Genomic DNA, 115,343 nt, shown 5'->3' with positions numbered 1-115,343 from the left:
CTAAGGATAGTGGAATATGCGCCTTCGAGTCTAGGAACGCTGAGCATACCGCGCATGGGTGCAAGGCTCAGCGAAGATGCTGCGCACAAAATTCTGCTGCTGTCAAAATTTCCACGAACTGATAACGTCCAACCTCCAATAAGTCTTTGTCACCACTGACAACGTACAGCGCTTTTGCATCGACTGCACAGGAGATAAACTTATCATCATCCGGATCGCGGCTGACTTCCACCTTCGTGAACGAATCAATCATTTTCAAACCGCCAATAAAAGGCTTTAATATATCACGACGAAGATGCCCCTGTTTTCGTCGGATCATTTCATCGACGATTTCTTCATACTCGTCTACAATCTCCAGCGTCGCACAGGCATAGAGTCCATTCTTACCGACAGACTCTATCACCTTGCGCGGATAGCCGCCGAAGAACGTACCCGATATGACCACATTCGTATCAATGACAATTCTCATGGACGCTTTCTCTTTCTGACTTCCTTGATGATATCATCGACATCCGATTCCTGATAGCCAACCGATGCGGCCCATTCCCGCGCCTCATCGAGTCGTTCTGCAAAATCTTGATCAGACGAATTTGCGATGGGCTTCAAGACGATCCCATCCTCGGAAGCATAGGCTACCAACTTTGCTCCGCTTTCAATCGAGAGCTTCCTGCACATTTCACTCGGAAGGCTCACCTGTCCATTCGGCAATACCGTCAATACCACCGCACCCATATTCCCACCTCCGCAAACTACACGCACAAACGTCCACTTTGTGGCCAAAAGTGCGCCACCCTTAATGAAAGTTCGCCAATCAGCCTGCACCTTTGGCTTGACTTCTTGGGCTTTCCCTTTAATGTAGCACTCTTTGTTTCACTATAGCATTGACACAGGAGAAACGCAACATACAGCATAAAAAAAGCCCCTTTGCGGGGCTTTTTCCTATGCCTTGCGGCGAGCTTATTCTGCGCTTTCGTCGAGTTCCTTGAAGATGTAGACGGCGCGGATCTCCACGGGAGTGACGCCGAGGTCCTCGATGGCGGTCAGAAGACCGGAGGCGAGGACGGCGCGCTCTGCCTTTTTGTCCTTGCCGACGACGATGTTGAGCGCCGCATCGTCCTTCGGGTAGAGCGTGACGATGCCGTTGCCGAAGGTGACTTGGAAGGCGCCGTTCTGCGTCTGGTAAAGGAAGCTCAGCGCTTTTTCTGCAGAGCTTCGGATTTCCTTGGGATCGGGGATTTCGACCTTCTTCGAGGCGGGCTTGATGGCGAGCTTGCCTGCACCGTAGTTGACGGAGTAGATGCCGTCGAGGTCGCGCGAGCCGCCGTCCGTGAAGAGGACGGGAATGGCTTCTGCCGTGCCGCCCGGAATCTCGTCGTGGATACCGTAGTTGCCGCGCGTCTTGGCGAGGTCGAAGCCGAAGGAGCCGTCCGCGCCTTCGACGTAGTCGTGCGCTTCGGATGCGCCGCCCGACGCGACGACAACACGGCTCTGCCAGCTCGTCGCCGCCAGATCTTTCGGCATGTCGACGGCGATGCCGTCGGCAAACGATGTATCGTGCAGCTGCTCAGCAGACGGCACGCCTACAGCTGTGCCTATGCCGGCGCTGGTATTGCTGCTGCTGCCGGTGTTGGCACTGCTGCCTGCACTTGTGCTGCTTCCTGCACTTGTGCTCGTACCGCCGCCATTGCTCGCACCGACGGTCTTGCTGCCGACGCCGCCCGTACCGCCAAAGCTGCCGGCGCTGCCTCCGCTTGCGCTTGTACCGCCGAAGCTGCTCGCACCGCCGCCTGTCGTGCCGCCGATGCTTCCTGCACCGCCGCCCACACTCGTGCCGCCGACACTGCTGCCGCTTGCGCTCGTGCCACCAATGCCGCCCGACATGCCACTGACACCGCCCATGTGACCATGGCTGAGGTTCGCTACGATCTGGGACGCTGTGATGCTGCCCGTCGTTACCGCCCTGCCCTCGGGTGTGCTCATATCGAAGCCGCGCAGATGGATCTTCAATGTGCCGGGCGCATAGCTGAAGCGATAGTTGGAAAGCGCCGTCGCACCTTGATAGCCTGCATTGACGGAGGCGGGATCGACGTGGATGACGCCTGCATGAAGCCCCGCCGCCGTCTGCGGCGTGATGGCTGCATCGTAGTAGGTCGTGACACCCGCGAGGTTGTCGCCCGCCAAGAGGCCGCGCTCTGACATAGAGTCGCCGCGCTCGACCGTGTATTCGGTGACGACGGGATTCGGCTCACCGTAGTCGCGCGAAGCGCTGCCCGCCGTGACGAGGACTTCGCGCGGCACGATGGCAAAACTGCCGTCCGCATAGTGAATCACGTAGTTCGATGCAAGCCCCGAGCCGAACTGCGCGTCAGAGACGCGCGTCCAGAGGTGCGGCGTACCCGCGTCCGTCGTGACGGTCGCCAGCGGATCGATCGTCTCCGTGATGGAGGAAATCGCATCGCCGTTCGCAAGACCCGTCGTCGCATCGGTCTGGCGCACATTGATCCGGCTCGTGCCGTTCACATAGTGCGCCATACCATTCGCCGCGCCGTAGGCGCGGCTCTTGTCGCCCGCCTGGATATAGAGGTCGCGCTTCGTGATTGCAAAGCCACCGTCGACGTAGTGGATATTGTAGTTCGACGCCTTACGATTGCCCATGAGGCGTGCATTTGCGATCTGCGTCTTGAGTCCCGCCGTGCCGGCGTTCGTCGTAACGAGGGCGTCCGTCGATTCATCGACGTCGGCGACCGTGTCGCCGTTTACGAGCCCCGTCGTGGCGGTCGCGACGTCGGCGCGGAACTTCGTCGTGCCGCCCGTATAGACGGCGGTCGAGTTCTCCGTGCCGTAGATGCGCGTCTTGCTGCCCGCACGAAGTGTCAAGTCGCGCGGCGTGATGGCAAAGCTGCCGTCCTCGTAGGAGATGTCATAGTTCGCGGCATTGCCCGTGCCGAAGACGGCATTGGCAATCTTCGTCTTGAGTCCTGCCGTGCCTGCGTCCGTCGTGACGGTCGCACGCGAGTCAATCGTCTCCGTGACGGTCGAAACCGCATCGCCGTTGACGAGGTTCGTGCCCGCCTTGATACGGAAGAGTCCCGTGCCATTGACGTAGCCCGCCGTCGCGTTCGCCGTGCCGTAGATGCGGCTCTTGTCGCCCGCAACGAGCGTCAGCGGCCGCTTCGTTATGTTGAAGTGTCCGTCAACGTAGGTGATGTTGTAATTGTTTGCTGTACCCGACGAGAAGTGCGCTCCGCTTGCCTTTGTCCAGAGTCCCGCCGTGCCCGCATTCGTCGTGACGGTTGCTGTCGGATCAATCGTCTCCGTCACATCGTCGATGGTGTCGCCGTTGACGAGTCCCGTCGTTGCGGTAGCCGCAGCGACGTTGACCTTCGCCGTGTGATTGATATAGCCCGCCGTCGCATTGGCGTCGCCGTAAGCGCGGCTCTTGTCGCCCGCCGTGACGGTCAGCGCACGCTTCTTGATCGTCAGTGTGCCGGGATCGGACGTGATATGGTAGTCCGTCGCAAGGCTGCGGCTGCCCGTGGCGAGCGCCGCACCATTTAAGGTCATCGTGTAAGTGCCGACGCCCGTGCGCTCGGTGACGTCATTCGTGCCGTCGGTCGCCGTGACCGTATACTTGGCGAAGCTGTCGCCCGAAAGGAGCGTGCCCGTATGCGTCGTGCTCGACGTCATGGTCACGCTGTCATTCGACGTGCCGTAAATGCGCTCGCCGCTCGGCGCAGTGAAGTGGATGTCGATGGGCTTGATGGTGAGCTTGCCCGGAACGTACTTGAATTTGTAGTTCGTCGCGGAGAGCGTGCTGTTTTTCAAGTCAACACTGTACTCGCCCGCATGAATCGCGCCCTGCGCAAAGCCCGATGTCTTTGTCGCGTCCGCAATCGGGGTATAGGAAACAGCCCCCGAGAGCAGTCCCGGCGTCGCCGCCGTCTGTCCGTTCGCGAAGTTCGTGAAGGTAACGCCGTTATATCCCGTATAGTTGTGCGCCGCACCGTTGTAGTTGACGGTCTCCGTCTTGCCCGTGACCGTGACGACGCGCGGCACGATGCGGTAGTCGACCGTAATCTTGTAGTTGAGGTCGTTATGTCCCTGATAGGTGATCTTCTCATTGGCAATGGTCGAATTCGAGCCGTAGGTATGCGCACCCGAACGCATATTGACATCCGTCTTCGCGTTCGTCACTGTGCCATCCGCCGTATTGACGTCGGCATTGACGTTCGTATGCTTCGTCGTGCCGAAATTGTGCGTGCCCGAATCCTGCACATGGTCGCGGATATAGTCGACCTCTGTCTTGTCGAGCGCACGACGCTTTTCATTGCCGTCGTCTTGAATATAGAAGCCCGACGTCGAGTTGAAGAATGTACTGTTGTCATCGCCGTAAGCACGCGTCGAGTAGAGCTTGAGTTCGGGCTGGTACTTGTAGAACATCGCGTTCTGACCCGCAGGAATCGTGATGCTGTTTCTCTGCGTGTAGTCCGTGCCATAGCGGCGGAACTGGAATACCAGCCCGTCGATCTCGTTCTCGACGGAGTCCTCCGTATGGACGACATAGCGCTGACCGGGGTCAGTTTTGATGGCGTTCGCGCCGCCCTTGTTCTTGAAGGCGCCGCCCTTCGCCTCGATGAGGACATCGGACGTGCCCGTGCCGACGATCTGCCCGCCGGGCGCAATCGTGACGTTGCCGCCGTCCTTGTTCGTGATATTGATCGGCGCGTTATTGCCCGTGATCTTGCCCGTGACATTCGTGCCGCCCTTTGTCTCGACGGTCACACCTGTGGCGGACGTGATATTGCCGAGATTCTTGATCTCGTTCGGTCCCGTGAGATTGACTTTATGTGCATCTACTTCGAGCGTCGGAACGGATTTCAAGACACCCGTCGAGGTGATATCTTTGTTCGTCTTGATGGATACGGCATCGGCAAGCCCCTCGGGCAGGTCGACATTACCGACCTTGATATCGCCTGCATTCGTTCCGCCGATGCGGATTTTGCGGAAGCCCTTGCCGTCGGAATTCTTACGCAGGAGTCCCCTGCCGCTGAAGATGTCGGACGGAAGTGTGGGATCGGAGGCAGAGCCGCCTGCGCCAGGCGTGCCGAAGTTGAGCGTCTTGCCCGGCGTATAGGTGTCGAAGGACACATCGCCGTGCCCCGTGATCGTGCTGCCGTTCGCCGTGTTGAGCGTATCCGCATGGATGGCGACATTGCCGTCATGATCGCGGTCAGCGCCGTCGGCATTGATATGCGCATCGTCGAGATTGACCTCGCGGCTGGCAACGGTGTAGTCCCTGCCGTGCGTCTTGATCGAACCGGAGAGGTTGACGCCGCCCGAACCGCTCGTAATCGCCTGCTGAATCTTGACGGTAAACGGCATATCAATCGTGCCGCTCTGGTAGAGGCGTCCGCCGCCCCCGCGGTCACCGATGTTGATGATCTCATACTCCCAGAACTGACGGTTGTCGCCATTGAAATACTTGTCGAGCAGCGAGAGCTTCGCCGGATCGTTCACCGTGCCGCCGAGCTTGATGTCGCGGTTGTGCGAGATCGGCAGGATATTGAGCGCCTTCTTGCCCTTCATCTTGCCGTTGAGGTCGATCGCGTCGGTCTTGAGTGTGAGTGCGCCCGTGCCCGTATCGACATTGCTTCCCGCCGCCGTCGTCAGATTCTTCGATTCGAGTGCAAAATCGTTGCCGTTCGTCTGAATGTTTGCCGAACCGTCAACCGTCATCGAGCCTGCCGTCGCACCGGAGCGAATCGTCGTCGGATCGACGAAGTTCAGATTGCCGCCGACATTCGTCGCGCCCGTCGCGTCTTCGCGACCGAGGTAGACGTGCTTGAAGCCGTCCTTGATCTTATTGCCACCGAAGAGATTCGCGGGCAGGGTCAGCCCTGTACCCGTCGCGCCGACGTTGAGGTTCGTCGCCGCATTTGCCTGCTGCACGGTGAGATTGCCCTTGCCCTCGACGCCTTCGGTGAAGGTCATGGCGTCCGCCGAAAGCACGACGTCGCCCGCCGTGCCGCCGGACTCACCAGCCTTGACGCCCGTGATCGTGCGCGAGGGGACGGATGCGCCCGCAGGCGTCGTGATCGCGCCGATGGTCAGCGCATCGGACTTGACCTTGACGGAGAGCGCGTCGGCGGCGAGCGTGCCGATTTCGTTGTCCTTTTCAAGCGCGATGTTGCCGCCGACGGCGGCGAGCTTCGTCGCCTTGATCTTGCCCGCCGTCTGGTTCGCCGCCGTCTTGGCGTTGACAACGAGCGTCTTGCCCGCCGCGAGCGTCATATCCCCTGCGAAGTTGATGTTATCCGCCTGCAGTGTCACGTCCTTCCCGAGGGAAGAATTTTTCACATTGATCGTGCCCTGCGTGCTGTTGCCTATGGCGTAATGCGAGAAGTTCGGACCGAATACTTGTGTGAACTTATTGTTCGTCAGCTGCAGGTCGCCCGTCGCACCGTCTCCAAGCCCGATGGTCTTCGAGCCGTTGTACGTTCCGATGCCGAGCGTGCCCGTGCCCGTGACGGACGGACTGCTGCCGTTCGCGACGAGGTTCGTGATATTGTTCGTATAGAGGTTCAGAGCACTGCCCGCGCCGATGTTCATGACACCCGCGCCGCCCGAGTTCTCAATCGCGCCCGTCGTCAGCGTCACATTGTAGGGGTTGCCCGATCCGTCCGTGCCGACTTTGAGACCGCCCGCACCGATTGTGACCTTGCCCGCATCCGCTGTCTTGACGACGACGCGGTTGTTTGCCTCAAGGCCGTCGATCGTAACCGTCTGGCTGCGGTTGTCGCCGAGAACAAGCTCCGAGAACTCGTTGCCGAAGAGCTTGCCGTTGAGCTGGTCGCTCGTGATGTGAAGTCCTGCACCCGTCGCAGAGTTGTTGAGCGTTAAGTCGCCATTCGTTTTGCGCGTGATGACAAGGCCGCTCTTGCCGACGATGTTCGTCGTATTGTCGTCCGCCGTCGGCGTGACAATCTCATCCGTATGCACACGCAGAGCACCGACGGTATCCGTCCCCGAGTCAAGCTGTGCCTTCGCATCAAGCTGCACCTTGTTGCCCGTCACATCGACCCAGACAGGTGTGGAGCCGGGAGCGACCTGCACCTTTGCGCCCTCGTTCAGTACGACATCACCGCTGCGTGCATTGAGTGTCGCCTGCGCGTAGTTGCCCTCGACCATCAGTGTAGCGTTCTTCTCCAGATGGATATTGTCGCCCGTCTGGATATTGATCTCTGCGCCTGTTTCCTTACTTGTGCCGCCCGAGCCTTTCACATGGACGGTCTTGCCCTCTTTCACGGTGAAACCTCCCGTGATGACGGAGGCCGGGTCATGATCTGCCTTGGACGTATCTGCGCCGATCTTGAGCTTCGTACCCTTGCCCTCGATGGTGAGATTGTCGCGCACCTCGACGCCGAGCTTACCCGCCGCATTGATGGACTTCTTGACTGCGCCGCCGTAGAAGTAGACATGCTTCTCACCCGCGACGTCGAAGCCGCCGAAGCCGTTGAGCGTGTCATTGATCGTACGGTAGGCGATGCGGAAATCTGCGGCAGGAGCGTCTGCGGCATTGTCACTGATATAGATGTCCTGACTCGCCGATGCGCCCTTCGCCGTGACCTTGCCGTCCTTCTGTCCGTTGATCTTGCCGAGGCCGAGGTCGATGCCGCCCGAGAGGTCGAGGTCGAGATTCTTGACAGCGAGCGTATCGGACGCCGTCGGCAGTTCTGCCGTATGCGCCTTGATCTTCATGTCGGACTTGCCGTCCGCGCCCGCCTTCGTCGCGCCCGTCAGCGTGACCTTGCCCGTGGTCTCGATGTCCGAGGGCTTCTTGAACGTTGCGCCCTTGATATTGACATCGCCCGTCTGCGTCGCGCCACCGATCTTGATCTTGCCGTAATTCGCGTTGTTGATGTTCCAGTCGCCCGTGCCCGTGCCGACGTTGATGGTCTGCGCCTTCGTCGCCTTTTCGAGCGTGAGCTTCTTGTCGACGTTGACCTTGTTATTCCCGAGATCGAGATCGTCAGCTTCGAGCTTCGTGTCGTCCGTCGAGGTCAGCTTACCCTCGACCGTGAGTTTCTGCCCCGCCGCCATCTGGATGTCCGTCGACTTCGTCTTGAGGCCGTCGACGTTCTTCGCAGGATTTACCGTGCGGTCTTCAACGACGGCGACCTTCATGTGGGTATTGTTCTTGAGCTTCAAACTGCCGTCCGACATATCGGCGGCAATGTTTTCAATCTTGTTCGACTGCGTACCGAGATCCATCGAGCCTTTGCCGAGAAGCAGCAGATTGCCAACCTCAATCGGTGCGCTCTGGGTCAGCCCGTCACCGTGCAGGGCAAGCGTATCGCCGGCTGCGCCGTGTACCGTGCCCGTGATGGAGAGTGCGCCGTTCGTCAGGATGCTCGTATACTTGGGCATATTGCTCGCCGAAATGCCCGCAATGGTCCCCGTTCCTGCGTTCGCCTTGTCGCCGATGCTGACATTGTGGAAATTGCCCGCCTTGAGCCTAGCAAAGCCGTCATCCGTCACAAGACCTGCCGAGCCGCCGACGGTGAAGTTGCCTGCCGTCTTCGGTTTCAGCGCAAACGTACCCGCGCCCGCCGTATCGGCAAAGGTTGCGTTGTTCCAATTCGTGACGGCATCCGTCACCATCGTCATTGTGCCCGCGCCCGCAGCGAGGTTTGCGCCCGCAGCAAAGTCCACGGCGTTCGCCTTGAACGTCGTGTTCTTGTTGCCCGTATTCGAGAGCGTTCCCGAGAACTTTACCGTTGCCGCCGACTCGACCGTCAGCGGCGCTTTGACATCGGCTGTGCCGATCTCGACGTTGCCCGTATTCGCGCTGCCGATCTGGATTTCGCCCGTACCCGAACTGATGAAATCAAGGTTCGGCAGTTCGAGATCGGCGGCACTCGAGGAGCCGACAGCGATCGTCTTGCCCGCTTGTCTAGTCTCAACCGTGACCGCACCGTTTGCACTCGAAAGAGTGCCCTGCGCTCCTGCGGGGAGCGTCAGCGCATCCGTCTTGAGATGGATTGTGCCGCCGGCCGTCGACACCTTGCTCGCCGCGTCGAAATTAACCGCCGCCGCTTCGAGCGATGTCGCCGCCGCGCCCGTCGACTTGACCTCAGCATTCGCATCGAGCTTGAGCGTGCCGCTCGCCTTGAGCTTCATCGCGCTCGCGCCGTTCGTGATGCCGTGTGCGCCGACCGTGAGATCGCCCGCCGTCACTTCGACGTCCGCACCGTTCATCGTCACAAGCCCCGTATCTTCACCGACCTTGAGATTGCCGCCGTTCTTGAACGTCAGCTCCTTCGCCTTGCCGTCGAGCTTCTTGACAGCGTTCGCGCCCGTAAGATTCACATTTGCATCCGCCGCCTCAAGCACGGCCTTGTCCGTCGTGATGACGCCCGTGCCCGTGATGGCGTTTTTCGAGCCAAGCGTCAGCGCGTGCGTCGAAGCGATATTCACCGCGCCGCTGACCGTCAGCGTGCCCGCACCCGTATACATTTCCAGATCTTCGTCCGCCGTCACGCCGTTTGCGACGATATTTGCCGACTTCGCCGCATCACCGATAATGTTCTTCTTGAAATTCTTGATCTTGCCCGCACTTGAGAACGTATTACCCGCAAGGTCGAGTCCGCCCGTGCCTCCCCCAAAGTTGATGGTCTTGCCGTCCGAAAGCGTCCAGACCTTTGCCGTGCCTGCGGGGTCGCCGTCGCCCGTGATCGTGCCCGAGAGGTCGAGGGAATCCGTGCGCAGTTCGACCGAGCGCGTCGTGATGTTCCCGCCGAGGGCGATACCCTTGCCGCCGCCCGTGGATTTGCCGACGAGCGTGACCTTGCCCGCGCCCGCCGTGATCGTCGCGCCCGTGAGCGATACGCCCGCCGCGTTCGCTGTCGTGCTGCCTGCAAGTTCGACATTGCCGCTCGCCGTGGCGCCATCCGTCGTGTCAATCGTGACGCCGTTGAGTGTGATGCCCGCTTCGCCCGCACTCTGCGAGTTGGCAAAGCCGACGCCATCTTCGACAAGACCGCCGCCGATCTTGACATTGCCGCCGAGCGTCTTGATATTCTTTCCAGTCGCAACGCTGACACTGCCGCCCGCACGGTGGTTCGTATCGGAGGTGATGTCCACATTGAGCTTGCCCGCCGTCGACGTGATGTCAGCATTGATGTTGACACTGCCCGTCGCTTTCAAGGAAAGGGTCGCGTCGCCGCCCGCCGTCTTCGTGATGGCATCCGACACCGTGATGGAGTTGTCGTTCGGTCCCGTGAGGTTCGCCGTCTGAATGGTTACCGATGTGCCGCCGTTCAGCGAATTGGTGACGGTCTGCACATCCGCCTGAGAGCCGGCTTCAGGATCTCCCGCTGCGCGCGTCTTGACCTCAATATCACCGGGATCGATCAGCCACTCGCCCGCCTTGCCCGCTTCGGACGAGGCATCGACGCGTCCTGTGATCTGCACCTTCTTGCCCGAGGTCTCGACCGCGCCGCCCGCGCCCGTGCCCTTGCCGCGTGCCGTGATCTCGCCCGCGAAGCGCGTCGTGCCGTCCGACCAGACGGCGACCGTGCCGCCCGCGGCATCCGCCGCCGTCGCATCGGCACGCACAGATGCGCCGCGCTCGATCGTGACGTTCTCTGCGTGCGCGAGGTCACCCGCGCCCTGCCAGCCGCCGCCGATCTCGACCGTGCCCGCTTTCGCACCGCTCACGTCCGTCACGCTGCCTGCGGCAAGACGCACGTCGTTCGCCGTCATGCGGACGGCGCCCGCCGCCCCGTCAAGGCTCGCGGCACGCACGACGCCCTCCTGATTGACGGCAGACGAAACAAGCGCGTCGCCCGTCGCAGCCGTCATGAATACAAGTCCGCCGTCGGCTTCAACGATGCCCTTGTTCGTGGCGCTCTGTTCCATCGCCGCTTTCGTCGGCACGACCGTGACCTTGCCGTCGCCCGTGAAGTCGAGCGTGACGTCCTCGGCCGCTGCGAGAACTGCCGCGCCCTTCTTGGCAACGATGACGCCTTCATTGACGACATCCTTGCCGAGAAGCGCGACTGCGCCCGCATCCGCCGCACGAAGCGTGCCGCGATTGATGACCTTGCCGTCATTCGGCGTGCCGACGAAGGCATACTTGCCCGCCATGAAATCGGCGTTCGTGATGTTCATCGTCGAGGCGAGAATCGCGCCCGCATCGACCTGCGCTCCATGCGCAAAAAGGACGCCCGCAGGGTTGACGAGGAAGACGCGCCCGTTCGCCGAGAGCGTGCCGAAGATCTCGGAGGGATTCCCCCCGAGCACACGGTTCAGCAGAGCTGCCTGAGCATTCGGCTGATAGATATTGACGCGCTCGTTTGCCGCGATGTTGAAGCTCTGCCAGTTGATGACGGCGTTCTCAGTCGCCTGATGAATTGCCATCTCCGCCTGGCTCTGTGCGATCTCAGCAGCGCCCGCCGCGACTTCGCCGCCCTGCGGCAAGGCGCTGGCAGGGCTGCTCGTGCCGACGAGAGCCGCCCCTGCCGCCACGATGCCGACGCCGCCCAGAAGGGCGCGGCGCACGTTCTCCTGCAGGCGCAGCAGGAAGGGATTGCTTTCGCCGCGCTCTTTCCTCGCGCGGCGCTGTTTTTTCATGAAGCGCATGGGTATTTCTCCTTTTTCGTCTGAAACCGATATTGGGGAATCACTGATAAATTCAGCCACCCATCTTCACACATCTGGGCGACTTCATTTTATCAGCGGTTCTTAGAAGAATTTATACAGTTGGAACCAGAATCTGCCGCTGCGATCCGTGTCGGAAGTCGCCTCTTCACGGCCAATCTTCCAAGCGTAGTGCAGATGCGCGACCCAGTTCGCCTGATTGCTCCAATTCACGCCAACGCCCGCGCCGTAGAGGCTGCGGCTCTGCGGCCCTGTATAGCCCGACCAACCGTCGTGGTAGAGCCCTACATGACCGCCGTCGACGAAGGCAATGAGCTGCCAGATATTCTCGTCGCCCTCGCGCGTCGGCAAGTTCCAGCGAAGCTCCGAAGTCCAGCGCCAGCCGTCGTCGCCCGACGCTTCGCCGACGGGGTAGGCGCGTACGCCGTAAGGCCCGCCGAGCGAGAATTTCTCCGAGGAATCGAGGTTCTTGTTCGCCCACTGGCGGCTGTACGAGAGGTAGAGCGAGAGACGATCGTCTATGTGCTGCAGGCGCGTCAAGTTCAAATTCCACTTGCCGAAATGACCTGCCGTCCGCGCGGTAGCGGCATCGTACCGGCGCTGCACTTCATCGTCGATGGAGAGGTCGCCATACGTGTAATTGAGCGCGAAGGTGTTGCGGCCGCCCGTCCAGATATGGTCGAGGTTGTCGCCGTTGATGCCGATGACCCAGTTTTTCGCTCCCTTGGGATTCTTGTACGCCATGCCCTTCGCTTCGTCCTCAAGATCCTTCCAGTCGAAGCGCAGCGTGCCGTAGAGGTTGAAGTCGCGGCTGCGCCGGAAGTTGTGCTGCCACCAAAGGCTCACGGTCTCCGACGTGCCCGTGTAGTCAAGCGCAGAGAACGCGCCGCCCAGCGTGTAGTGCGAGCGTGCGTAGCTGACGCCGACGCGTTCGCCCTGCTTGGCGATCGGCGTCGAGTAGGAAGCCGATCCCGACCACATGCCGCCGTTCGACACGATGCCGCCGACGGAGAAGAGATCGCCCTCGCGGAACGGACTCGCGTAGTTGAAGAAGGCGCTGTACTGGTAGCGTCCCGTGTAGCGATAGCCGCCGTTGTCGACGCCGACGTAGCCCCACATGCGGTTGCCCTTGTTCTTGACGTCGATGATGATGTCTGACGTGCCCTGGCGGCTGCCCGCCTTGATCTGCGTGCGCGCCTCGACGCGCGAAAGGTCGTTCGTCAGCCAGACGCCGCGGTTGAGCGGCGCTTTCTTCACGAGTTCGCCCGAGGAAAGCCCCATCTCACGGCGAACAGCATTTTCTGTCAGATAAGAATGGTTGTTGATGATGATCTTGTCGTAGTGGCCGGGCACGATCGTGAAGTCGACCGTGCCGTCTGCGAAGTCCTGCGGCGCGAGGTAGGCGAAGGCGACGAAGTACCCTTTGGAACGCAGGTATTTCGTGACCTCCGCCGCCTGCTCTTCGAGGTCGGCGAGACGCGCGTACTTGAGCTTGTGCGGCTCTAAGAGCGCACGAAGCTCCTCGTCCGTCACGGGGTTCTCGCCCGAGAACGTGTAGCGGCGCACGAGGATCGCACTCTCCGCAGCCTGCTGCTCTGCCTGCCGCGGCGCAGGGGCTTCCACGCCCGCTCGCGTCACGTCCGGCGAGGCGGCTGCCTCCGCTCCCTCGGTCTTCGGCACGTTGACGGCGCTCGCACCCATCATCGGCGCTTCGCCCGCCGCCGCACGCATCATGGCACGCTGCTCATCGCCCGCCGTATCTGAAACCGTTCCCGCTTCAGCGCAAAAAGGGGCGAGCACAGCGCTGAACAAAACGAGCGTGACGGCAAAGGACAGACGCCCGCATCGCTTTACAGCAAAAGGCCTGTGCCGCATTTTCTCTGCATCCTGCATCTTCATTCGCATCGTTCCTTCCATGACTTGCCATCGTTCCTCACGACGGCTTCCAAAAGTATCAACCGCACTTGTATGCTATATATTAGCATAATGCGGGCTTTTTTCCTAGCGGATATTAGCTTTTTCTTTGCAGCCTTGCAGAAATAGGGATTTTTGACCTATACGTGGGCGAGGATTCTCTTTTCAAATGGCATCCCCAAATTGCCTGCCGTATGCTATAATACAGATGGTGCTACTCAGACGGTAGGCGGCCGATTCTTAGCCCCTCAATGGTTAACGTCCGGCGCGAACCACGCCCTTCGCGTGCGATTCGTGGGACATTGCCACATCCGACTGATTCAAGCTTGCTTCTTGAATCAATCAGAAAGGGGGCGTTGCTTATGGAACTGTACGATTTCTTGTCGTTCGTTTTCCTCGTAACGATCTCCATCGTTGCGCTAAAAGCAAAATAAGAACCCCCCGCCACTAGCTTCCGACTTAGGCGGGGGATTCTCTCAATTAAGTCTTACGGGGGCTGGCCGTTTATCGGTAGCACCCTTTTCATGTTCATTATACGACACGCTACGCCTTGCGTCAAGGAATCACTGATAAATTCAGCCACCCATCTTCACACATCTGCGCTGTCCTCTCGTCGTCGACAAATCCTCGACGTAGCACCGCTACGCCTGCGGTTTGTCTCCTCGATAGATACAGCGCATCTGTGCAAATCTGGGCGACCTCATTTTATCAGCGCTTCCTAGGCCCGCGCCTATTCTTTCAGGCACGCGGCGAAGACGATCTGATTCATCAGCACCGTCAGGTTCGTCGTGTTGATCTCAGCGGCTTGCGCGAAGGCTCGCCACGCTTCTCGGTATTTCTTCTCGCGCACGAGGGCGATGCCGATGTTGCTCTGGGCGTTCGCCGACTGCGGCACGAGGGCGAGCACGCGCTCGAAATCTCGCATCGCAGCATTGTTCCTGCCCGCCTTGAGGTTCATGACGCCGAGGTTGTACCATGCGTAGGCGAAGTCGGGCTGCGCCTTGACAAGCGCTTCGAGGTCGGCCTTCGCACGTTTTTCATCGCCCGCTGCCGTAAAGAAGAGTGCACGATCATAGAGCGCTGCCGCGCTCTTCGGTGAGAGCCGAAGAGCCGCCTCCAAGTCAGCTGCCGCCCTCTCGCTCTCGCCGCGCTTCGCAAAGACGATGGCGCGATAGACGTAAGCGGCGGCATTTTTCTTTTCGGCGAGCTTCTTCTCGGCGAAGGCGAGCGAGGCGTCGCTCGCGTCGGGCGTCGTCGCTTCGCGGCAGAGCAGCAGGATGTCCTGCCCGTAAGAGGTGCCCGGCACGGCCCAGACGCCGTTGAGTCCCGTCCAGTGCTTGATCTTGCCGTAGATGTCGGTGCGGTAGAGGCGCACGAGATCGTAGCGCGGATCGACGAGCGGCGCGTGCGGTCTCTCGGTCGTCGCGTATGCCATGAGGTGCTGAATGTGAGCGCGCACGCCTTCCTGCGGCGTGGCGAAGTACGCGCCCTTGGCCTTGTTGCCCGTCGCGCCGAGACCGCAGTAGTTGTTCTGAGCGGGCAGGACGTCGCCGCCGTAGGCGAAGAATCCCGTCTCCTTCAATGCCTGGCAAAGGGCGATGTCGGCACGCACGCCTTCCGCCCCTGCCTCCTCGTAGTAGAGCCGCACGATCTCCTCGACGGAGCAGGCGAGCTTCGGCTGCGGGTTGCGCCGCCGGATGAAAGCCGCCATCTGCGCGGGCGTCGCTTCCGCCGCGCCCATGATCTCGACGCTCTCGGGCGGCGCCTCCTCCTCCAAGATCGGCTCGCTCAGCGGCTCGGCGATAAAGAAGCGCACCTCTGACGCCGCCTTCTCGTTGACCTCGGCAGGAAGCTCCGCCGCAAAGTGCGGGCGAGCGACAAATACCGGCGCGGCAGCGTCTTTTTTCACGCCCGTGTCCATCGCCGCCTGTGCGCCTTGCACGGTGGATGCTGCCGCCCCTTGCGCCGCCTGCACCACGGACGGCAGGGGCACTCCCGCGCACGCGGCGAGAAGCGCCGCCAGGGCGGCTCCCGCCAGAAGACGCCGCATCTTCCCCGTCATTCTTCCTTCGGGCATAAGGTTCCTCCATCTTCTTTCGCGTCATAAATCTTCCAACCGTTGCGTCCCGCACGCTTCACGTCGTAGAGCGCCGCGTCCGCCGCCATGAAGAGATCGTCGTAGTTCGTGCCGTGCAGGGGTGCGAGCGCTATGCCTATGCTCACGGAAAGCAGCGAGCGGTCATCGCGCACCTCAAGCTCCTGCGCCGCCGTCATGAGCTGACGTGCGTGGCGCTCGACGGCGACAAGTGTCGTCACGTTCGGCATGAGCACGGTGAATTCGTCGCCGCCGAAGCGCCCGATGTGATCCGACTGGCGGAAGATTGAGCGCACCTCCTGTGCAAAGCGGCGCAGGACGTCGTCGCCCGCCTGATGTCCGTAGGTGTCGTTCATCTCCTTGAAGTGGTCGAGATCCATGACGAAGAACGCATGAACCGCCCCTTCCTTCAATGTTCCTGCCAGCATCTCCTCGCAAGCGGACTGGATCGCCTTCTTGTTCAAAAGCCCCGTCAGAGGGTCGATTTCCGCCTCCTGCTTGTAGATGTCGCGCGCGCGCATCAGCTTCTTCTGCTCCTCGACCGCCTTTTCCAGCTCCTCGTTCTTCGCGAGCAGCACCTCCGACTGGCGTCTCTGTACACGCGAGCGCTCGATGAGGAACACGGCGATGAACACGGAGAGAAGGAAGACGACGGCGAGCGCCACCGTCTGCATCGGATAGCGTGCGACGACGGCGGTCAGCGTCAGACGCCCCGTCATGTGCTCGTTGACGATCTCCTGCACACGGCGCGGGTCCATCTTCAAGATGCCCTTCGTCAGGACGGACTGCAGGACGCGCGACTGCTCGCCCGAGATCGCGAGGCTCACGGGGATCTCCGCCGAATGACTCGCGAACACGACGAGATCCGGGTGCATCGACAGGAGGCTGCTCTGCTGCAGGAAGAGCGAGGGCAGAAGCGCGAAATCGCAGCCGCCCTCCTCAATCATGCGCAGGCAGTCGACAGGCTCGTCAACCGGCACGATCTGCCAGTTCGGATGCTGCATATTCAGGTAGGTGCGCATTCCGTGAAACCAGCGCGGCAGCGCGACCCGCGCCGTTCCCGTCGGCACTTCGCCCGCGCCGCGCCGCACGACGTAGGAGAAATCTTCCGTCGCAAAGGTCGCCGTGAAGAAGAGATCCCGCATCGACGGCAGGTTGTTGTAGACGCAGAAGAAGATGTCTGCCTCGCCCTCGCGCAGCATCTTCAGCGCATGTTCGTTGTCCTCGGCGCGCACGAAGCGAAAGCGCAGGCCAAGCGTTTCGCCGAGCGCCTGCAGAAGGCTCGGATAAATGCCCTCGGGCACGCCCTTTTCCAAACGGTCGCCGAAGAACGGCTCATGTCCGCCGACGTAGACGACGCGCAGGTCGGGCGCGGACGCCAGGTAGGCGTTTTCCGACGCATTGAAGCGCACGAGCTGGTTCTGCGCCCGATCGAGAAAGGCCTTGCCCAGATACGTCTCGAAGCTCGGATTGACCCTTTCCGTATAAAGGATCGTATCGCTGAGGTTCTTCAGCAGACCTTCCCGCTTCTTCGCCGCGATGAACTTCGCGGGCATGAGCGCCACGCGCAGGAGCAGCTTCTCTCCGTCCTTCTTGCGGCTCGCGCTGTCCAAGATGGCGTCGACTTCGCCCCGCGCGAGCGCTTCGTGCAGTGCCTCGGCGGTCTGATGCTCGACGACGTCGACGCGCACGCCCTGCTCGCGCACGAGCGGCGTCAGCGCATAGGAATACAGGCCGTCTTGGAGCACACCGATCCGCATGTTGGCGAGCACGGCGGGATTGTTCGTCTCAAGGGAGGAATCCTCGCGCACATAGAGGGAGAGGATCGAATACGCCGCGCTGTCCACGCTGAAGGAGAAAGCTCCTTCGTCACCGGGCATCTCGCGCGCAGGGAAGTACAAGTCGATGCGCCCCTCTCGCAGCATCTCGCGCGCCGTCCACTCGTCCATCTCCACATATTCGTACTGCCAGCCCGTGCTGCGCGCCACCTCGTTGAGGTAGCGCTTCGCGTAGTTGAACAGCAGCCGCTCGGGCGATCCGTCTGGAAAGGACGAGACATCGAGGCAGCCGACGCGCAGCACGGGCGCAGAATCCATCGCATGGAGCAGACGCTGCGGCGCAAGCAGCATGAGCAGGACGAAAAAAAAGATGATGCCGCAGCGCATGACGGGATTCATTTCCAACACCTCTCCTGCAGTTCTCGGACGAACCGCCCAATGTACAGTTTGACACTGACTATAGTATAGCAGATTTTTCCTGAATTTTCACTACATAAAATTCCAGACTTTGCTATAATGATGGAAAAGAAGTATGGACGAAGGAGAGACTGCCATGAAGATTTTTCAAAACGATTGGGGCGGCTTGCTCGCCGACGAGATGAAAAAGCCCTACTATCAGGAACTGCGCCGCTTCCTCATCGAAGAGTACCGCACGCGCCGCATCTTTCCCGACATGTATGCGATCTTCAATGCGCTCCACTACACATCCTACGCCGAAACGAAGGTCGTGATCCTCGGCCAAGATCCCTATCACGGCGAGGGGCAGGCGCATGGACTTTCTTTCTCCGTGCAGGCGGGCGTCGAGCCGCCGCCGTCGCTCAAGAACATCTTCGAGGAGCTTTCCAGCGATCTCGGCTGCAGGACGCCGAACAACGGCTGCCTCGCGCCGTGGGCGAAGCAGGGCGTGCTGCTTTTGAACACCGTGCTGACCGTACGCGCCCACGCCGCCGCCTCGCACCACGGGCACGGCTGGGAGCAATTCACCGACCGCATCATAGAGCTGCTCTCGGCACGCGAAAAGCCCCTCGTCTTCATACTCTGGGGTGCGCCCGCACGCCGCAAGAAGGCGATGATCGCCGCCCCGCCGCACGCCGTCATCGAATCGGCGCACCCGAGTCCCCTGTCCGCCTTCCGCGGCTTCTTCGGCAGCCGCCCCTTCTCCCGCGCCAACGCGTTCCTCGAAAGCACGGGGCAGACGCCGATCGACTGGCAGCTGCCCGATGTTTGATCTGTAGAAGCTATAGAGAGCAACCGGAGATCAGCGCAAGCGATGCATATCGTTAATTCACGCTGCGATTCGGCACATTTGCAAAACTTTATTGCACATAAAGCGACATTTTGTTACACTTGGTAATAGGCATCAAAATAGTATCGTATTATCCACTAGGGAATGCCTGCGTGTCGGACATTCTCACAGAGCGGGTTCACCTGTCCCGTTTATTTCGTTTTGGAGGGCATTTCGATGGGCAAGAGCATATTTTCGCGGGCAGGGCTGATCACCGCGGAGGACAAGAAGGACTTGGAAAAGCGGCTCGAAGAGCTTGAGCAGGCGATCGACGACATGCACGACGCGCGCCGCCAGCAGGATCGCGACTCGATCCGGCGCGAGCGCTCCATCCTCAGCCGCATCGACGAGGTGGAGCGCTCGGTCGCCGAACGCCTCGACGCGATGCAGGCGGGACTCGTGCGCGAGATCAACGCTCTCGCCCGCAGCCTGCCGCGCGACCTATCCGCCTTCCGCAGCGGTCCCGGCATCGACACGAGCGCGCTCGGCACGATGATGCAGAAGGAGATCGCACGTCAGATGGCCGCGCTGCACACGGCGCAGGAAAAGGGCGCGCAGGATCTCAAGGATTCCCTCGCGCTCACCCTGCAGTATGTGGCGAGCACGCAGGAGCAGGGATTCTCCGACCTTTTGAAGCGTCACTCCGCCATCGAGATCGGCCTCGTGGAGACGGCCGGACAGATCGCCGAGGACATCGAGCGCGAGCACGAGTCGCTTTCGGGGCGCATCGCTTCCTTGGATACGGCGCAGCGCGACAACGGCGAAGCGGCGAAGGAGCGCGAGCGCAAGCAGGACGAGCAGACGCACCAGCTGCAAAAGTTCCTGCAGCACGCGGCGACCGCCTTGGAAACACTCGCAAAGAAGCAGGACATCGGCCTCATGGAAGGGCTGCTGCGCCTGCAGGAAGCAAGCCAGCGGCCGCAGGGCATGATCGCGGACGCCGAGGAAGATGCACAAAAGGAGCCGCCCTCGCTCCTCGCTGAAAAGAAAAGCGCCTCCTTCCTCATCCTGCCGAACGGGGTCAAGCGCCCTTGAGCGGCGCCATGACGAGCGGCGGCTTCCTGCGTGCCGCCGAGTCTCTCGCGGCGCGCGCCTGTGCGATGGCAGCGCAGCCCGTGCAGCAGCAGGCGACTGTGCCGAAGAGCGCCGAGCGCGGCCTGCGCGTCGCCATGCTCGCGAGCGGCAGCAAGGGAAACGCCGCGTACATCGAGCTGGACGGCACGCGCCTCCTCATCGACGCCGGCATCAGCGCACGCCGCATCACGCGCTCGCTCGCCGACCTCGGCGTCGACGCCGCCTCCCTCGACGGCGTCTTCATCACGCACGAGCACAGCGACCACATCAAGGGGCTGCCGACGCTCTTGAAGCAGTATCACCTGCCGCTCTTCGCGCCGCTCGCGACGCTCCGCGCCATAAGGGAGAGCCTTGCCGTACCCGAGGACACGTTCACGCCGCTCACCGGAAATGTCATGCTCGGCGCGGTCTCGGTCAAGAGCTTTTCCACGCTGCACGACGCCGTCTCGCCCGTCGGCTACGCCGTCTGCGGCAGCGAGAAGTGTGCGCTCGCGACCGATCTCGGCTTTTTGACAAACGACGTCATGACCGCCATCGAAGGCGCGGACGCACTGATCTTGGAAGCCAACCACGACCGCGAGCTGTTGCAGCGCGGCTCCTATCCGTGGCACTTGAAACAGCGCATCCTCTCGAACCGCGGCCACCTGTCGAACAGCGCGGCGGCCTGGGCGCTCGTGCGCCTCAAGAAACGTCCGCGCGCCGTCTTCCTCGCGCACATGAGCCAGGAGAACAACCGCCCCGAACTCGTCGAGGAAACCGTGCGCACGATCCTCGCACAGCAGAACATCCGGCAGGAAAACATCGTGCTCGCTGCACAGGATGTGCCGACCTGCTGGGGGTTCGACAAGCGCCGCCCCACACAAATGGCTCTTCAAGAATCGTAGGTAGACAGCCGCCAGCCACACCGCCGCAGGGCGCGGATGCGGCTCTTGACCGTCACGCCTGCGCACCGCGATGCGTCGACTAGCGATTTTCCTGCATAAGCTACACGCACAAACGTCCACTTCGTGGATATTGTGCGCCGCCCTTACAGAAGCCTAGCCAATCGCTCTACGCCTTCGTCTTGACCTCTTGGGGCTTCATAGTAAAAACAGCCTCTCGCGACATGGATTCTCCCAGTCGCAAGAGGCTGTTTTTATTTTTCAGAGCGTCAGACCTGCTCTAGAATGTCCATTGAATAGCAGCTCCGCCGCTGAGTCCTTTGCGCTTTCCCTGCCAGCCATTGATGTGGAAATCATAGCTAATGCGGCTATTTTGCGACAGGAAGCGATAACCAAGTTCGAGCATATAGCTCGATCCCTTGAGGCTCGGACTTGGCGCTGCGTCACCGCCGACGCTCGCGCTCGCCTCTCCGCCCAATTCATGCTCCCAGGCCAGCCCGGCGTAGCACTCACCCGCACTCCTGTCCTTCCTGCTGTAGCGCAGGCCGAGGCGCAGGCGATGCGAGTCGACGTCGGCGAAGTCGTAGGCATCGCCCGAGCCGCGCAGTTTCACCGACATACCGTCTTGGTGCGACCAGAAATAGCGCACATAAGCGTCGAGGGAGGCGCTCTCCTGCAGCGCGAAGGTTTTGCCGACGCCGAGGTGGATGCCATAGTAGGTATTCGAGCCGTCGTATCCGGCATTCTCACCGTGCAGGCTGTAGTCGCTCTTGGCGCGGCCTGCGCGTGCGGAGGCTTCGAGCCACAGGCCGTCCTGTTGCGTCAGTTTGCCCAGGACACCGAGGCCAAAATAGCTGAGCTTGCCACTGCCGTGTGCGCCATTGTCGAGATAGGAATCGTAGGTGCCGCGTCCGTATTCGACGAAGGGGCTGAAGAGCCGCTTCGTGCCGCCCTTCGCTGCATCTTCACGCGCCCAGCCAACGCCGAGATTCCAGCCCTTGGAGTCAACATGGGAGCCGCTCTCCACACGCATGGCATTGGCCCCTGCGCCTGCCCATAGATGATAGGACGCCGGATCTGACGCAGCCGTCCTGCGCTGCGTGTCCTTGGAAGATGATTCTGCCGCATCGTCGGCACTTGCGTTTTCCGCGCCACTTTTAGCAGACATTTCAGCGGCGGTAAAACCGCTCTCCACAAGATAGTCCGCACCTTGGTTGACGAAGTTCGCGAGACCCGCACGCGTCTCCACGGGGGATTTTGCCGTCTCGCCAACGCCCGTCTTGGTGACAGTCGCCCGGAGTTTCTCAGGATGCGTCTTGTCGGGCGCAATCGCAAAGAGGCAGTCGTGCGCGATGCCGTCCGTTCCCTTCATCGTGACACCTTCGCCAACGGAGATCTTGCCGCTCGCGTTCTCCAGCAGTGTGAATGAATCTCCTGCCTGAAGCTTCCTTGCGGCGCCGCTGCGACGGAAGTCGAGCGTCATGTTCGTGAGATTCTTGCTGCCGCCGCTGACATTCGTGAGCTTGAGCAAGGTATGCGCCGTGCCGTCGGTCGGGGCGCCCTCAACATCGAGTCGGAGGTTCTCGATCCCCTTGAAATCATGGATCGAGGATGTGCCTTCACTGTAGTAGACGGCGAGCGTGTTGCCCACGCCGCCCGACGCCGTGCCGCCCGTGACGATGCCGTTGACGACAGTGTTTCGCAGATGGATGATGTTGCCGTTCGTCGCCGTGCCATAGCCGCCTGTGACTGCGCCGTTGACCATCGCGTTCTGCAAGCTGATGGTGTTGGCGTCACTCTGCACCGTGCCATGACCGCCCGTAATCGCACCATGGACAGTCGCGTCCTTCAAGTTGACCGTGTTGCCGATCGTCGCCGTGCCATAGCCGCCCGTGACTGCGCCGTTGACCGCCGTATTCTGCAAGCTGACGGTGTTTCCGTCACTCTGCGCCGTGCCATAGCCGCCCATGACCGCACCGTTGACGTGCGTATTGCTGAGGCTCACAGCGTTGCCGTTTGCCGCCGCACCTCTGCCGCCTGTGACATCATTCGTGACGGTCGTGCCATCGAGGCTGACGGTGTTTCCCTCTGCAGTCGCCGCGGCATCGCCGCCTACAACACTGGTAGCAGTAATGTTTCCGAGCGTCACGCGGTTGTTCGAGGCCGCGCCCATGGATCTGCCGCCCGTGACGGCTGTCGCGTTCGCGCGGATGTTCACAATGTTGCCCGAGGCTTCGCCCGCGCCTTCGCCTCCGACGACATCGTGCACAGCACTCTCGATCGTGACGGTGTTGCCCCGCGCCTTGCCGCCCGCGGCATCGGTATAGCCGCCGTAGACCGTGCCCGTGACCGTCGCCGTGCCGCTGATCTTGACTTTGTTCTCATAGCTCGCGCCCTTGTCCAGAGCCGTCGTGCCTACGCCGCTTGTCCAGCCGCCATAGACGTTCGCGTATGTGCCGCTCGCGAGCGCGATCTCGTTTTCGCGCGTCGAATTGCCCGCCTTGGAGCGGCCGCCGTAGGCGTCTCTTCCTTCTCGTGTCGCTTGTGTCGCTCCCTTGAAGCGATAGCCCTCGTAAGTGATGGCGGTGATGCGTGCGCCCGACTTGCGAACGTCGAGGTTCGTCTCCGCCTCATCGCCCGTCTCGGACTTCGCCGCGCCCATGTAGTGCGCGAGGCGTATGCCCTGCTCATTCCTGAGGAGCGTGAGCGGCTTCGCCGCCGTGCCCGTCGCCGTGAGGCTTGCCCAATCGACCGCGGTCTCGCCCGTGCCTGTGACTTCGAGCATCGTATCATCCTTGGCAAGGCCTGCGGCATCGAATGTCAGCTTCTGGAAGCCAGTGATTGCCCCCGCCTCGTTGCCCCTTCCCTTGACGCTGAGCGTGTTGCCCGTGCCGCTTGTCTGCGAGCCGCCCTTGAGTGCGCCTGTGACTCGCGCATTGCCGTTGAGATGGACTTCGTTGTTGTTTGTCGTCGTACCTTCGCCGCCCGTGACGGAAGCGACCGTGACATTCCCGAGGTTCACGATGTTGCCGTTCGCCGCCGCACCTCTGCCGCCCGTGACGGCTGCCGCGCTCGCGCGGATGTTCACAATGTTGCCCGAGACTTCGCCCGCGCCTTCACCGCCGACGACATCGTGCACGGCGCTCTCAATCGTGACGGTGTTGCCCTGTGCCCTGCCGCCTGAGGCATCGGTATAGCCACCGTAGACCGTGCCCGTGACATTTGCCGTTCCCGTGACGGCAATCTTGTTGGCGATGCTGTCTCCGAGCTTGTCGGCAGCGGCATCCGAGCCTGCGCCCGTCGTCCAGCCGCCGAAGGCATTCACATAGCTGCCACTCGCGAGCGCGACGTCGTTGCCCGTCGTCGTGTTGCCGATGGCAGAGCGGCCGCCCCATATATGTGTGCCGTCACTCTCAGCCGTCGTCGCGCCCTTGAAGATCAAGCGCGAATAGAGAATCTTCCTGCCCGTCGCGTCCTTTTCCAGCGTGACCTCCGCCGTATCGCCTGTTCGTACGACCGCGTTCACGCCGTCGCGCACGACGATGCCGCCCGACGTGTTGTTCTCGATCAACGTGCCCGCAGGGGTGCTCGGCGAGCCGTAGATCGCGATGTCCTTGAGGCTCTTGAACTTCGTGCCCGTCGAATCGCGCAGCGTGAGACGCGGCTGCAGCGTATCAGTAAAGTAGAAGTTGACCTTGTCGAAATTGACGATGTTCTTCGCCCGTGCACTCGCCTTGACGTTGAGCGTATTGTCCGCATAGGCAGCACGATCGCCGCCCGATGCACCGAAGATGTACTTCGCGATCCGATAGCCCGCCTTCATCTCATTTTTCCCGTCGCCGAGGTTGACGACGTTGCCCTTGATCTCGCTGACATTGCCGGCGGAATACGCAGCATAGACGCTGTTCAGCTCGCCGCCCGTGATCGTGACGATATTCCCCGTCAGAGCGCCGCCGCGCCGCGTATAGCCGCCGTAGACGTCTCCGCGAAAGACGCCGCCCGCGACGGTGACCTCGTTGTGCGCCACATTGCCTGTGGAATCCGCTTTTTCAAGCGAGCCGCCGCATACCGCTTTCTTTAATGTGCCGCCCGTGATCGTGACCGTGTTGTGCGTCACATCGCCCGTGGCATGTGCACCGCCGAAAACGCCGCCATAGACCTTGCCCGCAATCGTCCCGCCCCGAATGACGACACGATTCTTATGGATTCGCCCCGTCGCATTCGTGCTGTTAGAAAAGCCGCCGTAAAGAGACTCCGTTTTGCCGCCGTTCACCTCGACGGTGTTCTCTTCCGCCCTGCCGCTGCGTCCGACGTAGCCGCCGACCAGCCATTCGGCAAACGACATCGTCCCTGCATCGAAATGAACCCGATTCTCTCTCGCATGACCTGTACCCCATGCCGCGCCGCCATAGACGGAGGCGATCTCCGTCGTCGCGCCCTTGATGCGCACCGTATTACCGTCGGCGTTTCCCGTACCTCGGGCGACGCCACCGAAGACGCTCAGCGTATCCTCTTGATACCGATCGACCGTCAAGCTGTTGCCCGACGCATCCTCGCTGCCCGTCCCGACGCTCGCCGCACTGTTCGGCGTACTGGGAGCATCGGGGTTCGGCACATTCCTCTGGGGCGGATGCGTGCTGTCGATCGTCACATCCGCAGCAAAGGCGAAGGACGGCACAAAGAATGCTCCGCCGCTCAGAGCAATCGCTGTAAAAAGCGCTAAGGATGGACGCGAGAACTTCTTGTTGGACATTCGTTTTCTCCTCTTGGGTCTTTAGACTTGAAACTTTTTCTATAACTAGATATTTCGATTCATTATAGCAGTTTCTTCCCATCTGAGCAACCAGAGTGTCACAACGAAATTATTTCATCAGCTCCTCCTGCGCGGCGCGCGGTTTTTCGCCCTTGGCGCGGCGCACGCGGCGGTAGCTGCCGTCGGGATGCATGAGCCAGGCGCGCGTGTTGTCGGCAAGGTATGTGGCAAGGAGCGCGAGCAGGCGCTTCTTGTGCGCCTTTTTGCGCACGGGCGTCATGAGTTCGATGCGGTTGTTGAGATTCCTCGGCATCCAGTCGGCGGACGAGAGGAAGACATCCTCCTTGCCGCCGTTATAGAAGCAGAAGATGCGGCTGTGTTCGAGGAAGCGACCGACGATGCTGCGCACGCGGATGTTTTCACTGACGTCCTTGAGTCCGGGGCGCAGCACGCAGATGCCGCGCACGATGAGGTCGATTTCGACGCCTGCGGTCGAGGCTTCGTAGAGTTTGGCGATGATGAAGCGGTCGAGCAGAGAATTCATCTTCGCTGCGATGTAGGCGCGTTCGCCCCGCTTGGCGTGCGCGATTTCCCGCTCGATGCTCTCGGTGATGCGCTCCCTCAGCGTCAGCGGGGCGACGGCGAGGCGATTCCAGACGGGCGGATCGGAGAAGCCCGAGAGAAAGTTGAAGAACGCCGAGGCGTCGACGCCCGTGAGGACGTCGGCGGTGAAGAGGCCGACATCGGTGTAGATCTTCGCCGTCGCGCCGTTGTAGTTGCCCGTCGCGAGATGGCAGTAGCGGCGGATGCCGTCTTCTTCACGCCGTATGACCATCGTGATCTTCGAGTGCGTCTTGAGCCCCAAGATGCCGTAGATGACGTGGCAGCCCGCTTCTTCGAGACGGCGCGCCATGAGGATGTTGTTCTCCTCGTCGAAACGCGCCTTGACCTCCATGAGCACGGTGACCTGCTTGCCGTTTTTCGCGGCCTCTTCGAGCGCGGCGATGATGGGCGAGTCGCCTGCGACACGGTAGAGCGTCTGCTTGATGGCGAGCGTGCGCTCGTCGGCGGCGGCACGGGCGAGGAAGCCTTCCACGATGGCGAAGGAGTCGAATGGATGGTGCACGAGGATGTCGTCTTTTTCAATCGCCTGCCAGATGTCGCCTTCGGCGGCAAGCTCTGCCGGGCGCGGGGAAAAGCGCGGGTAGCGCAGGCGGTCGAAACCCGCGAGATTGGCGAGCGCGGCGAAGAATGCGGCGCCGAGCGGGCCTTTTGCACGATAGACGTCCATTTCCTCCAGCGAAAGCTGCTCCTTGAGGAAATCGAGGAGATCGGCGGGAAAGTCCTCGGCGACTTCAAGGCGCACGGCTGCGCCCTTGCGCCTTTTTTCGAGCGATTTCTCGACTTCTGCCAAGAGGTCTTCGACGTCGTCGCGAATGTCGAGGTCGGCGTCGCGCGTGAGGCGGAAGGCCGCCGTCTGCACGATTTCCCAGCCCGTGAAGAAGCGTGCGGCGAAGAAGCGCAGAATGTCCTCCAAGAAGAGGAAGGTCGGCTCGCCCGGCAGTTTCCACAGGCGGTCGAGCACGGGCGCGGGCACGGGCACGATGGCGAGACGCTCGGCGCTTTCGCCCGCACGGCGAAGTTTCACGGCGAGGTTCAGGCTGCGGCTCGCGAGGAAGGGAAAGGGGTGCGCGGGGTCGAGCGCCATGGGCGTGACGACGGGATAGATCTCACGCTCGAAAAGCTCCGCGAGCCACAGCGCCCGCTCCCCCGTCAGCTCTTCGAGGCGCACGAAGCGTATGCCCTCGGCGGCGAGTTCTCGGGTGACGAGCGCGAGGCAGCGATAGATCGCGCGGTATTGGCGGTGCGCCTGACGCGAGACGGCGAGCATCTGCTCGCCGGGAGAAAGCCCTGCGATGTCCTTGTGCGCGACGCCGCTCGCGACGAGGTGCTTCAGGCCGGCGACGCGGATCATGAAGAATTCATCGAGGTTCGAGCAGGCGATGGCGATGAAGCGCAGGCGCTCCAACAGGGGATTCTCCTCGCGCGTCGATTCCTTGAGGACGCGCTGGTTGAAGCTCAGCCACGAACATTCGCGGTTCAGGAAATAGGCTCTTTTCAACATGTCCATGACGATTCCTCCTCACGCTTTGCACAGGACAGGCTCGATGCCGAAGATTTCACGAAAGAGCGCGGCGGTGCGTGCGAATGTCCAGCGAATCAAGGAGATGTCCTCTTCCGCTTCGAAGCGCACGCAAAGCTCCTCCTTTGAGAGCTTGACCGAGAGTTTTGCTATCTTGCCGCTGTGCCCTTGGTCGAGCGCGTCCGCAAGACGCAGGATGGCGCATAGCTTGAGCATCGTGACCTGCTGCTCGTGCGAAAGGCGCGCATAGTGCTCATCCTTGCTGCCGGGGTTCTCGCGGTTGTAGTAGTAGGCGACGCTCGCGACGATTTCCTTTTCCGCCTCGGAAACGCCGAAGAAGTCAGTGCCCATGATGATCTGATAGGAATAGCGGCTGTAGCGGCGCAGGTTGATGAACTTGCCCGTCTCGTGCAGGATCGCGCTGAGTCTGAGCAGCAAGAGTGCGCGCGAGGAAAGCCCATGTGCAACGCCCAAGGCGCAAAAGATCTCCGTGGCTGCCCGCTCGACGCGCGCGCAGTGCTCTCTCGTCGAGCCGTACTTCTCCGCTGTAGTGCGAGCGAGCTGTACGGTGCGCTCCTCCTGCTCGGCGAGGCACGAAAGTTCCGCCAGCTGCGCGCCGCGATAGACGCTGTAGCTCATGAGAAATGTCGTGCCCATGAGGAACATGCCCTTGACGCGCGTCGCACGCACGACTTCGCCGTAGAGGAGCAGTGTCGGCATGAGAAGATGGGCGCGGCTCTCGGTGACGGCGCAGCGCGTCATGAGCTTCTGCGGCGTCAGCCCCGCGAAGGAGTCGAGGAAGCGCAGGAAGTCCTCGCCCTCTACGAACGTATACGCGCCTTTCGCCCCCGGCGCGAGGAGCGCGGCGACGGTGCGCGCTTCGAGTCCCGAGAGCACGAGATGACGGATCGCATGATGCTCGATGCTCGGCCAGAGCGGCGAGAGCGTCGCGTGGATGTAGTCGCGCACGGCAGAGGGAAAGGTCAGGCTCTCGCGTTCCTTCTCGCTGAAATGCTCAAGGATGCTCAGGCTGCCGCTCGCGACGTTCTGCTGAAAGAGCAGCCTGCCCGCCTGCCAGCCCGTGAGGCCGAGTCCGCTCGACGTGATGTCCATGAGAAGCACGGGCTTTTCGCCGAAGTTCTCCGCATTCTCCAAAAGCTCGTGACTCAGAGCAAAGAACTTGTAGTAGATCTCCTGCGTCATGTCGGCGACTTCAACCGTAAAGCCTGTGCGAATGCGAATCTGATCGAGGATGCCGAGGCGATTTTCCGCCTCGCGCAGGACGGACGTGCCGATGGCAAAGACCTGCGTCAAGCCGTAGTCGGCGAGAAGCCGGCGAAAGCCTGCGAGGATGCGGCAAAGCTCGCGAATCGAGTCAAAGGAGAGCCGCCCGTGACGGAACACCTCCTCGCCGAACCGCGTCTCCTTGCGCACGCGCTCGATGATCTCGACATCGTCGAGCGCGGCGAATGATGCGATGAGGAGGCTCGTATGAACAGAGCCGATATGCACGACACCGTAGGTGAATCGCTGCTTCATGGGGCGTGTCGCCTCCTTTCTTTCGTTCTATTATAGCATAGGATCGGTTCTTTTTATCTCCATCATTTTATTGTTGAATGATGGAGATAATATCGTATTTGATGGAGATAAAAAGGCGGCTGTTCATATAAAAACAGGACGTCGCAGGAAAATTTCCCTCCTGCGGCGTCCTATTTTTATTTATGCGATTTCCCAGACCTTACCAGAACATCTGCACGCGTGTGTAGAAAGTTTTCGCGCTGCGGTCGCTTCCGAGCGACTTGCCGTGGAAGTAGGCCATGTCGATGTTCGTGTTCTTCATCGGCGCGTAGCTTGCGCCGATGGGACGGACGTTTATTCTGCCGTGATATCCTTCGTCAGCAGGTAGTAGTCGAGCGGGAAGATCTTGACGTTCTTGACGTTCGACTTGCCCACGACGGTCGTCGTCGGCACGATGAGGAAGATTGAGGGCTGATCTTCCATGATCTGCTGTGCCGCCTTCATGACGAGCGCATCTTTCTGTGCGGGGTCGAGCGCCGTGGCCATCTCGTCTATGATGGCGTCGAAGGCGGGGCTGGCGTAGCGGCTGTGGTTCGTGTTTTTGCCGCTCTTCGAGTAGAGCATGCCGCGCAGCCACGGGTACGGATCGTTCGTCGTCGCGACGGACCAATCTTCTTCGAGCAGGTCGAAGCCGCCGACTTCATCCACCTTGTCCGGCTCCTGCACATGAACCATCTTCACATCGATGCCGCCGGCACGAAGCTGCGATTCGATGGCTTCATAGAGCGTTGTCTTCGTGCCCCAGGTTGCGAAGCGGAGCGTCAGGGGCTTGCCGTCCTTTTCGTACATGCCCTGCGCGTTCTTCTTCCAGCCTGCCGCCGCAAAGAGCGCCTCGGATTTCGCCGGATCGTACGTGACCTTCTGTCCCGTGTGCCCGTAGGGGACGCTCGGCGGGAACGGCTCGCCCGCTGCTACGGAATTGCCGTAGGACTTGGCGAGGGCGTCGTTGTCGAGCATGTAGGCGAGCGCTTTTCTGAGGTTCTTGTCCGTGAAAATGCCATCGCCTTGGTATGGCGTGACCATGAAGACGCGCACGCCTGTCGTCTCGTAGATGGTATAATCGGGCTTGTCTGCGAAGAGGCTGCGGTTTGCCTCCGTCATGCGCTGCATGAGGTCGATCTCGCCCGACTGCAGCGCCATGGCGCGCGAGGTGTCGTCCTCGAAGAGCTTGACCGTGACCGTGTCAAGCCCGGGCTTGCCGTCCCAATAGTGCTCGTTGCGCTTCATCTGAATCTCGGAGCCTTTCTTCCATTCCGTGATGGTATAAGGTCCGGTGAGAACGGGCGTGGAGGCGACCTTCGACATGTCCGCCTGCGTGTTGACGATGATGAAGAGCGGGTCGGAAAGCGCCGAGATCAAGGAGGCGTTGGGCGCTTCCGTCTCGATGACGATGTTTTCCCCGTCTACGCGGATTTCTTTCGCATGCAGAGCCTTTTTCGCACGGTCGTTTTCCTGCATCGTGCGCTCGAGCGACGCCTTGACCAGCTCGGGCGTCATCGGCGTGCCGTCCTGGAACTTTACGTTCGGGCGGATGTGGAAGCGCCACGTCGTCGGATTGACGTGCTCCCACTTGTCGGCGAGCTGCGGCACGAACTCCATGTGCTCGTTGACGGCGACGAGCGTTTCGCCCGCGCCGATGCGCGTCAGCGTCCAGCCGTCCCAGGCGTGCGCGGGGTCGAGCGTCTCGCCGAACCACCAAAGGGCGAGATTGAGATGCCCTGCCTTGCTCTTCATGCCGCCCCCGCCGCAGCCTGTGAAGGCCAGGAGGGAGCAGATGAGGAAGATTGCGGTAAAGATACGTTTCATGAATAAACCTCCCCGTGGAAAATACAGCAGCATTTTCCTCAAATGAATCTCGGACGCTTCCGCGTCCATCTCCTTGCAGGAACGGCTAAAAGACAAGGAATTGCGTACAGCCCCTTACTCTTGGCCGCACAGTTTTGTCATTCTGCATCCCTGCAATCTATGATACAAGCGGGGTGACGCCGCTTGGCAGACTCCGGTAAGATCGCGTGTCCTCAGCCGAGAAGCTCGCTCGCGTGCAGCAGCGCGAGCGTTGCTTCGTGCTTGGCATGGGCGAGGTCTTTTGCCGCGAGCGTCTCGACGAAGCGGCCGTCCGCGAGCACATAGATGCGCTCCGCCACATGCTGCACGGCGCCGAGTTCATGGCCGACGAAGAGTCCTGCGAAGCGGAAACGTCGGCGGAGCGCGGCGATGAGGTCGAGGATTTCTTTCTGCGTGATGACGTCGAGTGCGCTCGTCGGCTCGTCGAAGAGCACGATGTCCGGCTCTTGGAGCAGCGTTCGCGCGATGATGACGCGCTGCAGCTCGCCGCCCGAAAGCTGGTGCGGCAGGGCGGCGAGGACGGCGGGCGCGAGATGCACCTCGGCGAGCATGGCGAGGATGCGGCTTTCGAGCGCAGCTTTCGTCTCGCCTGCCTTTTCGAGTGCCGTGCGGAAGAAGTCGCGCATCTGCATGCGCGGCGAAAAGGCCTCGCGCGGATCTTGGAAGACCATGCGCACGATGCCCCTTTTCTGCACCGTGCCTTCGTCGGGCAGCTCTGAGCCCGCGATGATGCGAAAGAGCGTCGACTTGCCCGAGCCGCTTGCGCCGACGATGCCGCAGACTTCGCCAGGCGCGAGGCGAAGCGATACGCCGCGCAAGACTTCTTGCCTGCCGCGCGGCGTATCGAAGGACTTCTTTACGTCCGTGACCTCAAGGAGCGCGCGCATGTCTTCGTGCACGTCAGGCATTTCGCCTGTCCTCTTTTCTGCCGTCATGACTTCACCTCCAAGATCGCCGCCAAGAGTTCCTTCGTGTAGGCTTCCTGTGGCGCTTCCATGACTTCCTGCGTCGGGCCGGTTTCTACGACGCGCCCGTCCTTCAAGATCAGCAGGCGGTCGCTGAGGTAGGCGCCCGCGCGGATGTTGTGCGTGACGAAGATGAGAGCCGCGCCGCGCGACTGGTGGAGCTTCATGCGGTCGAGGAATTCGAGCGAAGCGATGGGGTCGAGCGCACTCGTCGGCTCGTCGAGCAGGAGGAGCTTCGGCGAGAGCGAGAGCGTGATCGCCGTCGCCGTGCGCTGGCGCTCGCCGCCCGACAGCTGGAACGGGTAGGCGCTGAGCACGCGCTTCGGGTCGGTGAAGCCGACGGCTCTGAGGCGGTCTTCCATCAGGGCCGGCCACTCCTTCTTGAGAACGCCGTGTGTACGCAGAAAGTCCTCGTACTGGCGGCGCACGCGCAGGTTCTGGTTCAGGTAGTTGCCGGGATTCTGGAAGACCATGGCGAAGTCGCGCCCTGCCAGTTCCTTTTGCAGTGCGGCATTCTTCAAAAGCGGTGCGCCGTGGTAGAGGATGTCGCCCGCGATCGCTTTGCCCTCGTGCGGCAGAAGCCCGAGGATGGCGCGCAGGAGCGTCGATTTGCCCGAGCCGCTTGCGCCGATGATGGAAAGCGCCTCGCCTGCCTCCAATGCGAGCGACACGTCGTCGAGGACGCGCTTTTTCGCCACATCAATGGAAAGGTGATCGACGGCGAGGAAGGGCAGATGCGGCGAGGATTTCGCGCTGTGCGCGGCTGTGTTCTTTTCGCTCATGATTTCTCCCCCCTCCTTTCCCAGCGCGGCTCGAAGATGTCGCGCAGTTCGTCGCCCATGAGGCTGAAGAGGATGACCGTGATGAAGATGGCAAGTCCGGGGAACATCAAGAGCCACGGCGCCGTCTGCATGTAGTCCTTCGATCCCATGAGGAGCATGCCCCATTCGGGTGTCGGCGGCTGGATGCCGATGCCGATGAGCGACAGTCCCGCGACGATGAGCACGATGTCGCTCAAGTGCTGGAAGAAGAAGACGAACATCTGCGGCACGACGTTCGGCAGCACATAGCGAAAGAGCCGCCGCGAAAACGGGATGCCAGACGCGTCAGCGTAGCGCACGTAAGGCTTCTCGCGCTCCGTGCGAACGATCGTGCGCACGATGCGCGCATACTCCGCCCACGTCGTGATGAAGACGGCGAGGATGACGTTGCCGACGTTCGGCCCTAGGAAGCCGAGGAGCGCGACGAGGAAGACGCGGCTCGGAAAGGCGAGGAAGAAGTCGACGATTCCCGTCGAGATGAACTGCATGCGGCCGCGCGTCAGAGCCATCGCCGCGCCGACGCCGATGCCGAAGACGGCAGAGAGGATGCCGCTCACAAGGGACGCCGAAAGGCTCGCCTGGCCGCCGACGAGGACGCGCGAGAGAAGGTCGCGCCCGAGCTGATCCGTACCGAGGATGTGCTCTGCCGACGGCGGCAGGAGGCGTGCGCCCATGTCGTTCGTATAGGCGTCGTAGGGGAGGAAAGGCGGCACGGCGAACATCGCGGCGATCCACAGGAGAAGGAGCGCTGCGAGCACGCAGAAGAGTGGGTCGCGCCTCATGCGCGAGAAGAAGAGCCCCATGTCAGCCCACCTCCTGTTCACGCACCTTAGGATTCAGCCACAGGCAGAGGATGTCCGCCGCGAGGTTGACGAGGATGAAGATGCCCGCACCCCAGAGGACGTAGGCCTGCATGAGCGTGAAATCGTTGTTCTTTATGGCCTCGACCATCAAAAAGCCCATGCCGCGCCAGCCGAAGATCGCCTCGATGACGACCGTGCCGCCCAAGAGGCTGCCAAAGGACAGGCCGAACATCGTGATGATGTTCGGCAGCGCGTTCGGCATGATGTAGCGCCAGAGGATGCGCGAATCCGAAAGCCCGAGGGCGCGCGCGCCCGTCACATAGTCCTTTTGATGCTCTTCGAGGAGCGCACCGCGCAGACGGCGCACATACAGCCCCATGTAGTAGAAGGAGAGCACGAGAGACGGCAGAATCAGCCCCGTGAGTCCCGTCGTATGGATTGGTATCAAAGACAGCTTGACCGAGAAGATGTAGATGAAGATCAAAGACAGCCATATCGTTGGTATCGTGATACCAAAGAACGAGCCGAAGCGAATGACGAGATCGAGCGGCCGCGCATAGAAGCGAAATGCGAGAACTGCGAGCGGCACGGAGATGAGGATCGAAAGCCCCATCGCCGAAACCGCCAGAAGAATCGTGTTTGGTATCGCGTCCTTTAAGAGCGTCGCCACGGGCATGGAGAAGAGCAGCGAGTAGCCGAGATCGCCCGAGAGGAGGTCACGCAGCCATACGAAATACTGCACCCAGATCGGCTCGTCGAGTCCGTAGCGCGCGCACCTCCGCGATCAACTCGGGCGTCGGGATGATTCCCGAGCGAATCATGTAGAGCTTCACGGGATCGGAGTCCGACGTGTGCATGAGGATGAAGGTGATGACCGAGAGCAAAAAGAGGATGACGAGCATCATCAAGAGACGACGCAGGAGGATTTGTGCCATAGATCTTTCCTTTCTGTTCGATTGCGCTGCCTTACGGACGCTTGGCGAAAATCCATGCAGCAAGGCTTACGGCGAGGACAAGAAGCCAGGCAAGGGCGCCGCTCGTGTTGCCGAGGAAGGTGTCCGAGAGTGGTGCCGTCATGCCGATGAGGGAAAGCCCCGCGAGGAGCGCCGGCAGTTTCCAGACGGACGCCATGAGGGAGCGGCCTCCTCCGTCGGCAAAGACAGGGCGGCGCTCCTTCTGCTTGTGGCAGCGACGCCACCAGCCGAGGAAGCCCGTGACGACGACGGTGATCGTCAAGATGTCGAGCAGCGCCCAAAAGAGCTTCAAGAGAATCGTCGAATGGTTATGGATGTGGAGGTCGAGCAGCGAGGCGCAGACGGCCAAGTAGCGCGGCAGCGGCTCAGTGAAGTGCAGGAGCTCGCCGTCTGCCGTACGGGAAAAGAGCACCTTCTGCCCCATGAACATCGCGGGGTGCGCCGCATCCGTCAGGTAGAGCGTCGCAGGGAGCTTGCCCGTCGCGGCCTCCATGCTCAGGACATCCTGCTCGGGGAAGGCTTCTTTCGCATAGGCGAGCATATCCTCGTAGCGGACGCTCGCAGCATCCCCCTGCGGCGCGTGGGCGTCGACATCCGCGAGGTAAGCGCCGTAGCCCACGGAGAAGATGACGATGGCAACGCCGCTCAAGGTCAGAAGCCCCGCCCAGACCGCCGTGACGACGCCGAGGAAGTTGTGCCAGTCGAAGGAGCTGCCCGCCGAGACGCCGCCGCGCGTGCCGCCGAAAAGGCGGCGGCGCATGAAGGTCGGATAGAGCAGCAGGCCGCCGAGAATGGAGAGGAAGCTGAGGAAACACATAATGCCGAGGAAGATCATACCGCCCTGCCCCATGGCGAGCCGCAGGTGCAGGATGTGCAGCGTGTGCATGAGGCTCGCGACGGCAGGCGACTTCACTGCGCCGCTGCGCCACGGAACGGCCTGTTCCGTCATGGGCGAATAGGCGATCTGCGTGCCACCCATGCTCATGCGCCCCGTGCGCCCGTGACTGCCCTTGTCAGCGATGCGGTAGAGCAGAAGCCCATGCTCGGGCATGGCGGAAATGGCCTGCACCTTCTTGTCGGGGTTCTCTTCCAGGACCTTGTCGAGTCCGGCAGAAGTTCCCTGCCAGAGCACATGGTAGGAGGAGTCTCCCGCATGGGGCAGAGGCTCGACGCGGTTCCACTGCGTGATCTCCTCCTTGAAGAGAAGAGGCAGCCCCGTGAGGCAAAGCAGGAGGAAAAACACTGCACAGATCGCACTGATCCAGCGGTGCAGACGATAGAGAAGTAACATGAAAAAGACTCCTTTCTTTTCAGAAGTGGTTTTGCGTCGGGCGGTCTCATGCGGGATCGGGCTGAAATACCATAGAAGGGAAGCCCTGCCTTTCACGGGCTTCCCTCCCGGCTAAGAATCCGTTTGCCGCAGTTCACCAAAGCCCCAAGACTTTCCACCAGGCCGCGCCGATCGTCAGGTAAATCAGTGTCGTTATGGTCGTCATGATGAAGCCGTTCTTCCACCATTCGCCCTGCGAGACGTAGTCGCCGCCAAAGTAGATGGGGGCGCAGCCGTTGCCGTAGTGCGTGAGGGAAATCGGCACGTCGGCGAAAATGCCGAAGACGATAGCGACCAAAAGAGGCGGTGCACCGACGGTGACGCTGACGGCGATGAACGCCGCATAGAGTGCACTGATGCGCGCCGTGACGCTGGCAAACGCATAGTGAATGTAAGTGTAGAAAAGCAGGATGATGAGGCAGGAGATGACCCAGTCAAAACCGAGCGAGGAAATCGCCGCGCCGGCGCCGTTGGCAATCCAAGTGATAATGCCGGATTTTGCGAGAGCCGAGGCGAGCGTCATCAAGGAGCCCATCCAAAACATCGCGTCCCACGCGCCTTTTTCCTTGATGACATCCTGCCAGTTGATGATGTCGAGCATGATCATGAGGCAGACCGCACCCATGGCGACGGGCGTTGCGTCGATGCCCGTGAGTCCTGAGCTTGCCCAAAGCGCGAGGGAGGCGACGAAGATGACGGACAGCCCTTTCTCGGCAAGGCTCATCGGACCCATTTCGGACAATTCGCGCTGCGCCAGTCCCTTCGCGTCGGGAATGCGCACGAGTTCGGGCGGAGAGAGCTTCATCATGACATAGGGAACGAGCAGGAGCGCGATGAGTCCCGGCACGATGGCAGCGCTCGCCCAGCCCATCCATGTGACATGAACGCCCAGCGTCTTTTCGGCGAGCGCCACGCAGAGCGGGTTGCCCGCCATCGAGGTCACGAACATCGTGCAGGTCACGGCATCCGTATGGTAGCCGACCTGCATGAGATAAGTGCCGATGCGCCGCGCACTCTCGCCGGGCTTCGAGCCAAGAGCTTCTGCCAGGGAGCGCACGATCGGATAGAGGATGCCGCCGCCGCGTGCCGTGGCCGAAGGTGTCGCGGGCGAAATCACAAGTTCGCTCAGAGCGATGGCGTAACCGAGCGACAGCGCACTCTTGCCGATCGCCTCGATGATGCGAAAGGCGATGCGCTTGCCGAGTCCGCTCTTGATGAAGCCGCGCGAATAGAGGAAGGCGCAGACGATCAGCCAGATCGTGCTGTTGCCGTAGCCCGCCAGGGCGTCCGAGGTCTTCAAAAGCCCCGCCCAGACGGAAAAGGAAATCGCGATGAAGGCCACCGCGCCGATGGGCAGCGGATGCAGGATAAAGCCGAGCACCGTCGCGACAAAGACCGCGAGCAAATGCCAGGCGAGCGGTGTGACGCCGTCAGGAATCGGCAGGAACCACAGGACGATTCCGACGCCGATCGTGAGGAGAGCGTTTCTTCTGTTAGCGTTCATGTTTTCACCCCATCTGAAAATATGAGTTCTCAGCCGCAGTCCCCATTTGCTGAAAGCATTTTTCTGCGGCACCTTTGGAAGCGATGGACGTACAAGGCATACAGCTGGACGTTTGCGCGGAGAGGTGCGCGTTGCGTCCTTTCACATTCGCAAAATAAAAGCAGCCCCTTTCCTGCAAGTGGGAAATGGGCTGCAAAATATCCTTGCCTTGCCGCATGCCGTGCTGCATGTGCGCACGAAACCATCGCTGGAACAACATCCAAAAGACGTGAACCAATCGGAAGGCGCAGATCCCCTCCCCATCGCTCGCAGGTCAGACGGTGATCGTCGATCAGGCAGTTCTCCTGGCTCCAGTTCATCGCTCCTCTGCGCCTTCCCGGGTCTCCCCAGTGACTTTTCCTGCAGATTCGCTCGCTGTTACAGTGGCGGGACCGCGCCGGCTCTTCCGGCTTCTCTATTGAGTCTTGCGACACCTGATCCGTCAATATGCTGTTTGTTGTTTATCGTAATGATGGCTTCCAAAAGGAAGAATATCATTGCTTTCGGTTATTGTCAAGAGATGTCGGCAGGCGTATCACAACCAGCATCGGATTCCATCTTTTCACTCTGAAGCTGTCTTCTTGACAATAGTCAAATTCAGATATAATATGACTATATCAATGGGAGGGATTTTTATGTCGTCATTAGCGGAAACGATTCGCCCTTCGGCAGACCTGCGCGGCAGATACAGCGAGATTTCGCGGCAGTGCCGGGAGGATCGCAAGGCCGTGATCATCACGGTGAACGGGCGCGGAGACACGGTGTCTCTCGGATATGAACAGTATCAGCAGATGAAAGCGCAGATCGAGCTTCTTGAAATCCTCGGGGAAGCGGAAGAAGATGTCCGAAACGGACGCGTCGCCCCCATGCAGGAGAGCTTTGATTCGCTCCGCGCGGAACTCCTTTCGAGGGAATAGCGATGGCATATCGGATTGTGCGCACGGCAAAGGCAGACGAACAGCTGCGGGACATCGTCCTCTATCGTGCGGAGGTTGCGGGAAACGCTGAGGCTGCCTTGGAGTTTCTTGATCGCTTAAAGCAGAAGATCGACCGTCTGGCGGACTTCCCGGAAAGCGGCTCTTTCCCCCGCTATGGCGCTCTTCGAGCGAGAGGGTATCGCGTGCTGATTGCCGAGAAGCATCTCGTGTTTTACAAAGTCGACAAGGAGCGCAAGATGGTCATTGTTTATGCCATCGTAGATGGACGAAGGGATTACTTGAACTTGATCTGACGCGTCGCCGGTCAGCCGTTTTCGTAGCCCGAGGGAAGATAGCTCTTCAACGTTTCCTAGATCGTGTCCGAATACATTGCGCATACCTTGCTCGGCGTCAAGCATGGGATATCGCTGTCTGTAAAGTCGCTCGCATCTCTGGTGACAATGTATCTCACATCCACGGCGCGTCCGCATTCCATCTGCAGACAATCCTCGAAATCCTTGAATCGCTTATTTGCAAGCGCGAGCCTCAGTTTTCTGTCATCCACTGATATAACGGAAAAAATATCGAAAAGATCTAATAGAATATCATGGCATTCGTCTGAGGGATAATACTTCTGCAATATAAAAACTACACGCACAAACGTCCACTTTGTGGACATTGTGCGCCGCCCTTAATGAAAGTTACCCAATCAGCCTGCGCCTCTGGCTTGGCCTCTTGGACTTTCATAATAAAACAGATTCGTTATGGTATGTGCCGCCAGATATCCGTGAATCTGCTTGTTTTTGCACATCTTTAACACTTGGCGAGAGTCATGCAGAAAAGGCTCCCGCCCGACTAAGACGTCCATGATGACATTGGTATCAATCAACATCCGCATATTTTTTCTCCAGCATTTCCATCAAGTCTTTTTTATAGTCTCCGCTGCTGATACCCGGTTTGGCATGAGACAGAAGCCGGTCATAAGCCTGTTGCGCCTTATCATCGTCATTGATACGGAGCTGGTCGTTATTCGGCAATGAATAGGTTTTGGTCTCATCTACAAAGTCATCCGTGACGATGATTTTTAGAATCTGATATTTTTTCAGACTTGCTCCTTCCAAGAGCTGCACGTTTGCACCGTCATAATACCCAGCTAGTTCTAACATGCGATTTCCTCCTCGTATTTTGGCTGGATGGCACGCGCCGCCCCTTCAATACTGCTGCATCTCGTTCAAAAGTGCGAGCTTCATCTCGTAGTAGGCGGGGCTCATGTCGAGGTAGTGCGTGTGCGGGTTCTCGAAGCGCTGCTCCTCCTGCCAGATCTCGCGGTCGAGCTGCGCCTTGACGTAGGCGCGGATTTCTTCGAGCGACGGCTGCTTCGACACGAATTTGCCGTTCTTGATGACATCTTCCTGCAGCTCGCGCGCCGTGCAGTTCGTGAAGAAGCGGTGCTTCCACGGCTTCTTGGGGTCGATGTAGCGATAGGGCTTCGTCATGTCGGGCGTTTCGTCGGCGAGCGTCAGGAGGTCGGCGATGGCGTGGCCTTCTGCGTCGTAGATACGGTAGACCTTTTTCCTGCCGGGGTTCGTGATCTTCTCGACCGTTTCGGAGACTTTGATCTTCGCGAGAATCTCGCCGTCCTTTTCCACGGCGGCGAGCTTGTAGACCGCGCCGAAGACCGGCTCGCTCTTCGACGTGATCAGGCGTTCGCCCACGCCGAAGGCATCGATCTTGCCGCCCTGCGCGTTGAGAATCGAGGAGATCGTATACTCGTCGAGGCTGTTCGAGGCGATGATCTTGCAGTCGGAAAGCCCCGCCGCGTCGAGCATGGTGCGCACGCGCTTGGAGAGGTAGGCGAGGTCGCCCGAGTCGATGCGCACGCCCTTCAGTCTTTTGCCCAGCGGATCGAGCACGTCCTTGGCGGCGCGAATGGCGTTCGGAATGCCCGAATGTATGACGTCGTAGGTATCGACGAGGAAGACGGCGTTGTCGGGGTACGTCTCGGCATACTTCTTGAATGCCGTGTATTCGTCGTCATAGTACATGACCCAGCTGTGCGCCATCGTGCCGCTGACGGGGATGCCGAAGAGCTGGCCCGCGAGCACCGTCGCCGTCGAGGCCGCGCCGCCGATGTAGGCGGCGCGTGCGCCGTAGACAGCGGCGTCGACGTTGTGTGCGCGGCGTGCACCGAAGTCGGAGACGACGCGGCCGCCCGCCGCCCGCACGATGCGGCGCGTCTTCGTCGCGATGAGCGACTGGTGGTTGATCTCGGCGAGGAGCGCCGTCTCGACGAGCTGTGCGTCAATGATGGGCGCGGTCACGGTGAGGATCGGCTCTTCGGGGTACATGATCGTGCCCTCGCGAAATGCGCGGATGTCACCTGTGAAGCGGTAGCGCGCGAGGTAGTCGAGGAAGTCTTCGTCGAAGAGCGAGAGCGAGCGCAGGTAGTCGATGTCAGCAGGCGAGAAGTGCATCGCCTCGATGTACTCGACGATCTGCTCAAGCCCCGCGAAGATGGAAAAGCCGCCGCCGTCGGGGTGGCGGCGGAAGAAGACGTCGAAGGAGGCGCGTGTCTTCCTGGCCTCCTCGCCCTCGCGGAAATAGCCGTAGGCCATCGTCAGCTCATAAAGATCCATCATCATCGTGATGTTGCGCGATTCAAACTGTGCCATTGAGATCGTCCTTTCTGGCGGCCGCCGCAAAAGCGGCAATCGGTCGTCCCCGTCAATGGAAAATGCAGGAAGTGCTGAGAAAGAGCGATTCCTGCCTGGGCTCTTAAGAAAGCACTGATAAATTCAGCCTTTCCTTAGGAGCACGGATACATTCAACGCCGCCATTTTGGCGGCGTTTATTTTATTCGTGCCTCTTCAGCGTCTCGTATCTATGCCGCCAATCTTCCTTTCGCCGACGGAAAAGCCTGCGCCGCCCGTCTCTTCGTCCACATGCGCGAGGAGGTCGACGAACTGCGGCAACTCTTCCTTGCCCGAAGTCTTGTAGGAATCCGCCAGCGAAAGGAGCGCATCCGCGCTGCCCCGTCTGCCGTAGTCGCCCGCTGCGCCGTGCTTGCCGCGCAGCTTCGCCTCGCGCTCGTTCTCGGGAAGCTTCTCCCACGCCTTCGATGAAGTGAACTCGCGCCATTCGTCGGCAAGTGCGCGAAGGACGATGATGTAGGTGTCGTCGAGGTCGAATTTCGCGCTCTTCGCGTTTTCCAGCTCATCCATCGCGCGGTTGTAGCTTGCCTTGAGCTGGGCGACGCGCTCTTCGAGAAACGACGGCTTCTTCTCGCCGGCATCATACGCCCTGCCGTCGTGCGCCGCGCCCTTTTCCGCCGCGCCGCTCTGTGCGGCTTCTGTACTGCCATTTGTGCTCGCCGCACCGCCGTTCGCACTCGCCGCACTGCCATTTGTGCTCGCCGCGCCGCCTTGCACCTCCTGCCCTGCCTGTGCAGCAGGAGCGGCCTTTGCTGCCGCTGCCTCGCCTGCACCGGCCAGGGCGGGGGCAGCTCCGTCGCTAAAGCCCGACGCTCCTCCTTCGGGCGCGGCGGCAGAGTCGTTGGCGGCGGCTCTGCCGGCTTCAGCCGACGATGCACCGCCCGCACCGCTCGCAGAGGCGGCGGGCAGGCTTCCTGCGCCGCTCTTTGCAGCCTCCATCGCCTCGATCGCGACCTTGAGCTGCGCGTCCATGAGGATGCGGCGTGCAGCTTCTTTCGTCTTGGCACGCTTCAAGGCAGCCTTCAGTTCCTCGCGTGCGTCGTCCGCTTTCTTCGCCTTCTGGTAGAGCGCCTCGTCATTTTCCTTCAGGAGGCGAAGCTCCTCGGGCGTGAGTTTCTTGCCGCCGCGCGCTTTCTGCGAGATGATGGCGAGCCGCGTCGCATCCGTGACCTTGGCGAGCGTGCCGACGGTCTGCGGCTTCCTTTGACGCGCCTCCTCCGCGAAGTCCTTCTTGCTGTCCGTGAGCGAGATTGACTGTCCGGTCTTGATGCGCCAGTTCGCTTCCTTCTTCAGCTTCCACGTCGCCGTGTAGTCGCTGATCTTGCCAATCCATTCAAACATCGTGTCCCCTCCTTGGGTATGCGTCTGCTTCCTTGGGCAAAAATCCCTTGTCTTGTTATCGGCAAAGGGACGTGACTCCTTAAAAGCGCAGCGCTACTCCTCGTCTTCAAGGAACTTGCCGAGCACGTAGAACGTGCCGTGTCCCTTGGCGTAGATCTTGCCGTCCTCATCCTTGATCTCGCTCTCCAAGGTCATCGCGTGCTTGCCGTCGTGCAGACAGATGCCCGTCGCGATGATCGTCTTGGCGAGCGGCACGGCGTGCATGAAGTCCATCGAGAGCGACATCGTCACGACCTTCTTGTTTCGCGCGAGCGCGGCTGCGCCCATCGCCGTGTCGACGAGCGTCATCAAAACGCCGCCGTGCACGATGTTGTAGAGGTTCGTATGCTCGGGCTCGATCGTCAGACGAAGCTCTACAGTGCCGTCCGGCTTCGGCACGACGGCAGCATGCAGGTATTCGATGAACGGATTGAGATGGTAGAAGCGAATGATTTCCTGCTGTCTTTGGGTCAAAGGGAAGTCCATGGGATACCTCCTTATTCTTGCGGATGTTCCTGCGGCATTCTCCTGTGCAGACGCTCTTTCGGCGCAGGCCGCGTCACGAGGAACGCCGTCGCATACGCCGTGATGGGAATGGCGAAGAGCAGTCCGATGCTGCCGATGAGCGAGCGCACGATCTCGGTTGCGATCATGTCAAGGTTTGCGAAGTGCACGAAGGAGAGGTTTGGCTGCGAGAAGAGCAGCAGCATCAAAGGCAGTGCGCCGCCGATGTAGGCGAGCACGAGCGTGTTCGCCATCGTGCCCATGACGTCGCGACCGACGGCAAGTCCCGAAGCGACGAGCACGGTGAACGATGTCTTGGGCGCGAGGTTTTTCATCTCGCACTGCGCGGACGCGATGGAGACGGCGACATCCATGACCGCGCCGAGTGCGCCGAGGACGATGCCCGAAAAGAGCAGTTCGCGAAAATCGACATCCTTCAGATACAATACCTTGAGCATGCCCGCGTGCTCTTCGGCGATGCCCGTCAAGTAGGTGAAGTGGATGGCGAGGAGCGCGAGCAGACCTGCGACGAAGATGCCGCCGATCGTGCCGATGATCGCGCCCGCCGACTTCACGTTGCAGCCGTTGACGACGAGCTGGGTGCTGAGCGTGATGAGAGAGCCGATGAGGAACGTCCACAAGAGGATGTGCGTCGGCGAGAAGAGGATCAGCGATATGAGCCCCTTGGCGATCAGGAAGACGGCGAAGAGCAGCACGAGAAGAGCCTTGAGCCCCGTCACGCCGCCGAAGAGGATGAGGACGAGCGCGAAGCCGAAGAGCAGCCACAGCACGCCGGGCAGGCGGTCATAGTCGACGATGGCGTAGGAGCCGTGTTCCTCGCGCACGAGGATGTTCTCGCCCTCCTTCGGATGGATGTCAAAGGCCGGATTGTTGAGCGTGCGGTGGACGATGCGCGCCTCCTCGCCCTCGTTGGGGCCGGATTCGAGGCGGATCGTCACATAATATTTCTCGCTGCCCGGCGCGAACTTCTCCATATCGTTCGCGCTCTCCTCGACGGCGAGAATCTGCGCCTTGCATGTCGGCGGCTCATCACCCTCGCCGCCCGGCAGGTGAAAAAGCCCGTAGAGGGCGAGGGCAAGGAGAAAGCAAAAGGAAAGGAATGCGCCCAAACGGCGCGGCTGCGGCTGGATTTTCATAGTGGTCTCCTGGATGTCAGCGGCTGCTAGTGCAGACGAAAGTATTCTTTCACATTATATAACGAAGCTCTGGAAAACGTAAGATGAGGAGAGTATAATTAACCTATAATTTAAGATGAATAGAAGGGAGAATGACCATGGGGAAGAGCGTCAATATCTTTATCACATTCTTTACTGCGATTTATGGAGATGTAAAAGAAGCGCAGGCATACGATTGTTGTATGGACGGAAAAATTGAAAAGGGCTATGTCACGGGCAGTCTTACCAATGAGGCACCTGCCTACAGCATGGCAAAGATGCTGCAGGAGAAGGGGGAAAAGATTGACTACATTTACGGCTTTTCGACAAACGATGAGCGGACACCGCATTTTGAAGTCAAAGTTTTTGGAGAAGCGGAAAAGCGTCCGCCGTATAAGAATCAAGTTGATTTTTTCCAGAGCTTTATGACGGAGCGCTGCCCTGCCTTGCAAAAGGCAGCCTTTCGTTTTATCGATTTTGAATATCCGACGGAGAAGCTTGATCGGGAATGCGTCAGGCAGGCGATTCATGCGGCGGAACGAATCAAGAAGGAGATGAACGACGCGGGACATTGTTGGTCGGATTGCCGACTATACGTCGATGTGACGGGGGGCATACGCGCCGCGGATATGGTCTTGAGCCAAATCATACACCTTTTGCAGCATGACGGTATGAAGGTGGAAAAAATTCTCTATTCCGATTATCAAAAAGCTGCGAATATACCGAACCGCCTGTTCAATATCACAGCACTGACATCCTTGTCACAGCTCATCGCCGGAGCCGATGCCTTCGTCAAATATGGAAGCTCGCTCACACTGGAAGAGTATTTTGACTACGATTATGAAAACAATGCGAGCGGGGCATACGAGCTTTCCGAGCCTCTCAAGAAACTGCTGCATGCCATGCACCGCTACTCCGATGTCATGCAGATTTGCCAAGTTGATGCGATAAAATCCGTCCTTGCGGATTTGAAGCATGCTCTCGATGAATTCTCGCAGCACAACATTGCAGCGGACAGCCTGAAGGAAAAGGCGTTCTCGTTGATGCTCGACACGATCAAAAAAGCCTACGAGGACATCTTGAAGTATGCAGAGGGCGAAGAGGCGGCACTTTACTACGAGATGATCCGCTGGTGCCTGAAGAATGGTTTCATACAGCAAGCAATGACGCTCTATGTGGAATGGATGCCGATCTATCTCGAGGAAAAGCGTGTATTCTACCCCGTCTGGCGTGAGATGATGCAAGCGAGGATGGTCGATGATGTAAATCCTGCATGGCAGAAGACAGTGTTGGATTTCTGCTCGAAGGCTCTATATTTGAGGGAAAAACAAACGTATTGCCTGAAAAAACTCAGAGCTGCCGTGCAAAACATCAAAGAGAAGCGGGAAAATCCTCTGGCAGAACTGGAAGAACGAATTCCTGCCAAGGGAAGAGAAGTCTTACAAATGCTGTTGGATCAGCGGGAAAATATCGAGAAGATGGGCACTGCGGAGAATATAAAAGAATATATTGAAAAGCTGCCAGAACTCAAGAAGCTTTATGAAGAGATCATGAAATATCCACCACCGGATCAAGCCGGTTGGAAGGACTTTGAAAAAGTCCTTCACGATAAAGCAGGCATGGAAAATACCTGCAACACTTTGCGGGGTATGCGCGCAGATGGTGCGTGTGAAATCTATGGACTGGGGCAGGATTTGAGCAAAAAGGCTCTGCCTAAAAAGAGCGAAACGCCGGAGGAGCGTGCAGCAGAGTTCAAAGTATTGCTGGACGAGGATATATTGCGGACGGATTATGCGATGGAGGACGTCTTGGCGCTCGTTGCCGATTATCGCAGAATTCGCCGGGCGCGCAACGGTATCAACCACGCTGGAAATATCAAGAGCACGGGAAATAAAAAGAAGCAGGAGGAGCGCAAAATGAACCGAAGAGATATGGCCCGTCTGCTCGGCGATTGCATTGCGCGCATAGATAATCTAAGGTTGGGGGAAAAGAAATGAAGAACTACTATCTTTACCTTGATGAGAGCGGCAGCTTTGAGCCGCAGGGAACGCCGAATACAGGACGGGCTTCGATCGTCGCCGGCTATTGGACGGAAAAGCCGCTGTCCGAGGCGGAAGCGTTTGCGCTGTTTCAAGAGGTGCGAGCAAGCAAGGAGACGTACGCGCCGATCTCCATCGAGCCGTTTCACGGGATGGAAGAGTACCGTCGCGCCAATCTCGGGGATTTCATCGAAGACATGGTGCGGGCGATGTTTGACCGCGGCATGAAGCCTGTTGTTTTCGGCGAGGGACGGTACTATGACATCGTCAACAGCGACCGCACGTATTTGAACATCCTTGCCGACGGTGTCGTGAAGCTTGCCATGGAACTGTTGGCTCAGACGGAGGACGATGTTCAGCTGCATGTCCTCTATGCGTGGCGCAAGGCGATGTCCGAAAAGGAATTGAGCGATCAAAAGAAGATGATCGCTCAGGAGGAGTATAAGCGCCGCATAGAGGAACGCATGGCACTGGGTAAAAGCCGGATCTCACGGGTAGCGCAAAAGCGTCTGCAACCGATCGATATAAAGGAAGGAAGCGCGAGGAAGCTGCATCGTCTGATGCTCGCTGATCTCGTCTGCACGGCGGTGCGCGGCGGGCGGCAAAAGCTCGATGCGGTTGCGCGCGAATACATCAGAGAACAGAAAAACAACATCCTCGTCATTGAGGACGATGCGATGGAGCAAGTGCGGCGGCTCTTCATTGAGAATCGCATTGCTGACGCCATTTATTCGTGGTATCTCATTTATGAGGAAGGACGCAGTGAGGCGGATTGCAAGAAATTTCACGATTTGCTGGCGGCAAACCTGAAGGCAATGAGTGAAAAAGGTCGTAAATTGCAGTATGACATTCTGATGCAGACCATGGGCACGTTGATTGAGTTGCGCCAATCTGTGCAGGCGAAGCGCCTGTCGGAGCGCTTGGAGCATGACTTGTTTCCGTTCCTGCAGGAAATTGATTGCGCGTCCGATATGTTCTATTTCGACAAGCATTTCTACGATTTGACGCGTCATACGCATCAAGGCGATACAGCAGCCTCGCAGCGCGAGATCGAGCTTTGCAACAAGATCCTCAGTCAGATGCCCTTGCCGTTGGAATCTGCCGGAATATGCACGGACTATCGGCTTCGTGAGATCGAGCACTTGAAAAATACGTATTCCTCCGAAGAAGCTTTGAGCAAACTGGGGGAGTTGGAAGCGGATCTGACAAAAATATTGGCGATCCTTCCTTATATCCATCCACTGGCGAAAAAGCGAGAGAATCGGCAGTCCGATCGCCTTGGCAAAGTATTGTCGTCCAAGGTGCAAGTATATAGCCTTTTGCTGCAGCAAGGCGCGGTATATTCTAAGGAATGGGGCAAGGTGTCGGATCGCGCTTTTGAACAATTTTCTCAAGAGTGGGATAAGAGGCGCCATGCGCAGTACCGTACCGCACTGGAATATTGGCGGGGCGAATATGAAGAAGCGAGACATTTCCTTGCCCGGTCTGTCGGACTTGGCGAGGAAGTGTCATTTAGTGAGCTTTTGCAGAAGATGCTTGAAGGCAGCGTGAACATCTACGGCTTGATGCATTATGCGAAATGGATGCGTTTGGCTTTTCGTGATGGTGACGAATCTGCCGAGGAAATGTTTGCCGCTTGGAAGCAGGCGGGCGTGGAAGAACGCCTGAATGAGAGAGATGGCGACCATATCCGCTCTGAAGTTTACCCGGGGTGCATAATCTGCTGGGATATTGCCGCCATAGAGGCGCAGAAGGGGCAGTATAAGGATGCGCCCTTTCGGGCAACGATTCAATCTATGCTCAAGGAAAAAAAGAATCTCACCTTATATTTCATGGGACTTGCTGCCGCAGCGGATCGTCTGACCTTTGTCGATGGCAAGAACTGGGAGAAAGATGCCAAGGAGCTTCGCGGCATAGTGAATCTTTTAAAGGAGGAGGAAATGCCCGAAACGATGCGTGTTCTGGCCGAGAAGTGGAAGGATGGCATGGAGCGCCTGTCCGGGCTGTCGCGCGAGGAGAAGAAGAGCATCTTGAAATCCTTGGCAAGAGCCACGCCCATATTGTAACTTACGCAAACAGCCCGAGGACATACGCCCAAAGTCCCTCGATGCTCAGCCCTCTGCCGACGCTCTTTTCGGCGTGCAGCGGGATGCGCGTAAGCTCCTTGCCGCCGTGGGAGACGACGAGATCGCCGACGCGGTCGCCCTCCTTGACGCCGGCGGCGATGACGCGCGGCAGGTCGTAGGTCAGGCGATAGTTTTCCTCGGCCTCGCCGTCGACGAGCGGCAGGCGCAAATCCTCCGTCGGATAGACGGTGAGACGGCCTTCCTTGCCGCCCTTGACCCAGACCCTCCGCGCGAGATCTGTCTTCGTATAGGCGGGCGCTGCCTTCACGCGGCGAAAGCCCATGTCCAAGAGCTTTGCCGCGTCGGTAAAGCGCGCCTCTTCGTCCGCCGCGCCGAGGACGACGGCGATCAGTTCGACGCCGCCGCGCCGCGCCGAAGCCGCGAGGCAGCCTCCCGCCGCATTCGTATAGCCCGTCTTGATGCCCGTCGCGCCCTCGTACGTCGAGAGCAGGCGGTTCGTGTTCGCCATCAAGGCGCGTTTCTTCTCGGGCGTGACCCATGTGATCTCACGCTCCTTCGCGCCGACGAAGGAGCGAAACTTCGGATTCTTCATGCCGTAGGCGGCAATGCGGGCGATGTCGTGCGCCGTCGAGACATGCGCCGGATTGGGCAGGCCGTTCGGATTGACGAAGTGCGTGTCCTTCGCGCCGATGGCCTTCGCCTTCTCGTTCATGTGTGCGGCGAAGCTGCCGACAGAACCTGCAAGGTCTTCGGCAATGGCGACAGCGGCGCCGTTGTCCGAGCGCAGCATCATCTCGGCGACGAGCTCCGCGAGGACGAAGCGATCGCCTGCGCCGACCTCCGTATCTTCCGTTTCTGCCGCCGTGCGGCTCACGGTGAGGATGGACGAGAGATCCCCCTCCTCGATGGCGAGCACGCATGTCATCATCTTCGTCGTACTCGCAGGAAAACGCGGCACATCCGCCGCTTTCTCGTAGAGCACGCGCCCCGTCGAAGCCTCGATAAGAATTGCCGAGGCCGCTGTGATCTGTATATTTTCCGCCGCCCCCGCCTTCGCTGTGAGAAGCAGAAAGACGAGGATACAGAGGGAAAAGACTCGCTGGAAATGCAAGAAAAAGCCTCCTGTCGTGATTGTTTTCCCTATTATAGCACACGGCGAGAAAAAAAGGACCGCCTCACGCATCGGATTCGATGTATGAGACGGTTCTTTTGCTTTGAGGCCAAGCCGCCGTATAAATTTTCCTAGCAACTTGCAAAGGGTGCGTTTTGTGGTTATGATAAAGATGAGACAGTGCATAAAGATGCTCCATCAACCGAAGGAGGCAAAACCATCATGAAAAAAGCGATTGTCGTCGTCGATATGCAGAAGGATTTTATCGACGGCGCATTGGGGACGAAGGAAGCGCAGGCGATGCTGCCGCGCATGGAGGCGAAGCTGGCGGCAGCGCGTGCGGCGGGGACGGCGCTCGTCTTTACGATGGACACGCACGGCGAGGACTATCTGGCGACGCAGGAGGGAAAACGGCTTCCCGTGCCGCATTGCATTCGCGGCACGAAAGGCTGGGAGATCGCCGCATCCCTGCAGCCGTTCGTCAAGGAGGCGGCTGCCGTCATCGAGAAGCCCACTTTCGGCTCGACAGAACTGCCCGCCGTGCTCGCAGACTATGACGAGATCGAGCTTGTCGGCCTTTGCACCGATATATGCGTCATTTCCAACGCCCTGCTGCTCAAGGCCTTTTATCCCGAAAAGCGCATATCGGTCGACGCCTCCTGCTGTGCGGGCGTGACGGTTGAGAGCCACGAGGACGCACTGCGTGCGATGAAGATGTGCCAAGTCGACGTGAAGTGAGGGGGACTTGTCTGCAATCTTCCCATGAAATAATTTCCCTAAAAAAACGCTTGCATTTTCCTCCGGCTTTCTGTATAATACATTTTGTTCGCAGGCACACGCCTGCACAACATACGCTCGGTTAGCTCAGTTGGTTAGAGTATCACATTGACATTGTGGGGGTCACTGGTTCGAATCCAGTACCGAGCACCATTCGCTTATCAAGCAGTCATCTTCGGGTGGCTGCTCCTTTGTTATATAGGAAAGTTAAGGAATCCCTGATAAATGCAGCGCCGATCCGGCAGATCTCAGATGGTCTGTGACAGCGAAAAATCGTCGCTTCGTCAAGAAAATGTTGAATGAAGCAACTTTCTGAGGAGGAATCAACCATGAAGATCGGGAAAAAGCTCTGCGCCGCCATCCTCACCAGCCTCGTGGCCGCCGCGCCGCTTGCGCTGCCCCTTCCCCTTGCGGCAACCACCGAGGCGGCGGCGCTCAACCCCGTGATGATCGGCATGTCCGCCATCGGCGGCTTCCTCGCCTACCAGGGCACGCTCAAGGAAATGCTCGCCATCGGCAACAACGTCGACTATCAGATCAGCGGCCTCAAGCAGGACATGGAGGAAAACGGCGAGGACAAGGACGCGCTTGACCGCGAGGTCGTCGACCGCGTGCTCGGCCAGATCACAGAGCACGGCGAATACGCGCTCTCTATCAACTCCCTGCCCTTCCTGTGGCGCGTGACCGCAGGCGACGCCTTCAATGCCGCCTGCTATCCGACCGACTACATCACGGTGAACCGCGGCCTCGTGCGTGCGCTGCACCACGACGAAGACGAGCTCGCCGCTGTCCTCGGCCACGAGATGACGCACGGCCTTCGCCAGCACAGCGCGAAGAACTACGCCAAGGCCGTCGCCGAATCGTATGCGGGAATCGCCATCGGCTCGGCGGCGGACAACCTCGACTGGCAGAAGCTCAATGCCGTCGTCGGCTACGCCATCGCCAAGGACGTGACACTGCCGAGCGAGCTTGAGGCGGACGAGGGAGGCTTCCACCTCATGACGACGGCGGGCTTCAACCCCGGCGGCGGTGCGGCCGCCATGGCACGCATGGCCTACTACCTGACATACGAGACACAGGACATCAGCGAGTACCAAGATCCCTTCGAGAATCCCAATGCACCGAACTACAACGACCATCCCGCCATGCACGAGCGCGTCGAGCGCCTCGCCGCCATGATGACGAATTACGGCATGGGGCATGTGACCGTCGAAAACGGCACGGACGTCCTCATCGACGGTGAAAAGCTTCTCTCGGCCGACTGGGATGCCGACTACAACAACACGACGGAGAACGCCTACCTCATCGCAGGCGGCATTGCCAAGGCGTTCCACGACCACGCTTCCTTCGACGGCTGGCATTTTTCCGCCGCGCCCGGCGCACGCATCTCCTACCTCGACGACAGCCGCGTCTACGAAAAGCTCAAGAAATTCGTCATGCGCAATCATGCGGAAGAGCGCCTCGAAGAACTCGTGCGCAATGCCTATGCGAGCAGCAAGGACAAGGAAATGCGTGAAAAGGTCGCCGCCGAGGAAAAGAAGCGCACGGACGCGTGGCAGAAGATTCGCGAGAATGCACTCAACGCCAAGGGCGACTACGTCAAGCAGCTGCGCTACAACGCCGACCGCTACAGCGACAACGGCATGGCGAAGGAAGCGCTCTTCCTCATGGAGCGCGCCTTTGCCGCGAGAAATCCCGACAACGTCGCCGAAAACTACGCAATCCGCGGCAGGGCCAAGGCCGTCGCCGGCGACTACGAAGCCGCGCTCGCCGACTCCAATCATGCCGTAGAACTTGACGCGACGAACATCTACAACTTCCTCAACCGCGCCGACGTCTATCGCATGATGGGCGAGCGTGAAAAAGCCCTCGCTGACCTCGAAAAATCGCAGGAGATCGACGCAAAGAATCCCTACATCTACAAGATGCGCGGCGAAATTTACAACGAGATGGGTGAGAAGGAAGCGGCACTCGCCGCCTACAAGGAATACTGGAAGCAAGCGCCGAATGCAAGCGACATTCCCGACGAGTACATGCAAGAAGTCGATGCCGCAGCCTACGACAAGATCGTCAAGGAGCGCGAAAAGAAGGAACAGGAGAAAAAAGAGAAGGAAGCAGCAAAAAAAGACGCTTCTGAGAATAAAATGGGCGAAAAGCCTTAATTTTCTCCTTGAAAGTTTCGATAAAGAAGAAAAGAAGCGTGCAAGCGCTGTATTCATCCATTCTTCTCTATCGGAAAGGAGATGTAGAAAATGGGCATATTGGCCGCAGTTCTCGTTATCTTACTTGCCATCCTCTTCCTCGACGACATGGAATTGACGGCGGTATCGCTCATCATCGCCATTCCTCTCGCTGTGACGTACCAACTGACGGACTCTGCCGTTTTGTCCGCCTTCACGACCTTCGGCATCCTCATGCTCTTGGGACTGCTCTACCGCTACCGCACCGCAGCCCTGCAAATGCGCAAATAGATCGACCTTGTTCTCGAAGCCCTGTCGAATGCACCGCATCCGGCAGGGCTTTCCTTTGGCAGGAGCAGTTCTTGAAACAGCGCATTTTTGAAGATTAGAAGATTCTTTTTCCCGATTTTCGATTTATTTCGTGCAATTCTGTCGCCAATGTGGTATACTATGTTTGCGGCAAGTAGACAATCAAGATCTACACGCCTATTCTGCCGTGTTTCACCAAACACGGGGGAGGTAGGCCAGCCACTGATTCTCTCCCCGTGTTTATTTGATTTACGGGGACGGAAACATCGTCAACGAAATACAGAAAGCCGCGCAGGCGTCATCCGACACTTGCGCGGCTTTTTTGTATATATTGCATAGAAAAGCTGGCACAGCAAAAGGAGAGAGTCGCAAGACTCTCTCCTTTTGTTTCAACACCGCAAGCGGTATGGATTGCATGCAATTCCTCGCAGCTTGCGCGATGGTAGCCAATTGGGGTGTTTCAATACCGCAAGCGGTATGGATTGCATGCAATTTGAAGAAAGCAATGCCAGAACGTCTTGACCTTGTTTCAATACCGCAAGCGGTATGGATTGCATGCAATTGGGTACTTGGAAATGGAGGGGAATTGCTCCCTCGTTTCAATACCGCAAGCGGTATGGATTGCATGCAATGTTGAGGAGTTCTTCAAGAGATTTCAGAAAGCACCTAGTTTCAATACCGCAAGCGGTATGGATTGCATGCAATACCGTCCCTCACAGCCCTTGGGACAGCTGAACCCAGAAGCGGGTTTTCTAAACGGATCGCTCTTTTTGGCAAATCGCCGCAACCCCGCGGGATTTTTTTGTCGCCAAAATCGGCTGAAAACGTCCGCAAACCCTGTGATACCAAGGAAACTTTTGTCCACGGGAAAAATCTAAAACTCATGGCATTTTCCCCGAAATCCTTCCCTTCACTGTAACAAAGTATAGCATAGAAATATGTCCGCTGTCAACCGTGTACAACTGCATACATGACCATGCTCTTTGCGTACGAAAGGGCTGCCGCACACGATTCAATGTGCGGCAGCCCTTTCTTGTTCAGCGTGCGAAGTCGAGTGCGCTCTTCAAGATCACGCGATCCTTGAAGCGCGTGTCGCTCCTGTCGCCGATGCGCATCATGGCGGTCTTTTCCTGCCACTTGGGAAGGCTCGTCTTGTTCCAGTCGAGCAGACAGCGAAGCTCCTTCATGCTCTTTTCGAAGGCTTCTTTCCCTTCGCCCAGATGCTCTTCGCGCCACCGGCGGAAGGCGGAGAGGCATTCTTCGCCTGTACTCTCTTCTAGGCTTTCGCGCCATGCGCCGTCCGTGAAGAGTCCCGCGAACTGTTCTTTGGTGTCTTCGAGCAGGAGACGCGCCTTGAGGCGCACCGAGCCGAGGCCGAGGGATTTTCCCTGCCCAATCTTGAAGCAGATGTCCTCGCCGTCCGCGCCGAGAGAGAAGACTTCGAGCAGAGCGCCGAGTTCTTCGGGGCGCAGGTTCTTAAAGCGGATAGAGCCGGAAAAATGTGCGCCGGCGGCGATCGGACGGATTTCCTGCGTGCCCTTGACGACCTTGTCACGCTCGGGGTCGAGCCGCCATGAGTCGGCGCTCGCCTTCTGATGCCAGTAGAGCTTGTAGCCGCGGATCGGCGCATCACTGTCCCAGTGCTGCGGCTCTTTTCCTGTCTGCTTCAGATAGAGCTGGAAGGATGTGGGGTTCGGCGTCATCAGCGGATGGGAGCGCGACGGCGCGAGCTGATTGGCCGTGCCTTGGAGCACGGCGTCTTCGAAGATGACGCGCCCCGCCCAAAGCGCCTTGCAGCCGAAGATGGCGTCGGCGAAGTCGATCGTATCCTTTTGAAGCGCCGCAGGCACATGGTTGGCGATGGATTTCTCGTAGGGGATGCGGTAGTAGCGCCCGTGACCAAAGTGCTGCACGACGCCGTCTTCCGCCATGTAGAAGCATGGGGCGCAGAAGCTGATTTCGGCATCGTGCGTGAAGCCCGCCGCTTCCCTGCGCTTGAGTCCGTTGGCGAGGAGGTCGAAGCGTCCGCGGCTCTTGTCCTCGCGGTAGCCTTTGAGGACGCTTTCGGGCACGGGCAGGCGGCGCTCCTTGCTCCAATCTGCCTTGCTTATGCGGAAGTAGATGTACTTCTTCTGCGGCGAGCGTCCCGTGATGACGTCGGCGCTCTGCTCCTTGTGATGCCAGCGAATCTCGGCGCGGTTCTGCTCTTCGCCGCGCGGAATCTTCAGGCTCTCCTTGTCGGCGGGGCAAACGTAGTATTTACCCTGCACGGCGATGAGGAATCCCGCATTCGCCTTGGAAACGGATTTTGCGACCTCGATGGTCTTGCCGTCATCGGTCGTTTTCGAGACGGTGATGTTTTCCACCATGCGCTCCTTGTAGTAGTCGCGGAAGCTGGCGAGGCTGTCGGCGAGCGCGCGCGAGTACAGGTGGCGCTCGGTGAATTCCGCGCCCGGGCGCATCGCGCCGCCCGATACCATGCGCACCATGTGCTTGATGAAGCCGCGCAGCGTGCTGCCCGGCACGATCGGCTCGCCCGTCGGCGAGAAGAATTCGTTCGTATCGCCGCTGCTGCCGCTGCCGATGAAGAGCGGGGTCAGCGTCTCAAGGGAAAGCTCGATGCGTCCGCTCTTCGCGCCTTCCTCGCATACATATTTGCGGTAGAGGCGAAGGCGCTCCTTCTCCTCCATCTTGTGCCAGTCGAGTCCTTGGTCGAGCGGCGCGGGCACGATGGCTTCGGGCAGCGACACGAAATTGTAGGGTGCGCTCGCAGGCTCCGTCGTCTTGGGGCGCGGCGATGCGCCGCCGCCCTGTCCGCGATAACCGCCCTGTCCGCGATAACCGCCCTGCCCGCCGTAGCCGCCTTGCCCGCGATAGCCGCCGCCCTGCCCGCCGTAGCCGCGCCCGCCACGGCTGCTGCCTTGGTTTCCGCGTCCGCCGCCATAGCCGCCGCGTCTTTCGCCGCCACGTCTCGGGCGGCGGCTTTCCGCCTTCTCATAGGCGGCGCCCCAGTCCTTCTTTTCCTCTTTTTCCTCTGGGACATCCCTGCCGAATCCTTTGGCAAGTTTTTCTCTCCAATCGTCTGCCATCGTTATCCCTCCTCCAGCGGAACGACCGTCTTGTAGCGCATATCCTCGTAGCCCGCCTGCTGCGTCTCGGGGTCGTAGCCAATGTAGCAGCGCGTGACGAGAGCGAAGCGCTCCCCCTCTTCTTCGGCGGGAACGGTCAGAGAGAGGCCGCGCCCCGCATCGGCGAGCGTCACATAGCCGTCCGCGCACGCCGTGCGCTCGCCCCAGAGCGGCGCGGCGCTGTCGACGACTTCCGTGCCGTCGCCGTCCTTGTCAAAGATGTAGCGGCCGCGGAACTTGCCGCGCTTTTTCACAAGATGCAGTTCCTCCGTCTCGTTGAAGGCGCGCATTTCCCCGATGAGCGAGGCGTCGAGTGCGCCGTCGTCGACGAGATGGATCGCGCCCGCCTGCCAACGCCCCCAGACGATGCGGTGGAATTGCCAGACGATGAGAAGCGCGTCTTCCTTCATGTGCGTTCTGAGCGCTTCTTCGAGCGCCTGCTCGGAAAGGTCGACGCAAAGTCCCGCCGTCTTTTCGGAGGAGAGGCCGACGATCTTGAGCGGAGCGCTGAAATCCGTGTTCTTCATGCTTCTTTCGCCTCCTCTTCCATGTCGCGCAGAGCTTTGGCGAAGGCTTCGAGCTTTTCTGCAGCTGCTTTTTCCACCGCGCCCGCCGCGCCGATTTCAAGGACTTCATCATCGAACGAGACGGTCGCCGCTATGCCTTCCAAGAGTCCGCGCCCGACGGAGCTTTCGCCGCCGAGGGGGATCGCGCCCTGCCAGAGGTCGCGCAGCAGGTAGAGGGCGAGTCCCGCCTCCCACGGCGCATAGTTCTCGATTTCGTAGTGCAGACGGAGCGTCGCCTCGCCCGGCTTCTCCTGCCAGACAGGTTCATCGGTGAAGAGGACGCTGTCGACCGTGCCGCCCGTGAAGCAGTCGAGGCGGTTTCGCGCGTGCGCTTGAGGCTTGACGCCCTTTCGGAAGTAGGCCTCGTCGACGAGGAAGCGGCTCTTCTGCCGCCGCGCGTCCGTGCTGCAGCCCATGAGTCCGTCGAGCGCGGCGGCGGGCTTCTTGAGAATCGTCAGGATTTCCAGGGCGCGGTGGCGAAGAGCGCCCTTGATGCTCGTGCCCGGAATGAGGAAATCCGCGCCGCTCTTCTTCTGCTGCGACTTGACCTTGCGTTCTGCCGCTTTTTCATCGACGTCGTTCTCGCGCACGATGAGCGAGCGGCGGATGGCGAAGGCGGCGTCGACGGAGAAGACGCCCGCACGCTTTTTTCCCGCCGCTTTGCTGCCGTGGGCGATGCATTTGGCGTCCTCGCGGAAGAGCCAGCGGCGCACGTCGTCGAAGTCGCTGAAATCGTAGGTGGAAATGCGGACGTCCGCCGCCGAGACCTTACCGAATCCCTTGGCGGTCAATGCACCGAGGCGCACGCCTGCGGCGAGGCGGTCGGCGAGCGTCTGCACCGCTTCTTCCAGCCCCTTTTCCGCATGGGCGCGGCGCACGGTGACGGTCATGCGCAGCCGTCCCTTCGCGCCGCGCTCGACGGCTTCGTAGTTGTACTTGCGCCCTGCAAGACTCGTGCGTGCGAAGTCCGCGATTCCCACACCGTCGCGCACGACGATGGCGGCGTCTTCGAGGAGCACGTCCTCGACGTCGATGGCGCTCTGTGCGCCGCCTGCCTTCTCGCCGCGCTCTGCCGAGCCGAAGAGGAGCGCCGCCTCTTCATCTTCGAGCAGCGTGCGCAGCACGCCCGCGAGCGATGTGCCGGGAATGAAGGGACGCTCCTTTTTATCTTTCAAAACCTGCATGTCGGTTTCCTGCCGGGCCTCGCGAGCCGTCAGCCCCGTGCCGATGAGCAGCGGGGAGTCGAGCGAGAGCGTGCCTTCGAGGAGGATCTTCTTCGTGATGCACGCCATCTGGCCGTTTGCCAAAACGCTTGCTTCTGCCATCAGTCAGCCACCTCCTTTCGCTGCTGCACGGCTCTCTTTCGCGCGTGGCGGAAGAACCAGAGCCAGTAATCGTAGAAGATTTCCCCATCGTCCTTCAGCGTGGGACGCGAAAAGCCTGCATCTTCGGCAAGCTCTTGCGGCACTTCCGCCGAAAGGTCAAGCGAAGCGTAGGGAGAAAGTTCAGGACGCTCGCCTCGGAGGATGTCGCGCAGCTCCGCCGCGCCGAGCTTCACGCCTTCGAGATGGCGGGCGAGCGGCGTGCGCTTTGCGCCGACCTCGGCGGCGAACTTCGCGCGAAAACGCGCCGGTGCGCCTTCGAGGTTTTCGCGCGGCCCGAGCATCGCTTCAAGACGCGCGAAAGCGTGGGTCATGCCCGCGAGCTTTCCCGTGAGGGCAGCGGCGTCCTTGTACGCCGCGAGGCGCACGCTTTGAGCGATGCGCCGGCGCAGGACGGCGCGGACGATGGCGCGCGCGCGTTCGCTCTTGACGGGGCGGCGCTCGGGTCTTTCCTGCGTCGCTTCAAAGAGCGTCGGCGCGTCGACCGTCCACAGGGCGAGCCTGCCGAAGCCCTCCTCCGTGCGAGAGCCTGCGCCCTCGGCGAGGAGAGCGGCGAGAGCCGCCGCGTCGCGGCTCGTCCACAGCGAAGCCTTCTTCAACTCGAAGATGGAGCCTGCGTCCAGCCCGAACTGCGTGGGACGGCGCATGTTCCAGACGCCGACGAAGTTCGACGCCGAGGCGGAAGCCGCGAAGATGCGCCCGAGGGAGAAGTCGTCGGATTCGGCGCTTTCTTTGAGCGGTGCGAGGAATTCCTCATCAAGCACCTCGCGTGCGTTCCTCGAAAATGCGGCGTCCGAGAGGAGCGGCGTCGCGAGGCGCAGGCGCAGAGTGCTCGAAAGGAGCGATTGGTCAAGGGGTTCGAGCGGTGCGGGCGCATCGAGCGCGATGCGGCACAGTCCATACTGCGTGGAGCGCGACTTGCCGATCCGGCTGAGAAAAGCGCCGTCCTCGCAGTCGATGCTCGTCAAGAGCTCTTGGATGTCCGCCGCTTCGCCGACGATTTCGCCGCAGAACGCCTGCCCCGGAAGCAGCGACTCGTAGCTGTAGATGCCGCCCTCCGTGCTCTTTCCCGCGAGACGTTCGCCGTCCTCGTCGCGGCTCATGTGGAGCGAGATGTTCTTCGCCGTCTCCACGCGCTCGATCGCCGCGCCGCGCACGATGCCGCAGCCCTTGAGCGGCTTGTAGCCCTTGAGTGCCGTGCCGTCCGATGCTGAGAGGTCGGCGAGGGCGGAGGAAAGCTTGTCCTTTTGCAGCGAGAGCGGCAGGCGCATGGCGCTTTCGCCGCCTTTCGACGGATAGGCGGCGGAGAATTTCAGCGCCCCCGTGAAAAGGCGGCGGAAGGCCTCGGACTCGTGGGCGGCTCTGCCGAGGTTCTGCGCCTCGATGAAGCGCGCGGCGATCATGCCGCGCACGATCGCGCCGCTGATGGCGTCGCCCGATTCCGTCAGGATCGCGCCTTGGCTGCCCGCCGTGAGGACGAGCGGGGAAAGCGCCTCGATCGTCAAGGGGATTTTCCGCATCTCTTTCAATCAGCCCACATCCTTTCCGAGCGCTGCCAAGAGAAGTTCCTCGCCGCCCGAAAGCGTGCAGCGGATCTTGCCGAAGCCGCGGTTGCGCTTGAGCCCCGACGTGCGCAGGTTGGCGCAGGCGAGCGCGAGCGCTTCAGCGTGGCGTGCCTCGCCGCCCGTCAGCGTGATCTCGCCGCAGAAGACGAGGTCGTCGGCGAGCGCGGCCTGCATGTTGTGCAGCGAATTGTCGCGAGCCGTGCCGCTCTCCTTGTCGATCTCCGTCTGGAAGCGCACGGTGGTGTACTCTTCGAGGACGTCGAGCGGCGAGAGCGCCGCCTCGTAACGTGCCATCAGATAGGCGAGATCCGCGCTCAGTTCCCCGTAGCCCTCGGGATGAAGATCGTGCAGCGAGAGGCGCACGAGAGAGTCTTGACCTTCGCCGTGGCGGAAAAGCTCCGCGACCGTCCGGCGCGTGAGGAAGCTGCGCCCCGAAAGCTCCGCCATCTCCGCGACTTCGACGGCACTCTCATAGAGAAGCCCGCGAAGCCGCTTGGCCGGGAAGAGCGGGATGCCGTACCTGTCATGCACGATGGTGGAGTCGAGCGTCACGTCCGCCTTGCCCGAGGTCAGGGCGAGCGGCGAGAGCGCTTCGATGCGCAGGGTGTAGCGAGCCATCATGACGCCTCCTTTCCATCATGCGCGCTCTTTGGCGGCAAAAATTCCGACAGCTCGATCGCCTCGACAAACGGCGTTCGCATACGGCCGCTGTGCTCCTGCCAAAGATGCGCGGCGTAGGCCTCCCAACCCGCAGGCTGCGGCAGAGCGTAGCCGTCGTGGCGAATCTGCTCGAGGTATTTTCCCGCCTCATGCTCTCCGTGCTGCAGGACGGCGCGCAGATCCTTGAGCTTGCTGCTCGGCAGGCTCTTCGAGAGGCCTTCGGCGAGCTCGCGCAGTCGGGCGAAAGCATAGTGAGATTCGCCGTCGATGCGGTACGGGCCGAAGTGCAGGCTGCCGAGCGCCGCGCGGTACTCTTGGCGACGGATCTCAGCGAGCGTCGGCGCCTGCTCGCCGTGCAGTCGCAGGAAGTCGAGCCAGCAGCTCGCCTCCTCGCGCAGGCCTTCACGTTCGTTCGCAAGCTTTCTCATGCGCCCTTTCGCCGAGTCGCAAAGCTGCTCGGCGATCTCGTAGCCGCGGAAGAAGGGATAGGCGGTCGGCAGGATCGCGACGCCCGCGCATGTATCGACGCCCTTTTCCAGCAGCGACTTCATGATGAACGCCGTGCAGTCGAAGGCGACCTTCGCCGCGCAGATGAAGGTCATGTCGTCGCCGCCGAGGATCAGCGGGCGCACGGGCAGATAGCGGCGCTTTTCGTCATCCTTCCTCTGCGCGAGGAAGGGGAAGCTGTCCTCTTTCATGGAGAGGACAAGCTCGGCAAAGGCGCGGGTCGTCGCCGTGCAGATCTCCTGCGACTTATTCTTGTAGTCGGAAAGCGTCGCGAGATCGGCGAACTTCTTGCCCATGTTGTTGCCGTCGATGTGAACGACGGCGATGTAATTTTCTGTCTCCTTCTGCCCGAGCTTGTCCAATTCGCTTGGAAACACCGCGTTTTCCATGAAGCGCGATTTCTCCTCGTCCGTGAGGACGCCCGTGAGCTTCTCCAAAAGAGCCTGCTCCGCTCTGGCCGCCCGCAGTGCGCCGCCCTCAGGACGCGGCGTCGCGACGCGCAGCTTCGCGGCCTCGCTCTCTGCAATATAGCGCTTGCGGCTCGCATCGTAGGAGGTCGCCGTCTCGTCCGTGCCGTCGGCGGCGAGCGTCAGACCCGTGTAGGGAATCGTCGTCCGAGGAAATGCGGTGTTCTGCTGCTCTTTGAGCTTCAAGACGAGCGCGGTGCGATTCGCCGTCTTGGACAGCCAACTGCCGTCGGATGCGAGATCGACCGTACCGATGGCGGCTCCCGTCTGCAGTCCCGGGCAGCGCACGAGAAGCTCCTTCGAGAAGCGGCGCACGATCTCCGCCGCCGCCTCGCCTGCATCGGCTCGCAGCAGAATCATCGCGTTGCCGCCGCCGATGTAGGCGACACGCGCCTTCTGCGGCATCGCCGTCCAGTCGGGCGAGGCGACCTCGCGCCAAGTCGCATCGTCCAGCTCCGCCGTGCCGCATACCTCGCGGATGACGGGAAGCAGCACATCGTCAAAGATGCGGTCGACGAGATAGGAAGCGCCAATCTGCGTCTTGAGACGGCTGCTGGAAAAGATGTACTTCTGAATCGAGCGTGTGTCGAAAAGCAGTGCTTTCAGCTCCATCAAAAAGCCTCCTTTGCGTAATTTATTCACTTTTAATATTCGTGCAATTGAGGAAGATTCCTGCCGGAATGAGAAGAAATATTTCTCTAGTGATAGAAAGCACGATGGAGATGAAGAGGCTAGAGCGGATGGACGACAGGAAGGAAGACAGGAAGGCTTGACCGCCTCCATCCGCAACGTGATGCACAGCATGAATTTTTCCGTTTGTCTTCTACCCGCATAGCGGGTGGTTTATTGTGTCGCATACTGTACATGCAACACTGGGTCACGACCCATAACAAAAGAAGCCCTGCGGCTCTGCCGCAGGGCTTCTTTTCATGCTCTTAGGGATTTTCTGCACAAACCTGTCCTTTTTCAACACCGCAAGCGGTATGGATTGCGTGCAATTTTGCAACGCAGGACACATCTCGTATGTGGAATTCGAGTTTCAATACCGCAAGCGGTATGGATTGCATGCAATAAGATTGATTCCGTTTCTGAGGACAAACTCAGAAAGTTTCAATACCGCAAGCGGTATGGATTGCATGCAATACCAGAGTTTGGGATGTTGAGGCTCTTGCAAAAGAGTTTCAATACTGCAAGCGGTATGGATTGCATGCAATTGGTACGAGGATGAGTGTGACTTGCTCGAACGAGAGTTTCAATACCGCAAGCGGTATGGATTGCATGCAATGGCAAAGAATAATACGAGGAAAACTGTTTACATTGTTTCAATACCGCAAGCGGTATGGATTGCATGCAATGAAAAAGCATACAAATTCTCTCCTTGTTTTCCATCGTTTCAATACCGCAAGCGGTATGGATTGCATGCAATAACATTGACGAGGTTGCTGTTGAGAAGGTAGAGTCTGCGGTTTCAATACCGCAAGCGGTATGGATTGCATGCAATAAGCCTATCGTGGATGCTTCGAACAAATTCGCTTGAGTTTCAATACCGCAAGCGGTATGGATTGCATGCAATTCCCAGCCCTAAAGGGCGGGGCGTTGTGGCGCATTGGGGTTTCAATACCGCAAGCGGTATGGATTGCATGCAATACCGTCCCTCACAGCCCTTGGGACAGCTGAACCCAGAAGCGGGTTTTCTAAACGGATCGCTCTTTTGGCAAATCGCCGCAACCTCGCGGGATTTTTTTGTCGCCAAAATCGGCTGAAAACGTCCGCAAACCCTGTAATATCAAGGAAACTTTTGTCCACGGGAAAAATCTAAAACTCATGGCATTTTCCCCGAAATCTCTTCCTTCACTGTAACAGAGTATAGCATAGAAACGCATTGCTGTCAACCGTGTGCGTGACACCGTGCGCGAAAGGCACGTCCCCCAGCAAAACGGGGCTGTGCATGATTGGCGCAGCAGGCGAACCGGGTCATTCTTTGGAATCTGCATTTCAAAATTTAGAGGCAGGCAAGGTTGATAAGTTTTCGCTCCATGCGGTATAATCTGGTTGTAAGATTCGGTTTTTTAGCATAAGTCTATTTTGCACTCGCCTCCCCCCTTTTGCTAGGGCGGAAGCTTTTTTGTGCATGAAAAAGCTGTCGCACATGATTTATGTGCGACAGCCCCTTGTTATTTAGAGACGTGCTATTTCACATCCCCTTTTCCTGTATCATTTTGCATCCGCACTCTTTTCGCGCGGCTTGTCGATCCAGTCCGTGACGGGAAAGAGCGTCGAGGAAAAGTTCGCCTCGTCCATCAAGCGGTCAAGCTCGAAGAGCGCGAGGATGCGCGCCGTGCCGCTTCTCGTGTACTCGCCGTTGTAGCTGCGCGAAGCAGGCAGGTCGATGACGAGATCGCGCGCGCGGTCGTAGCCGATGAGCTGCAGGCTGACGTAGCTGTGCAGGATGAGATCGCCCTTCCAGTTGCGATAGGAGGACTCCCCGTAATTTGTGACGACGAAACCCGCGATGTAGTCGGCATCCGTCGCCTTCGCGGCTTCGCGCACACGCTCCTCAAGCTTTCCCTTGCCGTCGTAGATGATCTTCATCGCCTGCTGCACGCCGGCGTCGTCTGCATAGACCACGGCGCGCAGCGTCTCATTGAGCGGCACATGAAAGTCGCGCACGAAGCGCGACTTCATCTCCTCGATGATCTCGGGCGGCATCGAGCGCGGCACGACGGGACGCAGCAGCACGATATGACGCTGGCCGACCGGCGCGGAAAGCATCTCCTTTCCGAACGCCGCCTTTGGGTCGGCCGCGCTTTCCGCTGAAGATTTTGCGTCAGACCCCTTTTCGGCGGCTGCAGCCTTGGCAGCCGCATTCTCACTGGCTGCGACCTTGACGGCAGAAGCTGCCGCACTCTCTGCTGCATTTGCAGGCAAAGGAAGAACCGCCGTGAGAAGGGCGAAAAGAAGAACGCGCGTCAGAATCCTTGCAAGACCGTGCCGCATGGCATTCTCCTTAGTTCTTCGATGAGGAATGCTCGCCTTCGGATGCCGCGACGACGACGGCGACAGCGCCATCGCCCGTGACGTTGAGGCATGTGCGGATCATGTCGAGGATGCGGTCGATGCCGGCGACGAGGGCAAGGCCTTCAAACGGCAGCTGCGCCGCCTGCAGAACCATCGCGAGCATGATGAGGCCCGCGCCCGGCACGCCTGCCGTACCGATGGAAGCGAGCGTACCCGTGAGGACGATCATCGCCATCTGCTGGAACGTGAGATCGATGCCGAAGACGTTCGCGATGAAGAGCGAGCACACGCCCATGTAGAGCGCCGTGCCGTCCATGTTGATCGTCGCGCCCAGAGGCAGGACGAAGGACGAGATCTTGCGCGAGACGCCGAGCTTCTCCTCGCAGTTCTTCATGTTGACCGGCAGCGTGCCCGAACTCGAACACGTCGTGAAGGCGAGCATCATCGCTTCCGACATGCCGCGGAAGAACTTCACGGGACTCATCTTGCCGAAGACGGAAGCCATCGTCGAGTAGACGAGAACCGCGTGGATGACGCTGCCGATGAAGGAGCAGACGATGACGGAAAGGAGCGGCAGCAACACCTTCGGCCCGTTCTTTGCGACGACGGGCAAAAGGAGCGCGAAGACGCCGTACGGCGCGAACGACATAATCATGCCGATCGCCTTGTAGCAAACCTCGGCGCAGGCGTCAAAGAAGTGGATGAGCTTCTCGCCGCGTTCGCCGCCGACCTGCGTGATGGAAACGCCAACGAAGAGCGCGAAGATGATGACGGGCAGGATGTCGCCCTTCGCCATCGACGCGACGGGATTCGTCGGGATCATGTTGACGAAGACCTGCATGATGGACGGCGCTTCCTTCACCTCGGGCGCCGTGCCGCTCATCTCAAGCCCTACGCCCGGATGAATGACGCCCGCGACGGCGAAACCGATGACGATGGCGACCGCCGTCGTAAAGAGGTAAATGCCGACGGTCTTGGCGCTGATGCGCCCGAGCGTCTTCGTGTCGCCGAGGCTCGTGACGCCGACAATCAGCGACGAGAAGACGACGGGCACGATCATCATCTTGATGAGGTTGATGAAGATCGTGCCGATCGGCGCGATCCACCAGTTGATGAAGCCGATGTACTCTTCTCCCACGGCAAGTCCGACGACGACCGCGAGGATGAGCGAGATGAAAATGCGTACAGAAAGATTCAAGGTTTCCACACCCTTTCATAAAATATAGATATTAGGAGCAATTCCTCCAAGAGGGTTTCTCTTGGAAAAGCGCGGAACTGTCTTATGTCCACTTCATTATAGCAAATTCTCCCGCTTGCGTCTAATCGACCGAGAATACCATCGTGCCGCGCCTTGCAGGGCAAACCGCCTAGCTTGGAGGCGTCTCAGGACGGTGACTCTTTCTCTCAGGCGATATTTACGCCCGTGACGCCCTCGATGCGGCTGACGGCTTCGGCGAGCGCGACGCCCTTGATCTTCGCGTGGTTGAAAAGCTCGAATTCCAGCACAAGAGCATGGTCACTGTCATGCGAGCGCATCGTCTTGACCGTATGCACGGTGAGGCTCATATCCTCCAGGCACTCGTTGATGTGTACGATCTGGCCGGGCAGGTCGCGTGTGAAGACCGTCAAGAGGATGTGGTTATCGTGCAGCACCCACTCGTCGATGCGCGAAAGCGCGCCGAGCGTCACGAAGACGAGTCCCGTCGCCAAAAGAGCCGCCGTGTAGTAGCCGCCGCCGACGGCGAGGCCGACGCCCGCGACGACCCAGAGGCAGGCGGCCGTCGTCAGGCCCGTGACCGTCAGCCCCTCCTTCATGATCGCACCCGCACCCAAGAAGCCGATGCCGGAGACGACCTGCGCCGCAAGGCGTGCGGGATCGGCGTTCGTCCTGCCCTCGACGCTCTGGTAGATCGCCGTCGAGATGAGCATGACGAGGCACGAGCCGAGGCACACGAGCATGTTCGTGCGAAGCCCCGCCGACTTGCGGCGCGACTGCCTCTCATAGCCGATGACGCCGCCGAGAACACACGAGAGCGTCAGCCGCAAGAGTATTTCCCATTCGGATACCATAGGGCCTCCTTCCAAGATGGATGTGCTTAGGGAAGCGCTGATAAAATGAAGTCGCCAGATGTGCGAAGATGGGGGGGCTGAATTTATCAGTGGTTCCCTAGAACTTATCCCCAGATTTGTCCACTTTGTGCATAAACCCTGTGGAAAAGTCGCTGATTTCGCAAGAAAAATCAACCATCAGCCGCTCTGTACAGAACTTATCCACAGGATTGTGGACAGTGTGGATAATGAATCAGGCGCAAGATATGTCCGTGCCGTTTGGAAAAACGGCCGCCTTCCCGTGTACAATCCCGCCGTCTTTTTCTATAAACGTGTATCAGATGATACCGATGAAATGTTGCACGATGAGCGAGACGACGGCGACGGCGATCCAGCAGAAAAGCCCGAGCGTGATGGGGCGCACACCGTTCTTTAAGAGCGCGGCGAAGTCCGTGTTGAGACCGATGGCGCTCATGGCGAGCACGATGGCGAACTTGCCCGCTTCCCCGAGGAAGTGCGAGAGCGCTTCGGGCAGGATGCCCGTCGTATTGACGATGGAAGCGACGACAAACCACAGGATGAACATGGGGAAGATGCGCTTGAGGCTGAATCCCTTTCCCTCCGCCTTGGAATCGCGTGCCGCGAAGAGCGCGAAGGCAAGGCACACGGGCACGATGCACAGCGCACGCGTGAGCTTGACGATCGTCGCATAACTGCCTGCCTCGTGGCTGTAGGAATAGCCGGCCGCAACGACGGACGAGGTATCATTGATCGCCGTGCCCGCCCACATGCCGAAGCCGAGGTCACTCATGCCCATGAAGTGCCCGAGGAAAGGGAAGATGAAGACGGCGATGACGTTAAAGAGAAAGATCGTCGAGATCGAAAAGACGATATCCTTGTCCTTCGCGCCGATGACGGGCGCGACTGCCGCGATGGCCGAGCCGCCGCAGATTGCCGTACCCGCGCCGATGAGCGTCCGCGCATCACCCTCGACGCCCAAGAGCCTGCCCGCGCCCCAGGCGACGAGGAATGCCGTCGCGAGCGTCGACGCCATGACGGCGAGTGACTGCGAGCCGACCGACAGAACATGGTAGAGGTTCATCTCGAAGCCCAAGAGGATGATCGCATACTGCAGGATCTTCTTGCCCGTGAAGCTGATGCCCGCCTCGAAGTTCTTCGGACGCGCAAGGCGCGCGAAGCACATGCCGAGGAGGATGCCGAAGACAGGCCCGCCGATGATGGGGAAGAACTTCCCGAGAACGTATGCGGGGACGGCGAAGAGCAGAGCGTAGGCAATGCCTCGCAAATACTCGCTTTTCATGATGGAAAAACATCTCCTTTGACTGGGAAAACCAAGCGGTCAAGCCGAAGGCAAGACCGTGCAGCTTGCAAAAGTCGCCGCATGATTCGAAAAATGCGGCATCTCCTTTAGTGTACTATGAAAGTCCAAGAAGTCAAGCCCAAGGACGACTTATGTCGCAAGATATTCTCAATAAAACTTCTCATCGCAGTTTTGTAGAAAAATGTGCAAAAATATATTATGAAATGCAGAAAAACGTACGAAAAGGGCTTGTGGAATACAGAAAAACGTGCAAGAATACAGTTATATTATGAAGAAAATCGTGATGCTTGTCCTGCATGAAGTCCTGCTCCCTTTGGGGGCTTGCCTTTCCCGTGGCAGGACAACGAAATCGAACGAGGAAGGAGGCGTTCCGCATGAAGCGCAATGCCATGGCCGCCTTGCAGCAGTGGAAAGACAGCAAGCATCGCAAGCCGCTCGTCTTGCGGGGAGCGCGGCAGGTCGGCAAGACCTGGCTCATGAAAGAATTCGGCAGGACCGCATATGAAGACTTCGTCTATTTCAACTTCGACGAGGACGAGGCGCTCAAGTCCATCTTTGAAACAAACAAAGACCCGCATCGCATCGTCGAACTGCTCTCTCTGATTGTGAACAGGAAAATCGAGCCGGAAAAGACCCTGCTGATTCTCGATGAAATTCAAGAATGCCCATCAGCGCTGAACGCACTCAAATACTTCAAGGAAAAAGCGAGCGACTATGCGACCATCGCGGCGGGCAGCCTGCTCGGGACGCTCCTTGCCCAGCCGAAGTCGTATCCCGTCGGCATGGTCAATCTGCTCGATCTCGGGCCTTTGACCTTCGATGAATTTCTTGCCGCGACGAATCCGGCGCTTTACGCTTATTACGCGGGCATACAAAAAGGGCAGCCGATTGAGGAAATCTTCCACAACCGTCTGCTCGAGGCCTGCGACCATTATCTGATCATCGGCGGCATGCCCGAATGCGTCGCGTCCTGGCAGGAAGCGAAGGATCCCTTGCAGATCGCACGCATCCAGCATGAACTCGTCGAGATTTACGAAAACGATTTTTCCAAGCATAACGGCAAGGTCAACAGTGCGCGCATCCTCTTGGTCTTCCGAAGCATCGTTTCCCAGCTCGCCAAGACGAACGAGAAGTTCATGTACGGCGCCGTGCGCACGGGCGGCAGGGCGCGTGATTTTGAGGAGGCCATCGAATGGCTCGTTTCGGCAGGAATTCTCAGCCGCGTCTGCAATGTTTCCAAGATGGAGCATCCCCTCGCGACTTTCGACCGGCTCGACCAATTCAAGCTCTTCCTCTTCGATACGGGGCTGCTGAAGCACATGGCGGGCGTCGACAACGGTGCGATTCTCCTCAAAAGCGACTTCCAATTCAAAGGGCCGCTGACAGAGAACTACGTCCTGCAGCAGCTTCGCAGTCAATTCCCGCTCGCGCCGCGCTATTACGCCAACAAGAACAGCGAGATCGACTTCGTGCTGCAAAACGGCATGGAGATCGTGCCCGTGGAAGTCAAGGGCGGAAAGCGCAAGGCGGCGCCGTCGTTCAAACGCTATATCGCCACCCGAGCGCCGCAGTGTGCACTGCGCTTTTCCCGGCTCGGCTATCAAAAGGACGGCGCCATCACGAACCTACCCCTCTATCTTGCAGCAAGGGCAAAAGACTTTTTATAATTACGGAATCTCATAGCGGCGAAAGCGCGCGGCTTCTTCTTCGCTCAGACGGACGCGGACGCGCGTGCCGCGCTCGTCGTAGTCCGTCTGAAGCACCCGCCCCGCCTCGTGCAGGCGCGTGACGGCTGCGTTCTCCGTAAACGGGATGTGAAGCGTAAGCTCGACCTCGCCCGTGCGGAAGCATGAGGCGATCTTTTCCTGCAGGTCGGCAAGCCCCGCGCCCGTCCTCGCAGAGATGGCGCAGCCCTCGCGGCCGCGCAGGAGGCGCAGGACGGCGGGCGGTAAAGGCGCTTCTTCCAAGGACGGAATCTCTCCTCTGGAAAATCCGTCCGCCGCATCACCCCCCGCTGCCTCGTGCCTCGCATCGTCTGCCTGATCGACATGCGCCGCTGCGTCGCCTCCGCCCGTGCCGCCTGCGCCGTTCGTCAGGCGATCGAGCTTGTTCAGCACATAGAGCATGGGCTTTTCGGCGACGCCAAGTTCCTTAAGAACCTCAGTGACAGCCTCGATCTGGAACTCGGCAGCCTCGTTCGACACATCGACGACATGCAGCAGAAGGTCGGCCTCGACGACCTCCTCGAGCGTTGCGTGAAAGGCCTGCACGAGCGTATGCGGCAGCTTCTGAATGAAGCCCACGGTATCGGTCACGAGGATTTCGCGGCCATCCGCGAGCCGAAGAGATCGCGTCGTCGGGTCGAGCGTCGCAAAGAGCTTGTCCTCGGCAAAGACATCTGCGCCCGTCAAGGCGTTCAAGAGCGTCGACTTGCCGGCATTCGTATAGCCGACGAGGGCGGCGACGGGGATGCGCGCGGCGCGGCGGCGCTCGCGATGCAGCAATCGCTCCTTCTTGAGCCGCACGATCTCGCCCTCGATGTCATGGATGCGCCGACGGATGCGACGACGGTCTACTTCGAGCTTCGTCTCGCCGGGGCCGCGTGTGCCGATGCCGCCGCCGAGCCTTGAGAGCACGAGTCCCTGTCCCAAGATGCGCGGCAAGCTGTACTTCATCTGCGCCAGCTCGACCTGCAGCTTGCCCGCCGCCGTGCGCGCTCTCTGCGCGAAGATGTCGAGGATCAGCGCCGTGCGGTCGAGGATCTTCACGCCGAGCGCCATTTCGAGATTCCTCTGCTGCGACGGCGTAAGCTCATCGTCGAAAATGACGAGCGTCGCACGCTCGTTCTGGATGAACATCGCCATCTCCTCGACCTTGCCGCGTCCCAAAAAGAGCGCCGTATCGGGCTTCGCCTTCTTCTGGATGAACGTGCCGACGACGGTCGCGCCCGCCGTGCGTGCAAGCTCCGCCAGCTCGGCGAGCGAATCCTCCGTCGTCCACTGAGCGCAGGTCATGGGCGCATCGATCCCAGCGAGCACGGCGCGTTCCTCCTCATCGTCCGTCGCCTGCGTACGCTCCCTAGAAAGACGCTTGTTGATGCTCTGGATGAGCGGCGTCAGGCGGATGCGGTTCAGATGATCGGCACGCACGGGGCCGAAAAGCTGCACTTCGAGCGTTCCGTCCTCTTCCTTCTCGCCCGTGAAGAAGCCGAGGCAGCCGACGCTCTCGCCCGCGAGCCGCCCGATGGCCGCCATCGCGTCGAAGCGCAGGCGGCGAAGCGACGAGATGTCGGGCTCGCTGAGCTCCGTATCGCCGCTCGGATGCGTATGGATGCAGCGCACGCCCGAAAGACGCACCTCCGAGCGGGCATCGACGGCGGGCAGATCGACCGTCCACGTGCTGCCGACGGAAATTTCGATGATGCGCCCCTTGCGGTCGACGTAGACGGCGACTTCGCGCCCGATTTCCTCCGTGACGGCGATGAGCCTCTCGTTCAGCTCCTTCGTCGAAAGCTGCCCGACCGGCACGCTCAGATCGTAGAGGCTCTGCAGTTCTCGCATGATATGCGGCTTGAGATTCTGAATCTCGCCCTGGATTCTTTTGCCCTTCATGACGCCTCCTTCTGTCCGATGACCATTCTCGTCCGTATTGTGCATCCATTGTCTGTATGCTACACTGTAAGCGCTGCCTCCCCCATACCGGCAGAGGAAGGGGGTGCGCCTTATGGAGCTTGTGACATCTTTCTTGCTATCTGTCACGGCAAGCGTAGTCGCTTACTACCTCTGCAAACGGTTGGACAGATAGCTGACTGGCAGCCAACCTAGGGTCTAAGCCACCCGAACCAAACGGCATAGAAAAGCCCCCGACTTTGTCGAGTTGTTGGGGGCTTTTCCTTTGCGCCTCATAGAGGCAGACATCTTTCTTGCTCGGCTTCAGTTTATCATATCCACCACGCCCTGTCTATCCCCCTTCAGAAAAAAGTACGCCTCACCCTCGATTGACGATATTCTGGATCTGCTTGAGCGTGATGGAGATCGTGCCGTCTTCGCCGCGGCGGAATTCGACGAATTCCGTGTTGTCAAAGTAGTCCGTCGGGATCACAAGCTCGATGCCCGTATCCGTTTTGAGCTTATGATTCTTCATCTTCTTGAGGATGGATTCCTTGTCCATCTCCACGGGCGCAGCGAATCCCGCTTCCTCGATCACCCGCTCGTAGTCCGCCTGCATGGCGGGATTGCCCTTGAATACCTCTCGGCCAACTTCCAAGGGATTCACTGCATCCTTTTCGGCAAGCTCGCCCGCGACGAAGGATTTGACGGCAGCCGCCGTCTCCACGGCATCACCGCCGTAGGCCTCAGCGACCTTCTTCGCCGTATCGCTCGCCTTCTTCAAAGCCTCGCGCGCCGAAGGCGCCTGCCCGCATTCCAAGACAAGCTCGGGCAGGACGAAGATGGCGTTGCCGTCGACGCTGTAGCGCTTGGCACGCACATGGACGGCAAGCGTCGCGAGATCGACGAAGGCGAACTCGTCCATCGTCGCCGAAGCGCTCGGCAAAAGGGAGCCGCATGCCGAAAGCTCCGCCGAAAGCCCGCCCTCCGTATCGACGACGGCGGGTGAAAAGCCCGCATGGCTGCGGCAGAGGAAGACGATGAGCTCGCGCCGCTCATCTTCGTGCACTTCGAGCACGAAGAGCAGCATGCTCGCCGCCTCCGCCGCATGGGAAAACGCACGCAGAAAGGATTCCGCCAGCGTGCGCGAAAAGGCAAGGAAATCTTTCTCGCCCGCAAGATAAGCGGCGATTTCCTTCCTGCACTCGCTGTCCTCGTAAAATGTCCCCGCCTTCTTGTCGGGACTTTTGCGGCTCTTCTCAATATGCGTGAGAAGATATTCGCTCGTCTCACCCGTAAGCGGCAGCTCCGCCGCCGAAAGAAGCGAAGAGCCCGCCGCGTCGAGAATATGAAGCGCCGCCTTGTCGATTGTGGTCATATTGCACCGCCTGTTCTGTCAAAGAAGCCCGATGATTTTCGTACAATCATGCCATGTTGCGCCCTTATCTTCGCATTGTGAAATAGAGCGTCTGGTCGAACCGCCGCTCTGGACGCAGCCGCTCTATGAAACCATCCAAGATAATTTCGTGCAGAATCTCACGTCCGAGCATGAATTTGGGAAGTTGCTTTACATCGACATACCGCCGCCATAGGGAAGCTTCAACGGCAAATTCTTTGTCCGTTTGATTGCCGAATGCCATTTGCCGATAGATGTCATTGACATGAATTTTCCCTGATCTGCCAAGTTCCCACAAGCAACGGGCAAGTTTTGCGGCGGCTCGCATACTGCGTGACATACCCCTGTTCCCATCGACCTTTGCCTTGTCGATGAAGAGACGCGAGAACGCATAATCGCTCCATACGACAAGGCAGAACGCTTTTTCATCCAACAGGGGCGATTGCCCTTGCGTCCTCCAGATCGGTTCCATAACGAGCGGACGCTGCTGTTTGAAAAATCTCTCCTCAAACTTGTCGAGCGCCTCACAAAGAGCACCCGTCTTATGCGACATCTCAAAAGTATTGTCCCATGATTGGATAGACGAACATGCGTCTTCAAATATTTCGCGGATTTCCGCATGATTTTTCTTGAGTGCATCGAACATGCCGAAAGCGCAATAACTCGTTGTTGCAGAACGAACGACCAATTCGCATCCCCATTGCGACTGCGGCTTCTTGCTGCTATTGGAGGTCGGAAGAACCGTCAGCTTCACCTCCAAGGGGGCGAGAGGCGTATCATTCAGATCTTTTACCACAAGATCGATCCCATCGATTTTGTCAAAAGAATAGGCCTGGTACGGCTCAAAGATCGATTCAAAGCAAAAATTCAAAGATTCTGGCGTAAGAGCGCCGCAACGAAACAAATCACGAACGGAAATTTGCGTAGATTGAACAGCCAGCCCGCCGTTTGCTTTGGCAAGCGTTACATAGAGTGCAGGAAGGTTCTTTGCCATCATATAGTTTGCCATTGCCGTTGGGAAACTGGAATTGAAGCAGTTTTTGCTCCAATGCTGCTCCATGTTCCGATTGGAATGCACGATGCCATACAACCCTGATTCATGTTTCATGAACATCACCTATCTTGGAAAAATTGACGTCAAATATTGACGTCAATGATTGCTTACGTTAAAATAAACACAGCGACTTGTGGAAAGCGTTAAATTCATCAACGTTTCCTACAGCAGTATACCATGTTTCAACTGCGTTTAGAAAGGTTCAGTATGCGTATTGTAGATTTATTTGCAGGGTGCGGCGGCTTGTCCAAGGGTTTCCAAAATGCAGGATTCCAGATTGTTGCCGCCTTTGAATTCTGGAACAAGGCTGCCGAGTGCTATGCGTTGAATTTTTCCCATCCTGTTTTTACGACGGATCTCTCGAACATAGAGGAAGCTGTGGGAAAAATCCAAGATTTACAACCGAACATCATCATCGGAGGACCTCCGTGCCAGGATTTTTCTCATGCGGGAAAGCGCGTCGAAGGGAGTCGCGCGGGATTGACAGAGGCGTATGCGGAAATCGTTCGAGCGGTGCGGCCAAAATATTTTGTCATGGAAAATGTCGATCGCGCCAGGAACAGCTGCGCGTTCCGAGAGGCGCACGCCGTTTTCAAGCAGCTTGGATACGGACTCACCATGATGGTGCTGGACGCTTCGCGCTGCGGCGTGCCGCAAAAGCGGAAGCGCTTCTTCTGCATCGGCGAAATGGGAGGAGCGGACGATTTTCTGCGCGAGCGGCTTCTTGCGGGGCAGTCCTCGAAGGATATGACTCTTCGCGATTACTTTGGTGCGGCTTTGGATTTTGAATTCTACTATCGTCATCCGCGCAACTATTGCCGAAGAGCCGTATACTCCATTGACGAGCCGGCGCCGACCATGCGCGGCGTCAACCGTCCCGTGCCAAAAGGGTATCCGGGGCATCCCAATGACGCCTGTCCTGTCGATGAGAACGTGCGAGCGCTGACGACGCTGGAGCGCTCCTTGATCCAAACCTTTCCCGCCGACTATCATTGGTGCGGCTCGAAAACCGACATGGAGCAAATGATCGGCAACGCCGTTCCTGTCAAATTGGGCGAGTACGTCGCCCGTACTTTGAAAAACTACATCGAACGTAAAAACGTCGTTTACAAGCAGCCTGTGGAATTGACCTTTCAGTTTGCCGAGACGGGATTCAGGCAAGACTTCTCGGAATGGCTGGTGGAGAAGATGCGTCTCGCCCGACGCACGGCCGGCGACATGGCCTCGCGTGTCAAACGCGCACATTCCATTCGCCTGATGGACGCGGGCGAAGAAACCGTTCTTTATCTGCATCGCTTGTCGCAATGTCCGGAATTCCGGAATCTATCTCCTTCCGTTCGCTCGCAGATCAAACGCGCCGTGGCGCTTTACGACGAGTATCTGCGCGCGACCTCCTACGACAGAGCCGAAGTCCCGCCGCGATACGGCTCGCATTGTTCGTAAGATGGACGTCCTCACGCCGGAAAGCCGGCGCAAGGCGATGCAGAGCGTCAAGAGCTGCGACACGAAACCTGAGATCATGCTCAGAAAGGCGCTTTGGCACAGGGGGATTCGCTATCGGAAAAACTGGCGGGCGCTTCCCGGCACGCCGGACATCGCGCTGACACGTCAAAAAATCGCCGTTTTCGTGGACGGCGATTTTTGGCATGCGCGGGGACATGAGGAAAATCCTGGCGAGCAGATTGCATCGCGGCAGTCGTACTGGAAAAAGAAGCTCTCCCGCAACGTCGAGCGTGACAAGGAAGTCACGGACGCCTTGACGCAGCTTGGCTGGCTCGTGCTCCGCTTCTGGGAGTCTGAGATAAAGGCCGATGTCGAGGCCTGTGCGAATGCTATTTTGCAATATTGCTGACTGCTTCTGGCATATTGCAGAGTGAAGCCATGTGCACAAAGAGCCGATTTCCGAGACTTTTGCACTGTTCATAGTGGAAACTTAAAAATTTTGAGGATTTTTTGCCATGCATAAAGGATTTCCAATCATCGACGGGGAATTAAAGCAAAAGGGTTTTCTCTGCAGAGCGTACAGCAGAGAGCGGGCGGTCGTGGATTCGCCCCGCACACGATACAGCGATTCCAGGGAACGGGAGAGATTATGCCATGGAAAAGGAGCATGTGACAACAGGCAGGAAGGTATACCTGGGCAATCATTCCATTGAATATGAAGCGTTCATCGCCGAGCCGCGCCTGATCGAGGTCGATCCGATGGAGTGGCAGAAGTATATGTCGGAGCAGGCGAAGCGGCGCTTGAAGAAGGCGGAGGCGAAGGCGCGCAAGAAGGCCGAGGCGGAAGAGGCTGCACGTCGAGCGGAAGAGGAAGAGCGAAAGCGCGAGGAAGAAGCGGCGGCCAGGGCAGCGGCCGGAGAAGATGCCTCTGCCGAGGAATCGCCCGAGGATGTTGCCGCACGCATCGCGGGAGACAGGACGCAGGCGCAGGCGGACATCCTGGATATCGCCAAGCATACGGTTGAGGATGCTCCACAGGCGGAAGACGTCGCCTCGCGCATCGAGCGCGAGCGGCGCGAGCGTCAGGCGGCGCTCCTCGACTTGGCGAAACAGCAGCAGCAGTTGGCGGCAAAGCGAAGCTGATGATCGAAAAGCGGCTTTTGCAAACGGAGCGCTTGGACTTTTCTCAACTCAATATACGCGCAAATGCTCACTTTGCAGGGATTGTGCGCGCCTCTTACATGAAAAGTCCATCGGTCTCCCCCTCAGGCTTGACCCCTTGGATTTTTACGGTAAATCGTCAGAAAATCTTGACAAGTCAAACCATTTGCTGTATAATGAAGGCAAGCAAAGGGGGAAAAAGAGGCCGGCGGATGAAGTGACCGGTACCTGCGCTTGACGGGGGCAGTCAAAGGAAGCCTCCGAATACTCGGAAAGGAGGAGAATCCGATGGGACGGTGAGTCTCGAAAAAAAGTCGGATGAGAAGTGAATGACGAAAGAATCGTGCCTGAACGAATAACCGCCGCGCGAAAGCGCGGCGGTTATTCGTTCTTTGCGTTTGCGTCAATACATCGCAGCAATCCGGGCAGGCACAGAGCGATGGCCGCCATCTTTTCGCATGTTCGGCCATGCGCGTCCAAAGCGGTTCAATCCCACTTCGCTATGCCAGCAGTTCGCCGAGATTTTTCATGATCTTCACATGCGGCAGCGCCTCGAAGGCGGCTCTTTCCGTCGTGCCCGTGAGCACGGCGGCGAAGTCGACGCCGGCCGCCTGCGCCGCTTCGGCGTCGACCAAGTTGTCCCCCGTGTAGATGACCTCGGACTTTGCCGCGCCGAAGCGGCGGCAGGCGGCGAGAATGCCTTCGGGCGAGGGCTTGAACGTCTCGACGTCCTCGCAGCCGATGACGAAGTCGAGAAGATGCGTGACATTTTCAGCGATGAACTTCTCCATGATGCGATGGCGCGTCTTCGTCGAGATGATGGCGGTCTTCACGCCTGCCGCACGCAATTTTTCGAGGAGCGGCAGCGTCTCGGGATAGAAATGCGTATTCGGCGTCATTTCCTTGTCGGCCTCCTTGCGATAGCTGACGAGGAAACGCTCACATTCCGCCGCCTCCTCGATGCCCGCAATGCGGCGGATCGCTTCGTCCATCGGCAGGCCGATCGTGCGGCGGATCGCCTCATCGGGCACGTCGTCGTAACCGAGCCGCTTGAGTGTCGTATGAAAGCAGCCTGTGATGCCCTTCTCCGAATTTGCGAGCGTATAGTCGAAATCAAACAGATAATAGCGGTATTTCATTCATTCACCTCAAGATCTTTCTGCAGCCGCTTCTTCCTCGGGGTACTTGACGCCCCAGGCCGCCCGCAGCTTCGTCATGACCTCCATGACGCCCCGCGTATAGTCGAAGCGCATCTCGTTTCCTTCCCCGCGGACGGCGCGCTCCATCGCGAGAACCTCGTAATCGAGCGCTTTTTCCGTCTCGCCCGCCGCAACATCTTCTCGGCGTCCATCCGCCGCCCAGATGATGGAAGCACGGTCGGCACGCGGATAGTCGCAGATCTCGATATAAGCGTCGTCGAAGGAGAAAACGGCTCGCTTGGGCTGCTTGGCATGAAGGGACAGCGTGATGGCGGCCATTTCCTCGACGCCGTTCTTAAGCACGATGATCGCCTGCTCGTCGACGCCGCTCGGTGCAAGACGCGCCCGAGAGACGATTTCCTCAGGGTTTTCCGCAAAGAAAAAACGTGCGCAGGACAAAGCGTAGACGCCGATGTCGAGGAGTGCGCCGCCCGCGAGACGGAGATTGAAGAAGCGGTTTTCCATATCGTAAGGCTTATAACTGCCGAAGCTCAGCTGCGCGAGACGAAGCGAGCCGAACTCGCCCGCCTCGATGCGCGAGGCGAGCGCACGATAGAGCGGCATGTGGTAGATCGTCATCGCCTCAGCGAGGACGAGTCCCTTCTCCTCGGCGAGAGAGGCCGCCGTCGCAAGCTCGTGCGCATTGAGCGTGATGGCCTTTTCCGCGAGTACATGCTTGCCGGCGGAGAGCGCCTGCATGATGTAGGGCGCATGCGTATTGTGCGGCGTCGAGATGTAGACGATGTCAATGTCCGGGTCGGCAAGAAGAGCCGCCGGCGTATCGTACGCTTTTTCTATGCCGAACTCTGCCGCGAAGTCCCTCACCTTCTGCGGCGTGCGCCCCGCTGCAGCGCAGAAGCCGCGTCCGAGTCGCTGCAGTGCCTGCGCCATTTCACGCGCGATCGTGCCGCAGCCGATCGTCGCCCAGCGGCAGGTTCTCTTCTTTTCCATAACGTACACTCCTTCAAGCGAGCATTTCCAACAAGCGTGCAATCCATAGTCCGAGCGGCGTGCCGATGATGTGTCCAAGGATCGCCAGGAATATGCCGACGGGGATCAAAGCGCCGGAATACAGGCTCGCGAGAATCGGCGCTGATGCTGCGCCGCCGATATTCGCCATCGAGGATATGCACAGCGTGAACATGTCGAGCCGGAAGATGCGTGCGATCAATGCCATGAGAAGGAAGTGCACGCCGAGGATGATGAAGCCCGCGAGCACCCAGGCGGGTGCATCGCCGAACTGCAGCAGGGATGTGCGCGAGGCGATGAGCGCGATGAGCGAGTAGAGCATCACGTTTGCAACCTCCATGGAGCCGGCAATGCGCCCGAGCGGAGAAAAGGCGGCGATGAGTCCGGAGGCTGCAATGAAGAGAATCGTCCAGATGGACTGCGTGAGAAAGGGCATGGCAACGTAAAGCAAGGGGCCGAGATCTGCGCCAACGGAGGAGACGAGGAGCGACGTGCCAAAGATCAAGAAGATTCCTTGAAAAGAAATCTCTCCCGTCCGCCTCGCATCATCGTCCTCGATCGCCTGCGATACGGCGTCCAGCTTCGCCGTATCCACTCCCATCCAGCGATTGAAGCGCGGGGCAAGCGTGACGAGCCAGAAGAGGAACAGGACCCAGATCGTATAGTCGATAGAGTCGACGATGAACGCACCTTCCATGTCGATCGTTGGAATGTGCAGCGCGGTCTGAATCTCCATGATATTGTCGTAGCCGCCGATCCATGAGCCGGAGAGTGCACCGAGCGTCATCCACGCGTTAGCGCCGAGATGATCCTTCATGGCGAGGAAGGCGACGACGAACCCGGCGGCGATCGTGACGGTCGCAGAGAAGAAGCCGAGGAGCATGCGCGGCCCGATGCGAAAGATCTTGCGGACATCCGAGCGCAGGAGCATCGTGAAGATCATCGCATAGGTCAGGAGCGCCGAAAGCTCGCGATAGACGGGCTTCGTTGCCGCCATGCTCCAGACGCCGAGCGTAGCGAGCAACATCGAACCGATGTATATGAAGACGACGCCGGGGACGAAGCGAAAGACCGCCCACCCCGTCACCCTTTCGGCAGCAAGAATCACAGACGCGAAGAACACAAGGACGGAGACATAGGAAAGCCCGTCGGTGATCATCAAATCCCTCCTTTTTTGCAAAAGCGTCGGTATACAGAACTCCCTGCCAGTATACCATAAGGAAAGCGCCCGGACTACTCGCCTTTCGTACAAATCCAAAAAAAGCGCCGCACAGGCGCCTCTTTTGGTCAAGTATTGAGAATCCATGCGCCCCCCGCACATGCGGGAGGCATACCAAGCAGCATCAAGAAAGTACGGGAAACTTCAACATCGCCGAGCAGCGCTTCCTTGAAAGTCTCACTGCAGGTTGATTCCGTGAATCTCTTCGGCGAGACGCTTCAATGCTTCGACCGTGCGCACGCCCGGCGTGATCTCCGAGAGTTTCACCTTGAGAAAATGGTTTTCCTTGACAGCCTTGACATTCGCAAGCTGCGGATTTTCCTTGATAGCGGCGACCTTCTTCTGGAAATCGTCGTCGTTCCGTATGCCGTTGCTGTAGTCGGCAATGATGATGTACTCGGGATCTGCAGCGACCACGCTTTCCCATGTCGTCGCCGCCCATGTCTTGTCAACGCCGGCATCCGCCATGACATTTTCCGCGCCGATGAGCTTCAGGATGTTCGTCGTGTAGCCCTTGTAAGCGGTGAACGGCTTGCCGTCGGAGGCATCGTAGATGAACACGCGCTTTTTCGGCAGATCCTTGATCTTTTCCTGCACGTCTGCGAGGATCTTCTTCTGCCCGTCGACCCATTCCTGCGCCTTCGGCTCGACACCAAAGATCGCGCCAAGCTTCATCATATCGTCAAACACGGTATCGAGGTCAGCATCGAGCTTCTGCATCGAGGACGGGACATAGATGGGCACGCCCTGTGCCGTAATCGAATCTGCAGGAATGCCGCGCTTCGTGAAAGGCACCTCCCAGCCCGTTGCGAAATCGGGCTTTTCCGCCATGAAGGTTTCGTAGGACGGCCACTTTTCCGCGAGCACCTTGACCTTGTCATAGGATGCCTGCAAGGGCGGGTAAATGTCTTCCTCCTTCATCGCCGTGCCGACCATCTTGTCCTCAAGGCCGAGCGCGAGCATCATTTCCGTCGTCGCCTGCGACATCGAGATGGCGCGGCTCGGCGCCTTTTCCACCGAAGCCGTCACTTCCTTCCCGTCAAGCGTTTCCGTCCATTTGACGGGATAGCCCGCCGCCTTTCCTTCCCCCGCCTTCTTGGCGTCATTGCCACAGCCGGCGAGCGATGCGAGGAGCAGAGCGGCGAGTCCCGCCGCAGCCGTCTTCTTCAGCCATTTCTTCATAAAGATCCTCCTTTGATATATATCCTTGCCGCAGCGCTTGCCGCGACCATACGACTCATACAAGGAACCGCTGAATGTATCAGTGATTCTTCAATAATTCAAATAGACGCGCCCGTTCTTCTCAAATCGCACGAAGGGAACGCCGAAGATCTCTTCCAAAAGCTCCGTGCGCATAACGGCGCCCGTCTCCCCTTCTTCTCGTATGCGACCGTCTTTCATGACGACGACGCGGTCGGCATACTGGGCGGCGAGCGACAGGTCGTGCAACACGAGGACGATAGTGCCGCCGTAGGCGCGCAGCGTGTTCATGAGCGCGACCTTGTAGCGGACGTCGAGGTGGTTCGTCGGCTCGTCCATAAGGATGAGTTCCGGCTTCTGCGCGAGAACCTTGGCGATCATGACGCGTTGGATCTCGCCGCCCGACATGCTGCCGATGCGGCGCTTCGCCATCGCCTCAATGCCGACCTCGCGCATGGCAGTGCGCGCGATCTCGTAGTCGGCTCGCGTGTAGTCGCGAAACTGCCGCTTGTAGGGGAAGCGCCCCATGACGACGACGTCCTCGACAGCGAAGTCCGCGATGGTTTCGCGCTGCTGCGGCAGCATTGCCGCCTTCAAGGCGTAAGCGTGCGGCGAAATCTCGCTGATGTCTTCGCCGCAGAAAAAAACGTGACCGGGCGCAGCACGATTCTTCCCGAGGAAGGACATCAAGGTGCTTTTTCCCGATCCATTTGCACCGAGGATCGCCGTGATCTTTTCCGCAGCGAAATCGACGGACACATCATCGAGAATCGTTTTTGCGCCGACCGCGAAAGACAAGTTCCTGACCGAGAGCATGTCAATAGCCTCCGTACTTGCGGCTGATGATCCACAGGAACACGGGCGCACCGAGTCCCGCCGTCAAGATGCCGATAGGAAGCTCTTCGGGGCGGAAGGCGCTTCTCGCGAGCACATCGGCCCAGACGAGGACAATGCCGCCGAAAAGAGCCGTGAACCACAGGAGCACGCCGTGCTTCGGCTCGCCGAAGAAGCGCGCCGCATGAGGGATGATGAGCCCGATGAAGCCGATGATGCCCGAGAGCGCCACGACGACCGCCACGACGGCGGACGAAAAGAGCACGATGAGCCGCTGCAGGCGCATGACGGACATGCCGAGATGACGCGCTTCCTCCTTGCCGAGCAGGAGGATGTCAAGCTCATGGCGCAAGAGGTAGATGAAGAGCATGAGCGCCGCGAGCGACGCCGCCATGACAGGCACCGCCTTCCACTGGATGCCCGTGAGGCTGCCCATGAGCCAGAACATGGCGCTTCGCACCTGCGCCTCGTCCTTCGCCCCGTAAATCGCGAGCATCGTCAGGGCGGAAAAGAGCGCCGAGACGCCCATTCCCATGAGAACGAGGCGCACGGGGCTGCCGCCCCTCCCCGTCAGAAAGATCACGAGCGCCGTCGAAAGCGCCGCGCCGAAAAAGGCGCCGACGTAAATGCCATAGCCAAAAAGCTGCTGCGCCAGTCCCGAGACGATGCAGACGACGGCGCCTGTGCTCGCTCCCGCCGAAACGCCGAGAATATAGGGGTCAGCAAGATAATTCTGCGAGACCGTCTGCATCAAAAGCCCCGTGAGTCCCAAAGCGGCTCCGGCAAGCGCCGCGAAAAGGATGCGCGGCAGGCGGATGTCGAAAAGAATCATCGCATTCTTCGACGACTCTCCCGAAAGAGCCGCAGAGATCTCGGCGAAGAGCGTATCCGTCGGCAGCGTCACCGAGCCGAACCCCAACGCGAGCACAATGCTGCAAATGAGCACGAGAAGCAAGAAAGCCGCACGCAGTTTCAATGATTTCATCGGTATCCTTTCGTGTTGCCAAGCATCGAAGTCCTATCGCTTGGCAGAACGCTCCGCTGTCTTTAACGGCGGAGCGTATACGTTTCATTTCGCTAAGCTTAATCATACCTAAGAAGAATAGTCTTGTCAATGCGAACGTGTCGACAGCACATACTTGCGCCCGCGCTTCTGCCCGACAGCTCGCAGCCTGCCGTCCTCTGTCAGTCGCTTGAGCAACACATAGGCATAATTGTCACTGACGCGCAGGAGATCGGCAGCTTCTCCTCGTGTAATGCTGCCCTGTGCCTGAACGTACCGCAGGATGAGTTCGGGCTGACGTACTTCTTCGATGCCGGCCTGGCGAACATAGGCAGCGGTTTCATTCGCTGCCGCATACATTTGAGCACTGAGCATGTAACTGCGGTTTTTTCCGCTTCCCTTCGCTTCTATCACTCCATTCTCAACCATACGTTCAAGGTTCGCACGGATGCGATGTTCGCTCAGATGTGTCATTTTCCCGAGATCGGCAAACGTCAGGCGGCGTTCCATCTGCAAGGCCGAAAGAATCAGCAGGGCATGGATTGATGGCAGATTCCCCGTACGCTGCTGCTCATCTTGGATGAGCTTCATGAAAGCCAGATTCGGCTTGGCACGCGCAATAAAAACCCGTACGTTGTTCTCCGTTGTCTCGGAGTAATCGGGCCACGGACGACCGTAGATGATGGAACCCGCAAATATGCGATCAATGCCGCGCCCCGTACGCTCGGCAAGCCCTATGCGTTTCATAGCATCGGCAAGCGCCGGATTCCTGCCGCGCGGCGCAGCGGAAATGAGATTGCGCAAAGATATTCCTTCAATAAAGCCGCCGGGGTTTTCGATGGTCAGACCTTCTTCTGTAATTTGCACGAGCGTCATGCCGAGCTGTGCATAATCACGATGACAAAAAGCATTGACAAGCGCTTCGCGAAAAGAGGCGGGAGAAAATTCGGGAATAGCTGTGCGAAACAGCCCCTGCTCGATATCTCGTTCCGGATTCCACGCCTTGAAATATTCTGCATATTTCTCAAAGACGGCAAGCAACGGCAAGCGTGTCTGCTCATTCAATCGAATGGCAGAACCCTCAAGAACTTGAAATGCAGTCTGTGCCGTAGGGATGAAACGTGCAAGGCTTTCTTCCTTGCCGAGGAGAAGCAGTCCGGCAATGGTCGGCAGCATTCTCCCCTCATGCTCAACGGTCAAACGCAGGGCTTCCAAGAGTTCTTGATCCGACAGCTCTAAAAGCTCCGCCTCTCCATGTCGCTGGGCGATAATATGGCGTAAGTGCAGGATCTGGGCGCTGCTTAAGTCAGCGAAGTCAGCATTCGGTACCATTTGCGCAGAAAAATCGAAAGCGCCTAATTCAGATAACCGTATAGGAATCTCAAATGGATAGAGTGGCACATTTTCCGGAGATCCATCCGCCTTCAAGCGACGGCGCAAAATTTTTCCGCTGCCGGTAGCCACGATGCTGCGGCTTTTTGGCACATCGATGCGCAGGACGGGAATGCCGTCCACCCTGACGATTTCCGTGCGCACGGAAACAGAAGGAACCGTATTGTTTGCCACAAAAGCCATGACGGGAAGCACATCCATATGCGCCCCGTGAAGTCCCGTGATTTCTCCGTCATCTTCTACGCCTAGATATAATATGCCGCCATCCGTATTGGCCAATCCAACGACGGCATCGAGCAGAATGCTGTTCGATAAGCATTTCTTGTCGCTTTTAAACTCGACGGACAGACTCTCTTTCGCAGGAATCTTACACATGGGATCACCTCTTTATGGTTATTATATCAAAAATAACGATACTGTGGTTATTTTTTATCGCAGATAACCACAATATCGTTATTTGCAATGATCGCTTCCTTGACGAGCAAGCTATATCCGCGCTCCCGCAAAACCAAAGCCTCATCTATAACACAAAAAAAGAATCGGCAAACAGCCGATTCCTCACTTGTCGAGATGGTGGAGACGAAGGGGATTGAACCCTCGACCTCTCGGATGCGAACCGAACGCTCTCCCAGCTGAGCTACGTCCCCATGTCGTACTACGCAAGTATACTGCATATCGAAAGAAAATGCAAGAAAAAAATCATATTTTCCCAATATACCCAAGAAGGAAGAATATATTTCCCGATGAAGCAGGAGAATTTCATTAGAAGTCGAAGAAGATGTAGAGCTGAAGAACTATATTTGAGCGCAGAGATGCGGCAGGAATCGCAGCTCTGCAGGAAAGGACGTGAAACCATGAGTCTGACAAGAAAATGTCTGCTCTTTCTCCTGACCGTCTTGGGGTGTCTCCTCTTGGCGGGCTGCGGCTCTTCCGGTATCGGGGGATCGGGCAAGGTGATCTACGCGAACCACAACGATGCCGACGCCTTCGCCATGCAGCTCAAGAACACTTTTGCCGAGAAGGCGAAATCGGCAGGGCTTGATGTGGAATTCCTCGACGCCAAGGGCGACAGCAATCTGCAGATCGACCAGCTGAACGAGGCGATCAGCAACAAGGCGGCCGCCATCGTGCTCCTCGCGATGGACGGAACGAGCATCGTGCCTACGGTCGAGAAGGCGCGCGAGGCAGGAATCCCCGTCGTCATCATGAACCGCGACGTGAACGATCCGAAGGTGATCGGCTCGCTCTCCGACGACCGCGAGGCCGGCCGGATGCAGGGCGAGTTCATGGCAAGCCATCTGCCGCCGAACGCCAAGGTCGTCTACCTGATGGGCGAAAGTTCCCTGGGCGTCGCCGTCAAGCGTTGGGAAGGCTTCAAGGAAGCGTGCCTCGACAAGCGTCCCGACATCAAGCTCCTCGCTTCCGTCGACGGAAGCTGGAGCAAGTCGGAAGGAATGAAGGCCATGACGCTCTGGCTGAACTTCTTCCCCGAGATCAACGGCGTCGTCGCGGCAAACGATGAGATGGCCTTGGGCGCTATCCAGGCCTTGAAAGCGGCGAACCGTCTCAACGGCTGCCTCGTGACGGGCGTCGACGCTACGCCTGCAGGCCTCGCAGCGGTCGAAGCGGGCGAGCTTTCGCAGACGGTCAAGCAGGACGCCGATGGACAGGCGGCGGGCGCGGTCACGCTCGTCCAAGGCTTCCTAAGCGGCAAGGCTCCGACCGAGAGCCTTGACATTCCGTTCACGTCCATCACGCGCGAAAATGTCGCGCAGTTCGTGAAGTAAGGGGGCTGGAAAATATGAGCAATTTTACTTTGGGCAGCGAGATCCTGAAGGATTACAGCGTAAAGACGAAGGTTGCGATCCTTTCCGTCTTCCTCCTCCTTACCGTGGCGCTCGTCGCCGCTGTCGGCATCTATTCGAGCCATTCGGCAAAGCAGGCACTCGACGAGATGTATCACCACAACCTGATGACAACGCAGTATCTGAACGACGCGAACAATCGACTGCGCAGCATCACCGTCAATGTATCTTACATCGTGCAGCAGAACTTCACGCAGGAGAATCGTCAGATCCTCCTCGATGACATCGCGGGCAACCTCGCTGGCATCCGGCACGATGTGGAAGAAATCCAGAAGATGGAGCAGAGTGATCGCACGAAAGAAGCGCTCTCCGCGCTCGACAAGGATCTCGATGCAGCGGACGCCGCGGTCAAGGCCGTCAGCACACTCGGCACAGCACCCGAGGACAAGGCAGAAGCGTACAATCAGCTCTCCTCCCTGACGGCGATCGGCGCCAACATGCAAGTTCTGACGCCGGACAACGTGTTCCAGGGCAAGCAGCTCTTCGAGGCGAACAACATCCAGTATGCACGCACGCTGAAGATCTTCGCCGCGATCATTCTCATCAGCCTGATTCTCGGCATCGTCATGTCGCGCATCATCGCGGACAACATCTCGGCGCCCTTGAATACCTCAATCGACCACCTCAATGCCGTCGCGACGGGCGACTTGAACCGCGAGATTCCGGCCGCACTGTCGAACCGCGCCGATGAGATCGGCGTCGTCGTCAAGGCTCTGATGAAGATGCAGGGCTTCATGAAGCAGGTGCACGAGGAAGCCGAGAAGACAGACGCCGCCGTCGGCGAACTCGAAGCGATGATCAACGCAATGAACAACGAAACGCAGGACATGTCCGCCGTAACAGAGGAGATGTCAGCGGGCATGGAAGAGACGGCAGCCTCGACGGCGAGCATGCAGCAGGTCAGCGGCCACCTGAGCGAAGAGATCCAGCACACCGTGCAGGAAATGAAGAAGAGCGAGGCGTACACGTGCGAGATCGCCGGGCGCGCGACCGAGCTAAAGGCGAAGATGGAGCAGTCGCAGGAAGCTTCAAACCGCGTCTACGGCTCGACGAAAACCTCCGTGGAAGATGCCATCGAAGCCGCGAAGGTCGTGCAGGAGATCGAGACGCTCACGCAGGCCATCACGGACGTCGCCGAGCAGACGAACCTCCTCGCGCTGAATGCGAGCATCGAGGCCGCGCGCGCCGGCGAACAGGGACGCGGCTTCGCCGTCGTCGCCGGCGAAGTCGGCAAGCTCGCCGAGCAGTCACAGGAAACGGCAGAGAAAATCAAGAGCCTCACCGGCCAAGTCATGAGCGCGATGGAGGCCCTATCGAAGGGCGCCTTCGACCTCCTGCACTTCATCGATGAAGACATCCGCAAGGACTACGAACAGATGGACGAGACCGCCGTGCAGTACAAAGAAGACGCAGAATTCTTCCACAGGACGGCCAAGGGCAGCACGAAAAGCTCCGAAGAACTCCTCTCTTCCGTGCGCAACATGAACCAGTCGATGGACGAGATCGGACGCGCGACGCACGAGAGCGCCGACGGCAACACGCGCATCGCCGAGAACATCGTCGGCATGGCGGAACGGTACGCCGACATCCTCGAAAAGGTACAGGGATTCAAGGAAGGCACGGAACGCCTCAAGAATCTTGTGACGGCCTTCTCCAAATGACGACAAGTTGGTAAATCTGCGAGGCGGAAGCTTGCTCTTTCAAAGCTGCCGCCTCGTTTTTTTCGTTGAAAAAGCGCAAGTAAAAAGACTGCCGTGCACCGAAGCGCGGCAGTCTTTTTGTGCGTGTAGTTTGCGCGAGTTGGAGTTGGTAAGGGACGCTTCTCAGAGCGCCTTGGCGACGGCCTCGCCGAGTTCCTCGCAGGCCTTCACGCCGTCGTCATCGGGCGCATTCTCGACGATCACGCCGTCGGAGACGAGCTTGGCGCCGGCAGCTTTCGTGCGCTCCGCCCAAGCCTCCATCCAAGCGCCAGCGCCCCAACCGTACGAGCCAAAGAGGCCGACAGGAACGCCCGAGAGCTTCTTTTCCGCTTCCGTGAAGAACGGCTCAAACTCGTCCTCTTCCAAGACCTCGTCGCCCATGGCGGGGCAGCCGAAGAGGAAGCCGTTGTAGTCGGCCATCTTGTCCGCGCTGAAATCGCTGACCGTGAAGAGCTCCGCCTCTGCGCCGCCCTTTTTCGCGCCCTCAAGGACGGCTTTCGCCATCTCTTCCGTGTTGCCCGTGCCGCTCCAATATACAACCGCTACTTTTCCCATGTCAAAGACCTCCTGATGATTTTTTCTTGCTGCAAAGAACCGCTGACCGTCCCTGCGCGCTAGACCGCTTCCAAAAGCTCCGCCATCGGCGTGCCGCGCCCCAGACGCGCACAAAGACGCTCCGTGCAGTCCGTATATCGCTGGAAGAGAGCGCGCGTCTCCTCCTCGTTCGCGTAGACCTTCCAATAGCCCGCGCAAGCGAAATCGCGCCCCTTGTTCTCAATGAAGCCCTCCACGTCCTCCGCCGGATAGCCGAGGAAGAGGCCGACCTCATGTGGGAAACTCTTCTGGAGTTGGATGCGCATGGAAAGATACTCCAAATGCGCTTCGATCGCATCACCTGCACGGTAGCCGAATCGCGCCAGAAGCGCAAGCACCGCCGGCTGCTCCAAGATACGTTCGAGGAGCTTCCTGCGGTAGAATAGCATGAGGACATACTCCTCGCCCTCCGTCAAGCGGACGGGCGTGATGCCTTTGCACTCGAAGCATGTCGCATACGATTCAAGAAGCGCATCGAAATCCTCGAAGCGGCTCTTCTGGAAAGAAACAAGGCTCGCAGGCTTGATCCCCGCGAACGTCGGCGCACAGTGGAAGCAGAGCATACGCTCGAAACCATCCTTACCCAAAATCATCACCTCCAGCAATGTATGTATAGGATAGCATATACGGTAATGATTTTCAATATAAAAATAAAAGTTTTTTGCCCAAGGCGATCGACAAGCATCCCACCCTTTCCGGCGCATACGAAAAGAGCGGCTCTGCACCATCCTTCCACGGTGCAGAACCGCTCTCCGGGCATCCCTATGACCCTATGACGCCGCCTCGCGCCAGAAAGGCACGGAAAGACTCAAAGCGACTTCGCCAGCGCTTCGCCAAGCTCCTCGCATGCCTTGATCCCGTCGTCATCGGGCGCATTCTCAACGACAAGGCCGTCGCTTACAAGCTTCGCGCCCGCCGTGCGCACACGCTCCGCCCACGATTCCATGAAGGCGCCGCCGCCCCAGCCGTATGAGCCGAAGAGTCCGAGCGGCACCCCCGAGAGCTTCGACTCCGCTTCAGCGAAGAACGGCTCGACATAGTCCTCCTGCAGCTCCTCCGAACCCGTCGCCGGGCAGCCGAAGAGGAAGCCGTCATAGCCTGCCAGATCGGCGACCTTGAAATCCTCGAAGCGCTTGAGCTCCGCGTCCGCGCCGCCTTTCTTCGCGCCCTCAAGGACGGCCTTCGCCATCTCTTCCGTATTGCCACTGCCGCTCCAATATACCACCGCAACTTTTTTCATGAAAAAACCTCCCATGTTCTCTTTGTCAAAGATTTTACAAATAATCATTCTCATATCAATATAGCATTTTTATCTGTTATCGTCAACTTCGCCCAGCCCTTTTAGATTTATATATAGGAGTTTCGATGTCGTTCATATACATACTATAGTCAGAAAAAAATAGCGTATCCAACAAGACAAAAGACCCCGAAGCCATCGCGTGATAGCTTCGGGGCTTTTCCCTGCGAGCGTCTCAATCCTGCGTCTCGTCCTTTTCCACATGCTCTTTCCAGCTGCCGCGCTCGGCGCTCGGATCGGCTACAGCTTCCGCCACATAGGCGCTGACGGCGTCGAAGTTCCTGCGCACGCCCGACTTCGTGTTGCGGTAGGTCACAGCGTTCTTCTGGTTGACGCCGATGCTCGCCGCTTCCTTCTCCGCGTCGATGTTCGCGCCGAGGTAGATGAAATCCCAGCCTGCCTTCTCCTGCTTGTCGGAAATCATCTGTTTGACCTTCTCGCGCGTGAACTCCTCGCTGGCGTTCTCCAGGCCATCCGTGATGATGACGAAGACGACCTTCGTATCCTCGTTCTCGACGCCCTCCGTGCGTGCGACCTTGAGGATTGTCGAGCCTACGGCGTCCAAAAGCGCTGTCGTGCCGCCGACCTCGTACTCCTTATCCGTCAGCGGCTTGATGCGCCGGATATCTTCGCGGTTATAGATCGTATCGATCTTGTCGTTGAAGAGCACCGTCGTGACATTGACCTTCGCATCGAGCTTCTTCTCCTTCTCGATCATGGAATTGAAGCCGCCGATCGTATCCGACTCCAGCCCCGACATCGAGCCGCTCTTGTCAAGCACCATCACGAGTTCCACGCGCGCGGGCTTCTCCTTGGCCGCCGCTTCGGCGGGTACGGCAGATCCCAAGAATACACAGAGTGCAAGCGCGAGAAAGGAAAGCGTCCATTTTTTCCACATGTTCAAGACCTCCTCTTTTCTTGTAGTCTCCACTGTTTTCATTATAGCGCATTTTTCTTTGCGGCGGTACTGGTAAGTATGACAGGATGATGAAAATTCGAGAAGGCAACCAGCCGTACGTCGGGGGCTTCTTCCGCGATGTGTTCGAATGTATGACGGCCGGTGTAAGGTTATGCGGCGGATTTATCAACGCAGAGAGGGCGAAAAAGATGCACCAAGATGGCGGTACTGCATGTATCAACGCCTCCTTGATTCTTGCGCACACCCAGGACACAAAAAAGGCGTGCCGTACAGAACCATACGCCTTTGTACAACACGCCCTTTGATACCGTTTTGCAGAGCCGCCTTGCTTTCGATGCAGGGGGATACTCAGAATTTCCAATCCATACGGGCACTGCCCATCCAGCCGCTCCTATGGCCCTGCCAGCCGGACAGATTGACCTCGCAGGTGACACGCCCGTGCTTTGGCGTACTGCGCCAGCCGAGTTCCATGAAAACGCTCGCGCCGGTTGCACTGGAGGCAGGCATATCGTAGCTCTGGAAGTGTGCCGTCGCACCACCCGCCATCTCATATTCAAGCGCGAGCCCCGCATACAGTGCAGAGGCGGAGCCAAAGCGCGTGTAGCGTGCCCCTGCACGCAGGCGATGCGAGTCCGTCGCGTGGAAGTCGTACGTCTCTCCCGTATTCAACTGCGCGGATACGCCATTCGTATGCGACCAGAAGTAGCGTGCATAGCAGTCGAGCTGCGCCGCACTGCCCACTGGCCGCGTCTTGCCGACACCAAGCTGCACCGCCCAGTACGGCGCGGTATAACGATAGGTGGTGAGCTGTGAGGCGTGGACTTGCCCGTGATAGTTTGCCTTGGTGCTGCCGCCGTGCAGGACTGCCTCCATCCACACGCCGTTCGTGCGATCCATCCGTGCCAGAACTCCCGCGCCGAGATAGCTGAGATCCCCGCTGCCATGCGTACCGTCGCCCATGTAGCTGTCATATTTCCCCGTTGCATACTCAACGAAAGGGCTGAACAGGAGTTCTCCGCCCTTTCGTGCAAAGATGCGGGAGACACCGACCGCCATGTTGGACGCATGCAGGTCGATATCCGAGTCGGTCTTCGTGCGCATACTGCTCTTTTGCACGTCGGCCCAGATTCCATACTGCCGCCTGCGCTCACGATCGTCATCCGCAGCCCCCATGCCGGCGGAGGCGAGGAGATCTGCACCGCGTTTAATCAGCTCGTTCGTCGCTGTGCGCGTCTCGATGAGGGAGCGAGTCCGCGGGTTGACGGTACTCGCCCGCAGCGTTGCAACCAGTTCCTCGTTGCCGCGCCGCCAGACATCGAAGGCATAGCTGACGGAGACGCCTTGCATGGTCTCAGCTTCCCGCGCCATTCCAGTGATGTTAAGCGTCCCGCCCGGCGCGACGCGCAGCAGGCTGACGGTGTCGCCGGGACGCAGGACGAGCGCGTGCCCCTTCACGCCGACACCGACGGAGACCCCCGAGAGGCTCTGCGTCATCGTACGGAGCTGCAAGCGCGTCGGGCTGGCGGGGCTCGCCATCGGGTCGAGGTAGAAGTCCAAATGCTGCACATAGATGAGCTTCTCCGCCTTTGCCGTTCCAACGCCATGGATCGCAAGAAGGTTGTTGCTCTCACGGTTGCCGCCGGAGAAGCCGCCAAAGATCACACCGTCCACCTCCGCGCCGTTCTTGAGGTTGACGATGTTCTTCGACCCGCGTGCTCCGTAGCCGCCGTAGACGTTACCCTGCATGATGCGAACGCCGTCGAGCGTGACGACGTTCCCCTCGGCGTTGCCGAGCAGACTGCGTCCGCCATAGACGTTGCCGCGCACCGAGCCACCCGTGATCGCGACACTGTTGTTGTTCGCGGAGCCGATGCCGGAAAAACCACCGATTACGGTCCCACGAATGTCGCCCCCGGAGATGGCAACGCGGTTGCCATCGGTCTGCCGACCGCTGCCGCCATAGACGACGCGCAGCGTTCCGCCGGTGATCTCGACAGTATTGCGCAGTGCCTTGCCCCGCAGTGAGACACCACCGACTGCGGTACGGACGGTACCGCCCGAGACGACGAGTTGGTTGTCCTCCGCATTTCCTCCGCGTCCGCCGTGCTCCTGCGGAGCAATGCCGCCGCCCGCAGTGTTCGCCCAACCGCCGGAGATGTGCACGGTATTGTGCCGCACATTTCCACTCTTGCGCACGCGCCCGCCATAGATCCCCTTCTCGGCACGACCGCCGCTCATCTCCACAGTGTTCCACTCCGCGTCGCCAACGCGCAGGCCGTCCGTCCCCGTGACATTCCCACCGTAGATCTCATCCGTCACAGTGCCGCCCCGCATGATGACCGTGTTGTGATGTGTTCGGCCGGACAGTGCCGCCCCGTTCAGATGTCCGCCGGAGACACGCCCCGTCAGATGTGCGCCGGGCAGGATGACGAGGCGGTTGCCGTAGGTGTCGCCCCCGCCCTCCGTGTATCCTGCCGCGATATAGCCTTGATTCAGTACGTGCGGCGGGTGGTGCGTACTGTCAACAGTCAGCGTGTTGTCGTAGACGTTGCCGCTGTCGCTCTCAGAGCCGATGTATCCCGCTGCACGCGGATTCGTATCCGGCCCTGACCAGTCGCGTGAGGATACGATGTCATGTCCCGTAACATCCGCCGCAGCGACGTACTGCGGAAACAACGCTGCACCCGCTGAGATGGCGAGCCCAATCATCAGCGCCAAACCTCGTCCTTCCCTTTTTCCCATGTAAAATTCTCCTTTCTCTGTGAAGAGGTCGCTGATAAAACCTATCCCCATCCCAAGCGCTTTATCATATTGCTATAGTTCTTACATCCTATCAAAGAAACAAGCCAGACGCACAGATGTTGTGCTATATGGAGGATTTGCCGACAATGAAAGGGCGAAAACGATGCGCTAGGATGGAGGCACTGAATTTATAGCTGATCCTTTGGTCCTATTTCTCGTAGTATAGTAGACTTCTTATCTTTTGTCAACAGAAAAATCCCCCTGTGCTAGGTCAAAAGGGGGATTTTTAAAATAAATTGACGAAAAAAGTTTCATTTTGGAAACCGTTCAGTTAAACTTTAGTTGAGAACCAAAAGCAACTGAAAGGGAAACCAATAAACTTGCAATCTTCCGTTTGCGCGTGTAGTTTATTCTATAGCAATCCCTGGGTAAAAGGCTTTTGCCATCATCTTTATGCCGTCGATGGTATGGCAGAGCGGGCCGTAGGTATAGCTGAGCGGGATGCTGTAGATACGACGGTTTTGCACGCATTTCGTATGCTGCAGGCCTGGATGCTCATAGATCTGCTGCAGGCAGACACCGTACTCGGCATGGCTGCAGATGACCATCAGTACGTCGGGATCTTCCTTCGCGATGTGCTCAAATGTGATGACGGCCGGTGTCTCGATCGCTTCGGCACCGATCTGTTCCGCCATGTTGCCCGCGAGTTTGCTTTTGTCGTACGAAACGAACGTGCTCATAAGCTCGATCAGCATGACGCGCGGCTTGGGATATCCTTGTGCTTTTTCGTTGATTTCATCAATACAGTCGTAGGTTTCTTGCACGATGTGCTCGGCGGCGGATTCTGCGTGGAAAATACGTCCGTAGTCTCGGATGCTTTCCATCTCCTGTGCCACAGTTTCCTTGATGTAGTGTCGCCTCGGCTGTGAACTGCTCAGATTGACAAGCGTTTTTACACCGTGTGCGTTCCAGTAGTCTGTGCTGCCCAAACTGTTCCGCGTAAAGCAGTATTGATTCCCGATGATGAGATCGGGGCGTGCCTGCATGACATATTCCATATGAAGCTGTTGATTCATGGCGCGTGGCAGGGTTTCTAAAATGCGGGCATTCTCCTCCTTCATGGGAAAAGGACCGTCGTTGTTTGCTGCAGCCAGAAGGATCGAGGAAGCCGCGCCAAGCTCGATCAACGTCTCCGTCTCATTGTCGCCAACGACGAGGACGCGCTTGGGCACTTCGGTGAATATCTGCACATTCTTCCCTTGTACGAAGTAATTGTCGATGCGCAAGTTCTCCACGCGCACAGGAACGCCCTCCGTTGGAGCGCTTTCTTCCCCTGCAAAGGAGCAGCCGAGGAAGAAAGCGCAGACTGCGTTCAGGATGACAGCATACCATGATGTTTTCTTCATGAGTCAGACGCGCTTTCTCTTCAATAGAAGATGCAGAAAAATCGGGCTGCCGAGCAGGCTGACGATGATGCCGATCGGCATATCGCCATTCTCCAACGCCAAACGGCTGAAAACATCTGCCCACGCGAGGAAGCCTGCGCCCAAGGCGACGCATACCGGCAAAAGCCGCTCGTAACTGCTGCCCACGAGCAATCGCGCGATGTGAGGCACTGCCAGGCCGACGAAGCCGATGATTCCGGCGTTGTAGACGACCATGGCCACCGCCATGGCGCATAGGAAGATATACCGGCTGCGGCTCTTCTCCAAGCGATAGCCAAGCGTGCTCGCTTCGATATCGCCGAGGAGCATCAGATTCAGTATGCGTGTGCGTAACAGGAAAAAGACGATGATCGGCAAGGCAATGCTGGCGAGATAGAGGTTCTTATCCCAGCCGCTGCGCTCCAGACTGCCGAGCAGCCAGTAGGAGATGTTCGCCACCGTGCGCGAATTGGGAGCAAGAGAGATGATGAGGCTGATGGCGGCACTGCAAACGGCATGGATGCCCAGTCCTGCAATCAAGGTCATGAAGGACTTGCCCTCTCCATAGCGGTGTGTGAGCCACAGCACGAGGAAAGTCGAGAGCCCCGCGCCGATAAAGGCGCCCAGCGGTACGGCGGAGAATCCTGCAAGCACTGTGATGTTCGCGCTCATCATCAGGACAGCGCCCAGTGCTGCGCCAGAAGAGATGCCCAAGAAATACGGATCTGCCAGCGGATTGCGAAAGAGCGCTTGCATGACGGCGCCTGTGACGGCGAGCGTACCGCCTGCCAAAAGCGCCAGGACGAAGCGCGGTGCGCGCATGTACGCCAAGACATCTGCATGAATGGGGGCGATCTGTGGATTCGTCGGATCGACGAGAAACAGCACAACCTCATGGAAGTCCACATTGACGATGCCGCGCGTCATGGCCGCCAATGGCAGGAGCAGAAGCAGGACGGCGATCGTCGCATACAATATGATGTTTTTGTTTTGTTCTTTCATAGAGGAGGCCATCCTATACGGCAGTCGGTCATAGTCCCCACGCAGTTCAGATTCACTCGTCTTACATGAAGACGTTATATCTCTGCCGGAATACGAGATAGATGAAGAGCGGTGCGCCGACGAGCGCAAACATCACGCCCAAGGGGATTTCCACGCCGGGAATCGGAATGAGCGAGCGTGAAAGGAGATCCAGAAGGACGGCGGTCATGCCGCCGAGCATGACCGCTGCGGGCAGCAGTACGCGATGGTCGGCGCCCAAAAGGCTGCGTACGATATGCGGAAGTACGAGGCCGATGAAGCCGATCATGCCTGCGTTGTAGACGATGAGGCCGACCAAAAGGCCGTTGCAGAGCAAGTACTTCGTCAAGTGATCCTTGGCATTGACGCCCAAGGTGATCGCCGTGTCGCGTCCCAAGAGGAGGATATTCAGTACGCGGCTCTGCGTCATGAAATAAAGGAATATCGCGACGACGACGACGCATAGGATGAGCGATTGAGTCAAGGAGGCGTTTGCCACACTGCCCATGAGCCAGAAGGTTATGGACTCCATGCCCTCCGTGTCGCTGGCCTTGTAGACGAGAAAGCCTGCGAGCGATGAGAAGACGAGTCCCATCGCCAAGCCTCCCAGGAGAAGATTGGACAAATCGCCATTCTCTCGACGGGCAAAACCGATGACGAGGACGGAGACAAAAAGCGCACCGGCAAATGAGCACGCACCGATGCCGATCGCACCGAACAGAGAGCCCAGTCCGAGGAAGAGGCCCGCCGCCGTGCCGAAATATGCGCCTGACGATACGCCCAAGACATAAGGATCGGCCAATGGATTCTGCACGATCGCCTGCATGATGAGCCCGGACAAGGTCAGTCCCATGCCCACGCAAAGTGCGAGGAGCACGCGCGGCAGACGAAGCTCATAGAGGATGCTCGCAGTGAGCGCATCGTCGCCATTTCCTGTGGGCATCCCGAAAATGGCGGACATGGGAATATCCGTCAGTCCAGACGAGACCCCCCACCATGCGACGAGCAATTGCAGCGGCAGGAACAGCAGAAGAAGCTGCATCGTCCCCATCGTCTTGAGCTTTTCCAGCATCATGGTCTCATCCCTCCATCAGCCTTCAAAACTGCACGACGAAGACAGGCAAACGCAGAAGTCCGTTTGCCTGTCCTTACTATCAGATTTCGAAATTCGCTGCGAACGACACCGAGCGCGGCGCACTCAATTGCAAGCTATCCGCTCCCGCGACGGGAATCCAGTAGTCCTTGCCGGTCACGTTGTAGCACATCAAAGTCAGCGTGACGGGGGTCGTTCCCATCTTCGTTTCATAAGAAGCGCCGAGATCGACCTTCCAGGAAGCGGGCACGCTGAGAGTCTCGTTCTTGATGTCGGCTCTTCCGAGATACGAAACTCGGCCGATCAAAGACCATGCCGGATCGACATGATAGACGGCGCCGATCGTACCGGAGAATTTCGACGTACCGCCGACGGCTTTGCCGTCGTTCGCGCCGTCCTTCGTTTTTGACTGCTTGGCGTCGAGATACATCATGCCGCCGACCAGATCGAGGCGCTTGCTGATTTTCCCTGTGAACGCCCATTCAAATCCTGTGTTTTCCTGCTCACCATCGTTGAGACGATACTTTCCGTCGGGACGCATGACGTCGATCGTATTCGCTTTGCGAATCTTGAAGAGGCTCAGCGTGTTGACGAAATCTCCCTTCTTGATCTTCACGCCGAGTTCATCCTGTTTCGTCTTTGCAGGCGGCAAGACTTCGCCCTTGTTTTTGTAAGAAGCGCCAGAGACGAGCGTCCCGGCATTGAATGACTCACTGTGGCTGACGTAACCCATGATTTCCGGTGTGAATTTGTAGCTCAAGGCGAAGGTCGGGCACGTCGCGTCGGAATCCTGGCGCTTCTGACCGACTCTCGTATAGCTCGATTTATGCCCGTGCAGACCCAGCGTAAGCTGCAGGCGATCATCCATGAACTTCATCGTATCTACGAGATGATAGCCTGTCATCTGCTGCTTGAACTGCAGCGGCGGCTGATAATCGGGCAGTGGCACGCTTGCCCACGAGTTGTTGCGGTAGAGATTGCCTGTGCCGCTCCAAAGATCGCCGCCGCCCGAGAAACGGTTGACCCAATTCTTGTCGAAGCCGATGATGTATTCGTGCTTGACATCTCCTGTCTGAAAATCGCCGCGCAGGCCTGTGCCGAAATAGATACGCGTATGACCGAGCGGCCAATATTCAGCATTGATCGTGAAATCACCATCGTTCGAGGTCAGTTTAGGCGTGCCTTCATAGTACTTGTCATAATCGAACTTATGGTGTCCGAAATTGATATATGCCGTTACATGATCGTTGAGCTTTTGCTCGTGGTTGAGGATGATCCATGTGTCCTTGTATGTATGATAGAGCCAAGACGGCGTGTAGCTCTTCCTTGCATCGGGCGCCTTGGGCAGTACTGTCAGATTGCCCACACTGAAGCCGTCACCGCCGCCCTCGTACTTGATGCGGCTGTATCCGAGCATCAAGTTCGTCGTTGAGCGTTTTCCCTGATGATCGAAGTTCACGAAGATGTTGTTCTGTTTGAGATTCTTGTCCTCCTGCACCGTTTCGCCGCCGATGTGGTTGGCCGCGACGCGCAGGCCAAATGCCTTGTCTGCACCGAAGCGCCGGCCGATATCAACACCTTGCTCGAACGATCTGCCGCCGTTGTAGGAGAGGCGTACATCCGTATTGTCCTTGGTCTGCGCCCTCTTCGACTGGAAGTTGATCGAGCCGCCAATCGTATCGGAGATGTTCGTCCCGTTGACGCCGAGATTGGGCCCTGCGACTACAGTGGCGTTTTCAATCCAGTAGTAAGGCAGGTTGCCTGAACTCATCGCACCGGGAATGCCGTTGATGTACATGGAATAGCCGTTTTGCTGGAAGCCGCGAATCGTCACGGAGTGAACGCTCTTGCTCGAAGAAGCACGTACGGAAGGAACGAGAGAGAGTGTGTCCATCACGCCGCTCTGCGGCGTAGAAAATGTCTCGATCGCTTTCTGGTTGACAGTCGTGACACTGAAGGGCAGTTCCAAGGAATCCTTCTCTCCTAGAATGCCCGTCGTACTCTTCCTCTCGATCATGCCGCCGCGGAAGGTCTTGCGATCTCCTAGAACTGTGAGATCGGGTAGATGATATTCGCTGTCGGCGCTTTCCTGCGCTGTGCTATGAGATTCTTCCGCTTCAGCTGCCGTTCTTGCAGCTTCCTCCGCGAAGGCGTCATGCGCTGCGCCGAAGGAACATCCCATCATCAAGGCTGTCAATAAGAGTCGTTTACTTGCTTTTTTCACGGTGATCCATGCTCCTCTCCCCATCGCTCGTGGGTCCATCGATGAGCGTCAAACAGGCAGTTCTCCTGGCTCGGCGTCATAACTCCTCTGCCTGCCTTCCCAAAGCTTGCGCCCCAGTGGCAATCGCGGCAAAATTGCTCGTCCTTACAGTGGCGGGACCGCGTCGGCTTCTACCGACTTCCCTATTAAGCCTCGAGGGCACCTGTTCCACTTATCGTACTACTAGAACTTTTAGTTATACCGCAAATATCGTAATATGTTTCTTATCTTTTGTCAACAGAAAAATCCCCCGCCGCAGACATTCTGTCTGCGGCGGGGGATTTTCTCTGCCGATGAATCGCGTCAGTCGAAGTCGGTATCTCTCTTTAAGATCGTGCCGTCGGTGGCGCGCAGGTCGTATTCGTACTCTTCTGTGCCGCGTTTCAGCTCGATGGAGTAGACAAGCTCGCCCCGCTTCGTGTGCAGTTCCAGCTCGTAACGGTCGAGGTCGTCCATGGAAAGATCGGCGTCTTCCAGCGCAATCCCCATCGCCTCTACGTCTTCGATCACATCGTAGTCGCTGATGACGAGCTTCGTACGCGTGTGCTTCCACGATTTTTCCCGCACGTCGATGATCTCGCCCGTCTTGGCGTCGAAGTCGATGTCCACGCCGCCCGCGTTCGTCTCAAGCTCCACGCGGTAGGTCGGCATGTAGCCGCGCCCGTCGAATTTGATCTCGTAGTTCGTGAGATCGCCCTCATTGAGTCCCGATTCGGCAATCGCCTGAACCTTGATCGTGTCGTAGCCCACGAAGTCGGCTGTCGCCGCCTCAGCGACGGAAAGGAACGGCGTATCGCTTCCCTTCGCGGCGGGAGCTGCGACTGCGGCAGTCCGCAGTGCAGGTGCGTGAAGCGTCGTCTGTCCTTGGAAGATTCCCACGCCGAGCGCGACGAGTGCACCCAAGCTCAGAGCGCCCGCCACGGGAGCTGCCATCTGCCATTTTTTCATCTTTATCGTCTCCTCTCATCGTATCCATTCACTTTCGCTATTTCAACATGCTCAGTATACCATGCTGCGTTAAAAGGACGATAACAAACAGATAAACAAAAGATAAACTATTTGTACCGATTCACTTCGTAAGCGTCGTGCGGCTTTTGCATGAAAATATCTGGCCGCAGACTCAATGGTTCGCCGCCGTGTAGATCTTCAAAGCGAACGCACGGTCGACGGGGTGGAATGTGCCGACTGTCTTCGTGCCGTGCGCCGTCACGTTGTCGGCGAGCGCTTCCAAGGCGCCGTGCGTCAAGATGCCCGTCGGAAGTTCTCCGAGCGAGGTCGGCAGCTTCAGCGAGCGGAAGAAATTCTCCGTCTTGCGGATGCCCGCACGCGCCCGCTCTTCGGCAGATCCCGCATCGACGCCCCAGACCTTCTCGGCAAAGCGCGCGAAGCGCTCGGGGCGATCTTCGTAGACGGCACGCGCCCACGCGCCCCAGAGCGCCGTCAGGGACTCGCCGTGATTCGTGTCGTAGCGTGCCGACAGCGCATGACCGAGCTTGTGCACGGAGAAATCCTTGTCGCGGCCGAGTCCCGTAAGTCCGCAGTGCGAGATCGTGCCGCACCACATGATCTCGCTCATCGCCTCGTAGTTTTTGTGATGTGCGAGGGCGATGGGCGCATACTTCGCGACGTTCTGCAGGAGCGCTTCGGCGAGGAGATCGGTGAATTCGTTGCCTTCCGTATGCGTCATGTAGCGCTCAAGCGTGTGCATGACGATGTCGGCGATGCCCGCCGCAAGCTGCGGCGAGGACAGGGAAAAGGCCAGCTCGGGGTTCAAAATGGCAAAGGCGGGTCGGTTGAACGACGACGGCAGTCCCGCCTTCTCGCCCGTCTCCTCGTTCGTCAGCACGGAAGAATCGCTCGTTTCGCTGCCCGCCGCAGGAAGCGTCAAGATGACGCCGACAGGCAGGCTCTTTTTGAGCTCGTTCTTACCCGACCAGAAATCCCAGATGTCGGTATCGGGATTTGCCGTGCCATGCGCGATGGCCTTCGCCGTGTCGATGACGCTGCCGCCGCCGACGGCGAGAAGGAAATCCGCCTCGAAGTCGATCGCTTCGCGCACGGCCTCACGCGCAAACGAAAGGCGCGGATTCGGCCGCACGCCGCCCCGGACGGAGAAGGCAAGGCCCGCCGCTGTGATGACGCGTTCGACGCGCGCGAGCAGCCCGCTCTTGATGACACTGCCGCCGCCATAAACGATAAAGACGCGATGTGCGCCGTACTTTCGAAGAAGCTCCGCCGTGCGCTCCTCGACGCCACGGCCAAATACGATCTCTGTCGGACAATGAAAAGAAAACTCCTGCATGTTCGTACCTCCCCATCTTCAATGCTGCAAAATTCCTGCACGGTGCAAGCGGTCGGAGGCGAAAACTGCACGCCTCTGACCTCGAATCAGATCCAGCTCGGCTCTCGGCGCGAGGGAGAGATGGGCGGCGTGAGGAACTCCGGGCGGTCGCTGTCTTCATCGCTCCAATCATCCCAGCCATCCCAGTCGCTCCAATCATCCCAATCGCCCCAGTCGTCCCAAGGCGTTCGGTCATCGGGCGAGCCGAGAGCACCTAAATCGCCCGGACTGCTCCCGCCCATGCCGATGCCGTCCGCGGCCTTCTTTTTCGCCCGCCAGGTCTTGTCCTGCCAGCCACCCTTCAAGCGGAGCAGGAAAGGCTCTGCCTCGCTCTTGCTGTTTGAGATGATGTACTCCGAGATGCCGTTCGCGTCATAGATGTCCCGCTTGCTGCGCAGATACATCATGCAGACGAGCTGCGTCTTCTTGAGATCCGTCTCACCCGGCGGCAGATAGCAAAAAGCGATGTCGCGTCCGACGCTATGTTCGCCAAAACGTGCTACGTCATAAATCTGCGCGATTTCGAGAAATAGCTCCGCCGCATCCGCGAGCTGCTTTTCATCCGTCAGAAAAACGGTATCGACGCCGCCTTGGTAGCCGAGATGCGCCGCCTTCTCCTCGGGCGTAATGAAGCGCAGGCCGCGCTTTTTCGCGCACTCCTGCACCTTGTCGTTGAGCCGGTCGAGGCAGCGCGCGGGATAGTCGGTATAGTAGGAGCGTCCGCCCGGCAGGATGATGAAGGGAATCGACGCATTGATGGGCGCGACCTTCGCATGCGCGGTGAACGTGAAGTCGCGCTCCTTGTCACGGAAGGCATAGTCGACCCTTTTCCACGGCTTCTCCTGCGTGACCGTCTCGCCCAGATATTCAAGCTCGACGGGAAAATCGTACTCCGCCTCGATTTTTTCGCGCACCTCATAGGCGGAATACGGCTCGCTGTTTTCATCGCAGCCGCCCGTGAAGAAATAATATATGCCGTAGACTCCCAAGCCCACAAAGAGGAAAAACGCCGCAAAGCCGATCGCAATCGCCAGCTGCGCGTCCTTTGGCACATTCATAGGCTTCCTCCTCTCCATCGTTTGCTGAATTGTTTTCTCCATTATACGTTTTCTTATGGCGCAGCGTCAATATACGGCTTGTCCGCCGCAGGCACTCGTGCTGTACGCAGGGCGGCAAACGGCGACTTTTATATATAAGCAGCCGATATATCATACGCTGGCGGCAAAGACGATGAACGGCAACCCGATATGCAAAAAGCCCCCGACTTTGCATGTGGGGGCTTTTTCGCTTTGCTGTCTCAGAATGTCATATTTACGCCGCCGCGCCAGATTCTGCCGTCATGGGCGAATTCAACACTTTCTCTGTCAAGGATGTTATCAATGCCAAGGTATGCACTGCAGTGATCGTTGATCTTCTTATTAACGACAAGGTTTAAAACGCTGTCGGCATAGTTCTTTTTATCCAAATAGTAGCCTGAAATCCAATCGTTCCAAAGCGTCGCACCCCAGCCGTTCTTCTCATCGTCGTAACTCAATTGCAGACTGAACTTGTGATAGGCGCTTCCATCGATTCGATTGTCCTTTCCATCACGCGCATCAAGATACGTGTAGAGACCGCGCACAGTGAAATTGTCTCCCATCTTCTGCTTTGCTTCAAACTCAAGACCTTGCATTGTCGCTTCTTTTTTGTTCACCTGCACCATTTTGTAGATTTTTTTCATCGGATCTATTTTGGGAACCGAGGTGATCATATCATCGACCTTATTGTGGAAATATGTAATCTTGCCGAAGGTTTTTCCTTTCTCCCACTCAAAACCAAGATCGAAATTCAGCGCTGTTTCCGGCTTTAAATCTGGATTTCCTTGCAGCCAAAATACCCATCCCGGGGGCAACATACCGCTTGCCGGCATACCGGGCCAATCGAGGTAAAGCTCACTCGCCGTAGGTGCGCGATACGCCGTACCGATGTTTGCCTTGAAGCGCAGATCTTTATTGATCTTATATGTCGTACCGAGTTTGCCGGTCACCTTATTGCCGAAGGAGCTGCTGTGATCCCAGCGCAGCGAGGGAATGAGCAGCCAGTCAGGATGCACGAGCCACTCGTCCTGCACATAAAGGGCTGCGTAGTTAACCGAGCTTTTTCCGAGCCGCTGCGTGATGCCCTCACGAGAGAGATATGATACGGATTTATTGCCCTTTATGCGCGTGCTTGCATAATCTTCCTTGCGATACTCTCCGCCGAAGGTCAGCAGATGATCTTTCGTCAGCTGCATGGAGCGCCTGCCATCAAAGACGAGGGAGTCGAAGGTCATATCATCAAAGCCGAGAAGCTTCCTATTCCCTCGGTTCCTCCGATCTTGTTCCTTATGAAAGTGCGTGTAGTAGACTTGCGCCTCATAGTCACCGCGCTTGTCGCGCCCCGCATACTTGATGCCTGTCGATACGCGCACATTATCATAATCTGCGCTTTGCGCGCTCGATTCCTTCGCCTGGAGATCCTCGCCCAAATAATCCGCGAAAACATCGAGCCACTTGTCCTGTGCCACATCCATACGACCTTCGATATTAAAGAAATACTTCTTGCCGTAAGGATAGCTCTTAGCGTCCGTGCCGCGCTCGCGATAATCCGAGCGTTTGAAGCTCGTTGAAATATTCCATTTTCCCTGCTTTCCCGTGTCGAAACGAACGCCGACATCGTTGCGCCGGCTCGTCCAATCCGCCGTAACGCTTGTTTTTTGTTCGTCCGCTTTCTTGCGGATGATGTTGATGACGCCGCCAAGAGCTTCCGAGCCGTAGAGCGAGCTTGCCGCGCCGCGCACGATTTCGATACGCTCAACATCGTCCATATTGACGCGATCCAACTCATAGAAATTCATCGTGGATCCTGTATCTTCCGTACGTACACGCCGCCCGTCGATGAGAATCAGCGTCTGGTTCGTTTTCATACCGCGAATGGATACGTGATTGCCCACCATGCCATTTTCCAAAGTGTCCAGACCGAGCGCAAGCTGCAGCGCCTGCAACACAGACTCTGCGCCCATCTTGTCGATGTCCTCGCGCGTAATGACTTCGACCGAGCTTGGCGATTCCTTGACCTCCTGCTTCGTCCTCGATGCCGTGACGACGACTTCATTCGTCTTGATGTGCGCCGCCTCCTCCTGCTTCTTCTCCGCCGCCTGCACGGGGACGCTCATGGCGGCGAGGACGGCTGCCGTCAGCAGCAGGCTCTTCTTCTTTGTGATCTTTTTCAGCATTACTCCATCTCCTTATCCTTGTATTCCTATGAGATATATGGATACAAAGGCCGCAAGGGAGCGAAACGGCATCGCTTCCCTGGCAAGCCTGGAAAAACCTTCCTTATTTCGCCTGTGGATACATGATGTCGGCGAGCACCTCAAGTGCATCCGCCGCACGCACGCCGGGATTGATGGCGAAAAGTTCATAAGGCAGGACATAGACGCGCCCGTTCTTCACAGCGTCTACATCGGCCCACGCCTCGCTCTCCTGCAGGTCGCGGCGCATCTTCGGCTCAAGCGTTTCCGTCGGGCCATGCACGATGGCGAAGATGATCGAGGGATTTTCGCGTGCGACGAACTCCATGGAAAGCGGCAGATAGCCGCCGTCGCCCTCGGCGTGGTCGGCGATATTGCCGCCGCCGAGCAGTTCGATGAGTCCGCCCGTGAAGCATTTCTTCGTGCCCATGTTGAAGCTCTCGGGCGAGCCGAAGACGAGCAGACTCTTGGGCGGTGTGCGCCCTGCGGCACGTTTTTCAACCGCCGCGAGCTTGTCCTTGATCGTCTGCACCTCTTTGGCAGCCGCTTTCTCATCTCCCGTGAGCTTGCCGTAGAAGGTCAGTGCATCGAAGAGCGAGGGCACATCGTCGAGTGCCTGAATGTAAATGGGAATGCCCGCATTGCCGAGCGTCTCTTCGAGATCGGTGTGAAAGGGCACGTTCGTGCCGATGACGAGATCGGGCTGCAGGGAGAGGATCTTCTCGATGTCGGGCTGGTGGATGATGCCGACTTCCTCGGCCTGCGCCGTCTTTTCCTTGACCGTCTCCGACAATGCCTGTGAGGTCGGCTTGCCAACGACGAAGTCTGCGCCTCCCGCTGCGACGAAGAGATCGAGGTTCGAAGCGTTTAATATGACGACGCGCTTCGGGTGCGCGGGCATGGTGACTTCGCGCCCCATGCTGTCCTTCGCCGTCAGCTCCTTCGCCTGCGGCGCTTCCTGCGCACGCGGCAGGAAGATGAAGACGACAGCCGCCGCGAGGCACAGGAGTGCGATGATGATACCAAACTTTCGCATAGAAACCTCCTTGATGTAGAATCGTAGAAATCAACTCGAGAAAGCACGAATAAAGCCAGCGTTTCCCAAGGAACCACTGATAAATTCAGCCACCCATCTTCACGCATCTGCGCTGTCCTCTCGTCGTCGACAAATCCTCGACGTAGCACCGCTACGCCTCCGGTTTACACTGAAACCCCAAGAGGTCAAGCCGAAGGCACAGATCGATTGGCTGGTTTCAGGTAAGGGCGGCGCACAATGTCCACAAAGTGGACGTTTGTGCGTGTAGCTTATCTCCTCGATAGATACAGCGCATCTGCGCAAATCTGGGCGACTTCATTTTATCAGCGTTTCCTAAAACTCCTGATATCGTTTCATGCGCCAGACGCCCCAGCCGAAGGCGAGCGCTGTCAAAAGCGCGAGCACGACGAACGAGAATAGCGCACCGCCGTCCCAGCCATCTGCCTGCAGCAGTGCGTTTGTATGGGCAAGCGGCAGCAGGGAGACGAGCCTCTGTACGATCTCGGGCAGGTTGGCGATGGGGAAGAAGGAGCCGCAGAAGAACGTCATCGGCGTGATGAAGAAGTTGATGATGACGGAAAACTGCTCCTGTCCGCGAATGGAAAGGCCTACAGCGACACCGAACGCCGCGAAGCAGAACGCCGTGAGCACGAGTCCCACGAAGCCCGGCACGGCAAGCAGCCGAATGTCGAAGAAGAGCCAGGCGGCAAGGAAGACCGCCGCCCCCGCGAGGATCGCTCGCACGGCGCCCGCAAGTGCGATGCCGAAGACGATCGAGGCGTCGCTCACGGGACTCATGCGCAGCACCGAGAACGTGCGAAAGTAGAAGCGTGCGGCGCTGACTGAGATCGCCGTCTGCTGGAAGCCGTTCATCATGACGGTGATGGCGAGCATCCCTTTGGCGAGGTAGGCGATGTAGCCGCCCGTGACTTCGACGGCGCTGCCGAGTCCCCAGCCGAAGGCGAGCAGGTAGATCATCGGAAAGAGCAGTCCCGAGAACAGGTAGCCCAAGCCGCCGATGCGATGGACGAGCATCGCCATCTCGCGCCGAAAGACCGGCCAGAAGCCAAGCGCAGTCACGAACACTCCTCCTCATGTGAGAGGCGCAGGAACGCCTGCTCAAGGTCTTTTGCATCGCCTGCCGCCGCGCGTATGCCCTCTGCCGTATCGAGGGCGCGCAGCCTGCCCGCACGCAAGAAGGCGATGCGCCCGCAAAGCCGCTCTGCCTCTTCCATGTAGTGTGTCGTGAGGAGCAGCGTCTTTCCGGCATCGCGCAGTTTGCGGATCAGCGCCCAGACCTCGTGCCTGAGATCGGGATCGAGTCCCGCGCTCGGCTCATCGAGGAGCAGCACGGCAGGATCGGTCATCGCCGCACGCGCGATGACGGCGCGTCGCTTCATGCCGCCCGAGATTTCTTCGGGACGCTTATCAAGAAAGTCCGAGAGGTGATACCGTTCTGCTGTCTGATGAACCATCTTTTCGGCATTCTTGATACCATAGAGCCGTGCGTAGGCGAGCAAGCTCTCTCCGACAGTCAGCTCGCTCTCCAGCGTATTCTCCTGCGGCACGAGGCCGATGAGACGGCGAAAGCGCACGCTGCGCTTCGCCGCATCCTCGCCGCATACATGGATCGTACCCGCATCGGGCCTTGCCAGTCCCGCGACGAGACGGATGAGCGTCGTCTTGCCCGCACCGTTCGGCCCCAGAAGCCCCATGACCGTGCCGCTTTCCACGTCGAGCGTCACGTCTTCGAGGATTTTCTTGCCCTTGCGGCTGCATGAGACGCCGGCGATGGCGATTGCCGTGTCCTTTGTGCTCATACGGCTTTCGCTCCATCGGCGACGCGCTCGGGCAGACAGAGCTTCGTGCGCCTTCCCGCAATCGTCACGTCGCGGACGACGCTCTCGACGCCGTAGAGTTCGCGCACGAGGGCTTCGGTGAAGACCGCCTCGGGCGCACCGTCGGCGAGCACCTGCCCGTCGTGGATGGCGATGATGTGATGGCTGTAGCGCACGGCTTGATTGAGATCGTGCAGCACCATGACGACGGTCAGCCCCAAGGACGCATGGAGTTTTTCCACAAGCTCCATGAGCGCCAGTTGGTGACGAATGTCGAGATACGTCGTCGGCTCGTCGAGGAGCAGCACTTCGGGCTGCTGCGCGAGCGCCATGGCGAGCCGCGCACGCTGGCGCTCGCCGCCCGAGAGGGCTAGGATCGGCCGCTGAGCGAACTTCTCCATTCCCGTTCGCGCCAGGGCTTCGCGACACGCCTCGCCGTCCTCCTTGGAAAAGGAATCCCAGAACTTCCGATGCGGCAGGCGTCCCATGCGCACAAGCTCCATGACGGTGATGTCGCCGGGCGGCTCGGCGCTCTGCGGCAGAAATGCGACCTTCTGTGCGACCTCGCGCTCCGTCTTCTGCCACAGATCCTCGCCCATGAACTCGACGCGCCCCGCACGCGGCTCCAAGAGGCGCGCGAGCGCCTTCAGAAGCGTCGACTTGCCCGAGCCGTTCGGCCCGATGATCGCGGCGATTTCCGCGCGATTTATGGAAGCCGTGACTTCATGGACGATCTCCGCCTTGCCGTAGCCGAGCGAAAGGCCGCATGCCTTCAAGATTTCTGCCATCGTCTCACTCCCTTCGAAGGCCCTTCTTGAGCAGATAGAGGAAGAACGGCGCACCCAAGAACGACATGAACACGCCGACGGGAATCTCGACAGGGGCGAATGCCATGCGTGCCGCCGCATCGGCGCCCGCCACAAGAACAGCGCCCCAGATGGCGGCGGCGGGCAGCAGATAGTCGAAATCTGATCCTGTAAGAAGGCGCACCATGTGCGGCACGACGAGTCCGACGAAGCCGAGCATGCCCGCCGCGCTCACGGCAGAGGCGGCGAGCAGGGCGGCGAGCACGAGCAGCACGAGCCGCGCACGCGCCACATGGACGCCAAGGCTTCGCGCCGTCTCCTCGCCGAGCTGCAGGGCGTTGAGCCAGCGGCTGCCGAGGAGCGTGCCCGCGATGCCGACGAGCGTGTAGGGCAGAACCATTTCCACATGGCTCCAGCTGCGCCCCGCGAAGCCGCCTGCCATCCAGTTCACCGTGCCCTGCACGCGGTCGGAGTAGAAGACCATCAGAGCCGTCATCGCCCCGCCGAAGAACGCCGCGATGGCGACGCCCGCGAGCACCATGCGCATCGGATGCACGCCGTTGTCCCACGACAGCGCAAAGACGAGCGCGACGGCGATCATCGCGCCGACGAAAGCGCCGAGCGGCACGAACTTGACCTCTGCGGGGAAGAGGATCATGATGCACATGGCGGTCAGTCCCGCGCCCGCCGACACGCCGATGATGCCGGGATCGGCGAGCGGATTCTTCAATATGCCCTGCAGGATGCAGCCGGCGAGCGCGAGGTTCACGCCCGTCAAAGCGCCCGTGATGATGCGCGGCAGACGGATGTGGTAAAGGATGCGATAGTCCTCGGGCGTGCCGTTTCCCATGAGTGTCGGCACGATGGCCTCGGGCGCGATGTGCACTGCACCCGCCGAAGCGCTGACGATGAGCGCGGCGGCGAGCGCGACAAGACCGAGGACGATGGCGATGCGCCTCTTTTTTGCCCGCGGATGCACTTCTGCCGGAAGGATTTTTTCCGATGCTTCCATTAATTCACCTCATTTATATATATTATTATTCTCATTAGTAGAAGAAAAGAAAAGGAAGTCGTAACACGAACTTCCTATAGTTATTTTCATATTTAATAACATTTTGCATTTACGTTGGTATCTTATCATGAAAATATCAGGAGGTCAAGCGAAATTGCAATCCGCTCAGAAACTAGCTGCGCCCCCTTCTCTGCATCGAATCTCCTGTCTGCGAGACTGTGGTGTGACGCAGGGAAGTATGCTATAAAGTCCACGTGTTCATGAGAGATGGCGCACGGCGTATGTAAAGCCGATGAAAAAAAGCACCTGCGTCAGACTTGACGCAGGTGCAGCCTTTTGCATCAGAAAATATCGTTCGCGCAGATGATTGTCTGATCGCGGTTCGGGCCGACGGAGACGATGCCGATGGCGACACCTGTGACGGCGGAGAGGCGTTCGAGGTATTTCCTTGCCTTTTCGGGCAGCTTCTCGTAGTCACGGCAACCCGAGATGTCTTCCTTCCAGCCTTCGAATGTCTCGTAGACAGGCTCGACCCGCGCGAGGACGTTAAGGCTCGCGGGGATCTCGTTCAGCGGCTTGCCGTCGAGCTTGTAGCCCGTGCACATCTTGATCTCGTCAAAGCCGTCGAGGATGTCAAGGCGCGTGATCGCCATGTAGTCGAGACCCGAGAGTTGCCCCGCATAGCGCACGACGCAGGCATCGAGCCAGCCCGTGCGGCGCGGCCTGCCCGTGACGGTGCCGAACTCATGGCCGGCTTCACGGATCTTGTTGCCGATGTCGTTGATCTGCTCGGTCGGGAAGGGGCCTTCGCCGACGCGCGTGCAGTATGCCTTGACGACGCCGACGACCTTGTCGATGCGCCTGGGCGCGACGCCCGCGCCGACACCTACGCCGCCCGATACAGGGTGCGAGGCCGTGACGTAAGGGTATGTGCCGTAGTCGATGTCGAGCATCGTCGCCTGCGCACCCTCGAAGAGCACCTTCTTGCCAGCGTCAAGTTCCTCGTTCAAGAGAGCGATGGTATCGCAGATGTAGGGTTTCAGGAGATCTGCATAAGCTTCGTATTCTTCGAGGATATGCTCGTAGGAGAGCGGCGCATGACCGTAGATCTTTTCCAGTTCCTCGTTCTTGACCGCGAGGTTTTCCTTCAGGCGCTTTCGGAACTCCTCAGGCTCGACGAGATCGCAGACGCGGATGCCGATGCGGTTCATCTTGTCCATCGTGCACGGGCCGATGCCGCGCTTTGTCGTGCCGATCTTCCCCTCGCCGCGCGCTTCCTCGGCGAGACCATCCATGATGCGGTGATACGGCAGGACGAGGTGCGCGCGGTTCGAGATGCGGATGCCCGAAGTGTCGATGCCGCGTTTCTGCATCTCGTTCATCTCTTCGAGCGCGACTTCGGGATCGAAGATGACGCCGTTGCCGACGACGTTCGTTTTGCCGTGGTAAAGGATGCCCGAGGGCAGGAGACGAAGCTTGAACTCCTCGCCCTTGACGCTGACGGTGTGTCCGGCATTGCTGCCGCCCTGATAGCGTACGACCGTATCGGCCTTCTCGGCGAGGTAGTCGACGATCTTTCCCTTGCCCTCATCGCCCCATTGCGTGCCTGTAACTACTACTGCTGACATAGCGATTCTCCTTCTCTATACGAGGTTTCAGCTTCCGATGTGTGCGCTGAAGCCGTAAAAACGCCTTCGGCTCAGAGTCCGAAGCGTTCGAAGATCTTGTCGATGTGGCGCAGGAAGTATTGATAATCGAAGCAGTTGTCGATTTCTTCCTTCGTCAGATACTTCAAGATGTCCTCGTCCTTTTCGACATTCGTGCGGAAGTCTTCGCCTTCCATCCAGCGCTTCATGGCGTTCCGCTGCACCCACTTGTAGGCGTCTTCACGGAGAACGCCCTTGTCGACGATGGCGAGCATGAGGCGCTGGCTGTAGATGAGACCGCCCGTCTTTTCCATATCGGCGAGCATGGCCTCGGGATAGACGAGCAGCTTGTCGATGATGTTCGTGAACTTCTTCGTGCAGTAGTCGACGTTGATCGTGCTGTCGGGCAGGATGACGCGCTCGACGGACGAATGCGAGATGTCGCGCTCATGCCAGAGCGTGATGTCTTCGAGTGCTGCAATCGCATTGCCGCGCACGAGACGCGCCATGCCCGAGATGCGCTCGCAGGTGATGGGATTGCGCTTGTGCGGCATGGCGGACGAACCCTTCTGGCCGGGAGCGAAGTATTCCTCCGCCTCGCGGATGTCCGTGCGCTGCAGGTTGCGGACTTCCGTCGCGAACTTTTCGAGCGAGCTTGCAACGATGGCGAGTGTCGTCATGTACTCGGCATGACGGTCGCGCTGAATGACCTGCGTCGCGAGGCGCACGGGCGTGATGCCGAGCTTCTTGCACGTGATCTCCTCGATGCGCGGGTCGATGTTTGAATAGGTGCCGACGGCGCCCGAGAGCTTGCCAACGGCGACGATCTTCTTCGCGTGCTCGACGCGTTCGATGTCGCGCTCGACCTCGGCGCTCCACAGGAGCAGCTTCAAGCCGAAGGTCATCGGCTCTGCGTGGATGCCGTGCGTTCTGCCGATGCACGGCGTGTGCTTGAACTCGACGGCGCGGCGGCGCAATACTTCGAGGAGCTTCTTAAGATCATCGATGATGATGTCGGCAGATTTCTTCATCATGATGCCAAGTGCTGTGTCCTTGACGTCGCTCGACGTCAGTCCCTTGTGGATGTATTTCGAGTCCTCGCCGACATACTCAGCGACGTTCGTGAGGAAAGCGATGATGTCGTGGTTCGTGACCTTTTCGATCTCCTTGACGCGCGGCAGGTCGAACTTCGCCTTGGCGCGGATGTTCGCCGCAGCTTCCTGCGGGATCTCCCCGAGTTCCGCCATGGCTTCGCAGGCCGCGATCTCGACTTCGAGCATGGTCTCAAACTCATGCTGCAGCGTCCAGATATTGCCCATTTCAGGATTCGTATAGCGTTCTATCATGGATGCGATTCCTCCTGTCATAGAAAGCGTGCTGAACCTTTGCAGCACGCCGATTCTCCTTGCCTATCATAGCATTTTAATCGCTTCACTGTCAATTCCGCCAGCGCGAAAACGGCAGGCGCATGAGGCTCGCATTCAGGTAGCGGCTGTCGTCGGAGACCTCTTCGCCGAGCCAGGTCGGATGCTCGAATATCTCGTCCGCCGTAGAAAGCTCAATCTCGGCTACGACGAGACCTTCGTTCTCGCCTGAGAAGCAGTCGATTTCCCATGTATGCGCACCGCATTGCTCGCAGTAGCGGCGCTTTTCAATCCATGGACGCTCGCAGAGGGCGAGCATGGCGCGTGCGTCTTCCGTTGGGACCTCGTACTCGAATTCGAGCCGTTCGACACCCTTCGTCGGCCCCTTGATGGTCAGATAGGCGCGGTCTCCCGCCAGGCGCACGCGCACGGCGCGCTTCTTATCCGCTGCGAGGTAGCCCTGCGCGATCTCGATTCCTTCGCCCTTCGGCTGCCAAAGCTCCCTATGGACGAGGAACTTGCGCTCGATTTCTTTTGCCATATTGCCTCCCAACTCAAAGGAAAGAGCCGCTGCAGGAAGTCTCTCGGACTCGTGCAGCGGCTCTTTTTTGCATTACATCAGGCTGAACTTATGTCCAACCACAGGCTTGCTGCAAGCGGCAAAGTCCCGCCTTCAGCGCGCACCAACGATGAACTCGACGAGGTAGAGCACGATCGGGATCGTCACGCAGAAGATGCCGATGAAGTCGATGTAGACGCCCGTCTTGATCATCTTCGTGATGGGCACATAGCCCGACGCGTAGACGATGGCGTTCGGCGGCGTCGATACCGGCAGCATGAAGCCGAGCGACGAGGAGAGCGCGATGCCGACCGCGACGGGAATCGGGCTGAAGCCCGCTGCCATGGCGGCCGTAACGCCCAAGGGGCCGATCATGTTTGTCGCCGCCGTGTGCGACGAAAGCTCCGACAGGAGAAGCGCCATGACGGAGAAGATCGCGACCATCATGAAGAGCGACGGCTCGCCGCCCATCCAGCCGACGATGCAATCGCCGACCCACGTCGAAAGACCCGTCTTGTACATCATGCCGCCCATCGCGAGACCGCCGCCGAAGAGGATCAGCGTACCCCACTCGATGCCGGCAGCCGCGTCCTTCCAGTTCAGCGTGAACTCGCGCTCCTTCCAGTTGACGGGCAGGAAGAAGAGCAGGAGAGCGCCCGCCATCGCGGCGATCGCTTCGGGGAAGAGCTTGCTGTACATCTTGAGAATCGGCGAATCGGGGCCGAGAATGATGTTCAGGATGCCCGGCGTGACCCAGAGGATGACGGCGACGCAGAAGCCGACGAGCGTGTTCTTCTGCGCGCGCGTCCAGCCGCCGAGAGCGCGGCGCTTCTCAGCGATGAATGCCTCTGCGCCATCGATGCGCTTGACGTCAGCGGGGAACATGTTGACGAGGATGAAGTAGGCAATGATGAAGTAGACGACCATGGCGACGAAACCCCAGATCATCCATTCAAAGAAGGAGATGTGAATGCCTGCCATCTGATCGAGGAAACCGAGCATGATGATGTTCGGGGGCGTACCGATCGGGGTCAGGACGCCGCCGATGGAGCACGCATAAGCCGTCATGAGCATGAGACCCGTGGCGTACTTGTATTCGTGCAGCTCGATCGTCTTGCCGTTCGCAGCGAACATCTCCTTGATCGCTTCCAGAAGGCCGAGCGCGATCGGGAACATCATGGCCGCCGTCGCCGTGTTGCTGACCCAGCCCGAGCACAGTGCGCAGGCGAGACCGACGGCGAGGAAGATGCGCCTAGGATTCGAACCGACCCAGGACATCGATAGAAGCGCGAAGGCGAATTTTCGGTCGAGCCCGTGCATCATCATGCCCTTGGCGATGATGAAGCCACCCATGAAGAGGAAGATCATGGGGTTCGCGAACGCCGCATAGGCGTCCTTCGCCCCCACGACACCGCAGATGACGGCGAGCGTCGGCCCGAGGAGCGACGTCACCGGGATGGGGATCGGCTCCGTGATCCACCAAAGAGCGATCAGCGTCATGATCGCCAGGAGCTTGTGCGCCGGAAGCGGCAAGTCGGGAATCGGCGTAATCATGACGAGAATGGCGCAGATCGGCCCGCAGATCATGCCGAAGGTACGCCTTTTCCGGTCAAACGCCAGCTCGGCCTCATGGATCTTGTCGCTTTGGCTTTTTGTTTCCGTACTCATTTACTAACACCTCCATTGCTGTTTGGGAAGCGCTGATAAGATGTACTGGATTTATCGGTGCTTCCTTTCGAAGAACGGCATGGAGCACCCGTTCCATAACCAGAGACTATCGACGCATAGCACTCCGGAATCGTCACGCTTTTATGATAATATAAATTAGATGATTTTACAATAGGAAAGAGCAGCTTCGAGAGGAAATAATAACCAAAAAAATCCCTTGCTTAACGTCCACATGCTCATGCGCAGGATTTGCCCCTTCTTTTTCGTGAAATCCTCCTAATTCCGCCCAAAATGGAAAAATATCATTTGCGTAAAGAAACAAGACCTTTTATAATAGGAGAAACACCTTGCGGGCGAGGAATCGCCCCATGCGTGCCGTGTTCCTCTCGCTTGGGCCTGTACGGACGTCCGCTTTGTAAAAAGCGGACGCCGCCTTGCTGGAACTTGATATGAAAAATGCTGAAAAGAAGGTATGATCTTGCAGAAAAATTCTCCGCCTCCTGCCGTGCCGAAAAAGAAGCGGCGCATCTGGCCTTATGTCGCCGTCGTATTCCTCTTTTTTGCCGCCGCTGCGGCGGGTGCGCTCTTCGCTTCGACGAGCCTCCTGGACAAGGAGAAGCCAAAAGCGGACGAGGAGCATCTCCTGACCGCAAAGGACAAGTCGACCATCATGATCATGGGCGTCGACCAGAGAGAAGACGACGTCGGCCGCTCCGACACCTTGATGGTCACGATGATCGATCCGAAGAAGAACAAAGCAGCGCTCCTTTCCGTGCCGCGCGACACGCGCGTGAAGATCAAGGGGCATGGCTACGACAAGATCAACGCCGCTTACGCCTACGGCGGACATAAGCTCAGCGAGAGCACGGTCGAAGACCTCTTGGGCGTGCGCATCGACCACTACATCATCATCAACACGCACTCCTTCCAACGCATCATCGACGCCTTGGGCGGCATCGACATCAACGTGGAGAAACGCATGTACTACGAAGATCCGTGGGACGACGACGGCGGCCTCCTCATCGACCTCAAGCCCGGCATGCAGCACATGGACGGCAAGACGGCTGTGACCTATGTGCGCTACCGCGAC

Annotated in this window: 83 protein-coding genes, 2 tRNA genes, 2 CRISPR repeat arrays and 2 riboswitches (1 of these 89 running past the window's edge); of the genes, 18 read left to right on the top strand and 67 right to left on the bottom strand. The window is 58.8% G+C overall.

Features of this window, described 5'->3' with window-relative positions:
- Positions 1-67 precede the first annotated feature (67 nt).
- The 6 genes from HMPREF1153_RS05140 to HMPREF1153_RS05115 all read right to left on the bottom strand — a co-directional run bounded on the left by HMPREF1153_RS05140 (position 68) and on the right by HMPREF1153_RS05115 (position 17,847).
- Positions 68-469, bottom strand: coding sequence for a putative toxin-antitoxin system toxin component, PIN family (locus HMPREF1153_RS05140; protein WP_009645885.1), 402 nt, complete (start codon positions 467-469; stop codon positions 68-70).
- Positions 466-732: an AbrB/MazE/SpoVT family DNA-binding domain-containing protein gene (locus HMPREF1153_RS05135; protein ID WP_009645745.1), complete on the bottom strand. Its 267-nt coding sequence runs from the start codon at positions 730-732 to the stop codon at positions 466-468. The genes HMPREF1153_RS05140 and HMPREF1153_RS05135 overlap by 4 nt, the downstream gene beginning before the upstream one ends.
- A gap of 225 nt (positions 733-957) precedes the next feature.
- Entirely contained in the window at positions 958-11,643 is a 10,686-nt protein-coding gene (locus tag HMPREF1153_RS05130; RefSeq protein ID WP_009645882.1) for a two-partner secretion domain-containing protein, read from the bottom strand.
- 102 nt (positions 11,644-11,745) lie between these two features.
- A complete protein-coding gene (locus HMPREF1153_RS05125; RefSeq protein ID WP_009645789.1) occupies positions 11,746-13,560 on the bottom strand; it encodes a ShlB/FhaC/HecB family hemolysin secretion/activation protein in 1,815 nt (604 codons plus the stop codon).
- A gap of 745 nt (positions 13,561-14,305) precedes the next feature.
- Positions 14,306-15,652 carry a glucosaminidase domain-containing protein gene (locus tag HMPREF1153_RS05120; RefSeq protein ID WP_009645752.1) on the bottom strand — a complete coding sequence of 449 codons (1,347 nt, stop codon included), beginning with the start codon at positions 15,650-15,652 and terminating at the stop codon, positions 14,306-14,308.
- Positions 15,634-17,847 (bottom strand): transporter substrate-binding domain-containing diguanylate cyclase, encoded by a 2,214-nt coding sequence (locus HMPREF1153_RS05115; RefSeq protein ID WP_009645843.1) that lies wholly within the window; start codon positions 17,845-17,847, stop codon positions 15,634-15,636. Before HMPREF1153_RS05115 ends, HMPREF1153_RS05120 begins: the two co-directional genes overlap by 19 nt.
- 154 nt (positions 17,848-18,001) lie before the next feature.
- On the opposite strand from HMPREF1153_RS05115, the gene HMPREF1153_RS05110 reads away from it, so the two are divergent.
- The 3 genes from HMPREF1153_RS05110 (at position 18,002) to HMPREF1153_RS05100 (ending at position 20,691) form a co-directional block, all read left to right on the top strand.
- Positions 18,002-18,676, top strand: a complete 675-nt coding sequence (locus HMPREF1153_RS05110) for a uracil-DNA glycosylase (protein WP_009645743.1) — start codon at positions 18,002-18,004, stop codon at positions 18,674-18,676.
- 234 nt (positions 18,677-18,910) lie between these two features.
- Complete coding sequence (locus tag HMPREF1153_RS05105) at positions 18,911-19,768, top strand: hypothetical protein (RefSeq protein WP_009645815.1); 858 nt, start codon at positions 18,911-18,913, stop codon at positions 19,766-19,768.
- An 8-nt stretch (positions 19,769-19,776) separates the two neighbouring features.
- Positions 19,777-20,691, top strand: a complete 915-nt coding sequence (locus HMPREF1153_RS05100; RefSeq protein ID WP_037369914.1) for an MBL fold metallo-hydrolase — start codon at positions 19,777-19,779, stop codon at positions 20,689-20,691.
- Positions 20,692-20,968: 277 nt separating this feature from the next.
- On the opposite strand, the gene HMPREF1153_RS05095 is transcribed toward HMPREF1153_RS05100, so the two are convergent.
- The 11 genes from HMPREF1153_RS05095 to HMPREF1153_RS05050 form a co-directional block, all read right to left on the bottom strand.
- On the bottom strand, positions 20,969-25,441 hold the full coding sequence (locus tag HMPREF1153_RS05095) for an autotransporter subunit beta (protein ID WP_009645785.1): 4,473 nt from the start codon (positions 25,439-25,441) through the stop codon (positions 20,969-20,971).
- A 109-nt stretch (positions 25,442-25,550) separates the two neighbouring features.
- On the bottom strand, positions 25,551-27,572 hold the full coding sequence (gene ppk1, locus HMPREF1153_RS05090) for a polyphosphate kinase 1 (protein ID WP_009645879.1): 2,022 nt from the start codon (positions 27,570-27,572) through the stop codon (positions 25,551-25,553).
- Between the two features lie 12 nt (positions 27,573-27,584).
- Positions 27,585-29,123: a Ppx/GppA phosphatase family protein gene (locus HMPREF1153_RS05085; protein ID WP_009645856.1), complete on the bottom strand. Its 1,539-nt coding sequence runs from the start codon at positions 29,121-29,123 to the stop codon at positions 27,585-27,587.
- A 333-nt stretch (positions 29,124-29,456) separates the two neighbouring features.
- A complete protein-coding gene (locus HMPREF1153_RS05080; RefSeq protein WP_009645804.1) occupies positions 29,457-30,968 on the bottom strand; it encodes an ABC transporter substrate-binding protein in 1,512 nt (503 codons plus the stop codon).
- Between the two features lie 212 nt (positions 30,969-31,180).
- Positions 31,181-31,942, bottom strand: a complete 762-nt coding sequence (locus HMPREF1153_RS05075) for an ABC transporter ATP-binding protein (protein ID WP_009645865.1) — start codon at positions 31,940-31,942, stop codon at positions 31,181-31,183.
- The gene (locus HMPREF1153_RS05070; RefSeq protein ID WP_009645765.1) at positions 31,939-32,754 is read right to left on the bottom strand and encodes an ATP-binding cassette domain-containing protein; all 816 of its coding nucleotides are present in this window, start codon (positions 32,752-32,754) and stop codon (positions 31,939-31,941) included. The genes HMPREF1153_RS05075 and HMPREF1153_RS05070 overlap by 4 nt, the downstream gene beginning before the upstream one ends.
- On the bottom strand, positions 32,751-33,596 hold the full coding sequence (locus HMPREF1153_RS05065; RefSeq protein WP_009645770.1) for an ABC transporter permease: 846 nt from the start codon (positions 33,594-33,596) through the stop codon (positions 32,751-32,753). Before HMPREF1153_RS05065 ends, HMPREF1153_RS05070 begins: the two co-directional genes overlap by 4 nt.
- Before the next feature lies 1 nt (position 33,597).
- Positions 33,598-34,338 carry an ABC transporter permease gene (locus HMPREF1153_RS05060; protein ID WP_009645862.1) on the bottom strand — a complete coding sequence of 247 codons (741 nt, stop codon included), beginning with the start codon at positions 34,336-34,338 and terminating at the stop codon, positions 33,598-33,600.
- Entirely contained in the window at positions 34,313-34,531 is a 219-nt protein-coding gene (locus tag HMPREF1153_RS13020; RefSeq protein ID WP_009645781.1) for a hypothetical protein, read from the bottom strand. The genes HMPREF1153_RS05060 and HMPREF1153_RS13020 overlap by 26 nt, the downstream gene beginning before the upstream one ends.
- Positions 34,532-34,562: 31 nt before the next feature.
- Positions 34,563-35,861: a PepSY-associated TM helix domain-containing protein gene (locus HMPREF1153_RS05055; protein ID WP_009645798.1), complete on the bottom strand. Its 1,299-nt coding sequence runs from the start codon at positions 35,859-35,861 to the stop codon at positions 34,563-34,565.
- Positions 35,862-35,994: 133 nt separating this feature from the next.
- Positions 35,995-37,404, bottom strand: coding sequence for a DASS family sodium-coupled anion symporter (locus HMPREF1153_RS05050; RefSeq protein ID WP_009645759.1), 1,410 nt, complete (start codon positions 37,402-37,404; stop codon positions 35,995-35,997).
- Between the two features lie 316 nt (positions 37,405-37,720).
- Positions 37,721-37,896: riboswitch (cobalamin riboswitch) on the bottom strand.
- Positions 37,897-38,078: 182 nt separating this feature from the next.
- Between HMPREF1153_RS05050 and HMPREF1153_RS05040 the strand changes: the two genes are divergently transcribed.
- Both HMPREF1153_RS05040 and HMPREF1153_RS05035 read left to right on the top strand, forming a co-directional pair.
- Complete coding sequence (locus tag HMPREF1153_RS05040; protein ID WP_009645837.1) at positions 38,079-38,360, top strand: type II toxin-antitoxin system Phd/YefM family antitoxin; 282 nt, start codon at positions 38,079-38,081, stop codon at positions 38,358-38,360.
- Between the two features lie 2 nt (positions 38,361-38,362).
- Positions 38,363-38,674, top strand: a complete 312-nt coding sequence (locus tag HMPREF1153_RS05035) for a type II toxin-antitoxin system RelE/ParE family toxin (RefSeq protein ID WP_009645771.1) — start codon at positions 38,363-38,365, stop codon at positions 38,672-38,674.
- 395 nt (positions 38,675-39,069) lie between these two features.
- Here the strand turns inward: HMPREF1153_RS05035 and HMPREF1153_RS13225 are convergent, their stop codons facing one another.
- The 6 genes from HMPREF1153_RS13225 to HMPREF1153_RS05000 all read right to left on the bottom strand — a co-directional run bounded on the left by HMPREF1153_RS13225 (position 39,070) and on the right by HMPREF1153_RS05000 (position 44,112).
- The gene (locus tag HMPREF1153_RS13225; RefSeq protein WP_369791797.1) at positions 39,070-39,228 is read right to left on the bottom strand and encodes a hypothetical protein; all 159 of its coding nucleotides are present in this window, start codon (positions 39,226-39,228) and stop codon (positions 39,070-39,072) included.
- Between the two features lie 13 nt (positions 39,229-39,241).
- Positions 39,242-39,526 (bottom strand): hypothetical protein, encoded by a 285-nt coding sequence (locus tag HMPREF1153_RS05020; protein ID WP_009645824.1) that lies wholly within the window; start codon positions 39,524-39,526, stop codon positions 39,242-39,244.
- Between the two features lie 45 nt (positions 39,527-39,571).
- On the bottom strand, positions 39,572-41,032 hold the full coding sequence (locus tag HMPREF1153_RS05015; RefSeq protein WP_009645761.1) for a nicotinate phosphoribosyltransferase: 1,461 nt from the start codon (positions 41,030-41,032) through the stop codon (positions 39,572-39,574).
- Positions 41,033-41,227: 195 nt separating this feature from the next.
- Entirely contained in the window at positions 41,228-42,412 is a 1,185-nt protein-coding gene (locus HMPREF1153_RS05010; protein ID WP_009645854.1) for a hypothetical protein, read from the bottom strand.
- 93 nt (positions 42,413-42,505) lie between these two features.
- A complete protein-coding gene (locus HMPREF1153_RS05005; protein WP_009645806.1) occupies positions 42,506-42,937 on the bottom strand; it encodes a PaaI family thioesterase in 432 nt (143 codons plus the stop codon).
- A gap of 11 nt (positions 42,938-42,948) precedes the next feature.
- Complete coding sequence (locus HMPREF1153_RS05000) at positions 42,949-44,112, bottom strand: YibE/F family protein (RefSeq protein WP_009645884.1); 1,164 nt, start codon at positions 44,110-44,112, stop codon at positions 42,949-42,951.
- 221 nt (positions 44,113-44,333) lie between these two features.
- Between HMPREF1153_RS05000 and HMPREF1153_RS04995 the strand changes: the two genes are divergently transcribed.
- Positions 44,334-46,127, top strand: a complete 1,794-nt coding sequence (locus tag HMPREF1153_RS04995; RefSeq protein WP_198003317.1) for a TM1812 family CRISPR-associated protein — start codon at positions 44,334-44,336, stop codon at positions 46,125-46,127.
- Positions 46,124-48,235 (top strand): hypothetical protein, encoded by a 2,112-nt coding sequence (locus tag HMPREF1153_RS04990; RefSeq protein WP_009645772.1) that lies wholly within the window; start codon positions 46,124-46,126, stop codon positions 48,233-48,235. The genes HMPREF1153_RS04995 and HMPREF1153_RS04990 overlap by 4 nt, the downstream gene beginning before the upstream one ends.
- 1 nt (position 48,236) lies before the next feature.
- Here HMPREF1153_RS04990 and HMPREF1153_RS04985 read toward each other — a convergent pair whose 3' ends face one another.
- Complete coding sequence (locus HMPREF1153_RS04985) at positions 48,237-49,367, bottom strand: D-alanyl-D-alanine carboxypeptidase family protein (protein ID WP_009645860.1); 1,131 nt, start codon at positions 49,365-49,367, stop codon at positions 48,237-48,239.
- Between the two features lie 222 nt (positions 49,368-49,589).
- Here HMPREF1153_RS04985 and HMPREF1153_RS04980 point away from each other — a divergent pair, with 222 nt between their 5' ends.
- The 4 genes from HMPREF1153_RS04980 to HMPREF1153_RS04965 all read left to right on the top strand — a co-directional run bounded on the left by HMPREF1153_RS04980 (position 49,590) and on the right by HMPREF1153_RS04965 (position 52,615).
- Positions 49,590-50,105, top strand: coding sequence for a cysteine hydrolase family protein (locus HMPREF1153_RS04980; RefSeq protein WP_009645840.1), 516 nt, complete (start codon positions 49,590-49,592; stop codon positions 50,103-50,105).
- Positions 50,106-50,220: 115 nt separating this feature from the next.
- A tRNA-Val gene (locus tag HMPREF1153_RS04975) sits at positions 50,221-50,297 on the top strand.
- Positions 50,298-50,473: 176 nt separating this feature from the next.
- On the top strand, positions 50,474-52,306 hold the full coding sequence (locus HMPREF1153_RS04970) for a M48 family metalloprotease (protein WP_009645870.1): 1,833 nt from the start codon (positions 50,474-50,476) through the stop codon (positions 52,304-52,306).
- Positions 52,307-52,396: 90 nt separating this feature from the next.
- The gene (locus HMPREF1153_RS04965) at positions 52,397-52,615 is read left to right on the top strand and encodes a hypothetical protein (RefSeq protein WP_009645760.1); all 219 of its coding nucleotides are present in this window, start codon (positions 52,397-52,399) and stop codon (positions 52,613-52,615) included.
- Between the two features lie 404 nt (positions 52,616-53,019).
- Positions 53,020-53,338: direct repeats of the CRISPR family, unit length 36 nt; unit sequence GTTTCAATACCGCAAGCGGTATGGATTGCATGCAAT.
- A 332-nt stretch (positions 53,339-53,670) separates the two neighbouring features.
- Here HMPREF1153_RS04965 and HMPREF1153_RS04960 read toward each other — a convergent pair.
- The 10 genes from HMPREF1153_RS04960 to HMPREF1153_RS04915 all read right to left on the bottom strand — a co-directional run bounded on the left by HMPREF1153_RS04960 (position 53,671) and on the right by HMPREF1153_RS04915 (position 67,296).
- Positions 53,671-55,722, bottom strand: coding sequence for a TIGR03986 family type III CRISPR-associated RAMP protein (locus tag HMPREF1153_RS04960; protein WP_009645831.1), 2,052 nt, complete (start codon positions 55,720-55,722; stop codon positions 53,671-53,673).
- A 2-nt stretch (positions 55,723-55,724) separates the two neighbouring features.
- Positions 55,725-56,288 carry a type III-D CRISPR-associated protein Csx19 gene (gene csx19, locus HMPREF1153_RS04955; RefSeq protein ID WP_009645739.1) on the bottom strand — a complete coding sequence of 188 codons (564 nt, stop codon included), beginning with the start codon at positions 56,286-56,288 and terminating at the stop codon, positions 55,725-55,727.
- Positions 56,285-57,652 (bottom strand): RAMP superfamily CRISPR-associated protein, encoded by a 1,368-nt coding sequence (locus HMPREF1153_RS04950; RefSeq protein ID WP_009645757.1) that lies wholly within the window; start codon positions 57,650-57,652, stop codon positions 56,285-56,287. Before HMPREF1153_RS04950 ends, csx19 begins: the two co-directional genes overlap by 4 nt.
- Positions 57,652-59,229, bottom strand: coding sequence for a hypothetical protein (locus HMPREF1153_RS04945; RefSeq protein WP_232208200.1), 1,578 nt, complete (start codon positions 59,227-59,229; stop codon positions 57,652-57,654). Before HMPREF1153_RS04945 ends, HMPREF1153_RS04950 begins: the two co-directional genes overlap by 1 nt.
- Positions 59,230-59,238: 9 nt before the next feature.
- Entirely contained in the window at positions 59,239-59,892 is a 654-nt protein-coding gene (locus HMPREF1153_RS04940) for an RAMP superfamily CRISPR-associated protein (protein ID WP_232208196.1), read from the bottom strand.
- Positions 59,892-61,520 (bottom strand): Cas10/Cmr2 second palm domain-containing protein, encoded by a 1,629-nt coding sequence (locus HMPREF1153_RS04935; protein WP_009645800.1) that lies wholly within the window; start codon positions 61,518-61,520, stop codon positions 59,892-59,894. The genes HMPREF1153_RS04940 and HMPREF1153_RS04935 overlap by 1 nt, the downstream gene beginning before the upstream one ends.
- 351 nt (positions 61,521-61,871) lie before the next feature.
- Positions 61,872-62,555: direct repeats of the CRISPR family, unit length 36 nt; unit sequence GTTTCAATACCGCAAGCGGTATGGATTGCATGCAAT.
- 567 nt (positions 62,556-63,122) lie between these two features.
- On the bottom strand, positions 63,123-63,905 hold the full coding sequence (locus HMPREF1153_RS04930) for a hypothetical protein (RefSeq protein ID WP_009645830.1): 783 nt from the start codon (positions 63,903-63,905) through the stop codon (positions 63,123-63,125).
- Positions 63,906-63,915: 10 nt separating this feature from the next.
- A complete protein-coding gene (locus tag HMPREF1153_RS04925) occupies positions 63,916-65,133 on the bottom strand; it encodes a dicarboxylate/amino acid:cation symporter (protein WP_009645813.1) in 1,218 nt (405 codons plus the stop codon).
- A 197-nt stretch (positions 65,134-65,330) separates the two neighbouring features.
- Positions 65,331-65,996 (bottom strand): MgtC/SapB family protein, encoded by a 666-nt coding sequence (locus tag HMPREF1153_RS04920; RefSeq protein WP_009645834.1) that lies wholly within the window; start codon positions 65,994-65,996, stop codon positions 65,331-65,333.
- Between the two features lie 316 nt (positions 65,997-66,312).
- Positions 66,313-67,296 (bottom strand): YeiH family protein, encoded by a 984-nt coding sequence (locus HMPREF1153_RS04915; RefSeq protein ID WP_009645749.1) that lies wholly within the window; start codon positions 67,294-67,296, stop codon positions 66,313-66,315.
- Positions 67,297-67,691: 395 nt separating this feature from the next.
- Between HMPREF1153_RS04915 and HMPREF1153_RS04910 the strand changes: the two genes are divergently transcribed.
- Positions 67,692-68,984 (top strand): ATP-binding protein, encoded by a 1,293-nt coding sequence (locus HMPREF1153_RS04910; RefSeq protein WP_037369880.1) that lies wholly within the window; start codon positions 67,692-67,694, stop codon positions 68,982-68,984.
- Here the strand turns inward: HMPREF1153_RS04910 and hflX are convergent, their stop codons facing one another.
- From hflX to HMPREF1153_RS04895, 3 genes are all read right to left on the bottom strand, one after another.
- On the bottom strand, positions 68,985-70,928 hold the full coding sequence (gene hflX / locus HMPREF1153_RS04905) for a GTPase HflX (protein WP_009645841.1): 1,944 nt from the start codon (positions 70,926-70,928) through the stop codon (positions 68,985-68,987).
- 376 nt (positions 70,929-71,304) lie between these two features.
- Positions 71,305-72,303 carry a nucleoid-associated protein gene (locus HMPREF1153_RS04900; protein WP_009645788.1) on the bottom strand — a complete coding sequence of 333 codons (999 nt, stop codon included), beginning with the start codon at positions 72,301-72,303 and terminating at the stop codon, positions 71,305-71,307.
- Positions 72,304-72,367: 64 nt separating this feature from the next.
- Positions 72,368-73,429 carry a HindVP family restriction endonuclease gene (locus HMPREF1153_RS04895; RefSeq protein WP_071530758.1) on the bottom strand — a complete coding sequence of 354 codons (1,062 nt, stop codon included), beginning with the start codon at positions 73,427-73,429 and terminating at the stop codon, positions 72,368-72,370.
- A gap of 153 nt (positions 73,430-73,582) precedes the next feature.
- Between HMPREF1153_RS04895 and HMPREF1153_RS04890 the strand changes: the two genes are divergently transcribed.
- From HMPREF1153_RS04890 to HMPREF1153_RS04880, 3 genes are all read left to right on the top strand, one after another.
- Positions 73,583-74,818, top strand: coding sequence for a DNA cytosine methyltransferase (locus HMPREF1153_RS04890; RefSeq protein ID WP_009645845.1), 1,236 nt, complete (start codon positions 73,583-73,585; stop codon positions 74,816-74,818).
- Position 74,819: 1 nt separating this feature from the next.
- Positions 74,820-75,227, top strand: coding sequence for a very short patch repair endonuclease (locus HMPREF1153_RS04885; RefSeq protein ID WP_009645768.1), 408 nt, complete (start codon positions 74,820-74,822; stop codon positions 75,225-75,227).
- A gap of 245 nt (positions 75,228-75,472) precedes the next feature.
- Positions 75,473-75,961: a hypothetical protein gene (locus HMPREF1153_RS04880; RefSeq protein ID WP_009645820.1), complete on the top strand. Its 489-nt coding sequence runs from the start codon at positions 75,473-75,475 to the stop codon at positions 75,959-75,961.
- A 518-nt stretch (positions 75,962-76,479) separates the two neighbouring features.
- On the opposite strand, the gene HMPREF1153_RS04875 is transcribed toward HMPREF1153_RS04880, so the two are convergent.
- The 8 genes from HMPREF1153_RS04875 to HMPREF1153_RS04840 form a co-directional block, all read right to left on the bottom strand.
- The gene (locus HMPREF1153_RS04875; protein WP_009645780.1) at positions 76,480-77,118 is read right to left on the bottom strand and encodes an HAD family hydrolase; all 639 of its coding nucleotides are present in this window, start codon (positions 77,116-77,118) and stop codon (positions 76,480-76,482) included.
- A gap of 9 nt (positions 77,119-77,127) precedes the next feature.
- Positions 77,128-78,129: a Gfo/Idh/MocA family protein gene (locus HMPREF1153_RS04870; RefSeq protein ID WP_009645844.1), complete on the bottom strand. Its 1,002-nt coding sequence runs from the start codon at positions 78,127-78,129 to the stop codon at positions 77,128-77,130.
- Between the two features lie 13 nt (positions 78,130-78,142).
- The gene (locus tag HMPREF1153_RS04865) at positions 78,143-79,306 is read right to left on the bottom strand and encodes a DUF819 family protein (RefSeq protein ID WP_009645880.1); all 1,164 of its coding nucleotides are present in this window, start codon (positions 79,304-79,306) and stop codon (positions 78,143-78,145) included.
- Between the two features lie 237 nt (positions 79,307-79,543).
- Positions 79,544-80,548, bottom strand: a complete 1,005-nt coding sequence (locus tag HMPREF1153_RS04860; protein WP_009645814.1) for an ABC transporter substrate-binding protein — start codon at positions 80,546-80,548, stop codon at positions 79,544-79,546.
- Positions 80,549-80,638: 90 nt separating this feature from the next.
- Positions 80,639-81,382, bottom strand: coding sequence for an ABC transporter ATP-binding protein (locus HMPREF1153_RS04855; RefSeq protein ID WP_009645775.1), 744 nt, complete (start codon positions 81,380-81,382; stop codon positions 80,639-80,641).
- A 1-nt stretch (position 81,383) separates the two neighbouring features.
- The gene (locus HMPREF1153_RS04850; RefSeq protein ID WP_009645848.1) at positions 81,384-82,385 is read right to left on the bottom strand and encodes a FecCD family ABC transporter permease; all 1,002 of its coding nucleotides are present in this window, start codon (positions 82,383-82,385) and stop codon (positions 81,384-81,386) included.
- Between the two features lie 126 nt (positions 82,386-82,511).
- Positions 82,512-84,170 (bottom strand): RNA-binding domain-containing protein, encoded by a 1,659-nt coding sequence (locus HMPREF1153_RS04845; RefSeq protein ID WP_009645795.1) that lies wholly within the window; start codon positions 84,168-84,170, stop codon positions 82,512-82,514.
- 196 nt (positions 84,171-84,366) lie between these two features.
- Positions 84,367-84,442 (bottom strand) — tRNA-Ala (locus HMPREF1153_RS04840).
- 207 nt (positions 84,443-84,649) lie between these two features.
- Here HMPREF1153_RS04840 and HMPREF1153_RS04835 point away from each other — a divergent pair.
- Complete coding sequence (locus HMPREF1153_RS04835; RefSeq protein WP_050992512.1) at positions 84,650-85,582, top strand: sugar ABC transporter substrate-binding protein; 933 nt, start codon at positions 84,650-84,652, stop codon at positions 85,580-85,582.
- 14 nt (positions 85,583-85,596) lie between these two features.
- The gene (locus HMPREF1153_RS04830; protein ID WP_009645776.1) at positions 85,597-87,321 is read left to right on the top strand and encodes a methyl-accepting chemotaxis protein; all 1,725 of its coding nucleotides are present in this window, start codon (positions 85,597-85,599) and stop codon (positions 87,319-87,321) included.
- Positions 87,322-87,483: 162 nt separating this feature from the next.
- On the opposite strand, the gene HMPREF1153_RS04825 is transcribed toward HMPREF1153_RS04830, so the two are convergent.
- The 22 genes from HMPREF1153_RS04825 to HMPREF1153_RS04715 all read right to left on the bottom strand — a co-directional run bounded on the left by HMPREF1153_RS04825 (position 87,484) and on the right by HMPREF1153_RS04715 (position 114,253).
- Complete coding sequence (locus HMPREF1153_RS04825) at positions 87,484-87,915, bottom strand: flavodoxin (RefSeq protein ID WP_009645842.1); 432 nt, start codon at positions 87,913-87,915, stop codon at positions 87,484-87,486.
- A 59-nt stretch (positions 87,916-87,974) separates the two neighbouring features.
- Positions 87,975-88,547 carry a DUF3793 family protein gene (locus HMPREF1153_RS04820; RefSeq protein ID WP_037369876.1) on the bottom strand — a complete coding sequence of 191 codons (573 nt, stop codon included), beginning with the start codon at positions 88,545-88,547 and terminating at the stop codon, positions 87,975-87,977.
- 215 nt (positions 88,548-88,762) lie between these two features.
- Positions 88,763-89,194, bottom strand: a complete 432-nt coding sequence (locus tag HMPREF1153_RS04815) for a flavodoxin (protein WP_009645767.1) — start codon at positions 89,192-89,194, stop codon at positions 88,763-88,765.
- A 232-nt stretch (positions 89,195-89,426) separates the two neighbouring features.
- Positions 89,427-90,149 (bottom strand): vWA domain-containing protein, encoded by a 723-nt coding sequence (locus HMPREF1153_RS04810; RefSeq protein ID WP_037369873.1) that lies wholly within the window; start codon positions 90,147-90,149, stop codon positions 89,427-89,429.
- Positions 90,150-90,518: 369 nt separating this feature from the next.
- Positions 90,519-92,912, bottom strand: a complete 2,394-nt coding sequence (locus tag HMPREF1153_RS04800) for a hypothetical protein (protein WP_037369867.1) — start codon at positions 92,910-92,912, stop codon at positions 90,519-90,521.
- 407 nt (positions 92,913-93,319) lie between these two features.
- Positions 93,320-94,318, bottom strand: a complete 999-nt coding sequence (locus HMPREF1153_RS04795; protein WP_009645861.1) for an ABC transporter substrate-binding protein — start codon at positions 94,316-94,318, stop codon at positions 93,320-93,322.
- A 3-nt stretch (positions 94,319-94,321) separates the two neighbouring features.
- A complete protein-coding gene (locus HMPREF1153_RS04790) occupies positions 94,322-95,338 on the bottom strand; it encodes a FecCD family ABC transporter permease (RefSeq protein ID WP_009645763.1) in 1,017 nt (338 codons plus the stop codon).
- A gap of 61 nt (positions 95,339-95,399) precedes the next feature.
- Positions 95,400-96,431 (bottom strand): FecCD family ABC transporter permease, encoded by a 1,032-nt coding sequence (locus HMPREF1153_RS04785; protein WP_009645867.1) that lies wholly within the window; start codon positions 96,429-96,431, stop codon positions 95,400-95,402.
- Between the two features lie 79 nt (positions 96,432-96,510).
- On the bottom strand, positions 96,511-98,634 hold the full coding sequence (locus HMPREF1153_RS04780; protein ID WP_198003316.1) for a TonB-dependent receptor: 2,124 nt from the start codon (positions 98,632-98,634) through the stop codon (positions 96,511-96,513).
- Between the two features lie 76 nt (positions 98,635-98,710).
- Positions 98,711-98,894, bottom strand: a riboswitch (cobalamin riboswitch).
- A 121-nt stretch (positions 98,895-99,015) separates the two neighbouring features.
- Entirely contained in the window at positions 99,016-99,660 is a 645-nt protein-coding gene (locus tag HMPREF1153_RS04775; RefSeq protein ID WP_009645826.1) for a PepSY domain-containing protein, read from the bottom strand.
- A 172-nt stretch (positions 99,661-99,832) separates the two neighbouring features.
- A complete protein-coding gene (locus HMPREF1153_RS04770; RefSeq protein WP_009645762.1) occupies positions 99,833-101,014 on the bottom strand; it encodes an iron-containing alcohol dehydrogenase in 1,182 nt (393 codons plus the stop codon).
- A gap of 86 nt (positions 101,015-101,100) precedes the next feature.
- Positions 101,101-102,111, bottom strand: coding sequence for a hypothetical protein (locus HMPREF1153_RS04765; protein WP_232208193.1), 1,011 nt, complete (start codon positions 102,109-102,111; stop codon positions 101,101-101,103).
- Between the two features lie 239 nt (positions 102,112-102,350).
- On the bottom strand, positions 102,351-104,306 hold the full coding sequence (locus HMPREF1153_RS04760; RefSeq protein WP_009645758.1) for a TonB-dependent receptor plug domain-containing protein: 1,956 nt from the start codon (positions 104,304-104,306) through the stop codon (positions 102,351-102,353).
- A gap of 103 nt (positions 104,307-104,409) precedes the next feature.
- Complete coding sequence (locus HMPREF1153_RS04755; protein WP_009645852.1) at positions 104,410-105,360, bottom strand: ABC transporter substrate-binding protein; 951 nt, start codon at positions 105,358-105,360, stop codon at positions 104,410-104,412.
- A gap of 333 nt (positions 105,361-105,693) precedes the next feature.
- Positions 105,694-106,440 carry an ABC transporter permease gene (locus HMPREF1153_RS04750; protein WP_009645753.1) on the bottom strand — a complete coding sequence of 249 codons (747 nt, stop codon included), beginning with the start codon at positions 106,438-106,440 and terminating at the stop codon, positions 105,694-105,696.
- The gene (locus tag HMPREF1153_RS04745) at positions 106,437-107,180 is read right to left on the bottom strand and encodes an ABC transporter ATP-binding protein (protein WP_009645877.1); all 744 of its coding nucleotides are present in this window, start codon (positions 107,178-107,180) and stop codon (positions 106,437-106,439) included. The genes HMPREF1153_RS04750 and HMPREF1153_RS04745 overlap by 4 nt, the downstream gene beginning before the upstream one ends.
- Positions 107,177-107,986, bottom strand: coding sequence for an ABC transporter ATP-binding protein (locus HMPREF1153_RS04740; protein ID WP_006192569.1), 810 nt, complete (start codon positions 107,984-107,986; stop codon positions 107,177-107,179). Before HMPREF1153_RS04740 ends, HMPREF1153_RS04745 begins: the two co-directional genes overlap by 4 nt.
- A gap of 4 nt (positions 107,987-107,990) precedes the next feature.
- Positions 107,991-109,016, bottom strand: a complete 1,026-nt coding sequence (locus HMPREF1153_RS04735) for a FecCD family ABC transporter permease (RefSeq protein WP_009645802.1) — start codon at positions 109,014-109,016, stop codon at positions 107,991-107,993.
- Between the two features lie 341 nt (positions 109,017-109,357).
- The gene (locus tag HMPREF1153_RS04730) at positions 109,358-110,644 is read right to left on the bottom strand and encodes an adenylosuccinate synthase (RefSeq protein WP_009645868.1); all 1,287 of its coding nucleotides are present in this window, start codon (positions 110,642-110,644) and stop codon (positions 109,358-109,360) included.
- 71 nt (positions 110,645-110,715) lie between these two features.
- Positions 110,716-112,008: an adenylosuccinate lyase gene (purB, locus tag HMPREF1153_RS04725; protein ID WP_009645744.1), complete on the bottom strand. Its 1,293-nt coding sequence runs from the start codon at positions 112,006-112,008 to the stop codon at positions 110,716-110,718.
- A 91-nt stretch (positions 112,009-112,099) separates the two neighbouring features.
- On the bottom strand, positions 112,100-112,567 hold the full coding sequence (locus HMPREF1153_RS04720; protein ID WP_009645827.1) for a CYTH domain-containing protein: 468 nt from the start codon (positions 112,565-112,567) through the stop codon (positions 112,100-112,102).
- Positions 112,568-112,699: 132 nt separating this feature from the next.
- Positions 112,700-114,253 (bottom strand): SLC13 family permease, encoded by a 1,554-nt coding sequence (locus HMPREF1153_RS04715; RefSeq protein WP_009645810.1) that lies wholly within the window; start codon positions 114,251-114,253, stop codon positions 112,700-112,702.
- 472 nt (positions 114,254-114,725) lie between these two features.
- Here HMPREF1153_RS04715 and HMPREF1153_RS04710 point away from each other — a divergent pair, with 472 nt between their 5' ends.
- Positions 114,726-115,343: the 5' portion of an LCP family protein gene (locus HMPREF1153_RS04710; RefSeq protein WP_009645746.1), read on the top strand. 669 nt of this gene lie beyond the right edge of the window; only the first 618 of its 1,287 coding nucleotides appear in the window; the start codon lies at positions 114,726-114,728; its stop codon lies beyond the right edge, outside the window.

Source organism: Selenomonas sp. CM52 (assembly GCF_000292955.1).
Taxonomy (GTDB): domain Bacteria; phylum Bacillota; class Negativicutes; order Selenomonadales; family Selenomonadaceae; genus Selenomonas.
This window is presented reverse-complemented; position numbering and strand designations above follow the sequence as displayed.

Bases quoted from the DNA above. Each gene is read 5' to 3' on its own strand.
- HMPREF1153_RS04785 (WP_009645867.1), bottom strand. From the start codon at position 96,431: ATGATGCTGGAAAAGCTCAAGACGATGGGGACGATGCAGCTTCTTCTG.
- HMPREF1153_RS04760 (WP_009645758.1), bottom strand. From the start codon at position 104,306: ATGCTGAAAAAGATCACAAAGAAGAAGAGCCTGCTGCTGACGGCAGCC.
- HMPREF1153_RS05070 (WP_009645765.1), bottom strand. From the start codon at position 32,754: ATGAGCGAAAAGAACACAGCCGCGCACAGCGCGAAATCCTCGCCGCAT.
- HMPREF1153_RS04845 (WP_009645795.1), bottom strand. From the start codon at position 84,170: ATGTGTAAGATTCCTGCGAAAGAGAGTCTGTCCGTCGAGTTTAAAAGC.
- HMPREF1153_RS04745 (WP_009645877.1), bottom strand. From the start codon at position 107,180: ATGAGCACAAAGGACACGGCAATCGCCATCGCCGGCGTCTCATGCAGC.
- HMPREF1153_RS05020 (WP_009645824.1), bottom strand. From the start codon at position 39,526: ATGTTAGAACTAGCTGGGTATTATGACGGTGCAAACGTGCAGCTCTTG.
- HMPREF1153_RS04965 (WP_009645760.1), top strand. From the start codon at position 52,397: ATGGGCATATTGGCCGCAGTTCTCGTTATCTTACTTGCCATCCTCTTC.
- HMPREF1153_RS04945 (WP_232208200.1), bottom strand. From the start codon at position 59,229: ATGCGGAAAATCCCCTTGACGATCGAGGCGCTTTCCCCGCTCGTCCTC.
- HMPREF1153_RS04970 (WP_009645870.1), top strand. From the start codon at position 50,474: ATGAAGATCGGGAAAAAGCTCTGCGCCGCCATCCTCACCAGCCTCGTG.
- HMPREF1153_RS05015 (WP_009645761.1), bottom strand. From the start codon at position 41,032: ATGGCACAGTTTGAATCGCGCAACATCACGATGATGATGGATCTTTAT.
- HMPREF1153_RS05065 (WP_009645770.1), bottom strand. From the start codon at position 33,596: ATGGGGCTCTTCTTCTCGCGCATGAGGCGCGACCCACTCTTCTGCGTG.
- HMPREF1153_RS04890 (WP_009645845.1), top strand. From the start codon at position 73,583: ATGCGTATTGTAGATTTATTTGCAGGGTGCGGCGGCTTGTCCAAGGGT.
- HMPREF1153_RS04765 (WP_232208193.1), bottom strand. From the start codon at position 102,111: ATGAATGTGCCAAAGGACGCGCAGCTGGCGATTGCGATCGGCTTTGCG.
- HMPREF1153_RS13020 (WP_009645781.1), bottom strand. From the start codon at position 34,531: ATGGCACAAATCCTCCTGCGTCGTCTCTTGATGATGCTCGTCATCCTC.
- HMPREF1153_RS04780 (WP_198003316.1), bottom strand. From the start codon at position 98,634: ATGATGGGATGTTCCTTCGGCGCAGCGCATGACGCCTTCGCGGAGGAA.
- HMPREF1153_RS04920 (WP_009645834.1), bottom strand. From the start codon at position 65,996: ATGGTATCCGAATGGGAAATACTCTTGCGGCTGACGCTCTCGTGTGTT.
- HMPREF1153_RS04860 (WP_009645814.1), bottom strand. From the start codon at position 80,548: ATGAAGAAATGGCTGAAGAAGACGGCTGCGGCGGGACTCGCCGCTCTG.
- HMPREF1153_RS05110 (WP_009645743.1), top strand. From the start codon at position 18,002: ATGAAGATTTTTCAAAACGATTGGGGCGGCTTGCTCGCCGACGAGATG.
- HMPREF1153_RS05035 (WP_009645771.1), top strand. From the start codon at position 38,363: ATGGCATATCGGATTGTGCGCACGGCAAAGGCAGACGAACAGCTGCGG.
- HMPREF1153_RS04870 (WP_009645844.1), bottom strand. From the start codon at position 78,129: ATGGAAAAGAAGAGAACCTGCCGCTGGGCGACGATCGGCTGCGGCACG.
- HMPREF1153_RS04885 (WP_009645768.1), top strand. From the start codon at position 74,820: ATGGACGTCCTCACGCCGGAAAGCCGGCGCAAGGCGATGCAGAGCGTC.
- HMPREF1153_RS04875 (WP_009645780.1), bottom strand. From the start codon at position 77,118: ATGAAATACCGCTATTATCTGTTTGATTTCGACTATACGCTCGCAAAT.
- HMPREF1153_RS04815 (WP_009645767.1), bottom strand. From the start codon at position 89,194: ATGAAAAAAGTTGCGGTGGTATATTGGAGCGGCAGTGGCAATACGGAA.
- HMPREF1153_RS04865 (WP_009645880.1), bottom strand. From the start codon at position 79,306: ATGATCACCGACGGGCTTTCCTATGTCTCCGTCCTTGTGTTCTTCGCG.
- HMPREF1153_RS05120 (WP_009645752.1), bottom strand. From the start codon at position 15,652: ATGCCCGAAGGAAGAATGACGGGGAAGATGCGGCGTCTTCTGGCGGGA.
- HMPREF1153_RS04720 (WP_009645827.1), bottom strand. From the start codon at position 112,567: ATGGCAAAAGAAATCGAGCGCAAGTTCCTCGTCCATAGGGAGCTTTGG.
- csx19 (WP_009645739.1), bottom strand. From the start codon at position 56,288: ATGAAGAACACGGATTTCAGCGCTCCGCTCAAGATCGTCGGCCTCTCC.
- HMPREF1153_RS05085 (WP_009645856.1), bottom strand. From the start codon at position 29,123: ATGAAGCAGCGATTCACCTACGGTGTCGTGCATATCGGCTCTGTTCAT.
- HMPREF1153_RS04800 (WP_037369867.1), bottom strand. From the start codon at position 92,912: ATGGGAAAAAGGGAAGGACGAGGTTTGGCGCTGATGATTGGGCTCGCC.
- HMPREF1153_RS04915 (WP_009645749.1), bottom strand. From the start codon at position 67,296: ATGAAAAGCGAGTATTTGCGAGGCATTGCCTACGCTCTGCTCTTCGCC.
- HMPREF1153_RS05075 (WP_009645865.1), bottom strand. From the start codon at position 31,942: ATGACGGCAGAAAAGAGGACAGGCGAAATGCCTGACGTGCACGAAGAC.
- HMPREF1153_RS04900 (WP_009645788.1), bottom strand. From the start codon at position 72,303: ATGACCACAATCGACAAGGCGGCGCTTCATATTCTCGACGCGGCGGGC.
- HMPREF1153_RS05105 (WP_009645815.1), top strand. From the start codon at position 18,911: ATGGGCAAGAGCATATTTTCGCGGGCAGGGCTGATCACCGCGGAGGAC.
- HMPREF1153_RS04735 (WP_009645802.1), bottom strand. From the start codon at position 109,016: ATGGAAGCATCGGAAAAAATCCTTCCGGCAGAAGTGCATCCGCGGGCA.
- HMPREF1153_RS05050 (WP_009645759.1), bottom strand. From the start codon at position 37,404: ATGAACGCTAACAGAAGAAACGCTCTCCTCACGATCGGCGTCGGAATC.
- HMPREF1153_RS05125 (WP_009645789.1), bottom strand. From the start codon at position 13,560: ATGAAGATGCAGGATGCAGAGAAAATGCGGCACAGGCCTTTTGCTGTA.
- HMPREF1153_RS04935 (WP_009645800.1), bottom strand. From the start codon at position 61,520: ATGGAGCTGAAAGCACTGCTTTTCGACACACGCTCGATTCAGAAGTAC.
- HMPREF1153_RS04790 (WP_009645763.1), bottom strand. From the start codon at position 95,338: ATGAAAGAACAAAACAAAAACATCATATTGTATGCGACGATCGCCGTC.
- HMPREF1153_RS04795 (WP_009645861.1), bottom strand. From the start codon at position 94,318: ATGAAGAAAACATCATGGTATGCTGTCATCCTGAACGCAGTCTGCGCT.
- HMPREF1153_RS04930 (WP_009645830.1), bottom strand. From the start codon at position 63,905: ATGCGGCACGGTCTTGCAAGGATTCTGACGCGCGTTCTTCTTTTCGCC.
- HMPREF1153_RS04940 (WP_232208196.1), bottom strand. From the start codon at position 59,892: ATGGCTCGCTACACCCTGCGCATCGAAGCGCTCTCGCCGCTCGCCCTG.
- HMPREF1153_RS04740 (WP_006192569.1), bottom strand. From the start codon at position 107,986: ATGGCAGAAATCTTGAAGGCATGCGGCCTTTCGCTCGGCTACGGCAAG.
- HMPREF1153_RS04830 (WP_009645776.1), top strand. From the start codon at position 85,597: ATGAGCAATTTTACTTTGGGCAGCGAGATCCTGAAGGATTACAGCGTA.
- HMPREF1153_RS04775 (WP_009645826.1), bottom strand. From the start codon at position 99,660: ATGAAAAAATGGCAGATGGCAGCTCCCGTGGCGGGCGCTCTGAGCTTG.
- HMPREF1153_RS04825 (WP_009645842.1), bottom strand. From the start codon at position 87,915: ATGGGAAAAGTAGCGGTTGTATATTGGAGCGGCACGGGCAACACGGAA.
- HMPREF1153_RS04835 (WP_050992512.1), top strand. From the start codon at position 84,650: ATGAGTCTGACAAGAAAATGTCTGCTCTTTCTCCTGACCGTCTTGGGG.
- HMPREF1153_RS05010 (WP_009645854.1), bottom strand. From the start codon at position 42,412: ATGTTTGAATGGATTGGCAAGATCAGCGACTACACGGCGACGTGGAAG.
- HMPREF1153_RS05130 (WP_009645882.1), bottom strand. From the start codon at position 11,643: ATGCGCTTCATGAAAAAACAGCGCCGCGCGAGGAAAGAGCGCGGCGAA.
- HMPREF1153_RS04770 (WP_009645762.1), bottom strand. From the start codon at position 101,014: ATGCAGGAGTTTTCTTTTCATTGTCCGACAGAGATCGTATTTGGCCGT.
- HMPREF1153_RS04960 (WP_009645831.1), bottom strand. From the start codon at position 55,722: ATGGCAGACGATTGGAGAGAAAAACTTGCCAAAGGATTCGGCAGGGAT.
- HMPREF1153_RS04810 (WP_037369873.1), bottom strand. From the start codon at position 90,149: ATGTGGAAAAAATGGACGCTTTCCTTTCTCGCGCTTGCACTCTGTGTA.
- HMPREF1153_RS05115 (WP_009645843.1), bottom strand. From the start codon at position 17,847: ATGAATCCCGTCATGCGCTGCGGCATCATCTTTTTTTTCGTCCTGCTC.
- HMPREF1153_RS04880 (WP_009645820.1), top strand. From the start codon at position 75,473: ATGGAAAAGGAGCATGTGACAACAGGCAGGAAGGTATACCTGGGCAAT.
- HMPREF1153_RS04910 (WP_037369880.1), top strand. From the start codon at position 67,692: ATGAAGCGCAATGCCATGGCCGCCTTGCAGCAGTGGAAAGACAGCAAG.
- HMPREF1153_RS05135 (WP_009645745.1), bottom strand. From the start codon at position 732: ATGGGTGCGGTGGTATTGACGGTATTGCCGAATGGACAGGTGAGCCTT.
- HMPREF1153_RS04755 (WP_009645852.1), bottom strand. From the start codon at position 105,360: ATGCGAAAGTTTGGTATCATCATCGCACTCCTGTGCCTCGCGGCGGCT.
- HMPREF1153_RS05005 (WP_009645806.1), bottom strand. From the start codon at position 42,937: ATGGACTTCCCTTTGACCCAAAGACAGCAGGAAATCATTCGCTTCTAC.
- HMPREF1153_RS05040 (WP_009645837.1), top strand. From the start codon at position 38,079: ATGTCGTCATTAGCGGAAACGATTCGCCCTTCGGCAGACCTGCGCGGC.
- HMPREF1153_RS05140 (WP_009645885.1), bottom strand. From the start codon at position 469: ATGAGAATTGTCATTGATACGAATGTGGTCATATCGGGTACGTTCTTC.
- ppk1 (WP_009645879.1), bottom strand. From the start codon at position 27,572: ATGGACATGTTGAAAAGAGCCTATTTCCTGAACCGCGAATGTTCGTGG.
- HMPREF1153_RS04715 (WP_009645810.1), bottom strand. From the start codon at position 114,253: ATGAGTACGGAAACAAAAAGCCAAAGCGACAAGATCCATGAGGCCGAG.
- HMPREF1153_RS04895 (WP_071530758.1), bottom strand. From the start codon at position 73,429: ATGAAACATGAATCAGGGTTGTATGGCATCGTGCATTCCAATCGGAAC.
- purB (WP_009645744.1), bottom strand. From the start codon at position 112,008: ATGATAGAACGCTATACGAATCCTGAAATGGGCAATATCTGGACGCTG.
- HMPREF1153_RS05055 (WP_009645798.1), bottom strand. From the start codon at position 35,861: ATGTTACTTCTCTATCGTCTGCACCGCTGGATCAGTGCGATCTGTGCA.
- HMPREF1153_RS04850 (WP_009645848.1), bottom strand. From the start codon at position 82,385: ATGAAATCATTGAAACTGCGTGCGGCTTTCTTGCTTCTCGTGCTCATT.
- HMPREF1153_RS04990 (WP_009645772.1), top strand. From the start codon at position 46,124: ATGAAGAACTACTATCTTTACCTTGATGAGAGCGGCAGCTTTGAGCCG.
- HMPREF1153_RS04730 (WP_009645868.1), bottom strand. From the start codon at position 110,644: ATGTCAGCAGTAGTAGTTACAGGCACGCAATGGGGCGATGAGGGCAAG.
- HMPREF1153_RS04855 (WP_009645775.1), bottom strand. From the start codon at position 81,382: ATGCTCTCGGTCAGGAACTTGTCTTTCGCGGTCGGCGCAAAAACGATT.
- HMPREF1153_RS04950 (WP_009645757.1), bottom strand. From the start codon at position 57,652: ATGGCAGAAGCAAGCGTTTTGGCAAACGGCCAGATGGCGTGCATCACG.
- HMPREF1153_RS05100 (WP_037369914.1), top strand. From the start codon at position 19,777: ATGACGAGCGGCGGCTTCCTGCGTGCCGCCGAGTCTCTCGCGGCGCGC.
- HMPREF1153_RS04995 (WP_198003317.1), top strand. From the start codon at position 44,334: ATGGACGGAAAAATTGAAAAGGGCTATGTCACGGGCAGTCTTACCAAT.
- hflX (WP_009645841.1), bottom strand. From the start codon at position 70,928: ATGAAGGGCAAAAGAATCCAGGGCGAGATTCAGAATCTCAAGCCGCAT.
- HMPREF1153_RS05080 (WP_009645804.1), bottom strand. From the start codon at position 30,968: ATGAAACGTATCTTTACCGCAATCTTCCTCATCTGCTCCCTCCTGGCC.
- HMPREF1153_RS05000 (WP_009645884.1), bottom strand. From the start codon at position 44,112: ATGAAAATCCAGCCGCAGCCGCGCCGTTTGGGCGCATTCCTTTCCTTT.
- HMPREF1153_RS05095 (WP_009645785.1), bottom strand. From the start codon at position 25,441: ATGTCCAACAAGAAGTTCTCGCGTCCATCCTTAGCGCTTTTTACAGCG.
- HMPREF1153_RS04980 (WP_009645840.1), top strand. From the start codon at position 49,590: ATGAAAAAAGCGATTGTCGTCGTCGATATGCAGAAGGATTTTATCGAC.
- HMPREF1153_RS13225 (WP_369791797.1), bottom strand. From the start codon at position 39,228: ATGGACGTCTTAGTCGGGCGGGAGCCTTTTCTGCATGACTCTCGCCAA.
- HMPREF1153_RS04820 (WP_037369876.1), bottom strand. From the start codon at position 88,547: ATGATTTTGGGTAAGGATGGTTTCGAGCGTATGCTCTGCTTCCACTGT.